Below are 114,681 nucleotides of genomic sequence, written 5' to 3' on the forward strand. Positions count from 1 at the left end.
GCTTGGTCTCGCGCTCCAGCGCCCGCATGTTGATGGCCGAGCTCAGTGCGGTGAGGTCGAAGCGCTTCACCGGCGCCGCCAGCGGCCCGCGCCACTGCACGGAGGCCGCCGGCGCGGCCGGCAGGCCGGCAGTGGCCACGTCCTGCATTTCCAGCGTCGCCTCGAAGCTGAAGGCGGGAATGTCGAGCGAGCCGCTGAGGCCGAAGCGCTGGTCGCCCATTGCCAGCCGGGCGGCGCTCGAGCGCGCCACGCCGTCCACCACGCTGACCGCGCTTTCCACCCGCGCCAGCTTCAAGGGGCCGCGCGCCAGCCCGTCGCTGAGCAGCTGCGCCAGCCGCGTCTGGTCCGGCGGCGCGCCGCGTTCGGTGGCCAGCATCACATATTGCAGGGCCCTCGGGTCGCTCCGGTCGATTTCCAGCGCCTCGACGGAGAGACTGCCCTGCCCCTGCAGCTGGCTCGCCAGCGCGAAGGGCGAGGTGCCGCGCCCGGTGATGTCGAAGGTCGCGCTCACCCGGCCACGCGCGGTGGGCTGCGCCACCCCGACAGCCGCGAAAAGCGCGGCGCTGTCGGCATCCGCCAGCCCCAGCCGTCCGTCGAACTGCGCGGTGTCGCCGGTGCGGGCAAGGTTGAACTTGCCGGTGAACTTCCCGCCCGCCAGCGTGCCGCTGACATTCTCCGCCGCAAGGCGCCCACCGTTCAGGCGGGCATCGATCTTCGCGTCGCCGAGCGCCAGCCCGCCGGGCAGGTCGAACCGGCCGACCGTGAGCTTCAGCTCGGCGGCGAGGCCGGCGAGCGGCGCCGGGGCGAAGCGCGCCTTCGACCACCCTTCGGCCTCGCCCGTGCCGGCGGCGCCGGTGACCAGCCCCATCGCCTTGGCAACGCTCCAGCGCGGGGTGGCAAGCTCCGCCCGCACGGGTTCGCCCGGCGTATAGGCCAGCGTGCCGTCGAGCCGCTGCTCGCCCAGCAGGCCGGAAAGACCCTTGATCCACCAGCCCTCGCCGTCGCGCCCGAGCGCGCCCTTGAACTGCGCCGCCACCGGGCCCGTGCCGGCCGCCGCCAGTTGCGGCAGCAGCGCCGCGAGATCGGCGCTTTCCAGCGTCAGAGCGAGTTCGGGATCGAGCCGGCCATTGCCGTCCAGCGCCGCCGTACCCTGGGCGCGCAGCCGCGCCCCGGCAATGTCCAGCGTCGCCTCGATGCGCTCATTGAGATCGAGCGCCAGCCGCGCCGTGCCGAGATCGGCCTTCAGCCCCGGCACGCCGAGCCCGGTGAGCACCGCGCTGCCGTCGCGGGCCTCGATCTGCATCTGCCCGCCCAGCTTGCCGTCGGCGCCGAACCCCACCTTGCCGGTGCCGGAAAGCCCGCCCAGCCGGCCCCCGGCATCGACGCTGGTGCGCCCGCCCTGGGCGACCAGCGCCACGGTAAGGTCCACCGGCGCGAGGTTCGCCCGCGTGGCGGTGAGGAAGGGCTCGATCTGCGTCAGGCCGAAGGCGCGGGCCAGCGCTGGCAGCCCGTCGGCGCGCTTGCCCGAGAGCTTGGCGGTGAATCGCGCGTCGCCGGCGCCGTCGCCCGGTGCCGCCAGCCGGCCGGAGCCGGTGAGGGACAGGCCGGCGAAATCGGCGAGGGCGAGGCGCTCGATGCCGAGCCCATCTTCGTTGCCCTTCAGGATGATGTCCAGCGTGCCGGCACTAGCGCCGGCGAAGCGCACCTGCCGGCCGCTGAGGCTGAGATTGAGGTCGATCTTCTCCAGCCCCAGCCCGACCAGCCGCCGCGTCGGCGGCAGCAGCGTGTCGAGATCGATGTCCGAGGTGGTCAGCACGGCGTCGACACGCCCGCGCGCCGCGTCTTTGGGCAGCGTGTAGGCCGCCGTGCCGGCGAAGCGGCTGTCGCCGGTCAGCAGGTCCAGCTTGTCCAGTGCGACGCCGCCGGCGCTCACGCTCAGCTCGGCGGCAAGGCGCGCCGCGCCCGGGGGCAGGCTGGCGACGATGCCGGGGGACTGCGGCGCGGCCCAGGCGATGAAGCCGGGCAGGTCCTGCGCCTCCAGCACCACGGTGCCGCCGAACAGCGCGGCGTTGGGGTCGCCCGCCCCGGCAACGCGCGGCAGGCTGCCGGAGAGCGCGATCTTCGCCCCGCCGGGCAGCCGCGCCTCCAGCGCGCGGGCGCGCCAGCCGCCGGGCGACCAGTCGAGGCCGGCCTTCACCTCGCGGGCGGCAGCGCCGGCCAGCAGCACGGTGTCGCTCGACAGGTCGAGCGAGCCGCTGGCCGCGACATCGGCAAGCGGCAGCAGCAGGCGGGCCAGCGCGTCGGTGGCCGCCAGCGGCGTCGCGCCACCGGTCATGGCGCCGAGATCGAGCTGGCGCGCCGACAAGGTGAGGTCGAGCCGCGATTCGGCGTGGCCGGGCCCCGCCCCGATGAGGCGTGCCGAGCCGGTGAGCGCCACAGGCCGCTCCGCCGCGTCCAGCGTCAGGCTCAGCCCCGTGGCGGCGACCGCCAGCGGCGTTGCTTCCACCGTCGCCGACAGGCTCCACGCTTTCAGCGCATCGGCGGCTGCGGCGCTGGTGGCCGGAGGCGCGCTGCGCACCAGCGCGGCACGGCCACGGAAACTCGGTGCCCCGCCCGCAAGGCTCAGCGCGCCGTCCGCGTCGATGCTGAGCGGCGAGCCGACATTCTGCGCGCCGAGGCGCATCTTCGCCGTTCCGTCGGCGGCGAACTGGCTGAGGCTGAGCCGGACGCGCCGACGGATCCCGGCGGCATTGGCCTCGCCCTCCAGCCGCACCGGACCGGTGGCGCCGCCCACCTCGCCGACGAGGTCGACGTCGTCGAGCTTCAACGTGCGCTCATTGGCGCGATCGACGATCTCGAAGCTGCCGTCGGTGACGGTGAGCGCCGCGATGCTGAAGCCCGCCGGACGGCTCACCCCGGTGGGCAGCGACAGCTTGCCGGCCGCATCGACGACCAACCGGGCGCGGGGCCGCACCAGGCTGACATGATCGGCCACCACCTCGCCGCGCATCAGCGCGCCCAGCGCCAGCCGGCCGGAAAGCTCCGCCGCCGCCAGCCCGGTGCCGCTGCCATCGACGCCGATCGACACGTCGCGCAGCACCACCCGGGGCGTCGGCAGGATCTGTGCGTCGATCGCCCCGCGTATCACCACGGGCGCGCCGAGGGTCCGCGCCGCCTGCGCCTCGAAGGTCGATCGCCACTGTGTCCAGTCGACGACAAACGGCGCCGCGAAGGCCGCCACGACGGCCAGTATGATGGCGCCCGCAATCGTCAGCAGCAGGTTCTGCACGCATTCCCTCCGGCCTCGCGGCCACCGGCCCTCCGCCCCCTGGCGGTTGCCCAACCACTCTACGCTAGATTGTTGATATTTTTCGCGTTCTCCACGCCGCACGCAAGGCGCCAATTGAGGCAGGCGGCACGCCCGCGTGGCATTGCGGCTCGCTCACGGCAGGATTGCTCACGGCAGGATCGCTCACGGCAGTATCTTGCCCGGGTTCATGATGTTGTGCGGGTCGAGCGCCATCTTGATCGCCCGCATCGCCGCGATGGTGGCGGTGCCGTGCTCGGCTTCCATGTATTTGCGCTTGCCCTGGCCCACGCCATGCTCGCCGGTCGCGGTGCCGCCCATGGCCAGCGCCCGCTTGATCATGCGGGAGATGAAGTCCTGCGCCTTGGCCACATCATGCGGGTCGCTCATGTCGACCAGCGTCACGGTGTGGAAATTGCCGTCGCCGACATGGCCGACAATGGGCGCCACCATGCCCATCTCCTCGATGTCGCGCTTGGTCTCGTCGACGCATTCCGCGAGGCGCGAGAGCGGCACGCACACATCGGTGGCCAGCGCCTTGGCGCCCGGCTTCAGCGGCAGGCAGGCCCAATAGGCGTCGTGCCGCGCCTGCCACAATTTGGTGCGCTCCTCCGGCCGGGTCGCCCAGGTGAAATCGCCGCCGCCATATTCCGCCGCGATCTCCGAGAAGCGCTCGGCCTGCTCGTGCACGCTGGCCTGCGTGCCGTGGAACTCGACGAACAGCGTCGGCTGCTCGACAAGGTCGAGCTTGGAATAGGCGTTGCAGGCCCGCACCTGCACCTCGTCCAGCAGTTCGATCCGCGCCACCGGCAGGCCGGACTGGATGGTGAGGATCACCGCGTCGCAGGCCGCCCGGATGGTGGGGAAACCGCAGACGCCGCCGGAAATCGCCTCCGGGATGCCCGCCAGCTTCAGCGTGAGATTGGTGATGATGCCGAGCGTGCCCTCCGCGCCGACGAACAGGCGGGTGAGGTCATAGCCGGCCGAGGATTTCTTCGCCCGCCGCGCCGTGGTGATCACCTCGCCATTGGCCAGCACGGCCGTGAGCGCGATCACATTGTCCTTCATCGTGCCGTAGCGCACCGCATTGGTGCCGGAGGCGCGGGTGGAGGCCATGCCGCCCAGCGAGGCGTCGGCGCCCGGGTCGATGGGAAAGAACAGCCCGGCATCGCGCAGGTGCTCGTTCAGCTGCTTGCGCGTCACCCCCGGCTCGACCACGCAGTCGAGGTCCTCGGGGTGGACGGACAGCACCCGGTTCATGCGCGAGAGATCGATCGAAAGCCCGCCCTTCGGCGCGTTCACCTGCCCCTCCAGCGACGAGCCGGTGCCGAAGGCGATAACCGGCACGCCGCGCTGCGCGCAGGCCCGCACCACCAGCTGCACCTCTTCCGTGCTCTCCACGAACACCACCGCGTCCGGCGCCTCATTGGCGAGCCAGGTGATGGTGTTGGCATGCTGCTCGCGGATCGCCCGCCCGGTGGCGAGCCGGTCGCCGAAATGCGGGGCAAGCGCGGCGATAAGCTCCTGCACCGGGGCATTCTCCGCCAGCGCGGCAGGACGTTCCTCGACCGTGTTTTCCATCCCCGCTCTCCTTCTTGCTTCCATTCCGGGCGCGCAGCGTCTCCCGCATATACCCTATCAAAGAGCGCCGCGACTCCTGCCCATGACCTGTGGTTTCCGCCCCGCCGCGCAAAAAGCACGGCGAATCCTCGGAAGCGCAAGAATTCAGTCATTCAATCGCCATCTCGGCAGGTGACGACTGCACTGAAAGTCGGCACAATGCTTGTCAATAAGGCAGCGCGCTACCTCGCGCTCGATAATCGGGATGGTGTCATGCTGGACGGGATCGATTTCGAACCCGTGTTCTTCGCGCCGTTCGTGTCCTCCGTGATGACGGTGGATTCGGGCTGGGCCGATCACAACGGGCATTTGCACGCGGCCTTCCACAGCCTGCTGTTCGACCGCGCGGTCGACGAGGCGGTGTTCCTTGTGGGGCTTGGCCCGCACATGGTGGAAAGCCGCAGCGCCTCCTTCCTCACGGTGGAGGCTCATCAGCGGTTCCAGCGCGAGCTTCGCGCCGGACAGGAGGTGCGGGCAACCCTGCGCCTGATCAACTATGACGAAAAGCGCATGCACCTGTTCCAGGAGCTGCATCACGCCCGCGAGGGCTGGATCGCCTCGACCTATGAGCAGATCGCCCAGCATGTGGAAGCCGGCACCCGCCGCGTGGTGCCCTTCCCCGACGAGGTGCTGGAGCGGCTGGCGCTGATGAAGGCGGCCCATGGCGCGCTGCCGGTCCCCGAAGGGCTCGGCCGGCCGGTCAACATGCCGATCCGGCTGAGCTGAGCGGCCGGCGCGGCTGGACAGGCCTCACCGCCGCAGGGCGGGCGTCTCGTTGCGCCCGCGGGTCGCCACCAGCTCCAGCGTGGTCCAGCCCTCGATGGTGCGCCGGCGCTTCAGCCGCAGGCCCTGGGCGCGATAGGCGGCGAGCGCCGCATTGGCGTGCGAGGGCAGCAGCCCCGACAGCACCACCGTGCCCCCCGGCGCCAGCAGCAGGCTGAGCTGCCGGGCGATGCCCTTGAGCGGCGCCAGCAGGATATTGGCGAGGATCAAATCATAAGGCCCCTCGCGGCGGAATTCCCCCGCTCCCAGCCCCGGCGCGTGCAGAAAGCGGATATGCGTCGCCGCGCGGTTCGCCACCGCATTGGCCCGCGCGGTCGCCACCGCTACGGGATCGATATCGCTGGCCAGCACCGGGGCGTGGAACAGCCGCGCCGCCGCCATGGCGAGAACGCCGGTGCCGGTGCCGACATCGAGCGTGCGCACCGGGCGACGCTGCTTGCCATAGGCGGCGATGGCGGCAAGGCACCCCTTGGTGGTGCCGTGATGGCCGGTGCCGAAAGCCAGCGCCGCCTCGATCTCGATGCCGATCCGGCTCGGCGCCAGCCGCCCGCGATCATGCGAGCCATGCACCACGAAACGGCCAATCGCCACCGGCGCAAGGCCCTCCAGCGAGGCCGCCACCCAGTCCTTCTTGTCGAGCAGCGAGAACACCGCCGCTGCTGCCGCGTCCGGCGACACCAGCGCCACCAGCTCGCGCACCATCTCCTCATCCGGCGGGTCGCCGAAATACACCTCGACCGCCCAGCCGGCGCCCTCGGCGCGGTCCTCGACCTCGAAGGCGGCGGCGGCCACTTCGGCGGGATCGAAACTCTCGCCGAGATATTCGGCAATCGCCCGCGCCTCGTGCTCGGGCGCATCCACCCGCATCACATGCGACGCGCCATTGGGCGGCAATCCTTCGAGCATGGCGGTCCTCACGGGGTGGCGGAGCGGGCTTTCGCGGCGGTGGCCGCTCTGTAAGCGAGACCGCGCCCGAACGCCAGCGCGGGAGGACGGATCACGCCCTCACGCCGCATCGACGAAGCTGTCGACCACCTTCTTCTCGCCGGCCTTGTCGAACTGCACGGTGAGCTTGTTGCCTTCCACCGAGGCGACGTCGCCATAGCCGAATTTCTGGTGGAATACCCGGTCGCCGACGCTGAAGCGTGCCGCCGGGCCGGTGGAGCGGGCGATGAGTTCGCCTTCGATGACCACGCCGCCGCGTGCCTTTTCGCTCGCCGCGAAGCGCGAGGGGCGGTTGTCGGGGAACGTGCCGCCACCGCCGGAGAACCCGCCCGAAGAACCGCCCGAAGAGCCGCCCGCCCCGCCACTGCCGCCGCGCGCGGCGTTCTGCGCGCGCTGCCAGCCGGGGGTGGAATAGGAGGAACCGAAGGTCTGCGCCTCGTCGAAGCGGCTCGGCCCGTAGCCATAGCGGCCCGACTGGCCGCCGCCCCAGCCCTGGCCGCCGCGCGATTCCGTCACCTCGACGTCCTTCTCCGACAATTCGTCGAGGAAGCGGCTCGGCACGGCGGATTGCCACAGCCCGTGAATGCGGCGGTTGGAGGCGAAGAACACCTTGGCCCGGCGGCGCGCACGGGTGATGCCGACATAGGCGAGGCGGCGTTCCTCCTCCAGCCCGGCGCGGCCCTGCTCGTCCAGCGCCCGCTGGTTGGGGAAAACGCCCTCCTCCCAGCCGGGCAGGAACACGGTGTCGAATTCCAGCCCCTTGGCGGAATGCAGCGTCATGATGTTGACGGCGTCGCCGCCGGCACCGCCATCGACGTCCATCACCAGCGAGATATGTTCGAGGAAGCCGATCAGGTTCTCGAACTGCTCCATCGAGCGGACGAGTTCCTTGAGGTTGTCGAGCCGCCCCTGCGCGTCGGCCGAGCGGTCCTTCTGCCACATCTCGGTGTAGCCGGATTCGTCCAGCACGATCTCGGCCAGCTCGTTCTGCCGCATCGTCGGCATCTGCGTGCGCCAGCGGTCGAACGAAGCGACAAGGTCGCGCAGGGTGAGCCGCACCTTGGGCTTCAGTTCCTCGCTGGCCACAAGCTCACGCGCCGCCTCGATGAGGGGAAGCTGCGCCGCGCGGGCATAGTCGTGGATCTGCCGCAGCGCCGCGTCGCCCAGGCCGCGCTTGGGCACATTGACGATGCGCTCGAAGGCGAGGTCATCGGTGGGCGAGGCGATGACCCTGAGATAGGCCAGCGCGTCGCGGATTTCCGCCCGCTCATAGAAGCGCGGGCCGCCGATGACGCGGTAGTTCAGCCCCAGTGTGACGAAGCGCTCTTCGAATTCGCGCATCTGGAACGAGGCGCGCACCAGAATGGCGACCTGCGTCAGCGCATGGCCGGCGCGCTGCAGCTGCTCGATTTCCTCGCCGATGGCGCGGGCTTCCTCCTGGCTGTCCCAGGCGCCCGTCACCGTCACCTTCTCGCCGCTCTCGCCCTCCGAGAACAGCGTCTTGCCGAGCCGCCCCTCATTATGGGCGATGAGATGCGCCGCCGCGCCGAGGATATGGCCGGTGGAGCGGTAGTTGCGCTCCAGCCGCACCACGGTGGCGCCGGGAAAGTCGCTGTCGAAGCGCAGGATGTTGTCCACCTCGGCGCCGCGCCAGCCATAGATCGACTGGTCGTCATCGCCGACGCAGCACACATTGCGCGAGCCCGCCGCCAGAAGCCGCAGCCAGAGATATTGCGCGACATTGGTGTCCTGGTACTCGTCGACCAGGATGTAGCGGAAGCGGCGGTGATATTCCGCCAGCACGTCCGGGTTCTCGCGCAGCAGGCGGATGCTCTCCAGCAGCAGATCGCCGAAATCCACCGCGTTGAGCGCCTTCAGCCGCGCCTGGTAGTCGGTGTAAAGCTTCTGCCCGCGCCCATTGGCGAAGGCCGAGCCCTCGCCGGCCGGCACCTGCGCCGGGCCGAGGCCGCGATTCTTCCAGCCGTCGATGATGTTGGCGAGCAGCCGCGCCGGCCAGCGCTTCTCGTCGATGCTCTCGGCCTGCAGCAACTGCTTCAGCAGCCGGATCTGGTCGTCGGTGTCGAGAATGGTGAAGCCGGAGCGCAGCCCCACCAGTTCCGCGTGCCGGCGCAGCATGCGCACGCCGATGGAGTGGAAGGTGCCGAGCCACGGCATGCCCTCCACCTGCTCGCCGACCATGGCGCCGATGCGCTCCTTCATCTCGCGCGCCGCCTTGTTGGTGAAGGTCACGGCGAGGATCTGCGAGGGCCAGGCGAGGCCGAGCGAGAGGATGTGGGCGATACGCGTGGTCAGCACCCGCGTCTTGCCGGTGCCGGCGCCGGCGAGCACCAGCACGGGGCCGTCGGTCGCCTCCACCGCCGCCCGCTGCTCGGGGTTCAGCCCGTCGAGATAGACGCCGCGCCCCGGCGCGCCATGGCCGGGATTGGCCAGCGCCGCCGCGCGCGCGGCAATGCCGCCGGGGCGGGGGGTGGCGGCCGGCAGGTCGAAGGAAGGGTCGAACGGGTCGCCGTCCGGGGTGTTTCGGGGGTCGGCCAAAGGCCTGCTCACAGTCATTGGGGATGATTCTTAAGGGAACAAAATGGCATCGGCATGCCCGTTTGGCGAGGGTGGCAGCGAATTGCCATGATCGGCCCCCTGCGGCGGCGTCAATTCGCCCCCAGCTTCAGCCCCGGCAGCTCGGCCTTTATGTGCTGACCCAGCGCCTGCGCGGCCAGTGAGGGGCGCGGATCGGCATATTCCAGCGCGATGCCGATGCGCGGAAGCGCCGGCAGTTCGCCGGTGACGACATGCAGGTCCGGCGGCACCGCCATGCGGGTGAGCACGCTGATCGCATGGCCGGAGCGGGCGATGGCGATGAGGCCGGCGAGGCTGTTGCTGGCGAACGCCACGCGGTAGCGCCGCCCCACCGCCTCCATCGCCGCGCAGGCGGCACGGTAGTCGAGCGTCAGCGGCGCCGACAGCGCCAGCGGAAGGATCGGCTGGCTCAGCACCGCCGGCTCCGGCGCGTTCGCCACCCAGACGAAATCCGCCGGCCGGATCGCCTCGCCGCCTTCCGCCTCGGGAAGCGAGACCAGCGCCATCTCGATTTGCCGCCGGTGCAGCAGCGGCCGCAGCTCCAGCGTCGGCGCACACACCATGCGCAGCTCGACATCGGGATAGCGGGCGCAGAAGCCGCGCAGCAGCTCCGGCAGGAAGGCGGCGGAATAATCCTCCGGGCAGCCGAAGCTCACCGAGCCGCGCAGCCCCGTGCCCACCATGTCGGCGAGGATCTCGTCGTGCCGGGCCAGCAGCGCCTCGGCATGCACCAGCAGCTTCTCGCCCGCCGTGGTGAGGCGCACGCCCGAGCCGCTGCGATGCAGCAGCGGCTGGCCGAGGGCGCTTTCCAGCCGGTGCATCTGCATGCTCAGCGCCGATTGCGTGCGGCCGATCTGCACGCAGGCGCCGCTGATCGAACCCGCGCGCGCCACCACGGTGAAGCTGCGGAGCAAGGCCAGGTCCAGATCGGGGGGAAGAGACATCGCGGTATCAATTCTACTGATATCGGCTTCAAGTAATATCAGTTTGCCTGAGCACACAAGCGCCGCTAGCACGGTAGGATGGCCATCGAGGGTGCTCCCATGTCGCTGAACGCCGAGCCGATAAACGCTGAATCGCCGAGTGCCGGGTCGCTGAACGCCGACGCGGCGTTCTGGGCTGCCGCCAACACGCATCTCACCCGCTATGGGCCGAGCTTCGAGTCGATCATCGTCGAGCGGGCCGAAGGCAGCTTCGTCTATGATGCCGACGGGCGCGCCATCCTCGACTTCACCTCCGGCCAGATGAGCGCCGTGCTCGGCCACACCCATCCCGACATCGTGGCCACCGTCGACCGGCAGATGGGCCGCGTCGCGCATCTGTTCTCCGGCATGCTCTCGCGCCCGGTGGTGGAGCTGGCCTCCCGCCTCGCGGCGCTGGCGCCGGGGCTGGATCGCGTGCAGCTCTTGTCCACCGGTGCGGAATCGAACGAGGCCGCCATCCGCATGGCCAAGCTGGTCACCGGCGGGCATGAGGTGGTGGCTTTCGCGCAGAGCTGGCATGGCATGACCGGCGCGGCGGCGGCGGCCACCTACAGCGCCGGGCGCCGGGGCTACGGGCCGGTGGCGGCGGGCTCCTTCGTCATTCCCGCGCCCAATTCCTACCGCCCGCGCTTCACCCATCCGGACGGCTCCAATGACTGGCAGACCGAGCTGGACGACGCCTTCTCGCTGATCGACCGGCAGTCCACCGGGGCGCTGGCCGCCTTCATCGCCGAGCCGATCCTGTCGAGCGGCGGCATTCTCGAATTGCCGCCGGGCTACCTCAAGGCGCTGAAGCGCAAATGCGAGGAGCGCGGCATGCTGCTCATCCTCGACGAGGCGCAGACCGGCATCGCCCGCACCGGCGACATGTTCGCCTTCCAGCGCGACGGCGTGACGCCCGACATCATGACGCTGTCGAAGACGCTGGGCGCCGGCCTGCCGCTCGCCGCCGTCATGACCACGCAGGCGATCGAGCAGCAGGCCTTCGAGAAGGGCTACCTATTCTACACCACCCATGTGTCGGATCCGCTGCCGGCCGCCGTCGGCGTCACCGTGCTCGACGTGGTCGCGCGCGACGGCTTGATGGCGCAGGCGGTGAGCCGTGGCCGGCGGCTGCAGGACGGCCTGCTATCGCTTCAGCAGCGCTATGACTGCGTGGGCGACGTGCGCGGGCGCGGCCTGCTGCTCGGCCTCGAAATCGTGCTCGACCGCGCGACCAGGGAGCCCGGCTTCGATCTCGGCGCCCGCATCATGGAGGAGGCCATGCAGCGCGGCCTCAGCATGAACATCGTCAAGCTGCCCGGCATGGGCGGCGTGTTCCGCATCGCCCCGGCGCTGACGGTCTCCGAAGCGGAGATCGACCTCGGGCTGGAGATCATCTCCGACTCCATCGCCGCCGCCGCCGGCGCGCGCTGAGGGCGCCGCGCCGCGCCCGACGCTCGGAGCCGGCGCGGACGCCGATCCATCAACAGCGCGAGGCCTTTGCGCTGTTAAAGCTCCCGGAACGACGCTGGCATCGGGGCGCCGGGCATGGTCTGATCGCGTGGCAACCCGCCCGCGCCGAACCTGTCCAAGGCCCCCGATGTTTGAAGCCACGTTCCAGACCTTCGCCGATTCCGCCGCTCCCGCGCTGGGCACCGCCCGGCTGAAACTCCTGCGGGAGGAACTGGAGCGGCGCGGGCTCGACGGCTTCCTCGTGCCCCGCGCGGACGCCCACCAGAACGAATATGTGCCGCCCTGCGACGAGCGCCTCGCCTGGCTCACCGGCTTCACCGGCTCCGCCGGCGTCGCTCTGGTGCTGCGCGACGAGGCCGCCATCGTGGTCGATGGGCGCTACACGCTGCAGGCCGCCGCGCAGGTCGACACCGCCTCCTTCGAGGTGGTGCCGCTCGCCCAGACCTCGCCCGACCGCTGGCTGGAAAGGCACCTGCCGGCCGGGGCGCATTTCGGCTACGACCCGTGGCTGACCACAGTGGAAGGCGAGCAGAAGCTGCGCCGCGCCGCCGCCGCTGCCGGGGCGGTTCTCGTCGCCGTCGACGGCAACCCGCTCGATGCGGTGTGGATCGATCGCCCGGCGGCGCCGCTCGCCCCCGTCACCCTGCGCGATCCGGCGCTGGCCGGCGAGAGCGCGCCGGAAAAGATCGGCCGTGTGCAGGCGGCGCTCGCCGAGCAGAAGCTCGACGCGCTGGTGCTGTCGGACCCGCACGCCGTCGCCTGGACCTTCAACATTCGCGGCGGCGACGTGAACTTCACCCCGCTGCCGCTGTCCTGGGCGCTCGTTCCGCGCGCTGGGCGCCCCACTCTGTTCGTCGACGGCCGCAAACTCTCGAACGCCGCGCGCGAAGCCCTCGCGCAGTTCGCGGAAATCGCCGAGCCGGTGCTGCTGGAGCGTGCGGTGGAAATGGTGGCCGCTGGCGGCGCGGTTATCCAGCTCGACCAGGCGACCGCCCCCGCATTGCTTGCGGCCCGCGTCGAGGCGGCCGGCGGCAAGGTGTCGAGCGGCCTCAGCCCGGTCGCCCTGATGCAGGCGGCGAAGAACGCGGCGGAGCTCGCCGGCATGCGCGCCGCGCATCTGCGCGACGGCGCCGCCCTCACCCGCTTCCTCGCCTGGTTCGACGCCGAGGCACCGGCGGGCAGGCTGACGGAGATCGACGCGGTTTGCGCGCTCGAGACCTTCCGCCGCGACACCGGGGCGCTGAAGGACATCTCCTTCCCCAGCATTTCCGGCGCCGGGCCCAATGGCGCCATCGTGCATTACCGCGTCAGCGAGGCGACCAACCGGACGATCCGTCCCGACGAGCTGTTTCTCATCGATTCCGGCGCGCAGTACGAGGACGGCACCACGGACGTCACCCGCACGCTGGTTGTCGGCACCGCCAGCGCGGAAATGCGCGACCGCTTCACCCGCGTGCTGAAGGGGCATATCGGCATCGCCCGCGCGGTGTTTCCGCTCGGCACCATGGGCGCGCAGCTCGACAGTTTCGCCCGCCAGCATCTGTGGGCTGCCGGGCTCGATTTCGACCACGGCACCGGCCATGGCGTCGGCGCCTATCTCTCGGTGCATGAAGGGCCGGCGCGCCTCGCCAAGGTGGGCACGGTGGCGCTGGCGCGCGGCATGGTGCTCTCCAACGAGCCCGGCTACTACAAGGCCGGCGCCTATGGCATCCGGCTGGAGAATCTCGAAATCGTGGTCGACGGCCCGGACGTCGCCGGCGGGGAGAGGCCGCTGCTGGCCTTCGAGGCGCTGACGCTCGCGCCCTTCGACCGGCGCGGCATCGATCCCGCTCTGCTCACCCCGGACGAGGCCGCCTGGATCGACGCCTACCATGCCCGCGTGCGCGAGGCCGTCGGCCCGCTGGTCGACGCGGCCACCCGCCTCTGGCTGGACGCCGCCACCGCCCCGCTGGCGGAATGAGGCCGCTTTTGCGCACCGGATGAGAAGATAAAGGTTCAATGGAACCTTCGCGTCACGGCCACGTTATCCCGGCGACCACTGCAACGGGACGGCTGGAGACTCGGCGATGACGACTATTCTGATTGTAATTCTGATCCTGATCCTTGTTGGCGCCCTGCCGAGCTGGGGCTACAGCCGCAATTGGGGCTACGGCCCGAGCGGTCTCGTGACCATCCTTCTGGTGATCCTGATCGTGATGATGCTTACCGGCCGCCTCTGACCGTCGCGCGCCGAATTGAAAAGCCGCCGCGTCTCCCCCCGCGGCGGCTTTTCTGCGTCTGAAGCCCCGCGCGCGGCAGGGGCATCCTTCGATTGAAGCTCTGCGGCGGGGTCCGGGAGGCAGGCACCCTGCCCCCGAAGCACCCGAACCGTTCAGCCGCGCAGCACCGCCGCCGCCTCATCGGCCGACACCACATTCGCGCCGGCAAATTCCAGCGCCGCCATCATCGCCGCCTGAACCGCCGGCGCCGGCACCTCGGTGCCGCAGAAGGTGAGCGGCAGGGTCGCGGTGGCGTCATGGGCGAGCGTGACCTCATAGCCGAGATCCAGCGCCGCCCGGCTCGCCGCGTCCACGCACATGTGGCTCATCGCCCCCACGATAACCAATCGGGTGATGCCGCGCCCGCGCAGCAGCGCGTCGAGATCGGTGCGCAGAAAGGCGTTCACCGCCTCCTTCACCACCACCGGCTCGCCCTCCCGCGGGGCGAGGTCCGGGTGAATCTCCGCCCCCGGCGTGCCTTTCGCGAAGAACGGGGCATCCTCGCCCGTCATCACATGGCGCACATGCACGACACTCGCCCCCTCGGCGCGGGCGAGCGCGAGCAGTTCGCCCGCCTTCGCGGCCGCCGCCTCGGTGCCGTCCAGCGTGTAGCGCCCGCCGGGAAAATAATCGTTCTGCAGGTCGATGATCAGCAAGCCCGTCGTTCCCATGTCGCTTCCCCTTTTTGCGGCGCGCCGCTTTCAGCCGGCCACCAGTGCCAGCCATTCGTCCTCGGTAAGTACGGCCACACCGAGGTCGCGCGCCTTGGCGAGCTTGGAGCCCGCATCGGCGCCGGCCACGACATAGTCGGTCTTCTTCGACACGGAGCCGGCGACCTTGGCGCCCAACCGCTCGGCCATCGCCTTGGCCTCGTCGCGGGTCATCTTCTCCAGCGCGCCGGTGAACACCACCGTCTTGCCGGAGACCGCGCCGGCACTGGCGACGACTTCCATCGGCTCCGGCGTCACCTCGCGCAGCAGTGCCTCGAACGCCGCCTGGTTGTTCGGCTCGCCGAAGAAATCGACCACCGCCTCGGCCACCACGGCACCGATACCCTCGATGCCGACCAGCTCGGCCCAGGCCTCGTTGCCCTTGGGATGTTCTTCGCCGGGCGGCACCGCCGCCAGTGCCACCTCGCGCAGCGCCTCGACGCTGGGAAAATGCCGCAGCAGCCGCTTGGCATTGGTCTCGCCGACATGGCGGATGCCGAGCGCATAGAGGAACCGGTTCACCGGCACGCGCCGGCGCAGGGCGATGGCGGCAAACAGGTTCTTGGCCGAAGTCTCGCCCCAGCCCTCGCGGTTCTTCAGCCGGGTCAGCGCGCCGGGCGCCGAATCGCGCGCCTCCAGCGTGAAGATATCGGCCGGCTGCTTCACCAGCCCGGCCTCGTAGAAAGCCTGCACCTGCTTCTCGCCCAGCCCCTCAATGTCGAAGGCGTCGCGCGAGACGAAATGGCGGATGCGCTCCACCGCCTGCGCCGGGCACACCAGCCCGCCGGTGCAGCGGCGCACCGCCTCGCCCTCCTCGCGCACCGCATGCGAGCCGCAGGCAGGGCAGAGCGTGGGAAACGCGTAGCGTTTCGCCTCCGGCGGCCGGCGCTCCAACTCCACGCCGACCACCTGCGGAATGACGTCGCCGGCGCGCTGGATCGTCACGAAGTCGCCCTCGCGAATGTCCACCGGCTCGCCGTCGACGGTTCCGCGGATCGGTTCGCCATTGCCGCCGATGCCGCGGATGTAATCCTCATTGTGCAGCGAGGCGTTCGACACCACGACGCCGCCCACCGTCACCGGGGTGAGCTTGGCCACCGGGGTCAGCGCGCCGGTGCGCCCGACCTGGATCTCGATGCGCTCCAGCCGGGTGATCGCCCGCTCGGCCGCGAATTTGTGGGCGATCGCCCAGCGCGGCGAGCGCGAGACGAAGCCGAGCCGGCCCTGCAGCGCGAGGCTGTCCACCTTATAGACGACACCGTCAATGTCGTAGCCGAGCATCGCCCGCTGCTCGCCAATCATGCGGTAATGCGCCAGCAGTTCCGCCGCCGTGTGGCAGCGCACGGTGAGCGGGTTGGTCGGCAGGCCCCAGCGCCTGAACGCCTCGATGACGCCGAACTGGGTGTCGGCGGGCAGCTTTCCCTCGCTCACCTCGCCCCAGGCATAGGCGAAGAAGCGCAGCGGCCGGCTGGCGGTGATCTTGGGGTCGAGCTGGCGCAGGCTGCCCGCCGCCGCGTTGCGCGGGTTGGCGAAGAGCGGCTTGCCGGCCTCCTGCTGGCGGGCATTGATGGCGGCAAAGGCATCGTGGCCCATATAGACCTCGCCGCGCACCTCGCACACGTCAGGCACGTTGCCCTTCAGCCGCTGCGGAATCTCGCCGATGGTGCGCACATTGGCGGTCACGTCCTCGCCCTCGAAGCCGTCGCCGCGCGTCGCCGCCTGCATGAGCGCCCCATTCTCATAGCGTAGCGAACAGGACAGGCCGTCGATCTTCGGCTCGGCGGTGAGGGTCAGCTCGGCATCGGCTGCCAGCCCGAGAAAGCGGCGCACCCGGGCGACGAATTCCTCGACATCCTCGTCGGCAAAGGCATTGCCGAGCGAAAGCATCGGCACGGCATGGCGCACCTTGGCGAATTTCGCGGAAGGCGCCGCCCCCACCTTGTCCGACAGGCTGTCCATGCCGCGCAGTTCGGGAAATTGCGCCTCGATCGCCTCATAACGCCGGCGCAGCACGTCATAGTCGGCGTCGGAAACGGTGGGCGCATCGTCCTGGTAATAGCGCCGGTCATGGCCGGCGATCTCGTCGGCGAGCTTTGCATGGGCGGCGGCCGCCTCGTCGGCGGTCAGCAGCGTCGTATCCAGCGGCTCGTCTCCCGGCGCAGCGGAGGCGGAAGGCGTGGAAGAGTGCGACATGGCGTTCACCGCTGGCAGGGGCGGGGGCACCGCCGGGTCCCCTTTCCCATTCCAGAAATCGCTGCCCGCCTCAAGTGCCGGGATCAGGGCGCGGCGGGTGCGGGGATCGGCGCGGGCGGGACCGCCCGGCCGAGGCGGAACAGCCGGACGGGCGGCAGCACCACATCGCCGAAGTGCCGCGATACCTCGCCGACATCCCGGCGGTCGCCGAAGGTCTCCTGGATCAGCTTCAGGCTGCGATAGCTGGACAGCACCAGCAGCAGCGGGCCCTCCTGCTCCAGCACCGGCGGCTCGTTCATGAAGGCGTAGCGCGCGCGCTCGTCGAATTGCTGCACGGTCACGCCGGGCAGTTGCCGCTTCAGCATGGCGGTGAGCTGGTAGTCATTGGTGAGGATGGCGCTGGCGCCGATTTCCCGCCGCTTGGCATCGATGGCAGCGGCATAGTCCGGCCAGCCGCGCGTCATGCGCAGCACCGCGTCCTTGGCGCCGCCCAGCGGCACGGGGAGGAACAGCGCGTAGAGCCCCAGCACCAGCACGAGGCCCAGCGCCAGCGGCACGGTCGCCCGCTTCAGCCGGGCACCCAGCCGACCGTCGAGCCAGCCGGGACGCGCGGGCGCCGGCGCCAGCATGCCTGCCGCCGCCGCGACAGCCAGCAGCGGATAGAGGAAGCCGACCCAATTGCCCTCCACCCGGCCGCGCAGCGCATGCACGGCGAAATAGGCGAGCGGCACCAGCAGCAGGATCAGCACCAGCGCCCAGCCCGCACGCATGCGAAAGGCGCGGGCGCCGCGCGGCAGCAGGCCGATGACGGCGAACAGGAAGATCAGCGGCGTCGCCAGCGCGATCTGCGAGCCGACGAATTCCGGCAGGAACAGCGGCCGGAACGCCGCCTGCGCCGTCACCCGCCCCCCCTGCTTGCTGAAGGTTTGCCAGTGATGCTCCCCGTTCCACACGAGATTGGGCAGGAACACCAGCACCGCCACCAGCGCCGCCACCCACGGCCAGGGTGTCAGCAATTGCCGGCGCAGCGGCGCCAGCGCGAGAACAGCCAGCGCGAAGGCGCCGGCCAGCATCAGCGCGGAATATTTCGATTGCAGCGCCAGCCCCGTCGCCAGCCCCATAGCCAGCCACCAGAACGGGCCGGGCGCCCGCACCAGCCGCGCCGCGCACCAGGCCATCGCGGCGCAGAACAGCGCCAGCGGCGCGTCGGGCGTCGCCAGCGTCATGCCGAGAAAGCCGAAGATCGTCGCGTTGTAGAGCACCGCCGCCAGCGCCCCAGCGCCGGGATGGTCCAGCGTTTCCTCCGCCGCGCGCCAGACGAACCAGCTCGCCGGCACGGCGGAGAGCACGCAGAGCAGCCGCACGCCCAGCGCCGTGTCGCCCACCAGCATCTGGCCGCCGCGAATGAAGAAGGCGATCATCGGCGGGTGGTCGAAATAGCCGGCGGAAAGCCCCTGCGCCCACAGCGCGTAATAGGCCTCGTCCGGCACCAGCGGCACGAAGGCGGCGAGCACCAGCCGCCACGCCAGCAGCGCCGCGATCACCGCGAGGGCGCCGCGCGTGGCGAGTTCCGGCCGCGCGAAACACAGGCCGGACGAAGGGGCGGAAGCGCTCACGCCGTGTCCTTCCACACCAGTGCCCGGCTCATGGCGTAGTTCCACACCGCGCCGATGCAGGCACCGGCGATGCCCGCCAGCCACCAGCGCTCGGTCTGGTAGAACGCCCAGTCGGCGGCGCCCACATTGGCCGCCGCGCCGAGCCCGCAAATGACATAGAAGGCCAGCAGCCCGCGCAGGAAGGCGAGGCCGGACAGGCGGCGGTCGCGATAGGTGAGCAGGTTGTTCAGCACATAGTTGAAGGTCATCGCCGTCAGGGTGGCGATCGTCTGCGCGACCAGGAAGCGCAGGTCGAAGGCGAGGCCGACGCGCAGCGTCGCCAGATGCACCACCAGCCCGGCCGCGCCCACGGTGGCGAAGGAGAGGAAGCGCAGCGACACCAGCCCGCCGCTGGCCTTCGCCACGATGAGGCCGAGGAAGTCCATCAGCACCCGGTTGTCGAGCTTGCTGTCGCCGCTGTGCCGCGCGCCGAAGCTGTAGGTCAGCTCCGTCACCTTAAGCCGCCCGCGCGCGGTGGCGAGGATGTCGAGCAGGATCTTGAACCCCTGGGTCGAGAGCCTCGGCGCCAGTTCCTCGACGCCCTCGCGCCGCATCATGAAGAATCCGCTCATCGGGTCGGAGGAGGTCACCTTCAGCACACGCTGCGCCAGAAGCGTGGCCAGCCGGCTGCCGCGGCCCCGCCAGGCGCTGAAGCCTTCCGCATCGCCGCCGGGGGCGTAGCGCGTCGCCACCACCACGTCGGCACCCGCCTGCATGGCTTCCAGCATGGCGGGCAGCAGGCTTTCATCGTGCTGGAGATCGGCATCCATCACCGCGACGACCGGCGCCTGCGCCGCCAGCATGCCCTCGATGCAGGCGCCCGCCAGCCCGCGCCTGCCGATGCGCCTGAGGCAGCGTATGCGCGAATCGCGGTGGCCGATGGCGCGCAGCGCGTCCGCGGTGCCGTCGGGCGAATTGTCGTCGACGAAGATCGCCTCCCAGGCGATCCCCTCCAGCACGCGGTCCAGCCGCGCGACGAGCGGCTCCAGATTGCCCCGCTCGTTGAAGGTGGGGATGACCACGGTCAGCGCCGGCGGAACGCCGTGGCGGGACGGGACGGAGCCGATAGCGGCGGGCGCTGCTGGCTCTGCTGGCGCGGGAAGGTGCGATGAAAGCATGTGCGGCCGGCGGAAAGAGGAACGGTCGGCGATGGTCCGATGCTCAATAGAGCAACGGTGTCATTTAGCCATCAATTATGACAGCACGGCGAGCGGGCGCGTCTCGCAGCGCAGCGTTGGGAAACCGCCGCGGCGCAATGGACGCGCGAGACGCGGCAGGCTGACGGGTGGGCCGACAACGTCGGTTGTGGAAGCGCAGAGCGGTCACGGGCGGCTGGTGGTTGCGGCGCCGCGCGGCGGGTGCCGCGTGGCGGTGCATCAATCGGCCGCCGCACCTTTCAGCAACCTGTCGGCCGCCGCACGCGCCTCCGCCGTCACCTCGGCGCCGGAGAGCATGCGGGCGATTTCCTCGCGGCGATGGTCCGGCGCCAGCGGCGCGACACGGGTCGCCACCCGGTCGAGATCGGCCATCGCCTCCTTGGCGATGCGGAAATGATTGCCCGCCCGCGCCGCCACCTGCGGCGCATGGGTGACCGCCACCACCTGCACCCGCGCCGAGAGCCGGGCCAGCCGTCCGCCAATGGCATCCGCCACAGCGCCGCCCACCCCGGTATCGATCTCGTCGAACACCAGCGTCGGCGCCGAGCCCTTGTCGGCCAGCACCACCTTCAGCGCGAGGAGGAAGCGCGCAAGTTCGCCGCCGGAGGCCACCTTCATCATCGGGCCGGGACGGGTGCCGGGGTTGGTCTGCACCCAGAACTCGATCCGATCGTACCCATCGGCCTGACTGTCCACCTCATCGGTCTGACACTCCGTGATGAATCGCGCCCGCTCCAGCTTCAGCGGCGGCAGTTCGGCATTCACCGATTCGTCGAGCGCCTTGGCGGCAACGTGACGTTTCTGCGAGAGATCGCGGGCCAGCCGGCGATACACCGCCTCGGCCTCGGCCGCGCGCGCCTCCAGGCCCTTCAACGTCTCCGCCCCATGGTCGAGGGCGTCGAGCTGGTCGGCAAAGCGGGCCGCCACGGCGGGAAGGTCGTCGACGGTGCAGGTGAATTTCCGCCCGGCAGCGCGCAGGGCGAACAGCCTTTCTTCAATCCGTTCAAGCTCATGCGGGTCGAAATCCGCCTCGCGCAGCGCCGTGTCGAGATGGGTGCGGGCGAGGTCCAGCGCGTTGAGCGCGGCATCGATCGCCTCCACCGCCGGCCGCACCAGTGCCTCGACCTCCCCCGCCCGGCGCTCCAGCCGGCGCACGGCGGCCGCGAGGCCGGGTATGGGCGAGTTGGCGCCGCCCACCGCGTCCTGCGCATCGGCCAGATCGGTGGCGATCTTCTCGAAGCGCATCATCTCGGTGCGACGGGTGGCGAGCCGCTCCTCTTCGCCCGGCTCGGGGCCGAGCGCCGTCAATTCATCCACCGCGTGCCGGATGAAGTCGGCCTCCTTGGCCGCTTCGTCCAGCCGCGCCTTCTCCTGCGCCGCCTCGGTGCGCGCCGCGCGCCAGGCGCGGCCTTGTCCCACAACGGTTTCGGCGAGCTGCACGAGGCCGCCATAGGCGTCGAGCAAGGCACGGTGAGAGGTGGGATCGACCAGCGCGCGGTCGTCGTGCTGGCCGTGGATCTCGACCAGCCGCCGGCCGATGCCGCGCAGCATCTGCGCGCTGACCGATTGGTCGTTGACGAAGGCGCGGGTGCGCCCGTCCGCGTGCTGCACCCGGCGCAGCACCAGCGCGCCGTCATCGTCGATGCCCGCCTCCGCCAGCACACCGCGGACGGGATGATCGGACGCCAGATCGAACTCGGCAGTCACCTGCCCCTGCGCTGTGCCCTGGCGCACCAGCGAGCCATCGCCCCGCCCCCCGAGCGCCAGGGTGAAGGCATCGAGGAGGATCGACTTGCCTGCGCCGGTCTCGCCGGTGAGGACGGTGAGACCGGCATGGAAGGAAAGGTCGAGCCGCTCGATGAGCACGATATCCCTGATCGACAGGGCGATCAGCATGCGTGACGCTCCAGAACGTTTTCCCGCAGGACGACGGGACGCGCCTTTCTAGCAGGTCGCTGAACGGCGCGCATCCGCGTTCTTGCTATGTTCTCACACTGCGAAGCGGACCGGAAGGAGGCGCACCCCGTCCGGTCCGACGCCGTCGCTAGCCGAGGTTGAAGCCCTTGAAGGCCTTGGCGATCCAGGACTGCTCGTTCATCTTCGGGTCGATGCCCCGGGCCTGAACGAGCTTGTAGGCGTCCTTGTACCAGGTGCTGTCGGGGAAATTATAGCCGAGAACCGCTGCAGAGGTCTGCGCCTCGCTCATCACGCCGAGCGCCATATAGGCCTCGGTGAGGCGGTACAACGCCTCTTCGACATGGCGGGTGGTCTGGTAGCGCGTGACCACCACCTTGAAGCGGTTGATGGCGCCGGCATAGTTGCGCTGTTCGAGATAATAGCGCCCGATCATCATCTCCTTGCCGGCGAGCTGGTCGCGGGCAACCTCCAGCTTCTTCTTGGCGCTGACGGCATATTCGGTGTTCGGGTATTTGCGAATCACCTCTTCCAGCGAATCCATCGCGCGCTGGGTGCGCTGCTGGTCGCGGGAGATGTCCGGGATCTGGTCGAAATAGGAGGCGGCGATGAGATACTGCGCATAGGGCGCGTCTTCCGAGCCGGGGTGCAGGGCGAGATAGCGCCGCGCCGAGGCGATGCATTCGTCGTACTTGCCCTGGGTGTAGTTGACATAGGCGACCATCAGCATCGCCTTGCGCGCCCACTCCGAATAGGGGTGCTGGCGGTCGACATCCTCGAAGCGCGTGATCGCTTCGTCATATTCGTTCTTCTGCATGAGGGTCAGACCCTCATTGTAGCGCTGCTCGGCCGGGACGTCGGGATAGATCGTCTCTTCCTTGCTCGTGTCGAACCAGCTGGCACAGCCGCCGAGCGAGGCGCCGACCAGCACCAGCGCCAGAAGGCGGGCGGCCACGACACCGGAGCGCACCGCACGCACGCGGCGGGTGGCGGGGAGGATCCCGTGGTCGGGAACGGTCTGGCCGAGACGGAGAAGACGCATCACAAGTTCAATCCCGATCTGGTCATTTTATCGCCGAATGCGCGACTAGGCGCTAAGGCGGCTTTCCGACCGGATTATGGCGCCTTGGGATGCCAAGAGCAAAGAGAGGCGGCCGGCCACCGTTTCATGCCACCTGTTGCACGCCAGACGCGGTTTAGCCGCGATATCAGGAGGCAAATCGACGCCGGCGAGAGCGCAAGGTCACAGACGCCGACACGAAGGTCGCGCTCACAGCTCCGGCGCGTAGGCCGGGACGGCAACCGCGACGAGACCGGCATTGCTGCTGAGGGCGCGGCGGGCCGGGATGCGGGCCTCGACGATCTCATAGGCCGAGCGATCGGAGAGCAGCGCGTCGACGACGGCGAAGTTCAGCTTGTGGCCGCCGCGATAGGAGCGGTAGCGGCCCAGCATGGGCAGGCCGCCAATGGCGAGGTCGCCGATCGCGTCCAGGGCCTTGTGGCGGACGAACTCGTCGGCGTAGCGCAGGCCGGTGGTGTTGATGACGCCGTCATCGCCGAGGCAGATCGTGTTGTCGAGCGAGGCGCCGAGCGCGTAGCCCGCCTGCCACAGGCGCTCGACGTCGCTGACGAAGCCGAAGGTGCGGGCGGCCGCGAGTTCCTTGCGGAACACGTCCGGCGACATGGTCGCGGCGAAACGCTGGCGACCGATGGCGGAGTGGTCGAAATCGATCTCGACTTCCAAGCGGAAGCCCATGTCGTAGGGCGCGATCTCGCCGAAGCCGGTCTCGGTCTCGACGCGGACGGTCTTGAGCACGCGCAGATAGCGACGGGCGCTGTCGGTCTCGACGATGCCGGCCTCGTCCACCGCTGCCACGAAATCGCCGGCACTGCCGTCCAGGATCGGCACTTCGGGTCCGTCGATCTCGACGCGCGCATTGTCGACGCCGAGACCGGCAAAGCAGGCAAGGAGGTGTTCGACGGTAGAAACGGCCGGGCCGTTCGAATCGCGCAGCACGGTGGCGAGGTCGCTGCCGCGAACGGCGCCACGGCAGGCGCGCACCGATTGATGGGTATCCTTGCGGTAGAAAACGATGCCGCTGTCGGCTTCCCCGGGGTAGAGGCGCATCGCCGCCATTTTCCCGGAATGCACGCCTACGCCCGAGAGCGTTACGTCGTCACCGAGGGTGGTCTGCCGTACAGCGTTCATTAGACCCAAAAAGCGGACGTGCAGGACGACCCGCTCTCCCCAATCCCCAAGACCAACACCAAGCCGCCCTTTGTTCGAGGTGCGGAACCGAATCCGCGGCGGCTGCTTATCGTTGGCTGCAAGATAACGGCGCCGTGAGTCCGCGCCAAATCACGCTTGCTTACCGTCTGTTACCGTCTTTACGCTGACGCAAAATCCTGAAAAATCCTTTAATTTCAAAAGCCTGCGCCCGGACCTCGCGACCCGGGCGCTGCACTGCGTTACACGTTCTGTAACAGGCGGCGCGCGGCCGCCTGTTCGGCCCGTCCCTCAGCCCTGGCGACGCAGGAAGGCCGGGATGTCGAGATGGTCGTCCTCGGCCGGGCGCGCGGCGCGCGGATCGGCCGGACGGGCCGCCGGGCGCTTGGCGAACTCGGACGCCTCGGGGCGCATGTCGGCCAGCGGACGGCCCTCCGGCTGCTGCGGCGCGCGGCGCACCACGGGGCGCATGTCCGCCGGGGGCTCCATCTCTTCCTCGTCCTGGTTGCGGCCGAGGCCGACATTGGCGAGGCGCTGCAGCAGCGTCATGCGCTTCTTCTCGGCGTGATGATGGTCGGGCATCTCGCCGCGCGCGGCGCGGATCTGGTTCTGCGCCGGCATGGGAAGCTCGTCGACGCGCGGCATGCGCGGGGACGGACGCTCGGCCTGCGGCGGGATGAACGGCTCGATCGAGTGCTCCTCATAGGCCGCCTCATTGTAGGGGGCGGGCTCGGGCTCTGCGTAGAGGGTCGGCTTCGGTGCCATCTGGCGGATGGTCACCTCGTCGATGGCGGCCGGCGCATAGGACTGCTCGTGACCATAAAGGTGGTCATTCACCGGGGCGGCGGCGAAGCTCGGCTCGTGGTGGGGGGCGCCGAAATCTTCCGCGTCGAGCGCCGAGGCCACCGAGCGCAGGGCGGCATCGCGGCGGGCTTCCACCGCGGCGCGACCGGCATTCGACACGCGGCGCCCGCCGAGATCGGGGAGGTTGTTCATGATGTGGGGGATCTGCTCGGGAATCACCGCCGGATCGATGCCGGTAGCGACGACCGACACGCGGATCAGGCCTTCCAGCGTCTCGTCGAAGGTGGCGCCGAGAATGATGTTGGCGTCGGGATCGACTTCCTCGCGGATGCGGGTCGCCGCCTCGTCCACCTCGAACAGGGTGAGGTCCTTGCCACCGGTGATCGAGATCAGCAGGCCGCGCGCGCCGCGCATCGACACTTCGTCGAGCAGCGGGTTGGCGATCGCCGCCTCGGCCGCGTGACGGGCGCGCTGCTCGCCGGAAGCCTCGCCGGTGCCCATCATCGCCTTGCCCATCTCGCGCATCACGGCGCGAACGTCGGCGAAGTCGAGGTTGATCAGGCCTTCCTTCACCATCAGGTCGGTGATGCAGGCGACGCCCGAATAAAGCACCTGGTCCGCCATGGCGAAGGCGTCGGCGAAGGTAGTGCGCTCGTTGGCGACCCGGAACAGGTTCTGGTTCGGGATGACGATGAGGGTATCGACACCCTTCTGCAGCTCGTTGATGCCCATCTCGCCGATGCGCATGCGGCGCTGGCCCTCGAAATGGAAGGGCTTGGTCACGACGCCGACGGTGAGGATGCCGAGCTCGCGGGCGGCGCGGGCAATGACGGGGGCAGCGCCCGTGCCGGTGCCGCCGCCCATGCCGGCGGTGATGAAGACCATGTGCGCGCCGGCGAGGTGATCGCGAATCTCGTCGAGGGCTTCCTCGGCGGCGGCGCGGCCGACTTCCGGCTGCGAACCGGCGCCGAGACCTTCGGTGACCGCCACGCCCATCTGCACGATGCGCTCGGCCTTGGAGAGGGTGAGCGCCTGCGCGTCGGTGTTGGCGACCACAAAGTCGACCCCCGTCAGGCCGGCCGTGATCATGTTGTTGACCGCGTTGCCACCGGCGCCGCCGACACCAAAGACGGTGATGCGGGGGCGCAGCTCGCGGATGTCCGGTACCTGGAGGTTGATCGTCATTTCTACTGTCCCCTAACGCCGGCGGGCGCGCGGCCCGTCATGATCCCTGTGGTGCCGGTTCCGCCGGCGCGGATTGAATGGAGCACGTCAGAAGGCCTCCCTAAGCCAATGTCCGACGCGCGAGAAATAACCCGAGCCATCGCCCTGCGAGAGGCGCCGGCGGCGAGCCTCGAAATGTTCGAGACCCGCGACCTGGGGGTAGACAAGCAGACCTGTGGCCACGGCGAAGGGCGCGCCCCGTGTGGCCTCCGGCAGTTTGGAAATACCGAGCGGACGACCGATTCGCACCTGTGGTCCCAGTATGTTACCGACCAGCTCCGCAAGGCCAGTGAGTTGCGCGGCGCCGCCGGTGAGAACGACACGCCGGCCCGCGCCCGCCGCATGGCCCGAGGCGATGAGACGGTCGCGCACCAGCTCGACGATCTCCTCGACACGCGGACGGACGATGCGCACCAGCCGTGCCTTGGGGATCGCCCGCGGCAGGTCGTGATCGTCGGAAATGCTGGGAACGGTCAGCATCTCGCGCTCGTCCGCGCCCATCGCCATCACCCCGCCATGCAGGCTCTTCAGCCGCTCGGCGTCGGCAAGACGGGTGGAGAGCCCGCGCGCCACGTCGTTGGTGACGTGCTGGCCGCCGATGGCGATGCCGTCGACATGCACGCAATGGCCGTTCTCGACCACCGCCACCGTGGTGGTGCCGGCGCCGAAATCGATCAGCGTCACGCCGAGTTCAGCTTCGTCGTCGGCCAGCGTGGAAAGCGCCGCCGCATAGGGGGCGGCCACCATCGCCTCGACGCCGAGATGGCAGCGCTCGATGCACAGCAGCAGGTTGCGCACGGCGGCCGCCTCGGCGGTGACGACGTGAAGATCCACGCCGAGCCGGCGGCCCAGCATGCCGCGCGGTTCGCCGATGCCGCCCGCGCCATCCAGCGCATAGCCGACCGGCAAAGCGTGCAGGATGGTGCGGCCCTCGCCCACCGCGAAGGTGGAGGCGGCGTCCAGCACGCGGCGTATGTCGCCCTCGGCCACGGAGGGCTCGGGAAGGTCGACCTCGGCGTTGAAATGCTCGGAGGACAGGCGGCCGCCGGCCAGCGAGACGATGACCGAGGCGATCTGCGCGCCGGCCATGCGCTCGGCGGCATCCACCGCCCGGCGAATGGCGTGCTCGGCACGCTCCATGTCGATGACGGTCCCGCCCTTGATGCCGTGGGCGCTGGTGTGGCCGATGCCCAGCACGTCGACCGAATGGGTGCGCCGGCGCAGGCTCGACGACGCCTCGCGCGGCTTCAGCCGGGCGATCATGCAGACGATCTTGGAGGTGCCGACTTCCAGCACGCCCACCACGCCGGTGCGGCGGGGCGGCAGCGGCCGCATTTTCGGGGCGATCTCGAAGGGTGCGCGCGGTCTCATGTGCTGCCAGCCTTCTTCGCCTTGGCCTTGGCCTTCAGATCGGCCTGGCGCGCCTCGTAGGCCGCGTCGGAAAGCCGGACCGAGACACGATCGGGAAGCCGCAAATCGACGACGGTGATGTCGCGCGACAGCAGCGACTTCTGCTGGTCCAGCACGGCGAGCTGTTCGAGCGCGTCGTTCAGCCCCTGCTCGGGCAGGCGCACATCGATGCCGTTGCGCATCTTCAGCGTCCAGCGGCGATCGGCGACGCGGATGGCGGCGCGCACCTGGTCGCGCACGCCGGGCACCAGGCTGAGCGCCTCGACGATTTCGACCACGCTGGTTTCGGCGCCGTCGCCGACCACGATCGGCAGTCGGATGTAGCGGGGATCGTCGGAATAGGGCGCGATGACCGTGCCGTCGCGGGCGATGACGTTGATCTTGCCGTCCTTCTGCCAGAGCGCGAAGCCCTCGCGCTCGACGATCTGGATGTCGAGACGGTCGGGATAGAGCTTCTGCACGGTGGCGCGCTTGATCCAGGCCAGCTCTTCGAGCCGCATGCGCGCGCCCTCGGCATCGAGGAACAGCAGCGAGGAGGTCGGCTTCACCCCGGCCGTGGTGAGAATGTCGCCGGGGGTGACGTGATTCTGGCCGGAAAGATTGACGTTGGCGATCTTGAAGCCCGCAAGGTTGGCGGCGGCATCGCCCATGTCCCGGGCGGTCTCGACCGCTGCCGGCATGAGGCCGCCGCGCTCCAGGCCATAGATTCCGGTGGCGGCGAACAGCAGCGCGGTGAGCCAGACGCCGGCGCCGGCACGCACGGCCCGCGAGGCGGAGAGGCCGACGAAGAAGCGCCGGCCGCCGATGATGGCGCGGTCGAGAAGACGGGTACGCTCAGCCAGGGCCGCAGGACGCGCCGGCATCCGGACGCGTGCGCCTCTGAGTGATTCGCCGTTGGCCGCGCCGGTGCGCTTGCCCGTCGGCGTCTGCCGCGGGGTCAGCGATCGAGCGAAGCGTCCTCCACCATCCATCGTACAAGCTCACCGAACGAATGGCCCTCATGGGCTGCCAGTTCGGGCACAAGCGACATCTCGGTCATCCCGGGCTGAGTGTTGACTTCCAGACAGACAAGACCGGATTCGTCCCCGGTCCGGTCGTCATATCGGAAGTCCGACCTACTGATGCCCCGACAGCCGAGCGCGCGATGCGCCTCAACCGCTAACATCTGCGCCTTTTGGTAAATATTCGGTAAAATTTGGGCCGGCAGAATGTGGCGAGATCCGCCCGGAGCGTATTTTGCCTCGTAATCGTAGAACTTTAGGTCGGACTGGATTTCGATGACGCCGAGCGCCTTATCGCCCATTACGGCGCAGGTGAGCTCGAGCCCGGGGATGTAGCGCTCCGCCAGCAGCTCTTCGCCGAATCCCCAATCGGGGCGATGCAGTTCCTGCGGCGGGTGCTCCTGGTCCTCGCGCACGATGAACACGCCGACCGACGAGCCCCCGGTATTGGGCTTCAGCACATAGGGGCGCGGCAGCACGTGGGCGCGCGCCGCCTCGGCCCGCGACACCAGGCGCCCCTCCGGCACGGGGATGCCGTGGGCGGTGAGGATGATCTTGGCCTGCGTCTTGTCCATGGCCAGCGCCGAGGCCAGCACGCCGGAATGGGTGTAGGGGATGCGCAGCACCTCCAGGATGCCCTGGATAGTGCCGTCCTCGCCCGGCCGGCCGTGCAGCACGTTCAGCGCCACGTCGGGCCTGAGCGCGTCCAGCACCTGCGCGATGTCGCGCCCGACATCGACGCGCGTGACGCGGTAGCCGACGCTTTCCGCCGCCTTGGCGCAGGCTTCGCCCGACCACAGCGACACCTGCCGCTCCGGCGACCAGCCGCCCATGAGGACGGCGACATGCTTGACCATGACATTCTCCTCGGCGGCTCGGGGCCGCATCGCTCAGCCGGGAAGGCCTATCCGCTTGATTTCCCACTCCAGCTCAATGCCGGACTGGTCCTTCACGCGCCGGCGAACCTCTTCGCCGAGGCCTTCGATGTCGGCGGCGGTGGCACCGCCGGTGTTGATCAGGAAGTTGCAGTGCATCGTCGACATCTGCGCGGCGCCGCGCATCAGCCCCCGGCAGCCGGCGGCGTCGATGAGCTGCCAGGCCTTGCCGCCCGGCGGGTTCTTGAACGTCGAGCCGCCGGTCTTCTCGCGAATCGGCTGCGACGCCTCGCGCGCCGCGGTGATTCGGTCCATCTCGGCGACGATCTCCGCCGTCTCGCCCGGCCGCCCCTGATAGAGCGCCTGCGTGAAGATGACGTCGTCGGGCGCCTCCGAGTGGCGATAGCTGAAGCCGAAATCGGCATTGGAGAACACGCGGACAGTGCCGGCCCGGTCGACGCCGCGCGCCTCGATGAGCGGATTGCGGGTTTCCCCGCCATGCGCGCCGGCATTCATCCGCAGCGCCCCGCCAATGCCGCCGGGGATGCCGCGATAGAAGGCGAGCCCGGCAATGCCGGCATCCGCCGCCGCGCGGGCGAGCTTCACGTCCGGCACCGCCGTGCCAACGCGAACCCGATGCCCCTCCTCGATCGATATCTCGCTGAAGCCGCGCCCGAGCCGGATCACCACCCCCGGCACGCCGCCGTCGCGCACGATGAGGTTGGAGCCGAGCCCGATCACCATCACCGGTATCTCGGCCGGCAGGTTGGCGAGGAAGGTGGCGAGGTCCTCCTCGTCCGCCGGCGTGAACAGCACCTGCGCCGGCCCGCCGACCCGAAACCAGGTCAGCTCGGCGAGACCCTGATTCGCGATCAACCGGCCGCGCAGATCCGGCATAAGGGCGGAAAGCTCGGGCGTGAGGTCGGGGAAGGTCATGATGCTGGCTTCAGCGCGCGTGTCGGCATTCAACGGTCGGCCCCGTGGCGGGCCAACATGCTGCGGACCGCTTCATCGAGCTTATCGAGATCGTTCTCATAGATATTCCAGAGCAATTGCGCATCCAGCTTGTGATAGGCGTGCCTGATGTGATTGCCGAGATCGGCTATCTGCTTCCACGGAATGCTGGGGGCATTCGCGCTCTTCCACTCCCCGGGAACGTGGCGCGAGGCTTCGCTCAGGATTTCCAGAAACCGCTCGAAGGCCGCGCGCGTCGCCGCGTCGCCATACATCGCATCGAAGGAGCGCCCATCGAGCAAATTGCGGATGTTCTCGATCGACGCCTTCATGTCCTGAAGCCGGAAGAGTGCGCGCTCCTCCATCAGAATATCTCGACGCCATCGCGCTCCAGGGTGCGCCTGAAACCCTCATCGAGACTGCGGCGCATGAAGATGTTGGCCGGCAGGCCGGTCTCGGATTCGATTTCCTGGGCCACGCCGACAAGATCAATCAACGAGAACTTCGTGCCCGGCGCCACATCTATGGCGATGTCGACATCGCTGTCCCCGCGATTATCGCCCCGCGCGCGTGACCCGAACAAGGCCAGCCGCGTCACCCCTTCGGCCCGCAGGCGAGGCTGCAGCGCGAGGAGCGAGCGGATCAGATGTTCGCGCGTCATGTCCATGAGACAGGATTCTATCACGAACGGGTTTCCTGCGTATCCTGCGCCAGTTGCTCGGGCAGCGCATAGGCCCACTGGGTGATGTTGCCGGCGCCCAGGCACACGACATAGTCGCCCGGTTTCATCAGCCCCTTCACCAGCCCCGCCAGCGCTTCCGGCCCCGGCAGCGCGGTGACCGAGCGATGGCCGCGCGCGCGCAGCGCCTCGACCAGATGGTCGCGGTCGATGCCCGGAATCGGCGCCTCGCCGGCGGCATAGACATCGGCGACGATGACATGGTCGGCGTCGTTGAAGCAGGTGGCGAACTGGTCGAACAGCGATTGCAGGCGCGTATAGCGGTGCGGCTGGACCACGGCGATCACCTGCCCCTCGGTGGAGGCGCGGGCGGCGCGCAGCACGGCGGAAATCTCCACCGGGTGGTGGCCGTAATCGTCGAAGATGGTGACCCCGTCCACCTCGCCGGTGCGGGTGAAGCGCCGCTTCACCCCGCCAAAGCCCGCCAGCGCGCTACGGATCTGCTCGTCGCTGGCGCCCAGCTCATGGGCAACGGCAATGGCGGCGGTGGCGTTCAGCGCGTTGTGCTTGCCCGGCATCGGCAGCACCAGATCGCGGAGCTCATGCACCACCGTTCCAGTGCGGTCGCGGAATAGCACGGCGAAGCGACACACGCCGCCGCGCAGGTCGACATCGACGATGCGCACATCCGCCTGCGGGTTCTCGCCATAGGTGATGACGCGGCGGTCCTCGACATGGCCGACCAGCGCCTGCACCACCGGATGGTCGGTGCACATCACCGCGAAGCCGTAGAAGGGCAGGTTGTCGATGAAGCTGCGGAACGCCGCCTGCACCGCCTCGAAGGTCTTGAAGTGGTCGAGATGCTCGGGGTCGATATTGGTGACGATCGCCACCTCGACCGGCAGCTTGAGGAAGGTGCCGTCGCTCTCGTCGGCCTCCACCACCATCCATTCGCCATCGCCCAGGCGCGCATTGGTGCCATAGGCGTTAATGATGCCGCCATTGATCACGGTGGGGTCGAAGCCGCCGGCGTCGAGCAGGGTGGCGACGAGCGAGGTCGTGGTGGTCTTGCCATGCGTGCCGGCAATGGCGACGCAGCTTTTCAGCCGCATCAGCTCGGCCAGCATTTCCGCCCGGCGCACCACCGGCAGCCGCTTGGCGCGGGCGGCGACCAGTTCGGGATTGTCGCGACGGATGGCGGTGGAGACCACCAGCACCTCGGCGCCGTCGATGTTTTCGGCGGCGTGGCCGATCAGCACCTTGATGCCCTTCTCGGCAAGGCGCTTCACATTGGCGCTCTCCGAGACGTCGGAGCCCTGCACCGTGTAGCCGAGATTGTGCAGCACCTCGGCGATGCCGCTCATGCCGATGCCGCCAATGCCGACGAAATGGATGGGGCCGAGAGAGAGCGGGAGCTTCATGCGATGTTCCTTCCGCGCCAATGCGGCGCGGGCGTGACGTCCGGGCGCGCAGGAATAGACGAGCGCGCCGCGCCCGTCACCGGGCCTTTGGTGGGGTGAAACCGGGCGGGGGCGGTGCGCGAGGCTCTAGACATGGATGTTGCCGGTGGCGAGGACGAGGGCGGCGAGGCGCTCGGCGGCATCGGCGCGGCCCATGGCGCGGGCTGCGGCCGCCATCGCTTCCAGCCGGCCCGGCTCGCCGGCAAGGCGAGCGATGGCCGAGGCGAAGCTCTCGGGGGTGAAATGGCTCTGCGGCATCACCACCGCCCCGCCGCCCGTGGCGAGCGCGGTGGCGTTGGCCAGTTGGTCCTGGTCCAGCGCGCCGGGCAGCGGCACGAGGAGGGAGGGCCGGCCGATGACGCCCAGTTCCGCCACCGTCATCGCCCCGGAGCGGGAGATGACGAGATGCGCCTGGGCGATATGCGCCGGCAAATCGGCGAAGAAGGGTTCGACCTTGGCGCTCACGCCGAGCCGGGCATAGGTGGCGCGCACCGAATCAAGGTCTTCGGGCCGCGCCTGCTGCACCAGCCGCAGCCGGGCGCGCAGCGCGGGATCGAGCGCCTCGACCCCCAAGGGCACCACCTCGCTCATCACCCGCGCGCCCTGGCTGCCGCCGGTCACCAGCAGATGGAGCGGCCCGCCCGGCTCCAGCGGGGCGAATGGCGTGGCGGCGGCCGCGATCACTGCCGGGCGCACCGGGTTGCCGGTGTGCCGCGCCTTTGCGGCGAGGTCCGGCTTGGCGGCGCAGATATCGGGATAGCCCGTGGCGATGGCGGTAACGCGCGAGGCCAGCAGCGTGTTGGCCCGCCCCATCACCGCATTGGCCTCGTGGATCAGCGTGGGCAGGCCGGCATAATGGGCGGCGAGGATCGGCGGCACGGTCGGGTAGCCGCCAAAGCCGACCACCACGGCCGGCCGCATCGCCCGCATCAGCCGGTAGCCCTTGATGAAACCCAGCCCGAGGGTGAGCGCGGTGCGCGCCAGCGCCACCGGCGAGCGCCCGCGCACGGTCTCCGCCGGCAGCACATGCAACTTGCGGGCGGGAAAGTGCCCGGCATAACGGGCAGCGCGGGAGTCGGTGACGAGATCGACATCGATGCCGCGTGCCGCCAGCACGCCGGCCAGCGCTTCGGCGGGGAACAGGTGGCCGCCGGTGCCGCCGGCGGCGAGCATGACGAGCGGACGGGAGGCGGGTGCCATGGCCGACCTCACGCCGGGCGCGGCATCGGCGCGCCGAGCCGCGTGCCGAGCCGTTCCAACTCGGCCAGCGTCGCGGTGCGCGGGCGCCGGCGGGTCAGGGCGAGCAGCATGCCCATGCCATAGGCCAGCGACAGCAGCGAGGAGCCGCCATAGGAGACGAAAGGCAGCGTCATGCCCTTGGCCGGCATCATGTGCAGGTTCACCATCATGTTGATGCAGGACTGGAGCCCGAACAGCATGGCAAGCCCGGCGGTGGCGAAGCGCACGAACGGGTCCTCGTCGTGCATGGCGCGGGCCAGCGCGCGCAGCACGATGAAGGCGAACAGGCCGGCGATCATCAGACACAGCACGGCGCCGAATTCCTCGCCCGCCACCGCGAAGATGAAGTCGGTGTGGCCGTCCGGCAGCACCTTCTTGAAGCTGCCCTCGCCCGGTCCCTGCCCCAGCCAGCCGCCATTGAGGAACGAGTTGATCGACAGGTCGATCTGGTAGGTGTCGCCGGAATCCGGGTTCATGAAGCGGTCGATGCGCTGGGTGACGTGCGGCACCAGCTTATAGGCGATGAACAGGCCCGAGGCGCCGACGCCGGCGAGCCCCACCACCCAGACGATGCGCAGCCCGGCGAGAAAGAACAGGCTGCCCCACACCAGCGAGACCAGCATGGTCTGGCCGAAATCCGGCTGCAGCACCAGCGGCGTCACCACCATGGCCAGCAGGCCGATGGCGAGGAACTGGCCCGGCATTTCCGGCCGCCGCACGCTCTCCGAGAACAGCCAGGCGGCAATGATGACGAAGCTGGGCTTGAGGAATTCCGAGGGCTGCACGGTGATGCTGGCGATGTTGAGCCAGCGCCGCGCGCCCTTCACCTCGGGCCCGATGACCAGCGTGGCACAGACGAGGCCGAGGAAGAGCAGGAACAGCACCAGCGCGATGCGCCGGATATTGCGCGGCGACAGGAAGGAGGTGGCCAGCAGGATGATGAGCGCCGGCACCAGGAACATCACCTGCCGGTTCACGAAGTGAAACGGGTCGGGAATGCCGATGCGCGCCGCCACCGGCGGGCTCGCGGCCAGCGCCAGCACGATGCCGATGATCATCAAGGCGGCGAGAGCACCGAGCAGCAGCCGGTCGATGGTCCACCACCACTCGCCGACGACCGTCCTTTCGGCACGCGATATCATATACGCCACTCCGGGAGACAAGTTGCCGGAGTATCGGACGGTTAAGGTTGACGGGCGCTTAATGCCGACGCGCGAGCTCAGACTTCGGGCAACGCCTTGACGAGCGCACGGAACGCGTCGCCCCGCACCTCGAAATTGCGGTACTGGTCGAAGCTGGCGCAGGCGGGCGACAGCAGCACGACGGCTGCGGTTTGCAGCCTGGTGGCGGCAGCTTGCAGCCTGGAGGTTGCAGCAGCGTCTGCAGTCATTTTTGCAGCGTCTTCTGCAGCTCGCGCCACCGCCACATCGAGCGTGCCGCAGATCTCATGGGGCACGTCGTCGCCCAGCGTGGCGGCGAACGCCTCGGCCGCCACGCCGATCAGGTAAGCCTTTCGCACCCTTGGGAAAAACGGCTTCAGCGGCGCAATGCCGCCCTCTTTTGGTTTGCCGCCGGCGATCCAGAAAATGTCCTCGAACGAGGTCAGCGCCCGCTCCGCCGCATCGGCGTTGGTCGCCTTGGAATCGTTGACGAACAAGACTTTCCCGAGCGTACGCACCTGTTCCATCCGGTGCGCAAGGCCGGGAAAGCTCGCCATGCCGGCGGCGATCGCCTCCGGTGCCAGCCCCAGCGCGCGGGCGCTCGCATAGGCAGCGGCGGCGTTCTGGGCGTTATGGGCCCCGCGCAGCGAGCCGATGCCCTTGAGTGGAAAAGAGAATTTACGTTCGCCCCGCACGCTTTCCACGAGATCGGTGCCGTCGAGAAACACCCCGTCCGCCAGCTTCTGCTGGACGGAAATCCGGACGACCCGCGTGCCCCTCGCCTCCGCCCGGTCGGCAATGGCGCGCGACCAGTCATCATCCACACCAACCACCGCCGTGCCGCCCGCTTCCACCCCGGCGATCAAGCGCTCCTTCACCTGCGCGTAATGCTCCATCGAGCCGTGCCGGTCGATGTGGTCGGGCGAGAGATTCAGCAGGATTCCGACGCTCGGATCGAGACTTGGCGCGAGATCGATCTGGTAGGAGGAGCATTCGATGACATGGACGCGGCCGGGCGCCGGCGGCGAGAGGCCGAGAATGGCCGGGCCGAAATTGCCGCCGATCTCGGCGTCCCGCCCGCCGGCCGACATCAGATGCGCCAGCAGCGCCGTGGTGGTGGATTTGCCATTCGTGCCGGTGATCGCCGCCAGGGGCGAGCGGGGCGAGACGCGCCGCCGCTCGCGGCAGAACAGCTCGATGTCGCCGATGATCTGCACCCCGGCCTGCAGCGCCATCTTCACCGTCCAGTGCGGCTCGGGATGGGTAAGCGGCACCCCCGGCGCCAGAACCAGCGCGGCAAAGCGCGACCAGTCGGCCGCGCGCAGATCGCCGGTCGGGATGCCCTCGGCCGCCCCCTTCTCCACGGAAACGGGCGAATCATCCCATGCCGTCACGGCCGCGCCGCCCGCAAGAAGCGCCCGGGCGGTGACAAGGCCCGAGCCGCCGAGCCCGAACAGGGCGACGGCGCGATCCTTGAGGAAGGAGACGGGAATCATGTGGCGGGACCTCGGATGGAACACCCCGGGATAGGCACCGGGCGCGTCCCCCTCGCTAGCGCATTTCGCCCGTGGATGAAATGATCCACCCTCACCGCCCCGGCGACTTGCCGACACCAGCCTGAGAGCTTGCCATGCCCGCCCCCGCTCTGCTTCCCCTCGGCTCGACGATGCGGGTCCTGCGCCCCCATCCCAACATCTATGCCTTCTATGATGGGCGGATCGACGGGGCGCGGGCGCATTCGGCGGCACCGAACTGGCTCGACGACGGCGCCTACGCGCTCGGCGTCTGCGTCTATGCGGTGGTCGATGGCAGCGAGGCGCTGCTCTACGACACCCATATTTCCATTCCCCACGCCCAGATGATGCGCGGGACTCTGGAAGACGCCGGCGTCACCTCGTTCCGCGTGGTGCTGAGCCACTGGCACGACGACCATGTCGCCGGCAACGCCGTCTTCGCGACGGACGAAATCCTCGCGCTCGACAGCACGGAGCGGGCGCTCGCCGCCCACCGCGTGGCGCTGGAAAATGGCGACCCGCCGATCTTCCCGCTGATCATGCCGAACAAGATCATCACCGGCCCGACCGAACTGAAGGTCGGACGGCTGACGGTGAAGCTGGAGCCGGCGGAGATCCACAGCCATGACGGGCTGATCCTGCTGCTGCCGGAGCTCGGCCTGATGCTGGCCGGCGACACGCTGGAGGAGCCGATCACCTATGTCGCCGAGCCGGAGCGCCTGCCGGTTCATGTCGAGGAACTGAAGCGCATCCGCAGCTGGGGCTACCGGCGCATCCTGCCCAATCACGGCGCGCTGGAGGTGATCGCGGCGGGCGGCTATGGCCCCGAACTGATCGACGCCACGATCCGCTATGTGAAGAAGCTGCTGCACACGCGTACGGATATGGCGCTGGCTGACCAGGATCTGTCCACCTTCATCGCCGGCGACATCGCCACAGGCGCCCTCACCTATTTCGCGCCCTATGAGCCGGTGCACGCCAATAATGTGAAGAAGGTACTGGCGTTGCCTTAGAACGCGTCATTCCGGACGGCCGCAGGCCGATCCGGGATCGCGTGGAGATTGTCCTGCTCGCGATCCCGGCTCTCGCCGCGCTCGGCCGGGATGACGGAAGCGCCGCGCCAATCCTCACCGCAGCTTGAGCGTGGAGAGGCCGATCAGCGCCAGCACCACTGCGATGATCCAGAAGCGGATGACGATCTGCGGCTCGGTCCAGCCCTTCTGTTCGAAATGATGGTGGATCGGCGCCATCTTGAACACGCGCTTGCCGGTGAGCTTGAACGAGGCGACCTGCACGATCACCGACACCGCCTCCAGCACGAACAGGCCACCGATCACCGCCAGCACGATCTCATGCTTGGTGGCGACCGCGATGGTGCCGAGCAGGCCGCCCAGCGCCAGCGAGCCGGTATCGCCCATGAAAATCTGCGCCGGCGGGGCGTTGAACCACAGGAAGCCGATGCCCGCGCCGATGATGGCCCCGCATATCACCGCCAGTTCGCCGACGCCGGCGACATAGTGGATCTGCAGATAGTCGGCGAACAGCACGTTGCCGGAAAGGTAGGAGATCATCCCGAAGCTGGCGGCGGCGACCATGACCGGCACGATGGCGAGGCCGTCAAGCCCGTCGGTCAGGTTCACCGCATTGCCCGCCGCCACGATGACGAAAGCGCCGAAGATCACGAAGAACCAGCCGAGGTCGAGCAGCAGGTCCTTGAAGAAGGGGAAGGCCAGCGAGGAGGAGAGCGGGTCCCGGCCCACATGCATGATCACCACGGCGGCGGCGCCGGCGATCAGCCCCTCAATGGCGAGGCGGGTCTTGCCGGACAGCCCGTTATGGGTCTGCTTGGTGACCTTCAGATAGTCATCATAGAAGCCGATCAGACCGAAGCCGATGGTGACGAACAGCACTACCCAGACATAGGGGTTGGACAGGTTCCCCCACAGCAGCGTCGCCACCATGAGCCCGGAGAAGATCATCAGCCCGCCCATGGTGGGCGTGCCCTTCTTGGTCAGCAGATGCGATTGCGGCCCGTCGGTGCGGATCGGCTGGCCCTTGCCCTGCTTCAGGCGCAGGAGGGCGATGATGGCCGGGCCGAACATGAAGACGAAGAGCAGCGCGGTGATGATCGCCCCGCCGGTGCGAAAGGTGATGTAGCGGAAGACGTTAACCGCCGGGACGCTTCCCTGGAATTCGGCGAGCCATTGCAGCATGGAGGGATCAACCTTTGGGTGGGACGGGCAGCGCACCGGCACGCCGCGCCGGACGGCGAGGATCGCCCGGGCTCGGGAAGAAGTGACCGGCGCGGCTCATTCCGATGATTCCGTGGCTTCCGCAAGGCTTGCCGCGGGAAAACGCTCAATCAGCGCGCGCACCAGCGGCCCCATGCGGCTGCCATTGGAGCCCTTGACCATGACGGCGTCGCCGCCGCGCAGCCGCTCCGCCAGCAACGGCAGCAGCGCCACCGCATCCGGCGCCCAGGCCCCCCGGCGGTTTTCCGGCAGCGCCTCCCACAAGGCCCGCATCAGCGGCCCGGCGCAGAAGACCAGTTCGGCCGACGCGGTCGCCGGGGCGAGGTCGCGGTGCATCTCCTCCCCCCGCGTGCCGAGTTCCAGCATGTCGCCCAGCACGGCGATCCGCCGGCCTCGCCCGGTCGCCGGCGTGGTGCCGAGCACGGCCAGAGCGGCGCGCATTGAGGCCGGATTGGCATTGTAGCTCTCGTCGATCAGCGTCGCCGCTCCGCCCTTCACGCCGAGCGCTGTCCGCACGCCGCGCCCCGGCGGGGGCCCCAGCGCGGACAGCGCCAGCGCGGCGAGGCACAGATCGGCTCCAGCCAGCTTGGCGGCGGCGAGCACGGCAAGGGCGTTCTGCACGATGTGGCGGCCCGGCAGGCCGACCTTGAAGCTCACGCTCTCGCCCATGATGTCGGCGATGGCGGTCGACATATGCGGCTGCAGCTTCACGCAGCTGAGCCGCGCATCGGCTCCTTCCGCCTCGCCGAAGCCGATGATGGTGGTGATGCCCGCCGCTTTCGCCGCCGCCGCCAGCCGCGCGTAATGCGGGTTGTCGCGGTTGAGCACCGCCGCCCCGCCCGGCTCGACACCGGTGAAGATCTCGGCCTTGGCGTCGGCGATGGCCTCCACGCTGTCGAACTGGGCGATATGCACCGGCTCGATGGTGGTGATCACCGCCACATGTGGGCGCACCATGGCGACCAGCGGGGTGATCTCGCCGGGATGGTTCATGCCGAGTTCGAACACGCCATAGGCGCTGGCCTGCGGCATGCGGGCGAGCGAAAGCGGCACGCCCCAATGATTGTTGTACGACGCTGCCGAGGCGTGGGTAGGCCCGTCTGCGCCAAGAGCCAGCGCCAGAGCTTCCTTGGTGGTCGTCTTGCCCACCGAGCCGGTGATGCCGACGATGCGGGCGCCGGTGCGGGCACGCGCCGCACGCCCCACCGCTTCCAGTGCGCCCAGAACGTCGTCGACCGCCAGCAGTGCCGCGCCTTGCGGCATGTCGCCCACTTGCCCTCGTTCCACCACGCTGAGCGCCGCGCCGCGCTGCTGGGCCGTGGGGACATAGGCGTGGCCATCGCTGTTCTCGCCGCGAATGGCGAAGAACACGTCGTCAGGTCGTAGCGTGCGGGTGTCGATCGACACGCCGCCGATGGCGGGCCCGGGCGTGCCGGACAGCGTGCCATCGGTCGCCTGCGCGAGCGCCTCGGGCGTCCAGAGCGGCGAGACCGTGGAACGTCCAGCTTCCATGGCGGTCATCTCCCGAGAAGCCCGACCGCGACGTCGCGGTCCGAAAACGGCAATGTCCGGTCGCCGATAATCTGGCCGGTTTCGTGACCCTTGCCGGCGATCAGCACCACATCTCCGGCCTCGGCCATGCCGATGGCAGCGGCGATGGCCTCGGCGCGGTCGCCGATCTCCGTCGCCTCGGGCGCCGTGGCGAGGATGGCGGCGCGGATCGACGCGGCGTCCTCGCTGCGGGGATTGTCGTCGGTGACGATCACGACATCCGCCTGTTCAGCGGCGATGGCGCCCATGAGCGAGCGCTTGCCGCGGTCCCGGTCGCCGCCGCAGCCGAACACCACGATCAGCCGTCCGCTGGCATAGGGGCGAAGCGCGGCGAGCGCGTTTGCCAGCGCGTCCGGCTTGTGGGCGTAGTCGACGAAAATGGCCGCCTCGTTCTTGGTTCCGACGAGTTCCAGCCGACCCGGGACGCCGGCAAGCGTCTTCAGCAGCGGCAGCACCTCGTCGGCGGGAGAGCCGGTGAGCATGGCGAGGCCCGCCGCTACCAGCGCGTTGCAGGCCTGGAAGGCACCGACAAGCGGCAGCGTCACATCATGGCGCGCCCCGGCGATCTCGATCGCCAGGCGCTGGCCGAAACCCTGATCGGTGCGCGCCAGCAGCGTGATGCCCGCCCCCGCCGTGCCGATGCCGAGAAGGTTCAGCTCATGCTCGGCCGCCACCTGCGCGACATGGCTGCCCTCAGTAGTGTCGACCCACACCGCCGCGCCGCCGCCGCGCGGCACCAGATCGCGGAACAGCCGCATCTTGGCGTCGAGGTAGTCTTCCATGGTCGCGTGATAGTCGAGATGGTCGCGCGAGAGATTGGTGAAGCCGCCGGCCTTCAGGCGCACGCCGTCGAGGCGGTGCTGGTCCAGCCCGTGGGAGGACGCCTCCAGGCACAGATGCGTCACTCCTTCATCCGCCAGCATGTGAAGGGTGCGGTGCAGCTCGATCGGGTCCGGCGTGGTCAACGACCCGTACACGGCGCCGGAAGGGGCGATGACACCGAGCGTGCCGAGGCTGGCGCTCGCAAAGCCGAGGCCCTGCCAGAGCTGCCGGGCGAAGGCGGCGACGGAGGTCTTTCCCGAGGTGCCGGTGACGGCGGCGATCGTCGCGGGCTGGTGCGGGAAGGCCCGCGCGGCCGCGAGCGCAACCGCACGACGCGCATTGCCGACCCGCACATAGGAAATGGCGGGATCGAAGCCCTCCGGCCGCTCCGCCTCCGCGACCACGGCGACAACGCCGCGCGCGATGGCGTCGCGGGCATAGCCGAGACCGTCGACCTTGGCACCCGAGAGCGCGAAGAAAACGTCGCCTGCCCGCGCGCTGCGGCTGTCGAGCGAAGGCTCGCCGACCGCGATCTCGGGGTCGGCGCCGGCATAGTCGGCGTCCTCGCCGATCAGGCCCCGCAGGGTCAGGTGGCGCGCGCAGTCGACTGTGGGTCGCATCCGGTCAGGCATTGGCGTCGTCCTGCGCGCCGCTGCCGGCGCCCTTTCACATCACTGTGCCCGCGCCAGCGTGGTGTTGGCGAGCAGGCTTTCGGCCGACGGCACATCGGTACGCGGCATGATGCCGAGCATGGGCCCGATGCGGGAGATGATCTTGCCCGTGGTCGGCGCCGCGTTCCAGCCGGCGGTGGCGTAGCCGTAGGTGCCCTCGACAGCCTGCGGCTCGTCCAGCATCACCAGCACAAGGTATTGCGGATTGTCCATCGGGAAGACGCCCGTGAAGGTCGTGAGCAGCTTGGTCTTCGAGTAGCGGCCATTGATCACCTTCTCCGCGGTGCCAGTCTTTCCGCCAGCATAGAAGCCGGGAACGTTGACCTTCTTTGCCGACCCCTTCTCGGCATTGAGGCGCAGCAGATAGCGCATCTTGGCGCTGGTCTCCGGCTTGATGATCGGAGTGCCGACCGCAAGGGCCTCCTCCCGCGTGCGCTTGAGGAAGGTCGGGGGGATGAGGTAGCCGCCATTGACCAGCGCGTTCACCGCCATCACCGCCTGCAGCGGTGCGACGGCGAGGCCGTGACCGAAGGCGATGGTGGCGGTGTTCACCTCGCCCCAGCGCTTGGGCACGATCGGCATGGCGCTCTCGGGCAGTTCGGTGCGCAGGCGATCAAGCTGCCCGGCCTTGGCGAGGAACGCCTTGTGGGCATCGACACCCAGCGACAGCGCCATCTTGGCGGTGCCGATATTGGAGGAGAAGAGGAACACTTCCGGCAGCGTCAGGACGCGGTTCTCGGCGTGGTAGTCGCTGATGCGGAAGCGGCCAAAGCTCAGCGCCCCCCGCGCGTCCAGCGTCGAGTTGATGTTGAAACGGCCGCTGTCCAGCGCCATCGCGAAGGTCAGCGCCTTGAAGGTGGACCCCATCTCGAACACGCCGGTGGTCAGGCGGTTGAGGTTCTTGGGGTCGAGCGACCGGGCGGGATCGTTGGCGTCGAAGTCCGGCAGCGACGCCATGGCGACGATCTCGCCGGTGCGCACATCCACCACCGTGCCGGCGGCGGCGATGGCCTTGAACTTCTCCTTGGCGGTGAAGAGCTCGTCACGCAGCACGTGCTGCACCCGCAGATCCAGCGCCAGTTCCACCGGCTCCTGCTGGCGGTCGGAGGCGAAGCCGGCCAGGTGAAGGTCGGCAAGGCCGCGCGTGTCGACCCATTTCTCGATGCCAGCTATGCCCTGGTTGTCGATATTGGTCGAGCCAAGCACATGCGCGCCCAACGTCCCGCCGGGATAGACGCGGCGATTCTCGGTCATGAAGCCGATGCCCGGCAGGCCGAGATTGTGGATCTCGCGCTGCTGCTGCGGGGTAATGTCGCGTCGCAGCCAGACGAAACCGCGATCAGTGGAGAGGCGCTGGCGCAGCTCGTTGGCATCGAGGTCGGGCAGGACGGCGGTGAGCGCCTCGACCGCCTCGTCGACATCGATCAGTCGGCGCGGCTCGCCATAGAGCGAGGCGGACTTCACATCGGTGGCCAGCACCAGCCCATTGCGGTCGAGAATGTCCGGCCGCGCCGAGGCCACGGCGTCGGTGGCGACAATGCGGCGCGCCACCGAGCCTTCGGGCGCCGAGGCGAGCATAGCAAGACGTCCGCCAATGGCGAGGTAGACGCCAGCGAACACCATCATGCATAGAACGATCCGCGCCCGCGCCACCTCATGCGCCTCCGGGCGCCCCCGGCCGAAGGCGGCACGCACGATGGCGAGAACACCGCGCGGCAGCCACAGCGGCAGGCGCGCGAGTTTTTGGCCGAGGCCGGAGGCGGGGGTCTTTGCGACGTTGCTCATGGTGCCACCTCGGGGATTCACTGGCCGATATCGCCGGGGGGAAGCATCGGCGCGCCCGCGGCGGGATCGAGCGGTGCGCCGACAATGCCTTGCGGCCCGGCCAGGCTCCGGCGCGGGGCGCCCATCGTGCCGGCCGAGGGCATGGCGGACAGCGGCAGCGGTTCTGCCGAGAAGGGCTGCTCGGGAAGCGGCGCGTCGTCGGGCAGCCGTGCGACGGGGGCGGTGCGTGCCGGCTTGGCAGGTTTGGGTGCAGCGGCGGGCGCCGGCGCGGGGTTCAGCGACGGGCCGTCCACCAGTGCCTCGATCATGCCGCCCAGCGCATCGCCGCCCGCTTCCGACTTGGCGGGCAGCATGGCGAGGCGGTCCATGTGATCGACATCGAGCGGCTGCATGTCGAGATGCTTCTCCGCCAGTGCCTGGATGCGATCGGGTGCGGTGCGGCGGGCCCATTCGGCGTGCAGCAGGGCGATGCGGTCGCGCTCGCCACGGATTTCGGTCCGCAGCTTGGCTATCTCCTGCGCCTCGAAGGCCGAGGAATATTTCACGTGGTAGACGATGCCCGCCGCAGCGAGCAGCGCGATGACCGAGACGGCGTTGAGTATGCGGAACATGTCTCGACCTCAGCGGCGGCGGTGGGCGTCAAGGACGGGCAAGGGCGGCAACAGCGAGCCGAGGTCGCCATAGGGATGAGCGGGCGCCGTGGTGCGCGCGGCGGCGCGTAGCTTGGCGGAACGGGCGCGGGAATTGCCGGCGCGCTCCTCCTCGCCCGCCTCGACCGCGCCGCGGGCCACCAGCGTGAAGCTGGGCGCCGCACCCGACACGGCGGGCAGATGGCGCGATCCGGCGGCGACCTTGGAGCGGTTGGCGAGGAAATTCTTGACGATGCGGTCTTCCAGCGAATGGAAGGTCACCACCACCAGCCGCCCGCCAGGCTTCAGCACCCGCTCGGCGGCGGCGAGCGCCCGGGCGAGTTCGCCCAGCTCGTCATTCACCGCGATGCGCAGCGCCTGGAAGGTGCGGGTCGCCGGGTGCGGCTCGTGCGGCTTGGCCCACACCACCTTCGACACGATGTCGGCGAGCTGCAGCGTGCGCTCGATCGGCGCTTCGGCCCGCGCGGCGAGGATCGCCTTGGCCACGGCGCGCGAATGGCGCTCTTCGCCGAAGCGGTAGATGAGGTTGGCGAGCTCGGTGTCGGAAAGCTTGCCCACCAGATCGGCGGCAGAAGGCCCCTCCTGCGACATGCGCATGTCGAGCGGCCCGTCACGGCGGAAGGAGAATCCGCGCTCGCCCTCGTCGATCTGCATAGAGGACACGCCGATATCGAGCACGACGCCGTCCACCAGCGCCTCGCCGGCCCCCTGTGCCACTTCGTCGAGCGCGCTGAAGCGCTCCGGCACCAGCGTCAGCCGACCGCCGAATTCGTCGACCATCGCCTGCCCGTCGCGGATGGCGTTGGGGTCGCGGTCGATGGCAATCACCCGGCAATCGGCGGCAGCGAGGATGGCGCGCGTATAGCCGCCGGCGCCGAAGGTGCCGTCGATATAGATGCCGCCCGGCTGCGGGGCGAGATGTTCGAGAACTTCGCTCAGAAGGACAGGCAGATGGCGGGCCGGTCCGCCGGCAGCGTCCGTCTCCGAACCGCCGCGACCCGCCATCATGCCCCATCGGCGCGGGAATCCCGCGTCGCCCCCTGAGAGCCGATCTCCTGCTTCAGCGCGCGTACCTTGGCAGTGGCCTCCGCCAGATGCGCCCGGAAGCGATCGGGCTCCCAGATTCGAAAATGATCCCCGAGGCCAACCAGAACGGCCTCGTCCTTGATATGCGCATGGGCCTTCAGCCCCTCGCCGAGCATCACGCGGCCCTCCGGATCGAGTTTCACCATCTCGATCGCCCCGTAGAGCGCGCCCGCAAGTTCCTCCCGCGCTTCCGAATAGGGCGGATAGCGCGCGATCAGGCCGTCGATCCCCGCCATTAGCTGCGCGCCGCCCGCCTGGAGGGCGGGAAGGTCGAGCGCCGGATGGCAATACAGGTGCTCCAGCCCATCCCGCGCCAGAAGTGCGCGGTACGGCGCCGGGATCGACATCCGGCCCTTGGAATCGAGCCGCATCGGATAGGTCGATACGAAACGTTCCATCGGCCCGGTACGCCCCTACGCAAACAATTCCCGCAGGGTCCGCAACACGCAGGCAACGCCGGACGACGGGCGCCGGAAAGGCGCCATCGGCATTGCTTACGCGGTACTGCAACGGGATGATTTGGGATACCATGGGACACGATGGGCGTCAATGGAATGAGCGTTGCGAGCCCACGTCCTGTGAAGGCTCCACAGGTGTGATTCCGCCGCGCTCGGCGTTCGGCGATTAACGCCCCATGAACCTTAAGAATCTGTTGAATCACCCGCACGGCGGGCTTAGCTCGTGCGCATGACCGACGCTCCCGACGCTTTTCCGCCCGACTCGCCGCTGGTTGCCGAGGTTCTGCCCTCGCCCAACCACGGCCCGCGCCTCGGCGTTTCTCGGCCGGACATGCTGCTGCTGCACTACACCGGCATGCAGTCCACGCCGGAAGCGCTCGCTTGGCTGCGTGCCCCCGAGCGGCAGGTGTCGGCGCATTACCTCGTGCTGGAAGACGGGCGCATCCTCCAGCTGGTGCCGGAAGAGCGACGGGCCTGGCATGCCGGCGCCGCCTTCTGGGCCGGCGCCACCGACATCAACTCCCACTCCATCGGCATCGAGATCGCCAATCCCGGGCATGATTTCGGCTACCCGCCCTTCCCCGCCATCCAGATCGAGGCCGTCACCACGCTGGCCAAGGACATTCTTTCCCGCCAGCCGATCCCGCCCGACCGGGTGCTTGCCCATTCCGACGTCGCCCCGGCGCGCAAGAACGATCCCGGCGAGAAATTTCCCTGGGACGTCCTGTATCGCTTCGGCGTCGGTCATCTGGTGGAGGAAGCGCCGCCCAGCGATGGCCGCTTCTTCATGCGCGGCGAGCATGGCCAGCCGATCGAGGCCCTGCAGGCCATGCTCGCGCTCTATGGCTATGGCGTGCCGGTGAGCGGCACCTATTGCGAGACGACGGAAGCCGCCGTGCGCGCCTTCCAGCGCCATTTCCGCCGCAGCCGGGTCGACGGCGTTGCCGACGTCTCGACGCTGGCGACGCTCTATGCGCTGTGCGCCTCGCGCCCGGAGCCGGCGGGTGGGACGGCCGCGGAACAGGCCTGAATCCGCCCGAAATAACGCCATGCGCATATTGCGGGCAATGGGCGACAGGATGCTGCGCTGCACGCGCCGCTCGCGAAACATCCGTTCCTGAACGCTGCGATTGCACCACATTCGTCGCTCTCACGGCGACCTTGGGCGCTCGCGCGTTCCGATTGCGGCCAGCGCCGCAGGCGTTAGGTCACATTCGAGACAGATTTGGATAGGCTTTTCCGGCCGTCGCAACCGGATGAAAAGGCCATAGCCGCGTAATGAATGTCTCGCGAGTGCTCAGTGCTTCACTTGTCGCCTCTCTCTTCACTGTCTTTTCGGCAAACATCGCGAGTGCGAAATCAGCAACCGAGCGATCCAACCCGCTAATCGAAAAATCCTCTTCTGTTACTGCGACTTCCAGCGGAAATAGCCTCGAAGCCCTCGTCGATCGCGAGGCACGCGCCCAGGGCATTCCGATCGCCCTGGCCCGCGCCGTGGTACGCATCGAGAGCAATTGGAAGACGCAGACCACCGGCCGTGCCGGGGAGGTCGGTCTCATGCAGATCAAGCACCAGACCGCCCGCGGCATGGGCTACCGGGGCTCGCGCGCCAAGCTCTACGAGCCCGCCACCAACATCGCCTGGGGCATGCGCTACCTCGCCGGGGCCTACAAGCTCGCCGGCGGCGACACGTGCGGCACCGTGATGCGCTACCAGGGCGGGCACGGCGCCAAGCGCATGTCCTCCACGGCGCGCAGCTATTGCAGCAAGGCCCGCACAATCATGGCCTCGAACTGAGTCTTGGGCCTCTGGCCTGCGCCTGCCGCACGGACGGATGTGTTCCGCGTAGCCCGTGCCGCAGGCGCGCCCGCCGGGGTCCTTCCACCGGCGTTGTCCCACCCCGCACTTGACGTGGGCGCCCCGCTCCCGCATGTGCTCACCCGCCAGCCGGCCGGACGGCCGCGTCACCTCCCTGGGGTGCCGAGGAAAGTCCGGGCTCCACGGAGACACGGTGCCGGATAACGTCCGGCGGGGGTAACCCTAGGGAAAGTGCCACAGAAATCAGACCGCCACGGGTTCGCCCGGGGTAAGGGTGAAACGGTGCGGTAAGAGCGCACCGCGCGTCCGGCAACGGAAGCGGCACGGCAAACCCCACCGGGAGCAAGGTCGTATAGGGGTGGCGCGGAGCTTCGGCTTCAGGTCCCGTCTTCGGACAGCCGCCCGGGTTGACTGCTCGAGGCGCCAAGTAATTGGCGTCCCAGAGGAATGGCCGTCACGTGGGAGAAATCCCGCCATACAAAACCCGGCTTACAGGCCGGCTGGCACCCCTTTTCCGCGCGCCATTTGGCGGCGGGCCGCAGGCTTGCTACTGCTTCGCTCCCGCCAGCAGAAGGAGCCCGCTATGGCGATCCGCATCATTCTCGCCGGCGCCACCGGATGGGTCGGCCGCGCCCTCGCGCCCGCCCTCGCGACGGCGCCGGACCTCGAACTCGTCGCCGGCGTCGCCCGCTCCCATGCGGGCAAGGACCTCGGCACCGCGCTTGGCGGCCAGGCCTCCGGCGTGCCGGTGTTCGCCAGCGTCGCGGAAGCGCTGTCCGTGCCGGGGGACGTGCTCATCGACTACACCAAGCCCGGCGTGGTGAAGGCCAATGCCCGCGCGGCGCTGGAAGCCGGGCTGTGCGTCGTCATCGGCACCTCCGGGCTCGGCGCCGCCGACTATGCCGAGTTGGACGAGGTGGCGCAGGCGCACAAGGCCGGCCTGTTGGCCGCCGGCAATTTCTCCATCACCGCGACGTTGCTCAAGCGCTTCACGCTGGAGGCGGCGAAGTATGTCGCCGATGTCGAACTCATCGACTACGCCTCCGCCGGCAAGCCGGACGCGCCCTCCGGCACCGGCCGCGAGCTCGCGGAAGCGCTGGCGGGCCTGCGCCAGCCGGCGACGTCGCGCCCGGTCTCCGAGGTGGTCGGCGTGCCGGAGACGCGCGGCGGTGCGTTTGGCGACGCGCCGCGCGAGGTGCGGGTGCACGCACTGCGGCTGCCCTCCTTCGTGCTCGGCGTAGAGGCGATCTTCGGCGCGCCGGACGAGCGGTTGACGATCCGCCACGACGCCGGCTCATCCGCCGCGCCCTATGTCGCCGGCACGCTGCTCGCGGCGCGCAAGGTACAGGGATGGGTTGGGGTTAAGCGCGGGCTCGACACGCTGCTCGACTGAAGCCGTCGCGGCTCAGTCGGCGCCTGGCTCGGCCTCGGGGCCGGGGATCGGACTGGCGAAGGCGCGCTCGGTGGTGAAGGAGCGTACATTGCCGGTCGCCCCCGTCGGCGTGGTGTCCAGCCCCAGCCATTTCGCCAGCGGAATGCTGCCCGGCGGCAGCAGGCCCGGCGGCCGGGTGCGGGCCGGCGTCGCGGGAGCGGGCGCCACCGGAGCCGGCGCGGGATAGCCTTGCGCGGGGTAGGTCTGCGCCGGGTAGCCCTGCGCGGCCGGGGCCGCCGGATAGGGATCGGGCGCATAGCCGCCATTGGCGTAGGGATCGGCCGCCGGCGGTGGGGTCAGCACCATGGGCGCGCCCACATTTCCTGACGGCGCGCGGGCTGCCGGGGCGGGGTAGCCCTGTTGCGCCGGATAGCTTTGCGCGGCCGGATAGACCGGAGCCGGCGCGGCCTGCACCGCCGCCGGGCGGGACGGCGCCTGGGCCGCGGGAGCTCGTGGAGCCAGCGGGCGGGGAGCGGGCGCCAGAGGAGCGGGCGCAACACCTTCGTCATAGCCCTCCTGGCCGGACCCTTCCGCCCCATAGTTTTCCGTCGGCTCGGCCTCCGGCGCCGATGACATCGGACCGGCGGGCCAGGACGCGCCATAAGGCGGGGCTTTGTAGGGCGGTGCCTTGAAGACCGGCAGGTTGGGGGGCCTAGGCCGCTGCGCCGCCGGCTTGCAGGTCGAACTGCCGGACGCCCGGCGCATCAGGTCCACATGGATATGGTCGTAGTGATAGACATTGGAGCCGGGCGCCAGCACCACGGTGAAGCGCTCGCAGGCATCCGCCTGCACGGTCAGCAGGAATCCACGCGCGTCGGCGCTGCCCTTCCAGTCTTTCCTCACCGAGATCTCGCGCCCGTCGGCCAGCACGAAGCCGCCAATGTCGAGGCCGTTGCCGAAGGCGTGCTCGGAAATCTTGCCCGTCGACGCGCCGTTCATCCGCCGGCACGAATAGGACGACATCTGCTTCACCTTGACCACCGGCTGGCCGAACCAGGCCATGGCGGCGGACTGCACGTCCTGCGACAGCCACTGGTCGACGGCGGAGGTCATGGGGCAGGCCAGCGTGGCGCGGGGCGAGACCTCGACCGTTCCCTCGGCCAGAGCCGTGATGCGGAAGGCATGGTCCATGCCGCATGTGCCGGCGCCGTTGATCGCCCTGTCCGGGACGATGAAGGCGGAGGGCTTTACGCGGCCCTCCGCCAGACACCGTTCCTCAGCCTCCGTGCGCCAGGGTTCGCGCTGTTCATACAGCCCGAACTTGCAGCCGGAGAGCCCCAGAAGGACGAGCGGGGCTACGAGAAACCAGGATACGCCGCGCGTCATGGTGAGACGCTAGCGGCACTTGGTTGACAGCGGGTTAAGCAGCGGGCCGCCTGAGCCCCGGAGCGCGATTTTCCGTCGCTACGCCGCCTGCGCGGGCACGTCACCTGAGGCAATTTTGCCGAGGGCGCGGCGGGCGATGCTCGCGGCGAAGAGCGGCGTCTCGCGGCGGTTGTGGTCGCCGCCCGCTTCCTGGCGGGCCAGGGCGGCCTGCTCGAACGTCTGGCCGTGCGCCGCAATGAAGTCCAGGAACACGTCTGTGGGGTGAGAGGTGACGCGGTTGGTGTAGCGGGTGCGCCCGCCCTCGATCGCCTCGGCCATCAGCTCCCAGATGACGTTGACCTGCGTGCGACCAACGGGGGTAAACACGTCGGAGATCGAATTCATCCGGCAGTAGCTCGGCGTCGCTTCCTCGGCGACGTAGTGCTGCACCACCAGCGCGGTGCCGATCATCTCGACATTGATGACCATGCGGCGGCCGTCATCCGTGGTCGTGACGCCGGAGCCGATATGGTCGGGCGGGCAGCAACGCAGATACTCGGCTTCCGGCAGGGTGAAAAGCCAGTCGGCGATGTCGACCTTGTCGAAGGCGACGTCGATCTCGGCGGTATAGGCAGACTGCGAGAGTATCTTGTCGGTGAGGACTTTCATGGGACTGTTCCTTGGACCACGCATGAACTTTCAGCGGCCGGGCCGGCCATGGCCCGACGCAGCGATGACGCTGGAAAAGCTTATGCATCAGCCACGGCCGCGCGCTTTGCGCGTTCGAACGTCACTGCGTGCAACGACAAACGGCCGGGCGATCGCCCGGCCGTTTTCGCGTGCAAAGGCCGCTCCGAGGTGTGGAGGGTCGGTTCGATGAGGTGGACGATGAGACCGATGAGACCGACGAGACCGGTCCGACCGACCGGCCTCGCGGGGCGTGCCGCTCAATGTCCGAGGTTCTTGACGATGTCCTCGACCATTTTCTTGGCGTCGGCGAACAGCATCATGGTGTTGTCGCGGAAGAACAGCTCGTTCTCCACGCCGGCATAGCCCGCCGCCATGCCGCGCTTGATGAACAGCACCGTCTTGGCCTTCTCCACGTCGAGGATCGGCATGCCGTAGATCGCCGAGGTCGGGTCGGTCTTCGCCGCCGGGTTGGTCACGTCATTGGCGCCGATGACGAAGGCCACGTCCGCCTGCGCGAACTCCGAGTTGATGTCCTCGAGCTCGAACACCTCGTCATAGGGCACGTTGGCCTCGGCCAGCAGCACGTTCATGTGCCCGGGCATGCGCCCCGCCACCGGGTGGATGGCGTACTTGACCTCGACGCCCTCCTCCTTGAGACGGTCGCCCATCTCGCGCAGCGCGTGCTGGGCCTGCGCCACCGCCATGCCGTAGCCCGGCACGATGATGACCTTGGAGGCGTTCTTCATGATGAAGGCCGCGTCCTCGGCCGAGCCCTGCTTCACCGGGCGGCTTTCCACCGCGCCGGCCGGGCCGCCCGCCGCGTCGCCGCCGAACCCGCCCAGGATCACCGAGATGAACGAGCGGTTCATCGCCTTGCACATGATGTAGCTCAGGATCGCGCCGGACGAGCCCACCAGCGCGCCGGTGATGATCAGCGCCGTGTTGCCCAGCGTGAAGCCGATGCCCGCCGCCGCCCAGCCGGAATAGGAGTTCAGCATCGACACCACCACCGGCATGTCGGCGCCGCCGATCGGGATGATGATGAGGCCGCCCAGCACCAGCGCCGCGATCACGATCAGCCAGAACACCGTGTGGCTTTCGCTCATGACCAGCACGCCGATCAGCACCACGATCAGGCCCGCGAGCCCGGCATTGATCACGTGCCGGAACGGCAGCATGATCGGCTTGCCCGACATGTTGCCGTTGAGCTTGGCGAAGGCGATCACCGAACCTGTAAAGGTGATGGCGCCGATGGCGACGCCGAGGCTCATCTCGATCAGCGCCTGGGCGTGGATGTGGCCGGGATCGCCGATGCCGAACGCCGCCGGCGCGTAGAGCGCCGCCGCCGCCACCATCACCGCCGACAGGCCGACCAGCGAATGGAAGGCCGCCACCAGCTGCGGCATCTGCGTCATGGCGATCTTGCGGGCGATGACGGCGCCGGCGCCGCCGCCAATGGCGAGGCCGCCGATCACCAGCGCCCAGCCGCCCAGCCCCGCCGGGGGCGAGGCGGCCAGCGTCGTCAGAATGGCGATGGTCATGCCGACCATGCCGAAGATGTTGCCCTGGCGCGAGGTCACCGGGCTCGACAGCCCGCGCAGCGCCAGGATGAACAGGACCCCCGAGACGAGGTAGAGAAGCGCGACGAGATTGGCGTTCATGTCAGCGCGCTCACTTCTTCTTCGAGTACATGGCGAGCATCCGGCTGGTCACCAGGAACCCGCCGAAAATGTTCACCGCCGCCAGGATGAGGCCGACAAAGCCGAAGCCCCGCGCCCATTCCGTGCCCTCGGCCACGGTGTCCACGCCCACCGCCAGCAGCGCGCCCACCACGATCACCGAGGAGATGGCGTTGGTCACGCTCATCAGCGGCGTGTGCAGCGCCGGCGTCACCGACCACACCACGTAATAGCCCACGCACACCGCCAGCACGAAGATGGCGAGGCGGAACACGAACGGGTCGATCGCCCCGCCGGTCAGCGCATGCGCCGCCGTTCCCGCGATATCGGCATAGTTCTGCGCCGCGACCTCGGCATAGGCCTGCGCCGCCTCCGCCGCCTGGCGCGCCACTTCCGCCGCCATGCGCGCGCCTTCGGCCGCGTTCTGCGCCACGGCGTCGGAGACGCCCGGTGCGTTCTGGGCGAGTATCACGCCCCCTGCCGGATTGGCCATTTCCTATCCCCTTGAAGACTGTTTCCCGGGGCCCAGCCGCACCCTCCCCGGCACGGCCGCCCCGCCTGATCGATCGGGTGACGCGGCCTACGCCGCCGAGACGTCCGCCGCCGCAGCCGGAGCCGCCGCAGCCTCAACCGCAATCTCTTGCGGCTTGAAGCCCGGATGCACCACCGCCCCGTCCTTGGTCAGCAGCGTCGCCTTCACCAGCTCGTCGTCCCACTTCACCGCCAGGCTCTTCGTCCCCTTGTCGACCAGCGTCTCGACAAACGCGTAGAGGTTCTTGGCGTAGAGCTGCGAGGCGGTCGCCGCCAGCCGGCCCGGCACGTTCAGATGCCCGACGATCTTCACCCCATTGGCCGTGGTGGCGACGTCGCCGGGCACCGCCCCTTCGACATTGCCGCCGCGCTCCACCGCGAGGTCGATCAGCACCGAGCCCGGCTTCATCGCCGCCACCATGTCGGCGGACACCAGCTTCGGCGCCGGCCGCCCGGGGATCAGCGCCGTGGTGATGACGATGTCCTGCTTGGCGATGTGCGCCGCCGTCAGCGCCGCCTGCTTGGCCTGGTACTCCGCCGACATCGCCTTGGCGTAGCCGCCCGAGGTCTCCGCCTGCTTGAACTCCTCGTCCTCCACCGCGATGAACTTCGCCCCTAAGCTCTCCACCTGCTCCTTCGCCGCCGGGCGCACATCGGTGGCCGACACCACCGCGCCCAGACGCCGCGCCGTGGCGATCGCCTGCAGGCCGGCAACGCCCGCCCCCATCACGAACACCCGCGCCGCCGGCACCGTGCCGGCCGCCGTCATCATCATCGGGAAGGCCCGGCCGAACTCCGCCGCCGCGTCGATCACCGCGCGGTAGCCGGCAAGGTTGGCCTGCGAGGACAGCACGTCCATCACCTGCGCCCGCGTGATGCGCGGCATCAGCTCCATGGCGAACAGGCTCACGCCGGTGCCGGCCACCTCGGCCAGCGCCGCCTCATGGCCGTGCGGGTCGGCGATGGCGATCACCAGCGCCCCGGGCTTCACCCCCGCGAGCGCCGCCGCCTCCGGCCGCCGCACGCCGAGCACGATATCCGCCCCGGCCACCGCCGCCGCATTATCCGCAACCACCGTGGCCCCCGCGCCCTCGTAATCGGCATCGCCGATCCCCGACGCCGACCCCGCACCCGACGCGACAAACACATCCGCCCCAAGCGAAACATACCGCTTGACCGTGTCCGAAGACGCGGAAACCCGTGGCTCAGAAGCGGTCGCTTCCCTCAATATCGCTATTCGCATGGCCTCACTCCCAAGATCGCCTTCCTCCCGAGAAGGTCGTTAACCGTTTCATTCATGCGTCGAGAACGACGAGCAGATCCTTGGCGTCGATCGACGCGCCGGGCGACGCCAAAATCTCCTGCACCGTGCCGGCGCGCGGGGCATGGATCGCCGTCTCCATCTTCATCGCCTCAATGGTCAGCAGCACGTCACCGGCCTTCACCGCCTGCCCGCTCAGCACGGCGAGCGAGGAGATGGTGCCGGGCATCGGCGCCGCGACGTGCCATTCATTGCCGGCCTCCGCCTTGCGCCGCCCGGCGACCTTTGGCACTGCGGCCCGGTCGGTCACCAGGATCATGCGCGGCTGGCCGTTGAGCTCGAAGAACACCTCGACCTGCCCGTCGTCGCGGGTCTCGCCCAGCGCGGTGAGCCGCACCATCAGCGTCTTGCCGCGCTCGATCTCGATCGTGGTCTCGTCGCCCGGCTTCATGCCGTAGAAGAACACCGGGGTCGGCAGCGCCGAGACCGGGCCGAACTTCGCCAGCACCGGGGCGAAGTCTGAGAACACCTTCGGGTACATGAGGTAGGAGGCGAGCTCCCGGTCGCTGGCGGTGCGGCCGAGCAGCGCCGACACATCCGCCCGCTCCGCTTCCAGATCGGCGTCTTCCAGCAGCGAGCCATAGCGAACGGTGATCGGCGCCTCGCCCTTCAGCGCCTTCTTCTGCAGCGCCTCCGGCCAGCCCCCGAGCGGCTGACCATATTCGCCGTGCAGCATCGCCACCGCCGAGGCCGGGAAGGCGACGTCGCGCGCGGGGTCGAGCACGTCGGCGGCCGACAGGCCCTGGCTCACCATCATCAAAGCGAGGTCGCCCACCACCTTGGAGGACGGCGTGACCTTGATGATGTCGCCGAACAGGTCATTGGCGTCGCGATAGGCCCGCGCCACCTCGTGCCAGCGGCTTTCTAGCCCCATGGAGCGCGCCTGCTCCTTGAGATTGGTAAACTGTCCGCCGGGCATTTCGTGCAGATAGACTTCCGAGGCCGGCCCCTTGAGGTCGCTCTCAAAGGCGGCGTACTGGGCGCGGACGCCTTCCCAATAGAAGCTGATCCGGCGGATCGCCTCCGGGTCGAGCCCGGTGTCGCGCTCCGAGCCGCGCAGCGCCTCGACGATGGAGCCGAGGCAGGGCTGCGAGGTCATGCCGCTCATCGCGTCCATGGCGAGATCGACGGCGTCGACTCCCGCCTCCACCGCCGCCAGCACCGAGGCGCCGGCGACGCCCGACGTGTCATGGGTGTGGAAGTGGATGGGCAGGCCGATCTCTTCCTTCAGCGCCTTGAACAGCACCTTGGCGGCGGCGGGCTTGACCAGGCCGCCCATGTCCTTGAGCCCGAGGACGTGGATGCCGGTCTTCTCCAGCTCCTTGGCCATCGAGACATAGTATTTCAGGTCGTATTTCGAGCGTGCCGGGTCGAGCAGGTCGCCGGCATAGCAGATGGCGCCCTCGACCAGCTTGCCGGTCTTCAGCGCCTCGTCGATCGAGACGCGCATGTTCTCGATCCAGTTGAGGCAGTCGAAGACGCGGAAGATGTCCATGCCGGCATCCGCGGCCTGGCGGATGAAGAAGCGCACGACATTGTCGGGGTAATTGGCGTAGCCGACGCCGTTGGCGCCGCGCACCAGCGTCTGCGTGAGGATATTGGGCACGCTCTCGCGGATCTTCGCCAGCACCTCCCACGGGTCTTCCGAGAGGAAGCGCATGGAGACGTCGAAGGCGGCGCCGCCCCAGCATTCCAGCGACAGCAGGCCGGGCAGGCCGCGCGCATAGGAATCGGCGACGCGGGCAATGTCGTGGCCGCGCATGCGGGTGGCGAGCAACGACTGGTGGGCGTCGCGCATCGTGGTGTCGGTCACCAGAACCCGCTCCTGCGCCAGCATCCAGTCGGCGAAGCCCTTGGGGCCAAGCTGGTCGAGCAGCTGCCGCGTCCCCGGCGCCGGCTCGTTGAGGAAGGCGGGCGGCTCGGGAATGCGGGCGGTGGCGGAAGGCCGGGCGCGGCCCTTCACTTCCGGATGGCCGTTCACCGTCACGTCGGCGATCCAGGCCAGCAGCTTGGTGGCACGGTCGCGGCGGCCGGTGAAATCGAACAGCTCGGGCGTGGTGTCGATGAACCGCGTTGTGTAGCGGCAGGCGGTGAAATCCGGGTGGGTCAGCACATTTTCGAGAAACGGCAGATTGGTCGCCACACCGCGAATGCGGTATTCGCGCAGCGCCCGGAACATGCGGGCGATCACCTCGTCGGATGAGGGCGCCCAGGCGGTCACCTTCTCAAGCATGGGATCGTAGAACCGCGTCACCACGGCGCCGGAATAGGCGGTGCCGCCATCCACGCGGATGCCGAAGCCCATGGCGCCGCGGTAGGCGGTGATGCGGCCATAGTCCGGAATGAAATTGTTCTCCGGATCCTCGGTGGTGATCCGGCACTGCATGGCATGGCCGTTGAGGCGAATCTCGCCCTGCACGGGGATGCCGGTTTCGGCGACGTTGCCGATATGGCCGCCTTCGAGGATCCTGATCTGCGCCTTGATGAGGTCGAGGCCGGTGACGACCTCGGTCACCGTGTGCTCGACCTGGATGCGCGGGTTCACCTCGATGAAATAATAGGCGCCGGTGTCGGCATCCATGAGGAATTCGACCGTGCCGGCGCCGACATAATCGGTCGCCCGGCCGATGGCGAGCGCCGCGTCGGTCAGGCCCTTGCGGGACGCCTCGTCGACATAAGGCGCCGGCGCGCGCTCGATGACCTTCTGGTTGCGGCGCTGGATGGTACAGTCGCGCTCGAACAGGTGGACGAGGCCGCCATGGGTGTCGCCGAGGATCTGCACCTCGACATGGCGGGCCCGGCGCACCAGCTTTTCGAGATAGACCTCATCCTTGCCGAAAGCGGCCTTGGCTTCGCGCTTCGCCGTCATGACGGCGTCCAGCAGCTTGTCCTCGGATTCGATGGGGCGCATGCCGCGCCCGCCGCCGCCCCAACTCGCCTTGAGCATGACGGGGTAGCCAACCGCGCGGGCCGCCGCCAGCACCGCCTCGGGGTCGTCGGGCAGCGGCTCGGTCGCCGGCATGACAGGCACGCCGACCGAAATGGCGAGGTTGCGCGCCGCCACCTTGTTGCCGAGGTCGCGCATGGTCTGCGGCGTCGGCCCGATGAAGATGATTCCCGATTCCGCACACGCCTCGGCGAATTCGGGACTCTCCGACAGGAAGCCGTAGCCGGGGTGGATGGCGTCGACCTTCGCCTCCTTGGCGACGCGGATCACCTCATCGATAGAGAGATAGGCGTCGATGGGGCCGAGCGGCTTGGGCAGCCACGGGCCGCGACCGACGAGATAGGCCTCGTCCGCCTTGAAGCGATGCAGGGAGAGCTTGTCCTCCTCCGCATAGATGGCGACCGTGGTGATGCCGAGCTCGGTGGCCGCGCGAAAGACGCGGATGGCGATTTCGGAGCGGTTTGCGACAAGGAGCTTCTTGATCGTGCGCGTCATGGCGTGGCGTCACCCGTGGTTGCGGTCTGCGAATGTTGAAAACTCGAAACCTGCATCCTGCTGCGAACCGACGGGGTGCCTCGCCTGCCTGTCGCTGCCGGAACCGGCAAAGCGACGATGCATCAGCCATGCCGGCTCCCTATCAGGAGACCGACGCCCCGGCCGATGCCGCATGCGTGACACGCATAGTGGTATACAGAATTCCGCATGCCAGCAAGATTTTTCAGCCGCCGCCGGTGACGCCGTGGCTTTCAAGGCGGTGGTAACGGGTGCCCCTGCGGCACGTCTATGTGAGGCTCCCGGCCCTTCGCGTCGCGAAAGAGACACGCTGCGGTGCAAGATAACATCCGAGAGACAGAACTAGACTTTTGGTTCATATGAGACACGCCGGTGCCGCGCATCGGCGAGCCCACCGACGGAGGAAATTATGGTTAGCAGGCGTGGACGCGCGACCAAGATCGTGGCGACGCTGGGTCCGGCTTCTTCAAGTCCGGAGATGATCAAGGCGCTGTATGAAGCCGGCGTCGACGTGTTCCGGCTGAACTTTAGCCACGGCACCCAGGAAAACCATGGCCGCGTGCTGGCCTCCGTGCGGGCGCTCGAGAAGGAAGTCCGGCGGCCCATCGGCGTGCTCGCGGACCTTCAGGGCCCCAAGCTGCGCCTCGGCCGCTTCGAGAACGGCTTCATCACCCTGACCGCCGGCTCGACCATCCGCTTCGACACCGACCCGACGCCGGGCAATGAGACACGTGTCTCGATCCCGCATCCGGAAATCCTTGAAGCCCTGAACGAGGGCTCCACCGTGCTGCTCGACGACGGCAAGGTGCGCGTGCGGGTGGTGAAGAAGGGCAATGGCTATATCGACGCGGAAGTCGTGGCCGGCAACAAGCTGTCCAACAACAAGGGCTTCAACGTCCCCGACGTTCTGCTGCCGGTCTCCGCGCTCACCGAGAAGGACCGCGCCGACCTGTTCTTCGCCCTCGACCTCGGCGTCGAGTGGATCGCGCTCTCCTTCGTGCAGCGCCCCGAGGACGTGATCGAGGCCAAGGAACTGATCCAGGGCCGCGCCCAGATCAACCTCAAGCTGGAAAAGCCGCTCGCGGTCGAGCACCTCACCCGCCTCACCGAGCTGTCGGACAGCATCATGGTGGCGCGCGGCGATCTCGGCGTCGAGTTGTCGCTGCCGGAAATCCCGGCGCTGCAGAAGCGCGTCATCCGCGAATCCCGTCGCCTCGGCAAGCCGGTGATCGTGGCGACGCAGATGCTGGAATCGATGATCAGCGCCCCGGTGCCGACCCGCGCTGAAGTCTCCGATGTCGCCACCGCCGTCTATGATGGCGCCGACGCGGTGATGCTTTCGGCCGAAAGCGCGGCCGGCCAGTACCCGGTCGAGGCCGTGGCGATGATGGACCAGATCATCAAGCAGGTGGAACGCGATCCCGGCTACCGCTCGATCATCGAATCCCAGCGTCCTGAGGAAGGCCATTCGGTGGCCGACGCGGTGACGCAGGCCGCCTATCACGCGGCGCTGTCGACCAATGCGGCGGCCATCGTCACCTACACCCTTTCCGGCACCACCACGCTGCATGCCGCGCGCGAGCGTCCGCGCATTCCGATCATCGGCATTGCCAGCCAGCTCTCAACCGCCCGCCGCCTCGTGATGTCCTATGGCGTCCACGTCGTGCACGCGCCGGAGGAGATCCACACCTTCGGCGAGATGGCGGCCAAGGCGACGCAGGTGACGGTGGAGCACGGCTTCGCCACCGAGGGCGACCTCATCGCCATCACCGCCGGCGTTCCCTTCGCCACGCCGGGCACCACCAATGTGCTGCGCCTCGTCACCATCGACAAGGCGATGGCCAGCCGTACGCCGCGCCCGGAAGAGACCGGCGACGCCATGCGCCCGCGCGCTGCGGCGATGAAGGCGGAGGACGCAGTGCTGCGCTCCGCACCCATCGAGCCGGCGACGGACTGAGACGCGGCACCCCGCGCACACGCGAAAGGCCCGCCAATGGCGGGCCTTTTTTGTGCGGACGCGCTCGACGCGACGGGGCTACCCTCCGAAATGCCGCCGGGCGAGCGCAAGCACAGCCTCGTCCGCTGTTTCAATCTCGTAGACCGAACTGTCGAACACGCGCACCATCAGCCATGGCGACGCCGCCGATCCCTCGAAGGCCTGGAACTCTCCCGTAATGACCTGAAGAACATCGTCCGTGCGGGCGCGCAAGGTCTCGCCCGACAGGCGTTGGCCGGTCCCGGCCATCGCCCGCGCCCAGCTGACATCGTGGCCTGGTGTGGCTGTCGCCCAGAATTCCCCCTCCTCGCCATGATCCAGTTCCCATGCGGCAGGGTCGCCACGCGGCTGCAAGAGCTGGAGAATGTCGCGCAGATGAACGTCGCGACCGTCACTCAGAACATATCGGAATGCGAAACGTGCCATGCGGCAGCGTGGCATAGTGGGCGCGAGGTGCAACAGTTGGGTCGGCCGACGGCGTGCAGAATCGCAGCAGCCCGGATGAAGCAATGGCGGCTTCAGAGCCACCAGGCGCCCGTCACGGAAAACGGCATCGGGCCGGTTTGACGCCTCTCCTCGGCCGAAAGGTCCGGCGACATGTAGTCGGAAGGACGGGATATCAGGATCAGCCTCACCGAAGCTGAGCTGTCGGTGGGCCATCGAAACCGGAAGATCCGCTCCTTCGCGCGCGTCCGGGCGGACCCGCCCCCTTGTCCGCCCCACGGGCAGCCGAGTCGAGCGACGGACCGTCCATCGGCAAACACCTCGACGAAAAGCCAGCGCTTCTCGGAAGGCGCCTCGGCGCGGATCTTCAGCACGCAGTTCCGGCGCCCGGCGGGCACGCCCATCTCGATCTCCTGCCGGAGGCCGACCTGCATGCGGGCAAGCTCCACCGGCCGGCGCCGGCTGAGAAGGCGGCGCACCGGCATTCCCGCCCCGATGGGCCGGCTATCGACGACAGGCGCGAAGCCGTCCCGGCGCAGCAGCCAGTTGGCGGCCCGGTCGGTCACCCTGTCGAGCAACGTGCGCGACTCCCAGTCGCGGACATAGCTGCGGTACTTCAGATGTTCGCCGAGCGACACCGGAGAGGCCGCGAGCGCGTGGATGACCTCCGCCGGAACCGCCACGCCCAGTTCCTGTCGCAGATAGCCGAGCCCCGCCATGCAGGCGAGAACCAGCGCATGCTCGCGCGCCGTCTTCACCAGGTCATCCCAGTCGATGGCCTGACGTTCGGCACGCGCCGCCGCGTCGAGCGCCCAGCCGCCGCCGCGCCCCATGGCCCCGTGCGCGAGGGTGATGACCAGCGAATCCGTGGTGCCCGGAACCAGGATCGCGCGGCCCGCCAGCGTGGCTGGAACGGCGCGCTGCCATAAGCGGGCGTCGAGGGCCGGCGAACGGCGGGAATGATGGAAGGGCGTGAGGTGAAAGTCGATCTCGCCGAATCGGCCCTTCCGCAGGTTGCCCCGCCGCAAGGCGGCGTCAGCCGTCTTCAGATAGGCCAGCGATATGCCATCGACATGCTCCCAGCCCTCCGCCTCCAAGACGGCAAGCGCGTCGGTCGATCGATCGGAAGGCACCAATATGTCGAGGTCGCCCATGAGACGGCGCGAGCCGGCAACAAGCGATTCCGCATAGTGGGCGCCGCCCTTGAAGACGATGACGGGAATCCCGGCGCCCTGGAGCACGTCCAGCGCCGGCAGCGCGTCGCGCAGCTTCATCTGCGTCTGCAGCCAGAAAGGCCGGACCAGACGCTCGATCCTGCCGCGCAGCGGCGTCTCAGGGTCGAGGGTGGCGAGGCGCGGCCCCAGCGACGACAGCAGTTTCAGCTCATGCTGCCCGATATCTGCCAGATACGGTCCCTGCGACCAGCGCCGCCAGGCCGGCACTGCGGCGTCCGGCGGCGCGAGGATCGCCCTCAGCAACAGATCGACCGAGACGCCCGGCCAGCTCGGGGCGGGTTTCATCCGACAGTCCTCCTTCGCGGTCGGCCGTTTCCCGACGCTTGGCCAGGCGACATGCGCATCGACCTAGGACGTCGCGACGATGTGGGGCGCGTCCAGCATTCGGGTGCGGCCGGCGAGGAGATCGTCGAAATAGGCGATGGTCGCCCGCAGGCCATCGTCGAGATCCGTCGTCGCCTTCCAGTCCAGGAGCTCGCGCGCGCGGCTCACGTCGGGACAACGGCGCTGGGGATCGTCCTGCGGCAGCGGCGTGGACACGATCTTCGACCGGGCACCCACGAGATCGATGATTCTCTGGGCAAGCGCGCGCACGGTGATTTCCACGGGGTTGCCGAGATTGACCGGCGTGAAAACGGAATCGGGCGCCGCCATCAGACGCAGCAGCCCGTCGATCAGATCGTCGCGATAGCAGAAGGAGCGCGTCTGCGCCCCGGCGCCGGTGACGGTGATGTCGCGCTGCTGCAGCGCCTGGATGATGAAGGTCGAGATCACGCGGCCATCGGCGGGCTGCATGCGCGGTCCGTAGGTATTGAAGATCCGGGCGACGCGGATCCTGACTCCGTACTGGCGGTGATAATCGGCGAACAGGGATTCGGCGCAGCGCTTGCCCTCGTCATAGCAAGCACGCAGGCCGTGAGGGTTGACGTTGCCCCAGTAACTCTCCTGCTGGGGATGGATGAGCGGGTCGCCATAGACCTCCGACGTCGAGGCTTGCAGCACCTTGGCGCCCGATCGCCGGGCACTGTCCAGTACGTTCAACGCACCGAGAACGCATGTCCGCGTGGTCTGTACTGGATCGCGCTGGTAATGGACCGGCGAGGCGGGGCAGGCGAGGTTGAAAATCTCATCGAACTCGCCGTCGAGGGGGGAACAGACGTCCTGCTCGATTAATTTGAATTTCGGATTATCTCGCAGATCGTCAATATTACTTTGACTTCCCGTCGAAAAATTGTCGACGCAGACCACTTCATTTCCAGATTTGACAATCTTTCCGCAGAGTAATGATCCGAGAAACCCTCCCCCGCCGCTGACCAGAACCCGCGCCATCTGCTTACTCCATTGAGCTTTCGCCGGTTCGCAACATACGCACGCCACGAAAAGCTGGCCGTAGCAAATAAGTCACAATCATATCAAATATGAATGCCCTGGGCTCGCCTGCCGCGTCACACATTTACACGAAAAGACAAGAATGTTACCGCTTGAGACCGTACGATCGTAATACGCTACTACAATCACAGCATGCACGCACTCGCCTCGACGAGGCGACATAGGAAATAAGATGAGCGACGTTTTTTCCGGCGTGTATGAAATAAACTCTCCTGATGTTGTGTCGGAATATTTCGAAGATCAGGCCGTCATACTCAATCTCGCAACAGGTCATTATTACAGCCTGGGCGGAATTGCTGGATCTCTTTGGGGGTTGTTGATTGGCGGACACGCGACGGACGCCATCCTGGAGAATTTGGCTGCGCAGCAGCCACAGCTGGTGGAAGGCGCGTCTGCCTTTGTCGCCGAGCTCATATCGTTCGGCCTGATCCGGCAGGCTCGGGCCGGCGCACCCGGAATGTCGATCGACGTGGCGTGGACGTCCGAGGCGCCGAAACTCGAGGTGTTCGAGGATCTTGCGGAACTCATTGCTGCCGATCCGGTCCACGATGTGGACCTGGAGGCCGGCTGGCCCGTGTTGCGTCCTCAATCGTGACGTTCACGCAGGCGCCCAAGGGCGTCGCGTCGGAAAACCTGGCAGGCTATGCGCGCCATCTCCTCGACGCCGCGTTCAAGACCGAAACGACGCGGCTCGAACGCCGGCGCTTCCGGCTGCCACGGCTCGGGCTCGACGTGTGGTTCGCCAGCGCGGCGCTCCGGCGCCTATGTGAGGGCGCGCTTGTCGAAGCCCCTCATTCGCAGGCCGTCGCGGAGGCCGAGATCTACGCGCTGCATGCCATGCAAGGGCAGTGGCCGTCTCCGCTCTATTGGCGGGACACGGCCGACATGTCGCCCCGCCATCTCGACCGCGCCTTGAGCGAAGACGGATTGCGCGGCTCCTATCATGACCTGCCGAGCTGGCAGATCTACGATCCTGCAACCCGCCGGGGCGTGCAGTCCCTCGCCTCGCCCCTCGCCTTTCCTCCCTGGGAATCGACGTCGCCTCTGCGGCTGTTCCTGCACTGGGCCTATGCAGCCGCGGGGCTTCGGCTGACCCATGCGGCCACGCTCGGCCGAAATGGCGCGGGGGTGCTGCTCGCCGGCGCCGGCGGCTCCGGCAAATCAGGCACGACACTGGCCGGCATTCTCCATGGCCTCGACAGCGCCGGGGACGATTACGTCGTGGTCGAGCCGGGCCCGACGGTCATCGCCCATGCCATTTTCCGGAACTTCAAGCAGGATCCGGGCGGGCTCGAACGCGCAGGTCTCGCCCGAATGGGCCGCGAGAGACCGCTCAACTGGCAGGGCAAGATCGAATTCAATCCGGCCGACCTCGGACGGCCCCTCTCGGCGCAGATGGACATCCGCGCCATCCTGCTGCCCCACGTCGCACGCGCCGGCCGGACGACGCTCACGCCCGCCTCGGCGCAGCAGGCGGCGCTGGCGCTGGCGCCGTCGGCCGTGCTGCAGTTCTCCGGCGACTCGCAGCAGGGCTTCCGCTTTTTCGCGGATCTGGCGCGGCGCCTGCCGGCCTTCCATCTGAACCTGTCCGAGGACCCGGTGGAAATCACATCCGTCCTGTCGGCCTTCTTCGACCGGGGCTTCGCACATGCCGGTTAGCGTTATCATGCCCGCCCTCGACGCCGCCCGCTTCATTGAAGCGGCCCTGGGCTCGCTGCTGCGGGAGCGGGACAGCGTTGCCCTCGACATCGTCGTGGTCGACGACGGCTCGACCGACGACACCTGCGACATCGTCCAGGGCATGGCGCGGAGCTTTCCCGAGATACGCCTTGTTCCAAACGCCGGCCGGGGCATTCCCGCCGGGCGCAACACCGGCCTCGCGGCGAGCCGCCCCGACAGCCGGTTCATCACCTTTCTCGACTCGGACGACCTTTCCTATCCCGGGCGGATCGCGCGGCAGAGGGAGTTGCTGGCCACACAGGATTACGATGCTGTGTACGGGCTCCTGCAACTGTTCAGGGTCCTAGACGAAGCGACGCAGGCGCCCGCTGCGGGCTTTCCGACCCGCGTCATGCGCGGGCCCTACCTCCAGTCCTCGATGTACCGTGCCGACGCGATCCGTTCGCTCGGTCCCTTCGACGAAAACTTCCGGCAGGGCGAAGACACCGAATTCGTGCTGAGGGCCATCGACCGCGCCTTGCGGCTGCACCGGGAAGACGCGATCGCGGCCTATTACCGTCGGCATGACAAGAACACCACGCGCAACACGGAGGAAGTGCAGCGTTTTTTCCGGCTGGCGACGATGCGATGGGCCATGCGCCGCCGCGTCAAAGGGAAAGTGGAACTGCCGCCGATCTTCGCCGAACTGTTCGAAGGTCCTGCGAATATCGAACTGGACATGGAAACGTGAGCCTCGATTACTCGGTCGTCATCCCCGCCTACAACGCCGCCGGCACCCTGGGCGAGGCCATTCGTTCCATTCTGGCGCAGACATTGCCGCCAGACGCCATCATCGTGGTGGATGACGGCTCCACCGATGACACCGCCGCGGTCGCCACGGCTTTCGGGTCTCCGGTCACGGTGGTTCGGCAGCATAATCAGGGCCCGGGAGCCGCTACCACGGCGGGCTTTCGCGAGGTCGCCACCCCCTATTTCGCGACGCTCGATGCAGACGATGTCTGGCTGCCGCCAAAGATGGAGGTGCAGGCGGCGCGCCTCGTGGGCAGCCCCGACATCACGGCCGCGTTCAGTCTCGCCCGCCAGTTCAAGGACGGCGAGACGCCGGATCCGCATGTCGGCCCGGAATATCGCCTGTGGACGCGCACCACCATGGTGCTGAAGACCGAGTCGGCCCGCCAGGTCGGTGACTTCCACGATTTTCCCGGCCGCCTCGGCGAACTTGTCGACTGGCTCGGCCGCAGCCGGGATCTGGGCCATCGCCATGTGATGGTCGAAGAGGTTCTCGCGATGCGCCGCGTGAGAGCCGGCAGCCTTAGCCATTCGATCGACGCGACGAGGGCGCGCGGATATCTCGTCGCCGTGCATCAGGCGATGAAACGGCGGCAGGCACGCCAGGCGGGCCCGGACGACGAAGGGTCGCCGGTGTGAAGCGGGCCGGCCTGCGCCTTCTCGCGGAGAGGAGCAGCCCCCCGCCGGGTGTCGACGCCCTGCTGCGCGCTGCGCTGGCCGACGCGCCAACAGCCGCCGAAGCCTGGGCCGCCTTTGAGCGCGCCGCCGATCTCGACCAATTGCCCGGCGTGGAAATGTGCCTCATAGGCCTAGTGTCCAAGCGCCTGCCGGCAATCGCGCCGAAGAGCGTTCATCGCGGCCGGGTCGGCGGCATCGAACGCGCCAACTGGTCGCGCGCGCAGCTTGTCATAGGTGAGGCCGCCTCGGCCTTGCATACGCTGGCGACGCAGGACCTGCCGGCTCTGCTCCTCGGCGAGGCCGCCCGGAGCGCGGCCGGCAACGCGCTGGGTCGCGGCCGCCCGTTCGGTGTCGTTGAACTCTGTGTGCGGCAGGGGGACATGATGCGCGTCCATGATCGACTGACCGCCGAGGGCTGGCAGGCCGCACCACCGGGCGCTGTCGGCCGGAAACGTGACCAGCCAGCGTATTCCTGCCGTTTCACGCGCGGGGTTTTCGGCTCCCTTGAGGTGCGGCGCTCCCCCTACCCGCCGGGCCGTTCCGAAGCGGCCGGCGCTGACGACCTCTGGCAGCGGGCCGGGGCCGGAACCTTCGGCGGGGCGCCCGCCCTGCTTCCCGCGGCGACCGACGCTCTCATGGTCTCGATCGCCGACGGCGTACGCCGCTCCTGCTTCAATGGCCTCTGGCTGGCGGACGTCGCCATGTCCACCGCGGCGGAGATTGACTGGCCCTTGGTTGAAGAAGCGAGCCGCCGCCAGGGTCTGGACGCGGCGTCCTTCTTCTCGCTTCGCTATGCGCGCGAACGCCTGATGCGTCCTATTCCACCGGAAGCGCTGGACCGCCTGGAACGGACGGCAGCCGCCGACGCCCTGCACAGCTTCGCCCTGCTCGCGGAGTGCCGTTCGGGCGCCGGCACGACCCGCGCCTCGCAGGGTCTGTCGCGCGTTCTCCGGCGGATACGCCGCCTATCAAGGCAATAGATTACCTATCGTCACTTATCCACGCGCGTCGAGCCCTGCCCGCTTGCCAAGCGATCGCCGCGCCGCCCATTGTGGGTCAATAACACTACCCGCATCTGCGACGAAGGAAATGCGCGTGTTCGATCCGGTTGCCCTCACGGGACGCGTGGGGCGGGGACTTGCCCGACGGCTCAGGCGCCTGCTGCCCTCGCCCAATGCCTCGCCCTTCGAGGGTGAGCGGCTTCCGGAATTACGGGGCAAGCCGATCCCGTTTGGGCCGGTGCGTCTGCTTTCGGCAAACCCACCCATCTTCCTGTCGGGAATGCCCTATGACGAATTCCTCGGCATCGCGCCCAGCTTTGCCGCCCGGTATGGCGACGCCAAAGCCGGCTTCATCGTCTATCCCACGTGGTCGGTGGAGTCCGTCGAGAAGGCCAAATACATCGCCTACAGCGTCGCCCGGCATGTCCGCCAGTACAGCAATCACCGATTCACTTACATCTGCAATACCCAAGGTGAAGCTGACCTCCTGAACCGCTTCGGGCAGAAGGCACTGTTCCTGAACCACAAATTCACAGTATCGGAAGATATTTTCCGTCCGCTGGAGGGGGCGAATGCTGAGTTCGACGCGATCTATAATGCGCGCTTTGTTGCCGGCAAGCGGCATGAGCTGGCGGCGGAGATCGATCGGGTCGCCTATGTAACCTATGCCGAGCCGCAGGAAAGCCGGCAGATCGAATTCCGTACGCTCTGGAATGACACGCTGGAACGCAATCCACGTCATGCTCTTCTGAACAAACTGGAACGTGGCCTGCCGGTGGCTCTGACGCACGCGGAGGTCAATGAGGCTCAGAACCGGGCATCCGTCGGATTGATATTGTCGCAAATTGAAGGAGCGAGCTACGCGACCGTGGAGTACATGCTTGCGGGGCTGCCCGTCGTCAGCACCCGGAGCATTGGCGGCCGCGACGTCTTTTTCGACGATGCGTATTGCGCCGTCGTCGATGCCGATCCCCGTGCCGTTCGCGACGCCGTCGCCGCCTTGAAGGCGCGCAACATTCCACGGGAATTCATCCGTGCCCAGACCCTGAAGCGGATCGAGCCGGACCGACGGCGTTTTCTCAACCTGGTGGACACGCTGCTGGAGGACCTGGACGAGAGCCCGCGCTTCCAGGGCGTCGCCTGGCCTTTCTCGTCCCAGAGCGGCGTGCCATGGGACGGTTTCAAGCATCATCTCGCCGCCTTCGAACGCGCGCGCAGCGACGGGGGCAATGAGGGGTTATGAGTTCCAGCGATCTCCTGCCGCGCCAGGATCACGCCACAACGAATTCGGATGATCTTGCCGTTGGCGGGACGCCGGTCGCCGGCCTTCGCGCGCCGCTGCTCAGCTTCGTGGTGGTCAACTGGAATTATGGCCGTTTCGTCGGGCAGATGCTCGAGTCCATACAGGAGCAGGACTATCCGCACTTCGAGTGCGTGGTCGTCGACAACGGCTCCAGCGACAATAGTCTTGAGGTCATTGAACGCTATGTCGGCTCGGACAGCCGGTTCCGCCTGATCCGCCTTGCGCAGAATATCGGCCAGCTCGGCGGCGCCTTCACCGGCCTGCGCGCGGTATCCGGCGAATTCGTCGCGCTGATCGACGCCGACGACGTGCTGTTTCCGAACTTTGCCTCGACACATATTCAGGTTCACCTGTCGCTTGTCGATACCGCCGCCCTGACGTCCAGCAACGTCATTGAGGTGAACGCGGAGAACCGGGTGCTTTCCTCGACCTGCTGGCGGCAGATCAAGCGGGCGCGCGATGCCGAGAACGCCATGCGCGAGGACGGGTTGGTGGCGCGCCTTCCGCAGATTTCGGCGGCGTTCTATCGCTCGGCCCTTGCCCCACGCGTTTCCCGCGCCCCGCGCGAGGCAACGGGCTGGCTTTGGTCGCCTGGCACCAGCAACGTGATGCGCCGCTCCATCGCGGAACTGTTCGTCAATGATGAAACACAGCCGCCGATGATCCCTTCCGACAGCTATTTCCTCAAACTCTGTCACGCCTTTGGCGGCACCGCCTTCATCGACATGCCCCTGTCCAGTCGAAGGGTGCATGGCGCCAACTATTTTGCATCGAGGGAAGAGATTTCGGGGGTGCGGACCACCTCGCAGGCTTTTGCCGACGGCATCAGGGGCATCGACGTCGACCTGGAGAATATGCGCAGCGTGGTGACGAACGCTGTTAAAAATTATTGGGTACTTGGTTCCTACTTCTGGACCTTGCTCGATAATCTGACGAGCCGTGAGTCATATGCGCGGAGCCGCTATTACAACGCGCCAAGCGTCGTGACGCTTTTTCGCGATTATTCAAAGACCCTGCTTCGGGCCAGCGGGAAAAACGCGTTTCTCTGGGCGGTGACCTCGCGGTTCAACGTCATGAACAGCCGCAAGATTGTCCGGGCGGCATTCGATGGCCACCTGCCTGTCGCCTATTATGTCTGGATGGCCATGCCCATCGGTTTCCCGCCCCAGGGATGGTGGCGGAAAATCGCCGATTCGCTGCGCTGAAGCTGCGCCGGGCGCGTCGGACGAGTCAGCGGCGATCCGCCGGTGGCGGAACGAGCGCAAGATAGGCCATGGCGGACGCCTCGGCAGAAAACGCCTGGGCTCTTTGGCGGAGCACCGCCACGGGAACGGGCGCGTCCAGCTGCTGTTCGATTGCCGTCGCCATGGCTTCGGCGTCGCCCACCGCAACCAGCCCGCCATACCGCCCGCCGTCGAGAATTTCAGGCGGCCCCGTGGGGCAGTCGGTGCTGACCACCGGGGTCCCGCAGGCCATTGCCTCGACGAGTACATTGCCGAAGCCTTCGCGCTCGGAGGAGAGCACCAGCACCGACGCCCGCGCCATCCAGGCGAAGGGGTTGTCGTGAAAGCCGACCAACTCGGCGCTGCCGGTCAAGCCCAGTTCGGCGATGCGCGCCTGAAGGTTCGCTTGCTCGCTGCCCGCGCCGAGGATGAGCAGCCGCACGGGCCGCCGCCGGCGTAGAAGGGCGACGGCGTCCAGCAGCGTGCGATGACCCTTGACGGTCTCCAGCCGGCCGACGGCCATGACGACAGGCGTTTCGCGGCTGGCCAGCCAGGGATGGGGAATCGGCGCGCGGGCTCGCGCCTCGATCGAGGCATGCCAGACCGGATTGTGGATCGCCCGGATCGTCTTCTCCGGGACGCCCATGATCGACTCGAGCTTGGCCGCCAGGCCCGGGCCGACGGCGACCAGCGAATCCGCCAGGCGGCCATTTCGCTTGCTCATCCAGCTCAGCAGCCGCGTGCGCGAAATATCCCGGCCGACCGCAGAGGCGGCAAGTTCATGATAGGTGAAGACGACCCAGGGGCGGGGCCGCACGGTTCGCGCACCCCACGCCGAAAAGGCATTCGGCAGGTTGCCGGCGGAAATCACCACATCGGGCCGCTCCCGTCGCAGATAGGCGACAAAGCGCAGGAAGCCCGTCCTCATCCGGACGGCACCGAGATCGACCACCCGGACACGGGCGTCGATCTCGTCTGCATAGGCCTTGCTGCCGAGGCTCATCAGCAAAAGGTCGACCCGATGCCCGAGGCTCGCAAACTCCGTGGCGAGGCGCACCAACACCCGCTCCGTGCCGCCGCCGGCAAGCGTTGTGTAATAAAGGGTGATGTGCATCCGTAATGTACTCGCACGCAGGGCGACGGCGTCATCTGAATTCGGCTACCCGCATTGATGACTATGGCCGGGCCGTTTTCACGCAGAACTCCCTGCGGGATCCGGCCCATCCCATCGCCCGGGAACAATAGCCGCGATCATGGACGTCACGACAGACGCTGAGGGGATCTTCGTGCGTGAGCGGGCGGTGACGTCGTGACGGCTCGGATTTTTGTCGACTCGCGTGACGTGCACACCAGGAACTCACGGTGAAGATGAATTAGTCTAAACATCGAACTATCGGCGGATCAATCGAAATGTCGTGCCCGCTCCGATACATAAGCCATATCGCCAACGGGTCTGCCACCCAGACCGCGCGCTCCCTGCCCCATGAACCCGCGAGACGATGATGATGCTTTCCGGTGGCTGCAACTGCGGACAGGTCCGCTACGAAATCCGAGGCGAGCCGGTGCGCGTCGGCATCTGCCACTGCGCTACCTGCCGGAAGCAGTCCGGCTCGGCGTTTTCCTTCTTCGGCATCTGGCCCCGGGGCAGCGTGACTCTCGCGGGGGAATTGGGATGCTGGCAGGCGCGAGCGGGCGGCGAGCGCTTCTGCCCGGCCTGCGGTTCGCAACTCTTCTGCTGGGAGGAGGGCTCCGACGAGATCGAGATCAAGCTCGGCACGTTGGACAGACTGCCCAGCGCGCTGGTTCCGACCTATGAACTCTGGACCATCCGGCGGGAGCCATGGCTGGCGCACCAGAAAGGCGCCGGCCAGCACGCCCGCGACCGCGAGGACGCCGGCGACTGACGCGGGGCCGGCTCAGGGCAGCATCACCACCGTCGTGCCGACGCCGACCCGCTCATACAGGTCGACAATGTCGTCGTTGAGCATGCGCACGCAGCCATAAGAGGCGAAGGTGCCGATCGACTTCGGCTTGTTGGTGCCGTGGATCGCGTATTGCCCGCCGCCCGTCAGCGTCATCGCGCGGGCGCCCATCGGGTTTTCGGGCGACCCGCCGGCGATGACATCCGGCAGCTTGGGATTGTCGCGGCGGATTTCCTCCGGCGGCGACCAGGCCGGCTGGATGTATTTGCGCTCGATCCGTGTCTGCCCCTGCCATTGCTTGCCGCGCCGGCCGACCGCGACCGGGTAGCGAATGGCGCGCCCCTCGCCGACCACGAGATAGAGCCTGCGCTCGCTGGTGCTGACCACGATGGTTCCCGGCCGGTAGCCCGGCTTCTCGAAGGCCACCGTATCCCGCGCGACGCCAGCGGAGGCCGGAATCACCGCCAACGCAGCCAACATCACGCGCAAGAGAATGCCACGCCGCATCGTCCGGTCCCGCCTCCAAATGGTGCCGCCCTGATACCAGAGACGGCCGCCGAACACGCGGCTCGACGTTGCTCAATCGCTTGATTGGTAAGCGTTAGCGTCCTTTCTGCAACAGTCGGGTGGAAATCCGTGCGCGTAATCTCGCTGCCGCCTCGCCGTCAATTGACGGCCACAAAAGAAGCGATACTCGTTAACCAATAGGACCTGTGCCGGACAGCTTTCCTCATTCTGTTTTCTTTCTAACCTAAGGTAATCAGCCATGATCAAGTCCATCCTCGTCGTTTCCGCGTCCATCTTCATGCTCGGCGCTGCCGTCGCTGCGGACATGCCCCAGGCCCAGCCCGTCAAGGCCCAGGCCGCTCCGGTCGGCAAGGCTCCGGTCGGCAAGGCTCCCGCGCCGATCGTCACCAAGGGCTGAGCACGGCGGAATGCACCCCGTTTGTGGCGTGCTTGACATGACCGCGGCCGGCCCTGCCGCCGCGCGATGTGATCGAGAGAGAAACGACGGGGTTCCGTTATGACCATCCATGTCGCCATGACAAAGCGCCGCCGCCTCGCGGTGGCGCTTTGTGCCTTCCTCGCGCCCGGCCTTCTCGCCGGGCCGAGCTTCGCGTCGATCGAGTCCGTCGATGGCGGACAACCGGCGACAGCGGCCCCCGCCGCCAAGCCGGCCTCGACCCGCGCTGCGTCGACCAAGTCTTCCGCGTCGACCAATCCTTCTACGTCGACTGCCGCTTCCCAAATCGCCACGACCGACGTCAAGGTCGGCACCTCGGAAGCCGCCTCCGCGCCGGCCCCTGCGCCCTTCTATGTCGATTTCCGTGCCCGCACCGCCGCTACCTATGGCCACGCGTTCATGTGGTACGGCAAGTCAACTGAGCGTGCCGTCGACGTCGCAGGCCTCCACCCGGCCACCGACAGCCCGGTTCCCTATGTGCTCGGCCATTTCATGTTCGTGCAGTCGGAAACCGGCGCCAGCTATGGCGATCTCGACGAGCAGTACCTGACCGCCAATTACCGCGTCTATCTCACCGCCGAGGACGCCCCCAAGGTGTTCGCCTATATCCAGAAGCTGCAGAAGACGACGCCGTTCTGGAACGCGACCACCACCAACTGCACCTGGTTCATCGGCCAGGTCGCCACCTTCATGGGCCTTGACACGCCGTCGCATCTCCTTCTGCCGGAAGAATATGTGAACGAGCTCAAGAAGATGAATGACGGGCGCAACATGGCGAGCCTCGCACCGGGCCGCTGATCGCGCCGCACGTGGCGTGGCCGATTTGTGGTAATATCTGCCACCCCTCCGCGCGCCACCGAGAGCGTCTTGCCGTCCCCATCGCCTCACACCCCGTACGCTGCAGGACGGGTCATTTGCCTCGACGGGCTGCGCGGCGTCGCCGCCTGTTCGGTCGTGGCGTTCCATTTCTTCTATGCCTTCACGCCCACCCTGTTCGCCGACAAGGCGCGGACCGGCTTCACGGCGTTCGATACCCCGATCGCCGTGCTGTGGAACGGCCATTTTGCCGTTGCGGTGTTCTTCGTGCTGTCCGGCTTCGTCCTCGCCGCCTCGGCGCCGAAGACGCTGCGCGAGGCGCCGCTGATGATCGCCCTGCGCTATCTAAGGCTCGCTGTGCCTGCCCTCGCCTCGTCCGTGCTCGCCTGGGCGTGGCTGGTCAGCTTTCCCGATGCCGCGCGCCAGGTGCAGGCGCTCACCGGCAGCCCGTGGTTCCGCTGGACCTACCAGCCGCCGATCCCTCCGCTCAGCCAGGCGATCTGGGAAGGCGGCGTGGGCGTGTTTCTCGACGGCACGACCCGCTTCAACAATCCACTGTGGACGATGCAGGCGGAATTCATCGGTTCGCTGATGATCTACGGTTCCTACGCGCTGCTGCGCGGCCGGGCGCGGCCGGCCGCGATGGCGCTGGGGTGCGCCGTTTTCTTCGGCACCGGCCTGTTCTATCTCGCGGCGTTCTGCGGCGGCGCTCTGGTCTATGAGTTTCGGCATCTGCTGCGCGATCATGCCCTCGCCGGCGGCGTGCTCGGCGCCCTCGGCCTCGTGCTCGGCGCCACCTATCCCGGCCACGCCGGCGGCGAGGGCATCATCGCGGACGTACTGTCCCGGCTTGGCGCGGAGGGTTTCCAGCAAACCGGAGCGGTCCTCGTCGTGGTCGCCGTGCTGATCACGCCGCCGGTCCGGCGGATGTTCGAGGCGGCGCCCCTGCAGCGGCTCGGCGAGTTGTCCTTCCCGATCTATCTCGTGCATGTGCCGCTGATCGTCGCGCCGGCCTGCTACATCTACGCCGCCTTCGGCCCGCTCGCGCCGTTGCCGCTGGCAGGGCTTTTCGTCCTCACCTCCATTGCCGCACTGGGCCTAGCAAGCGTGTTTCTGGTCGCCGTCGAGCGTCCGGTTCTACGTGCCCTGAAGGCGATCCGCACGCGCGCCCGCAGCCGCCTGGCCGCACCTTGATCCCCGGCGACGCCGGAAACCGTGAAGCGCGCTGCGGGTTATTTCTTATTCCCATCAGCTAAATTTTCGTGCTCATAAGACGCTTCGGTGCCGGCACGGCCAACCTACCCTCGGGCCGGCCAGACCACTCGAAAATCGGGAGCAGCCGCGTTGCGGGTCACGAAAGCCAAGGTTGCCGAACACCGCCGGTCGATACTCGATTCGGCGTCGCGCCTGTTCCGTGAACGCGGCTTCAAGGATGTCGGCGTCGCCGAGATCATGCAGGCCAGCGGCCTCACCCATGGCGCCTTTTACGGCCATTTCCGCTCCAAGGCGGACCTCGCGGACGAAGCCTGCAAGGAAGCCTGCAAGGAAGGCGCCCAAAAATGGCTCTGCTCCGCCGACCTCAAGGCGGTGCTCGATCGCTATCTCGCCCCCGCGCACCGTGACAATCCGGCCGGCGGCTGCGCCCTTTCCGCACTGGGCGCGGAGGTCTCGCGCCAGTCGCCCGAGCTGCAGAAGAGCTATGCCGAGGGGCTGAACGGCTTCGTCGACATTCTTGCGCGGCACATGAAGGAAGACGACCCCGAAGCCCGGCGCCGGGCGGCGATGGCGGTGCTCTCCAGCATGATCGGGGCGCTGACCCTGGCGCGCGGCGTGGCCGAGGGCGACCCCGCACTTTCCGACGAGATCCTCGACACCGTGCGTCGCGACCTTCAGGATCGTTTCGGCGCGTAAAGGGGGCAAACGCCGTATTGCGTTTCCCGGCCCGGAATGGTCGCATGCGCCGGAGGACTTTCCGGCGCGGAGTGCAGGCGGCGAATGGCGAGGGGCTCCCCAACCACCGAACCGACAACGGCGTGCTGGCGGGTGGGCATCCTGTTTTCCGCCACCGGCGTCACGGCGGCGGTGGAAACCTCCCAGCTCGGCGGTACGCTGCTCGCCATCGATGAGATCAACGCCGCCGGCGGCGTGCTGGGGCGGCGGGTGGAAGCGGTGATAACCGATCCCGCCTCCGACCCGCGCGCCTATCGACGCCTTGCCGAGCAGCTACTTGTCGAGGAGGGGGTGCGCCTGCTCTTTGGCGGCTACATGTCCTCGACGCGCAAAGCGATGCTGCCGGTCGTCGAGGCCCATGGCGGGCTGCTGTTCTACCCCACGCTTTACGAAGGCTTCGAATATTCGCGCCATTGCGTCTACACCGGCGCGGCGCCGAACCAGAATTCGATCCAGCTCGCCACGTATCTGCTGCGCCATTACGGCAACCGCTTCTTCCTCATCGGCTCGGACTACGTCTACCCCTACGAGTCGAACCGCATCATGAGCGATTTTGTTGTCCAGTCGCGCGGCCGCGTCGTGGGCGAGGTGTATGTGCCGCTCGGCGCGCCGGACAGCGCTTTTGGCGAGGTGATGGAACGGGTGCGCGAGGCCGAGCCCGACGTCATCTTCTCGACCGTCGTCGGTGCCGACACCGCCCGCCTCTATGCCGCGCATCATGCCGCCGGCTTCGATTCCCGCCGCCTGCCGATCGCCAGCCTCACCACCAGCGAGGCGGAGGTCTCGCTCATGGCGCGCGGCATCGCCGCCGGCCACATCACCGCCGCCCCTTTCTTCGAGACGCTTGGCACGCCGGCCGCCCGGCGCTTCGTCGCCGCCTTCAAGCGGCGGAACGGCATGCATATGCCGGTGACGGCAGCTGCCGAGGCGGCCTATTTCCAGATGCATCTCGCGGCCGCTGCGCTGGCCCGCGCGGGCACCGACGCGCCCGGGGACCTGCTCGCGCAGCTCGGCGGCTGCACCTTCGAGGCACCGCAGGGACGGGTGCGGATGGAAGCGAGCAATCATCACACATGGTTGCGCCCGCGCATCGCCAGGCTCGACGCTGATGGCCGTTTCAAGGTGGTGTGGGATGCCGGCGCCTCGGTAAAGCCGGACCCTTATTGCGTGGTCCAGAACCTCGACGACTGGCCGGCCGATGGCCGCCAGTTCGCGCTGTCGTGACGGGAGGCGGCAAGATGGCGATGCAGGTGCTCAAGGATTTGCGTGGTCTGCGGGTTCATGTGATCCACCCCCCCGACGAGGAGCGACCCAGCCTCGTCGAGCATCTGCGCCGCATCGGCTGCGCGGTGGAAACCGTCTGGCCGGTGCCGGCCGACTGGCCTGATGGCGCCGATGTGGTGCTGCTGGCCATCGAGCCGGGCGCGCGCGCCGACATTGTCGGCCTGCTGAAGGCCGACCCGGGCAGGCGCCCGACCCTCATCGCCGTCGTCGGCTATGAGAACCCCGCGACGCTGCAGCTCGTGCTCGAATCGGGCGCCGTAGCGGTGGTGGAGCGGCCGATCCGCCCGTTCGGCCTGCTCACCAACCTCACCATCGCCCGCACGCTCTGGCTAGAGCGGGAGGAGGCGCGAAAGCGCGTCGCCCGGCTTGAGAGCAAGCTCGCCGGGCTGCAGACGATCCAGCGTGCCAAGTCGATCCTGATGGAAAATCTCGGCCTTACCGAGGAAGACGCCTATCAGAGCCTGCGCCGGCAGGCGATGGCCAAGCGCGTGCCGATGGAGGACATGGCGGCCTCCCTTATCCACGCCAGCGAACTGCTGCAGATTTCGCCCCGTAGCCGCGATGCGCGCAACGGGCCGCCATCGTCCACCAGCCCTTGAACTCGCGCGGGGATGATGATTAGATAATGCGCATGGACGATTTCCGGGCAACGCGCCCCGGAACGAGTCTCCCGCTCGGTCACCAATGCTGTTGGCCGCGCATGGCAATGTGGCCCGGACGGCTCGCGAGAGCCTGTCGGGCTTTTTTTGTGCCTGAAGGCCTCGCGGAACAACGCGGTTTCGCCCGTCACAGCATGCCAGCGGCCGATGCCTCGCCGTGGCACCCCTTTCCAGCGCCGACACCGCAATCACCCGACCGCTTGCGAGCCGCGTCCGCGCGCCCTTTTCGAGGAGAACTCCCATGTTGCACGGCGACATTTCCAGCAGCAAAGACACCGTCGGCGTGGCGGTGGTGAACTACAAGATGCCCCGCCTGCACACCAAGGCCGAGGTGCTTGAGAACGCGAAGAAGATCGCCGACATGGTGGTCGGCATGAAGACCGGCCTGCCGGGCATGGACCTCGTCATCTTCCCGGAATATTCGACCCACGGAATCATGTATGATTCCAAGGAGATGTACGAGACGGCCTCGACCATCCCCGGCGACGAGACCGAGATTTTCGCCGATGCCTGCCGCAAGGCCAAGGTGTGGGGCGTGTTCTCGCTCACCGGCGAGCGCCATGAGGAACACCCCCACAAGGCGCCCTACAACACGCTCATCCTGATGAACGACAAGGGTGAGATCGTGCAGAAATACCGCAAGATCATGCCCTGGGTGCCGATTGAGGGGTGGTATCCCGGCAATTGCACCTATGTCTCGGACGGCCCAAAGGGGCTGAAGATCTCTCTCATCATCTGCGATGACGGCAACTACCCGGAGATCTGGCGCGACTGCGCGATGAAGGGCGCCGAACTGATCGTGCGCTGCCAAGGCTACATGTACCCGGCCAAGGAGCAGCAGGTGATCATGTCCAAGGCCATGGCCTTCGCCAACAATGTCTATGTCGCCGTCGCCAACGCCTCGGGCTTCGACGGGGTGTATTCCTATTTCGGACACTCGGCCATTGTCGGCTTTGACGGGCGCACGCTGGGCGAATGCGGCGAGGAGGATTACGGCATCCAGTACGCTGCGCTCTCCGTCTCGCTGATCCGCGACGCGCGCAAGAACATGCAGTCGCAGAACCACCTCTTCAAGCTGGTGCATCGCGGCTATACTGGGATGATCAATTCCGGCGAGGGCGACAAGGGCGCAGCCGCCTGCCCCTACGACTTCTACAAGAAATGGATCGCCGATCCCGAGGGCACCCGCGAAATGGTGGAATCCTTCACCCGCTCGACGGTGGGCACCGAGGAATGCCCCATCGAGGGCATCCCCAACCCCGACACCACGCATCGGTGAGAGACGCCCCCACTTTTAAACGACGTCATGGCCGGGCTGGTCCCGGCCATGACGGTCCGGGGCCACGAGAACCATCCTTCGAGGCTCGCTGCGCTCGCACCTCAGGATGACGTCGTTCTGTGGATCAATGGACTCGTCATGCTGAGGTGCCGGCGCCCGGCGCCGGCCTCGAAGCACCCACGCGCGGGCCACCGCCTCGCCTGCGCGGCACTCCTCACCGCCGCGCCAGGCGAAAGTACAGTTCCGAAAGTCGCAGCGGCAGGTCCTCAACGCGCCGCACCGGCATCGAATTGGCCTTGCCGAAGATCGACGGCCCGGACCCGACGCCGGCGGGGTCGAGCGTGACGCCGAAAGTGTCGATGCCCTGCAGTCTCAGCTGCATCACGGCCCGGCGCGCGTCCTGCACGAGGTCGTCGCCGGCCACGTCGATGTCGGACGGCTCGCCATCGGTGAGCACGAGGATGAGCTTGCGAAAGCTGCGCACGCGGGCGATCTGTGCGCCGCCATGGCGCAGCGCCGTCCCCAGCCGGGTCGACAGGCCCGAGGAGAGGCCGGCGAGCCGTGCCATCGCCTCCCCGTCGTAAGGAGCGTCAAAACCCTTCACCTCACTCACCCGCACGTCGTCACGCCCGGCCGAGGCAAAGGCCAAGAGCGCGAAATCGTCGCCGAGCGTTTCCAGCGCCTCGGCCAGCATCGCCACGGCCAGCTTTTCGACGTCCAGCACGCTGGCCCCATCGACCAGCCGCGCGCGCGTCGACTGCGACATGTCGACCAGCACCAGCACGGCGAGGTCGCGCTGCAGCAGCGCCGTCGAACGGAACACCCGCAGGTCCGGCATCTCGCCGGCACGGCGGGCAATCACCGCTTCGATGGCTGCGTCTATGTCGAGATCGTGCCCCTCCGTCTGCCGCTTAAGCCGGGACGAGCGGCCGACCTTCGCCGCCTTCACCAGCCGGGCGATGCGCGCACGCGCCGGCGCCGCCTGTTCCAGCGCCCGCTGCAGCGGGCGTACCTCGCCCACAACCGGCAGCACCGCCCGCACGCTGGTCCAGTCCGGCCGCTCGATGCCGGCACCGGCATCCCATTCGGGATAGGTCGCAATCACCGCTCCCCTCTCGCCCGCAGACCGTGGGCGCGCGCGGCCGGTCGGCTCGGGTGCGGGCGCCTCGTCCGGCGCGCCGTCGTCGCCCTCGCGCCGCTCGATGCGGGCGGCATCGACCATCATCTCGATCTCGGCCATCACATCCGGGTCGATATCGCCGAAATCCCACAGGCCGAGCCCGTCGTCGCGATAGGCCGGCTCCACCACATGGCCACGCCCGTCGAAACGCAGGCGGCGCTGGCCGACATCATTGGCGAGGCGGGTGCCGATATCGAGGCTGATGGCGGGATCGTCGAGGCGCCCGCGCGCTGCGGCGAACAGGTCCTGCGCCTTGCCGACCAGCGCGTCGGGGTCGCGATAGAAGGGGTCGAACAGCCCGCGCGCCAGCCGGGCGAGAAGCGCGGCGAGGGTCGGCCCGTCCTCGGGCGTCGCCACATGAAACGGCGCCCATATCCGGCGCAGGCCGGGATAGCGCGCCATCGCCAGCGTCTCGATGCGCGCATCCTCGATGAGGCCGGCCAGCGCGATCTGCACCGGCTTGAACTTGCGGATGGGGAAGCGCGGATTGCCGAAGTGGAGATGCGCGCCCGCATGCAGCCCTGCGGCGAGATAGAGCTGGCGCGCGGCGTCGCCCTCGATGCCGGGAAACACATCCGGCAGGCGGATCACCGGCCCGGCAATATTGGCCCGGCGCAACACCCCCGGCACCGCCGGCGGCAGCGACTGCAGAGCGGGCGACGTCCCCCACACCGCCGCCAGCACGCGCTTTAGCTCGACCTCCAGCTCGGCAAAGCCCGGCCCGCCGCCGATGCGCGCCAGCAGCCCCAGCGCCAGAGGGTCTTCCAGTGAAAAGAAGGCGTGCTGCCGGGCCCTGTCGCGGCCTGCGGCCTTCAGCCCCGCCGCGATTAGGCCCTCAAATGCGGCCACATGGCCCGGCAGTATCAGGCGGCGCGCCTGCCCGGCCACCAGCGCCACGCAGTCCGGCGCGCCCTGCGCCAGCGTCAGCAGAGCGCGCCAGAAAGTCACGCGCTCCTCCGGCGAGGCGAGGCGCGGGGCGACTTCGGTGAAACCGTCCAGCGCGGCGAGGGTGGCGCGCCCGCCCGCCTCGCGGCAGAGCGCGGCGGCGGCGAGGCCGGTCTCGCCGAGCGCCGCCGGGGAAAGCCGGCCGGAGAGTTCAAGGCTGGCGCGCCAGAAGCCGAGCAGCGCCCCCGCCCCGGCATTCACCTCGACCAGCGCGAGAACCGCCTGCGCCCACGGCTCCAAGGCCGTCGCGCCGTGGCGCGCGGCCAGTTGGCGTCGTGTGTCGGCGAAGGTCGCGGCAAGGCTCTCGCGCCCGGCCATGAGCCGGGCAAGGCGGGCGAGCGCGGGAGCCTCGCTGTCGAAAACCTCGCTCATGTCAGGCAGGCGGAAATCGCTACGCCGAGTGCGCGGCGGACATCGGCATCGTCGGTGATCGGCTGCACGATGGCGGCCTCCACCGCCGCTTCCAGCGACACGCCGCTCATCGCAAGCCGCCCGGCATGGATGAGCATGCGGGTGGAGGCGCCCTCGTCCAGCCCCTGCCCGCGCAGGTTTCGCGAACAGGCGGCAATAGTGACGAGGATGCGGGCCAAAGCGAGATCGGCGCCGGCCTCGCGCATGACGATCTCGGCCTCCAGCGCCGGGGCGGGATAGTCGAAGGCGATGGCGATGAAGCGCTGCTTGGTGGATTCCTTCAGGTCCTTCACCGCGCTCTGGTAGCCGGGGTTGTAGGAGATGACGATCTGGAAATCGGCATGGGCTGCCACCAGTTCGTTGCGCTTTTCCAAGGGCAGCATGCGCCGGGCGTCGGTGAGCGGGTGGATGACGACCGTGGTGTCCTGCCGGGCCTCGACGATCTCGTCGAGATAGCAGAGCGCGCCATGGCGCACCGCCTGCGTCAATGGCCCGTCATGCCAGACCGTGCCTTCCGGCGTGAGCAGGAAACGCCCGGCGAGGTCGGCGGCGGTCATGTCCTCATGCGCAGCGACGGTGATGAGCGGGCGCCCCAGCCGCCAGGCCATGTATTCGACAAAGCGGGTCTTGCCGCAGCCGGTCGGGCCTTTCAGCATCACCGGCAGGCGGTGGCGCCATGCCGCCTCGAACACCGCGACTTCGTTGCCGACCGGCCTGAAATAGGGCTCGGCGTCGATGCGGTAGACGGCAAGATCAGGAGCGACGGGCATGGGGTCTCCGCGAGATTGGCGCGGCCGTCCCCCGGGGCAGGAATGGACGGCCCTGCAAAAAGGGCTGTCGGCAATCCCTGCCGTCGCCGGCAACATCCTTGTTGCCAGGCACCGGCATTAGAAATCCATTCGCTGCGCCGCACAAGAGGGTGATACGCTCCTTATCCCGCCCCATGCCGTGCCTTGCGCAAGGCCGGCGCTGCGTACAGGCGCCGTCGCGTGCGTGCCATCGTGCCGCGTTAAGGTCGCACCGGACGATCCGGAAAGACCCCGTCTTCAGTAGACGCGTCGAGCAGACCGCGCCGTCGCATTGACGGCGATCAAGGAAGGAAGCGCGATGACGCGTTAATGGCGCCTGCGTCACCGGCAGAACTCCGGGATGGAGCCCGGGCCGCGGCGCGCGCAACGTGATCAGATGCGCCACGGACTGAAGCCCAGTGAACTGGCGCCGGCGCGCCCTATCTCACCTAACGGCAATGGTTCTGGAAAGGACATCGCAATGGCGACGCAACCGGCGACCGACACGCTCGGCCCTGACCTCGTGGAGCGCATGAACGCCTGGTGGCGCGCGGCGAACTATCTCGCGGTCGGGCAGATCTACCTGCTCGCCAACCCGTTGCTGCGCGAGAAGCTGACCCTCGACCATGTGAAACCCCGCCTCCTCGGTCACTGGGGCACGACGCCGGGGCTGAACTTCCTCTATGTCCACCTCAACCGCGTCATTCGCGACACCGACGCCGACGTGCTGTTCATCGCCGGCCCCGGGCACGGCGCGCCCGGCGTGGTGGCGGCGACCTATTTGGAGGGCACCTATAGCGAGCTTTACCCCGACATCTCCCGCGACGAGGCGGGACTGTGCCGGCTGTTCCGCCAGTTTTCCTTTCCCGGCGGCATTCCCAGCCATGCCGCGCCGGAAACGCCCGGCTCGATCCATGAGGGCGGCGAACTCGGCTATTCGCTCGCCCACGCCTATGGCGCGGTGCTGGACAATCCCGAGCTGATCGTCGCCTGCGTCGTCGGCGACGGCGAGGCCGAGACCGGCCCGCTCGCCACCTCCTGGCACGGCAACAAGTTCCTCAACCCCGCCAGCGACGGCGCGGTGCTGCCGATCCTCCACCTCAACGGTTACAAGATCGCCAACCCGACCATTCTCGCCCGCATCCCGCATGAGGAACTGGCGGCGCTGATGCAGGGCTATGGCTATGACCCGATCTTCGTCGAGGGCGAGGACCCCGGGCCGATGCACCAGGCGATGGCGGCGGCGCTCGACGAGGCGTTCGGCAAGATCAAGGCGATCCAGCAGGCGGCACGCACGCGCGGCGACACCGACCGGCCGCGCTGGCCGATGATCGTGCTGCGCAGCCCCAAGGGCTGGACCGGCCCGAAGACCGTCGATGGCAAGAAGGCGGAAGGCTTCTGGCGCTCGCACCAGGTACCGTTCTCCGACATGTCGAAGCCCGAGCATCTGACGCTCCTCGAGGAGTGGATGCAGAGCTATCGGCCGGAAGAGCTGTTCGACGCGGCGGGGCGGCTCAAGCCGGAGATCGCCTCCCTCGCGCCGGAAGGCGTGAAGCGCATGAGCGCCAACCCGCACGCCAATGGCGGCGCGCTGCGCCGGCCGCTGCGGCTGCCGGATTTCACCGACTACGCGGTGGAGGTCGCCCAGCCCGGCGATCGCGAGCTGGAATCGACCTATGTGATGGGCACCTTCCTGCGCGACGTGATGACGGAGAACGCGGACGCCAAGAACTTCCGCGTCTTCGGCCCGGACGAGACCGCCTCCAACCGGCTGCAGGCACTGTTCGAGGTGACCGGCCGCGCCTGGGACGCGCAGACGCTGTCCTATGACGACCACCTTGCCCGCGACGGGCGGGTGATGGAGATGCTCTCCGAGCATATGTGCCAGGGCTGGCTGGAGGGCTATCTCCTCACCGGCCGCCACGGGCTGTTCTCCTGCTACGAGGCGTTTATCCACATCGTCGATTCGATGTTCAACCAGCACGCCAAATGGCTGAAATCGTCGCAGGAAGTGGAATGGCGCCGGCCCATCGCCTCGCTGAACTACCTGCTCACCTCGCATGTCTGGCGACAGGATCATAATGGCTTCAGCCACCAAGACCCCGGCTTCATCGACCATGTGGTGAACAAGAAGGCGGAGATCGTGCGCGTCTACCTGCCGCCGGACGCCAACACGCTGCTCTATGTCACCGACCACTGCCTGCGCTCGTGGAACCGGGTGAACGTCATCGTCGCCGGCAAGCAGCCCGCCCCGCAATGGCTCGACATGGACAGCGCCATCAAGCACTGCGCGCAGGGCATCGGCATGTGGGAATGGGCCTCCACCGACCAAGGCGCCGAGCCGGACGTGGTGCTGGCCTGCGCCGGCGACGTACCGACGCTGGAGACGCTGGCCGCCGCCGAGCTGCTGCGCGGCTACTTCCCGGACCTCAAAGTGCGCGTCGTCAACGTGGTCGACCTGATGACGCTGCAGCCGAAATCCGAGCACCCGCATGGGCTCTCGGACGCGGAATTCGACGCGCTGTTCACCACCGACAAGCCGGTGATCTTCGCCTATCACGGCTATCCCTGGCTCATCCACCGCCTCGCCTATCGCCGCACCAACCACGACAACATGCATGTGCGCGGCTATATAGAGGAAGGCTCCACCACCACGCCCTTCGACATGGTGGTGCGCAACCGGCTCGACCGCTTCCACCTCGTCGCCGACGTGCTCGACCGGGTGCCAAAGCTGAAGACCAACACCCATGTGCGCCAGGCGATCCGGGACAAGCTGACCGAGCATTCCCGCTATATCCGCGCCCATGGCCTCGACATGCCGGAGGTGCGCGACTGGAAATGGGCGGGCGGCCGCTAGGCGGGCGGACACGTAAAGGCGGGCGCCGGGAACCAATTGGTGCTGTAATCCTGACAGCCGGCGGACAGCATCGCGCCGCTAGGTTCCGGGCGTTCGCCGCTGACAGGCGATCGTGCGGATCAGGAAAGCACCATGAAGAAAATCATTGCCGGCCTTGTCGCCTTCTCCATCCTCGCCCCCGCCGCCGCCTTTGCCGGCCCGGCCTGCACCACGGAAGCCAAGGACAAGTGGATGAGCGAGGATGCCATGAAGGCCAAGGTCACCGAGATGGGCTACCAGAAGATCAAGACCTTCAAGGTTTCGGGCTCCTGCTATGAGATCTACGGCTATACCAAGGACAACAAGAAGGCCGAAGTCTACTTCAACCCGGTGACCGGCGCTGTCGTGAAGTCCGAGATCGACTGATGACGGACCGGGTCGCTCAGGCCGGTGGCGCCATTGCGCCGGCCGCCGGCGCGAACGTCCGGGTATGGGACCCGGTCGTGCGCCTGTTCCACTGGACGGTGGTCGCCGGGTGCGTCCTGAACCTGTTCATCCTGGACGATGGCGAGTTGCCGCACGAACTCGTCGGCTATGTGGTCGCGAGCGCCTTGGCCATCCGCCTCGTCTGGGGGTTCGTCGGTACGAAATACGCACGCTTTTCGGACTTCGTGCCGACACCGACGGGGCTCATCGCCTATGTGCGGGCGCTGTTGGCCGGGTGCGAGCCGCGCATGCTCGGCCACAACCCGGCCGGAGCGGCAATGATGCTGGCGCTCATGGCGCTGCTGGCCGGGGTCTGCCTCACCGGCTGGATGACCACGCTCGACGCTTTCTGGGGAGACGACTGGCTGGAAGAACTTCACGAAACGCTTGCCAATGCCATACTGGTCCTGGCCCTGCTGCACGCGGCGGCAGCGCTTTTCGAGAGCTGGCGGCACCGCGAGAATCTGGTGTGGTCCATGGTGACCGGATGGAAAAAGCGGTGAGCGGCAATGCGTCTTCTCCTCGTTGAAGACAGCGCCCGGCTGCGCGATCTGGTGGGCGACACGATCCGCGCCGCGGGTTGGCGGCTCGACGCGGTGGGCAGTGTCGCGCAGGCGCAGGATGCTCTCGCCGCCACCCGCTACGACCTCGTGCTGCTCGATCTCGGCCTGCCCGACGGCGACGGGCTCGATATCGTGCGCGGCCTGCGCCGCAACCGCAACGGCACCCCGGTTCTGGTGCTGACCGCGCGCGGCGCGGTGGATGAGCGCATCGCCGGGCTGGATGCCGGTGCCGATGACTACCTCACCAAGCCTTTCAACAATGGCGAGTTGCTGGCTCGCGCGCGGGCCTTGCTGCGCCGGGCGCCGGTGGCGTCCGATCCGGTGCTGGAGGCGGGCGCGCTGCGCTTCGACCCCGCCACGCAGGAGACCCATTGCGGCGATGAGCTGATCGCCCTCGCCCCGCGCGAGCGGGCGGCGCTGGAAATCCTGCTGCGCAATGCCGGCCGCGTCACCCCCAAGCGCGGGCTGGAGGAGATGCTCTCCGAATATGACGAGGAGATCAGCCCCAACGCCATCGAGGTGATGCTGTCGCGCCTGCGCCGGCGGCTCGCTCCCTTCCCCACCCGCACCGCCATCGAGACGGTGCGCGGCGTCGGCTATCTCCTGCGCGAGACCGATACGTGAGCACGGCTGCGGGTGTGCGGGCCCCGCTCGGCCGGATCGTCGCGCTGCGCATCATGCTGTTCGCGGTGCTGGCGATGCTGGCGCAGCTCGTCGCCGTGCTTGTCGAATATGGCAGCGATCCGGAATATCTCTCCTTGCTCGCCCTCGAACAGGAAACCGACGTGCTCGCCGAAGGGCTGGCGACCAGCGGCACGCGGCTCTCCTACCAGCTGCCCCCCGACCTTGCCGACCGCTACGGCACCGACGCCTCGGGCTATGTGGCACGGGTGCGCACGGCGAGCGGGGTGGTGTTGTTCTCCCATTGCGACGAGGCCTGCACCCAGCACTTCCTGCCGCTCGACCTCAACCCGCCGACCTTCTGGCTGCGGGTGCTCTCGCCCGGCTATCCGCTGTCTTTCGCCGGCGGGCGCATCATCGAGAGCGGCGACCAGCGGATCTTCTTCGAGATCGCCGTCAAGGGCGACACGCAGAACGTCGTCTGGGAGGTGATGGGCGACGAAGTGCTCGACCACATGGTCCTCCCGATGAGCCTCACGCTGATCTTCGTGCTGGGCGCCACGCTCATCTCCATCCGTGCCGCCTTGGCCCCGGTGACCGCCGCCGCCGCGCAGGCCGAGCGGCTCGACCCGTTGAGCCCGGACGCGCGGCTGGAAGAGGCCGGCATGCCGCGCGAGATCGCCCAGTTGGCAGGCGCGGTGAACCGCTCCTATGCCCGCACCCGCGAATTGATGGAGGCGCAGCGGCTTTTCACCTCTGCCATCGCCCATGAGATCCGCACGCCGCTGGCGGTGATCCGGCTGGAGCTGGAGAGCATCGATCACCCGGCGGCGCGACGCACCATGGGCGAACTGGACGACCTCACCCATTTCGTCGAGCAATTGGTCGCGCTGGCCCGGCTGGAAGCGGCCGACCGCACCGGCTTCAAGCCGGTGGCACTCGACGAGATCGGCAGCGACATGGTCGGCACGCTGGCGCCTTTCGTCTATGCGCGCGGCGCCAGCATCGCCTTCGAGCCCTCCCGCAACCCCATCGTCCTCGGCAATGCGGCGCTGCTGAAAGACGCGGTGCGCAACCTGGTCGAAAACGCCGTCCGCCATGGCGGGCCCGGCGTGTCCATCGTGGTGGCCACCGATGACGGCCCGGGCATCGGCGTGACCGATAACGGCCCCGGCTTCGACCCGCTGCCGGCACCGGACGAACTGCCCGACCCGCCCGGATATTACCGGCGAGCCGGCGGGCTCGGCATCGGGCTTGAGATCATCCGCCGCATTGCGGCCCTGCATGGCGGGCGGCTGGAGATCAGCCGGCTCGAGCCGCGGGGAACCAAAGCGCGGCTCGTCTTCGCCGCCGCGCCGGTCACACCCGCTCAATGAGCGCCATGGCGGCGGCAGGATTGCGGGGCTTGAAACCACTGATAACGAAGAGGAACACCTCGCGTGGCCGGGCTTCCGCTGGCGGAGAGAGCAGCGTCTCCTTCAGCGCCGGCGGCGTCTTGCCGGCCGCCCACTCCTTCGCCGTCTCGGCCCAGCTATCGAGTGCCGTGGTCGAATAGCCCAGCGCCTCGTCCTCCTGCGTGCCCATGATGCGGGCATAGACAAAGGGGGCGGTGATATCGGCAATCGCCGGGAAGTCGCTGTCGCCGGCGAGGATGACGGCGACGCCATGGTCGCGCGCCAGCGCGATGAAATCCGGCGTCTTGAAGCTGTCGTGCCGCACTTCCACCGCGTGGCGGATGTCGTGCCCGTCGACGCGCTTGGGCAGGAGCTTAAGAAAGGCCTCGAAATCGTCCGGGTCGAATTTCTTCGTCGGCATGAACTGCCAGTTCACCGGGCCGAGCTTTTCCTTCAGCTCGGTCACGCCGCTGTTGAAGAAGCGCTCGATCGACTCAGCCGCCTCGCCCAGCACGCGGCGATTGGTAGTGAAGCGCGGCCCCTTCAGCGCGAAGACAAACCCCTCCGGCGTCTCGGCCCGCCATTTCGCGAAGCTCTCGGGCTTCTGCGAGCCGTAATAGGTGCCGTTGATCTCGATGGCAGTGAGCTTCGAGCCGGCATATTCCAGCTCCCGCTTCTGGGTCAGCCCCTCGGGATAGAACACCCCGCGCCAGGGCTCGAACGTCCAGCCGCCGACGCCGATTCGGATGGGTGCGGGATGTGCCATGGGGACCTCGCGCGAAAAAAGAGATCAGGTCGGACGGGGGCCGGATCGGGCGCGTCGACATGGCTGCCCACCAAGGATTCAGCTTGCAGGACAATGGCAGAAAAGGCCACGACATGCAGCGGGTCGCGGCACGCGATCACCAACCATCCCCTTATAAGGCTGCCGCTGCGCGCGAGCGCGGTTGCGATCGCTTGCCGAGGCGGCCGAAAGAATGAGAGTTTGCGGCGGCGCCCCGCCCCTCGCACTGTGCCGAAAGACCGATGACCTCGCTGACCTGCTACCGCCTCCGGGCTGAAGCGCCGCCTCTCGTGCCCGCACGCGCCGAGCGCGCCTGGATGGACGCGACCAGCCAGCGCTTCGCCTATCGCTGCCTGCCGCTGTCCATCGCCAACAGCATGGGATGGGAATTGCTGTGCCCGATGACGTTCGAGGCGGAGTGGGATGGCGGCGACGGGTTGGACAGCATGGCCATCTCGGCGGATTCGCTTGAGATCGAAGATTATGCGGCGTCGCATTTTGGCTTCGGCGTGCTGACATTCCTGACCCATTACCTCTTCCGCACGGAGCCCGGCATCGGCATGAGCGTGCGCGGCAGCCCGAACCTGCCCAAGGATGGAATCCAGGCACTGGAGGGCATGGTGGAGACGGACTGGCTCGACCTTCCCTTCACCATGAACTGGAAGTTCACCCGCCCGGGAACGGTGCGCTTCGAAAAGGATGAGCCATTCGGCTTTCTGGCGCCCGTGCCGTATCGCGTGCTGGAAGAAGTCCGCCCCGAGATCGTCCCGATCGACGCCGCTCCGGACCGCAAGGAGGCCATTCGCCAGTATGGCGAATTGAGAGGGGCCTTTAACCGCCGGCTGAACGAAGGGGAGGCGGAGGCGGTGCGGCAGGGATGGCAGAAATGGTATTTCCGCGGGGTGCATCCCAATGGACAGGTCGGCAATCCTCTCCATCTGTCGAAGCTGCGTCTCGCCGAACCTCGCCTGGCGGACATGCCGACGTCGGAGCCCTCGTCTTCCGGCACGCAGGCAGATGACGCATCGTAGGCGGCGTGTTAGCCTTCTCCGGCGCTGCCGAAAGGCAAAACTTCCTTTGTTCCTGCATTCAGGGAGATTGACCATGAAGTACACGATCCGTCCTGCCGCCACCCTTGCTCCCATGGGTCCGCTCCCGCCGCAGCCCCGTTGAATTATTGCGCTTTCGAGCGGTAGAGCGCCGGCCTGAGGGCCGGCGTTTTTTTGCCGGTGGGCGACGCGAACGGAGCAGGAATTGGATTACCGACCGAAGCGGCGCCTTATGCGATCCGCGCCGAATTTCAGCAAAGCCGACGGCCTTACGCTCCTCAGCGAGTTGAACACCGCCGAGCCTCGCCACAGATCGGCATCGAAGCCCTTGAGCTCCAGGACAGCCTGCGAGACCAGGCCGAAGGCATTGGTGTTATGCTCGCGCCGCATCACGCCGAGTTCGCCGGTCGGGTCGTCGGGAAATAACGCTTCCAGCTCTTCCAATATGCTCCACAAACAGAAGAATTCCTGCAGGCGCGCGGAGCCGGCATAATAGGCGATGCCCTTGCTGTTGAGCACGCCCGAGGGCTCCGACGATCCCTCATTTATCGGCGACAGCGGAATCCACCGGCATTCCCGCCCCTCGCAAAGCAGATACATAAGCAGGACGACCTGCGGGTAGGTGAGCGCGAAGTCACATCCGCCATCGAGCCGACGCGCGAGATAGGCGATGGCATTGGCCAGGTCCGGCACATGGTAGACGATGCCGGGCGCGTGGTTCGATGCGGGCCGGAAGTATCTCCCCGTCACGCGCCCCTGCTGCACCGGCCGATAGATGGCGCCGTTCTTCGACCGGTAGATCGTGACCCCCATCGAGAAACCGGACGGCGTGGACAGAAGCGCGCGGATTTGGTCGACATCGGGAAGATCGTCGTCGGCCGAAAGAATGGCGCAGGACGTTCTGCAGGCATTGAACAATTGGATCAGATTTCGCGAATAGCCAATGTTGGTCGGATTCACGATCAGCCGCACGCCGCAGTCTGAAAAGCCCCGCACCACCTCCTGGACGCCGGCGTCCGGCCCGTCATCGGCAACGATGATGTCGATCTCGCTCCCTATGCCGCTCTCGCGTACCCTGCCGAGCAGCGCCGCGAGCGGTTCCGGACGTTTGTAGGAAGGGATCAGGAGCGTCAGGCCGTGGTCGGCGATCACCGCGTCGGCATCGTGGGGAGCCGCGTCCGTGCGAAATGTCGCGCCTTGGTGATCCATGCGTGACCCTTGCTCCACCGGGGTGACGGATGATGCGGCCGGAGGGATGTCATCATTCCACGCGCCACACCGCAGTCCACCATGTCCACCTCGCCGATGACGACCTTAGCGGAATTCATCGAGCCGTACATGCCGGTCGCGTCATGGCCCGGCCGGGCCGCCGATCCGCAGCCGCATCCATGCCCAGGGCCGCCGCGCGCGCCATCCCGGCAGCCAGACGCCGCCACCCGACGGCGTGTCGATGGCCTCGTGGCATTCGGCCATGCGCCGGCGCGCGAACATCACCGTTTCATTGCGCAGGGCAAGCCGGGCCGCGCGGTAAGGGCCGATATACGGGTTGGTATTGACCTCGAACACCACCGTGCGTCCGCCGAACCGCCCATGATCGGCCCGGCCATAATCCAGACAGCCGAGATCGAAAGCCCGGGACATGTCGTCGGCAAACCGATTGGAGACCACGGCGTCGTGTTCGTCCTGGGCGATTTCCGGCGTTACCTTGGCATGGTCGCCGATCTTCACCAGCCATGTGTCGTCGACGGCGATATGCTCGAGCACGGTCTGGCCGCCAATGCGCCAGGTGCCCCATTTGGCCCAGAGCGTTTCATTATAGCGCTCGGCTGCGAGTTCGATGACGAGCAGCCCGCGCAGCGGCGTGCCGGCCTTCTTCAGGCCAGCCAGCCCTGCCGTCAGCGCCTCCTGATCCTCGTAGAGCACATCGGCCGCCCGGCCGTGCCCGAGTTCGTCGCGCACGAAGACGGGAAAGCGCCGCGGCTTCGGATCGGTATCCGCGTGATAGACGCCGAACGGGTTGATGCCCTCGCGCTCAAGCGTGGTGAGCAGTTCGACACGGCACATGGCCAATGCTGGGTCGTTCAGGCACCGCAGCCCGGCGGCCTGCATGGTGCGGAAGAGCTGCGCGGCGAGCTGGAGCATCCACGGCCGCAGGGACTCGAGATCGCAGAACACATAGGTGGCACGCGGCAGGCGGGTGGCGCGAAACAGCCGTTCATAATGGGTGTGGCGTATGTCCGGCATCGGCACGCCGAACGTCTTGTCGAGCCGGCTCTGCACGGCGAGGCCGTGCCCGCGATAGGTGATGAACACGATCATGGGACAATACTCATTCGATCGGCAGCGCCTGCGCGTGCTTCACCTGGCTCAGCGCGAAGCTCGATTCGATGGAGGCGACGCCGTCGAGCCGGGTGAGCGTGCGCTTGAGGAAGGCCTCATAGGCCGGCAGGTCCTTCACCACGATGCGCAGGAGATAATCCCGCTGCCCGGTCATGAGATAGCACTCGACGATCTCCGGCCAGCGCGAGATGGCCTTGGCGAAGCGATCGAGTTCGTCCTCCCGCTGGCGCTCCAGCCGGATAGAGGCGAAGACGCTGACCGGCAGGCCGACCTTGTCCTGGTCCACCACCGCGACATAGCGCTTGATGACCCCGGCCGCCTCCAGATTGCGCACCCGCCGGGCGCAGGGCGAGGGCGAGAGGCCGACCTCAGCGGCCAGCGCGTCCATTGTCGTGTGCGCGTCCTGCTGCAGCACGGCGAGGATCTTGCGGTCGATCATATCGAGCCGGGCATCTGGCATATTTTGCTGTCTGACAGGGCTAAATTGGTGAATTGAGCCATACTAGGCGCGGGTGGCGACCGAGAATAGCTCCAAACGCCCTTTTCTTGTGGTTAGGCTTTCTCCCATAGGTGAGCCGGGAACGCCGACCATGGTCAAGATCGCCGAACGCAGTGCCGACGACATCGCGATGCTGCAGGATCTGGAGCGCAAGATTCTCTGGCTGGCAACGTGGACGATCCACAACGCCAACCATGTGCGCCCCAATGAAGACGGTCTCAAAGTGGGCGGCCACCAGGCGTCCTCCGCCTCCATGGCGACCATCATGACCGCGCTGTACCTCAAGGCGCTGCGGCCCGAAGACCGGGTAGCGGTGAAGCCGCATGCGAGCCCGATCTTCCACGCCATCCAATATCTGTTCGGCAAGCAGACGCGGGAGAAGCTGGAGAATTTCCGCGCCTATAAGGGCGCGCAGTCCTACCCCTCACGCACCAAGGACGTCGACGACGTCGATTTCTCCACCGGCTCGGTCGGCCTCGGCGTCGCGCAGACGCTGTTCGCCTCGCTGGTGCAGGACTATCTCGCCGCCAAGGGCCTCGGGCAGGGCTTCGGCCACGGCCCGGAGGGCAAGATGGTGGCGCTGGTCGGCGATGCCGAAATGGACGAGGGCAACATTTTCGAGGCGTTGCTGGAGGGCTGGAAGCACGGCCTGCGCAATACCTGGTGGATCGTCGACTATAACCGCCAGAGCCTCGACGCGGTGGTGCGCGAGGGACTGTGGGAGCGGTTCGAATCGATCTTCCGCAGCTTCGGCTGGGACGTCGTTATCCTGAAATACGGCCAGCTCCAGCAGGCCGCGTTCAGGGAGAAGGGCGGCGAGGCGCTGCGCCACTGGATCGACACCTGCCCGAACCCGCTCTATTCCGCCCTCACCTTCCAGGGCGGCAAGGCGTGGCGCAAGCGGCTGATGGACGATATCGGCGACCAGGGCGACGTTTCGGCGCTGATCGGGCGCCGCTCCGACGAAGAACTGGCGGCGCTGATGGGCAATCTCGGCGGGCATGACCTGCCCTCGCTGGTCGACGCTTTTGACGCGGCGCGCGGCCATGACCGGCCGGTGTGCTTCATCGCCTACACCATCAAGGGCTTCGGCTTGCCGCTGGCCGGCCACAAGGACAACCATGCCGGGCTGATGACACCGACGCAGGTGGAAACCCTGCGTGCCCGTCACAATGTCCGTCCCGGGCATGAATGGGACCTGTTCGAAGGGCTGGCAACGCCGCCCGCTACGCTGCAGGCGTTTCTCGACGGCGTGCCGTTCCGCGCGGGCGGCACGCGCCGCCACCTTCCGCCGAAGATCGAGGTGCCGGCCACGCTCGACGTGCCCCTGCAGGCCGCCATGTCGACCCAGCAGGGTTTCGGCCTGCTGCTCAACGAGATCGGCAAGCGCGAGGACACCTTTGCCAGCCGCGTCGTCACCACCTCGCCGGACGTCACCGTCTCGACCAATCTTGGCGCCTGGGTGAACCGGCGCAAGCTGTTCGCCCGCGAAGAGCTGGCCGACACCTTCAAGAAGGAGCGCATTCCCTCCACCTTCAACTGGGAATTCGGGCCCAGCGGCCAGCACATGGAACTCGGCATCGCCGAGATGAACCTGTTCACCATGCTCTCGGCGCTCGGCCTGTCACATTCGCTGTTCGGCGAACGGCTGCTCCCCATCGGCACGCTGTACGACCCCTTCATCGAGCGCGGCCTCGATGCGTTGAACTATGCCTGCTACCAGGACGCCCGCTTCATCATCGCCGCCACGCCCTCGGGGGTGACGCTGGCGCCGGAGGGCGGCGCCCACCAGTCCATCGCCACGCCGCTGATCGGCATGGCGCAGGACGGGCTGGCGAGCTTCGAGCCGGCCTTTGTCGACGAACTGGCGGTGATCCTGCGCTTCGCCTTCGAGCACGTGCAAGCGGAGGATGGCGGGTCGGCCTACTTACGCCTGTCCACCCGCACCATCGAACAGCCGCGCCGTACGATGGATTCCGCGCTGGCGGGCGAGATCGTGAAGGGCGGCTACTGGCTGCGCCGGCCGGGGCCGAACGCGCAGATCGTCATCGCCTATAGCGGCGCGCTGGCACCCGAAGCGATCGAGGCGGTCGGGTTGATCGCCGAGGACCGGCGCGATGTCGGCCTGCTCGCCATCACTTCGGCCGACCGGCTGCATGCCGGCTGGACGAGCGCGCAGCGCGCCCGCGAGGGCGGGGATGTCGAGGCGCGGGCCCATGTCGAGACGCTGCTCGACCCCGTGCCGCCAGGCTGCGCCATCGTTTCCGCCGTCGACGGCCACCCGGCGACGCTGGGCTGGCTCGGCTCCGTGCACGGCCACCGGGCGCGGGCGCTCGGCGTCGAGCATTTCGGCCAGACCGGGACGATTGCCGATCTCTATCGGCATTTCGGCATCGACGCGCAGGGCATGGTGCGCGCGGCACAGGCGATGTCCCCGGGCCGGCCGATCCGCCATCTGCGCGCGGTGGGCTGAGCCGCCCGCCGCTCAAGCGACGGCTTCCCAACCTCGCTGGCGCGGCGTACAGCCTCTGTAGCGGGGCGCTGCGGCGCAGCACGGGGAGAACAGCGTGGCGGGCCGGCGTATCCTCATCACCGGCACGGCCGGCTTCATCGGCTTTCACCTCGCCCGCCTGTTGTTGGCGCAGGGTTTCCGCGTCCATGGCTATGACGGGATGACGGACTATTACGATGTCCGCCTAAAGCAGCGCCGCCACGCCATGCTGGCGCAGAACGAGGCGTTCTCCGCCACCGAGGCGATGCTGGAGGATTTCGACACGCTCGCGCGCACGGTGGAGGACTTCCAGCCCGAGGTGATCGTCCACCTCGCCGCGCAGGCGGGGGTTCGCTACAGCCTGGAAAAGCCGCGCGCCTATATCGAGGCCAACATCGTTGGCACCTTCAACGTGATGGAATGCGCCCGGGCGGTGCCGGTGCAGCACCTGCTCATGGCCTCGACCTCCTCGGTCTATGGCGCCAATGAGGACATGCCGTTCCGCGAGACCGACAAGGCCGACACCCCGCTCACCATCTACGCTGCCACCAAGAAGGCGAACGAGGCGATGGGGCATTCCTACGCCCATATCTACGCCCTGCCGACGACCATGTTCCGCTTCTTCACCGTCTATGGCCCGTGGGGTCGGCCGGACATGGCGCTGTTCAAGTTTACCCGGGGGATTCTCGAAGGCACGCCGATCGACATCTACAACCACGGCGACATGTGGCGGGACTTCACCTATGTCGACGACCTCGTGGAGGGCATCCGGCTGCTGATCGACACCCCGCCACTGCTGCCGGAAGCGCGTGGCGAGGCCGTCCCCGGCGACAGCCTCAGCCCGGCGGCGCCGTTCCGCGTGGTGAATATCGGCAATTCCGACAAGGTGCGGCTGCTCGATTTCATCGACGCCATCGAGCAGGAGATCGGCCGCCCGGCGCTGCGCAACTATATGCCGATGCAGCCCGGCGACGTGCCCGCCACCTTCGCCGATGCCGGCCTGATCCAGGCATTGACCGGCTATCGCCCGAACACGCCGTTCCGCGAGGGCGTGGCGCGCTTCGTCGGCTGGTATCGCGACTATTACGGCGTGTGAGCGTAGCGGAGCCTGAAATGCACTGCCCTTCGACGCAATCCGGCCGCCTCGCCATCATCGGCCTCGGCTATGTCGGCCTGCCGCTGGCCGTCGAATTCGGCAAGCAGCGGGCGGTGGTCGGCTTCGACATCAGCCATGCGCGGGTGGCAGCGTTGCGCACCGGCCACGATGCGACGCGGGAAGTCTTGCCCGAGGAGATGGCCGAGGCTCGGCAGCTGCGCTTTTCCAGCGACGCCGCCGACCTTCGCACCTGCAGCGTCTTCATCGTGACCGTGCCGACGCCGGTCGACCTCTACAAGCAGCCGGACCTTGGCCCTCTGCTCAGCGCCTCGCAGACGGTCGGCGAGGCGCTCAAGACTGGCGACATCGTGATCTATGAATCCACCGTCTATCCCGGCGCGACCGAGGAGGACTGCGTGCCGGTGCTGGAGGCGGCCTCCGGCCTCATGCTCAACCGGGATTTCTTCGTCGGCTATAGCCCGGAGCGCATCAATCCCGGCGATCATGCCCACCGGCTGGCGACAATCCGCAAGGTGACGTCGGGCTCCACGCCCGAAGCCGCGGCGGCCATCGACGCGCTCTATGCCAGCATCGTCCCCGCCGGGACTTACCGGGCCGAGAGCATCCGTGTCGCCGAAGCCGCCAAGGTGATCGAGAACACCCAGCGCGACCTCAACATCGCCTTCGTCAACGAGCTTGCCATCATCTTCAACCGGATGGGCCTCGATACGGAGGCGGTGCTGCGGGCAGCGGAGACCAAGTGGAATTTCCTGCCCTTCCGGCCCGGGCTTGTGGGCGGCCACTGCGTCGGGGTCGATCCGTACTACCTCACCCACAAGGCCCGGGCGATCGGCTACCACCCGGAGATCATCCTCGCCGGGCGGCGGCTGAACGACGCGATGGGGGCATATGTCGCGAACCAGCTCGTCAAGGCGATGCTGAAACGCCGCATCGAAGTGGAAGGCGCCCGCGTGCTGATCCTGGGCATGACCTTCAAGGAGGATTGCCCGGATTTGCGCAACACGCGGGTCGTCGACGTGGTGCGCGAGCTCAAGGAGTTCGGCGCCCTTGTCGACATCCACGACCCCTGGGTCGACAAGGCGGCGGCGCGCCAGGAATACGGCCTCGCCCTTGTGGAGACGCCGCAGGCCGGCACCTATGACGGCATCGTGCTCGCCGTCGCCCATGGCGTGTTCCGCGAGATCGGTGCCGCCGGCGTCCGCGCTCTGGGCAAGCCGACGCATGTGGTCTACGATCTGAAATACATCCTGCCGCCCGAAGGCTCCGACCTGCGGCTCTGAACCGGCGGCGAGCCGTGCCTAGCGGGTGGCCCTGCGCCCGGCGATGGCGGCGCGCAGCACCTCCGCAAAGGCGCGCGTTCCCTTCTCGAAGGCCAGTTCCTTCTCATAATAGGCGCGGCCGCGCGCGCCCATCTCCCGGCGCTCGGCCGGTTCCAACGCCGCCAGCTGCAGCACCGCCGCCGCCAGCGCCCCGGCATCCTCAGGCGGCACGGCAAGGCCGGCCCCGGCCGCGCGGATCATATCCGCCGCATCCCCCGCCACCCCCATGATGATCGGCTTGCCGACAGTCAGATAGGCCTGCGTCTTCGAGGGCACCGTGATGGCGAAGAGCGGATCGTTCTTGAGGTGCACCAGCAGCACGTCGGCCGCCGCCAGCCAGGGGCCGACCTCGGCCTTCGACACGCGGGGATAGAAGCGCACATTCGCCAGCCCACGCACCGTGGCCGCGTTCTTCAGCCGCTCCGTGTCCAGCCCGGCGCCGAGAAAGCCGAATTCGATATGCGGGTGCGCCTCGCCCAGCAGCGCGGCGGCATCGAGAATGGTGTCGAGCGCCTGCGCGATCCCCATATTCCCGGCGAACAGAACACGAAACCGGCCGGGCGCGGCGAAGGCGGCGGGCACGGCGTCGGGCGCCGGCGCCGGGCTGGTCTCGTCGCCCCAATTATGGACCACGCGGATGCGGTCGACCGCGACGCCGCGCTCGATCAGCAGCCGGCGGAACCCTTCGGACTGGGCGATGACGCGGTCCATCCGCCGCCACGTCCAGCGGCACACGCGGCCGATCACTGCCAGCACCGCCTCGCTGTTGATCATGCCGGTGGCGCGCAGCGTGTCGGGCCACATGTCCTGCACGTCGACCACCACCGGCACGCGGCGGAAGAAGCCCGCCAGGGCGGCCGCGACGGCGGCGGTGACGGGGGGGTGATAGACCAGCATGACGTCCGCGCGGCGGGCGAAGAAGGTCAGGTACAGCAGCGCCGAGCCGAAGAAGCTGAGATAATTGAGGCTGCGGCCGACCCGGCTGCTGTCATGGCTCGGATAGAGGGCGAGCCGCGTGAGGCGCACGGGCCCGACCTGGCGCTTTTCGACCGGGCGGATCCGGTAGCCCTCATAGAGCTTGCCGCCGGGATAGTTCGGGAAGCCCGTCACCACCTCGACGTCGAAGCCGAGTTCATCCAGCCGCTCGGCAAAGGCCATGCCCTTGTTGGCATTCGGCTCGGGATCGAACCACTGCGTCACGAACAGCAGGCGCGGCCGTCCCGGCGATGCGGAAGCGTCCGTCACGTCGGGTCGTTCCGGCGGATGCCGTCCCACGCATTGGACAGCGGCGCCGTTCCCAGCAGCAGGCTGACGACGCGCTCCGACGTGTTGGTCACCTGATAGTCGTCCGGCACCGGGTGGGGCGCGCCATTGGCCTCGCGCGCGGCGAACAGGCGGGTGGCGAGATCGACGCCGCGCAGGATCGCGTCGCCGGCAAGGCCCGTCATCACGATCGATCCGGTGTCCATGGCTTCCGGCCGCTCGATCGCGTCGCGCGGCGTGACGGCGGGAAAGCCGAGGATCGAGGCTTCCTCGGCAATGGTGCCGCTGTCGGAAATCGCGCAGAAGGCGTTCATCTGCAGCCGGATATAATCGTGGAAGCCGAACGGCTTCATGAACTGCACCCGCGCATCCGCTTCCACCCCCAGCGCTTCCAGCCGCTTGCGCGTGCGCGGATGGGTGGAGACGATCAGCGGCCGCTCATAGTGCGCCGCCAGCGCCGAGAGCGTGGCGACCAGCTCACCCAGCCGCGCGCGGCTGTCGACGTTTTCCTCCCGGTGCAGCGACACCACGAAATAGCCGCGCGGGGAAAGACCGAGGCGCTCCAGAACGTCCGAGGCCTCGATGCGCGGGCGGTAATGGTCCAGCACCTCGCGCATGGGTGAGCCGGTGAGGTAGATGCGCCGATGCGGCAGCCCCTCCGCCAGAAGATGCCGGCGGGCATGCTCGGTGTAGACGAGGTTGAAATCGGCGATGTGGTCGACAACCCGGCGGTTGGTCTCCTCCGGCACGTTGCGGTCGAAGGATCGGTTGCCGGCCTCCATATGATAGACCGGCACTTTCATCCGGCGCGCCATGAGGGCGGAAATCGCCGAATTGGTGTCGCCGAGGATGAGCACCGCATCCGGCCGCTCACTGGCGAGCACCTTCTCGCTCTCGATGAGGATGCGCCCCAGCGTCTCGCCCAGCGAACCGCCGCCGGTGCCGAGGAAATGGTCCGGCCGGCGGACGCCCAGATCCTCGAAGAACACCTCGTTCAGCTCGTAATCATAGTTCTGCCCGGTATGGACGATGCGGTGGTCGCAGAACTCATCCAGCCGCGCCATGACGCGCGCAAGGCGGATGATCTCGGGCCGCGTGCCCAGAATGGTCATGACCTTCAGCATCGGCTCATCCTGGAAACGGCACATCGCGCATGCCGGTGGCGCGGTACATTTTCGATCCTAGCGCGCATAGGCATCGTGCAGCCCTTGCACCAGCGTCGGCCAGTCCGGCGGCACATAGCCGGTTGCCCTACGGAAACGCTCCGAGAGCAGCGAGCGGTCGATCACCGGCTCCGGCGTCGGCACGATCGCGATGCTCTTGCCGTACACATCTGCCACGATGCGCAGCAGGTCATATTTGCTGATCGGCGGCGCCGACAGGTGATAGAGGCCGTGAAGGCCCGCATGCGGGAGGATGTGCTGCGCCACGACCCGAGCGAACTCGACGCTCGTCACGCCGGAGAATACCGCCCGGGTGAAGCCGAGGACCGACCTTTCCTGCGCCAGGAACCAGTCGACCAGCGAGTGATGGCTGGCGACCTCATGACCCACAAGGGAGGTGCGCAGCGTGAGCGTATGGGGATAGGCCACCTCGCCCAGCAGCTTGCTGCGCCCATAGAGATCGGTGGCGTTGGGAATGTCGTCTTCCGTGTAGCGGCCACGGGCGCCGTCGAAGACGCAGTCCGTGCTCACATGGATGAGGCGGGCACCGAGCTCGCCGCACAGCCGTGCCAGCTGGTGCGGCAGGACGGCATTGATCGGCAGGGCGATGAGCGGATCCTCGGCCCCGGAAACCTGCTTGATCACCCCGATGGCGTTGACGACGACATCCGGCTGCACGCGCGCCAGGAGCACGCGCAGGCCGTCGAGATCATGAATATCGGCGAGCGGCAGCAGGCGGTCCGCGCCCAGAAAGGGCAGGTGCGCGGCGGCGTCCGGCCGGCGGGCGACACCGAAGATAGTAAGGCCCGGCTCGCGCGCCAGCCCGCGCGCCATGCCGTTGCCGAGCATTCCCATGACGCCGAGAATGACCACCTTCATGAAGGAAGCCGTCCCCCTGTTCGCCCGCTTGCGGCCGCCCGCATGCTCATGCGCTCCAGCCCTCGAGATCGGCGGCGATCTCCGGCAGCGTCAGCAGCAGCGCCTTCACCCCGGCGACATCCAGCCGCTGCGTATTGTGCGAATGATAGTCGCTCTGGCCGACGGTCTCGACATCCCCCTCGGAGAAATAGGGCCGGTAATTCAGGTCCCGACCGTCCATCCGCACGCGGAAATAGTCGCCCATGTCCTCGCTCTCGGTCAGTTCCTGGGCGTTGACCAGCGTCTCGTAGAGCTTTTCGCCATGGCGCCAGCCGATGATGTCGACGGGGTGGTCGGGCCGCCCGAACAGTTCCTTCAGCGCAGCCACCAGATCGGCGAGGGTGGCCGCCGGCGCCTTGCGCACGAACAGGTCGCCCTGCCGTGCGTGCTCGAAAGCATGGTGCACCAGCGCCACCGAATCGCGCAGCGGCATGAGGAAGCGCGTCATGGTCGGCTCGGTGATGGTGATCGGCTCGCCGGCCTTGATCTGGCGGATGAACAGCGGGATGACCGAGCCGCGCGAGCACATGACATTGCCGTAGCGCACCAGCGAGACGGTGGTGGGCGCCTCGGCGCCGATCGAGCGGGCGATGGCGCGCGCCAGCTTCTCCATCATCGCCTTGGACATGCCCATGGCATTGACCGGGAACACCGCCTTGTCGGTGGACAGGCACACCGCCGAGCGCACCCCGGCGGCGACCGCCGCGCGCACCACGTTTTCCGAACCGAGTATGTTGGTCCGCACGGCCTCCATCGGAAAGAACTCGCAGGACGGCACCTGCTTCAGCGCCGCCGCGTGAAACACGCGGGTGGCACCGGCCATGGCGCGGTCCACGCTGTCGCGGTCGCGCACATCGCCAACATAGAAGCGGACATTGTTGCTGCGCAGGCTGTTGCGCAGCATGTCCTGCTTTTCCTCGTCGCGGCTGAGGATGCGGATTTCCGGGCATCCCCGGCGCAACAGGTCCTGCAGCATGGTCCGCCCGAAGGAGCCCGTGCCCCCGGTGATCAGAACGCGCTCGTGCTGCATGTGATTCCCCATGGCCTTGGCCCGCAGGCTCCGTTCCTATTCCATGACGGAGCGCGAAGCGAGAGACGCCGCGAACAGATCGCGGCTGGCGGCCACGTTGTCGTCCTGCTGTTGCCGCCGACGCACAAAGGCGGCGGCCCGGGCGCGCCGCGCCAGCGCTGCCTCCGTGGGCTCGTCGGCCAGCGCGTCGATGCGCGCGGCGAAGGCGGCCGGCGCGTCCAGCGGCAGGTCGTCGCCGACCCCGGCAGCGGCGAGGCCGCGCCACGGCGTGGCGTCGGAAATCAGCACCGGCGTCCCCGCCGCCAGCGCCTCGGCGATGACATGGCCGAAATTCTCGCCGCGCGTCGGCAGGAAGAACAGATCGTGGCGCGCCATCAGGGCCTCGACGTCCTCGGGCCGCACCGCCCCCTGCCACCGCACCGTGACCTGCGGCGGCAGGCCGGCGGCAAGGGCGAGGCACGCGGCGCGATACGCCTCGTCCTCCGCCGGGCCGTGAATGTGGAACACCACGGGGCGGCGCACCTGCGCCAGCGCGCGCAGGGCGAAATCGAGGTTCTTCATCGGCGAAAGGCGGCCCAGGAACAGGATCCGCAGCGGCGCCCCCGGCGCGCGCGGCGTATGGACGGGCACCACCTCGGTAAGGCGGGCGGATAGATCGCAGGCCACCGCCACATCAGCCGCCGCGCCGAACACCGCCCGGATATCGACGGCCTCGAAGGCCGAGGAGGCCTGCCAGCGCAGCCCCTCAAACAGGCCGACCGCACGGCCTGCCCGCAGATAGCCCCGCTTCTTCGCGCTCTTGAGCGCCATCGCGCCGGCGGAAAACTCCCCGCGCGGCGCGAGCACGGTGGGGCGCGACGGAAGCAGGCCGAGCCGGCGCGCCACCAGCGGCGCGATGGAAAAACGCGGCGAGAAGAAGCTGTTGAGATAGAGCAGATCATGCGGCGTCCGCCGGATGAGGCGGGCCAGCGCCAGCGGGGCCTGCCCGGCCGGCGAGGTGTAATGCACCTGCGCCCGCCCCACCGGCACCCAGCGATCGACCGCGACAGCCGGATAGGCCTGCGCATCGCCGAGGTCGCGATCGGAGGTGAGGATGCGGAAATCGAATTCATCCGCCAGATGGTCGACAAGATGGACGAGGCTGCGCACCGGCCCTCCCGCGCGGAAGCCGGGGAGATAGTGCGAGACCGGCATGAGGATGAGAGGTTTCGTCATGGCGGGAAGGTCATACGAGGTGGCAAGGCGGCCTCCGCGCCGTTACGGACGAAAGAAGGGTCTTCGATGTCTCATGTCCGCCGCGTCACCTACGGCCGGGTATCGAGCCGCCCGGCCCCGCCCCTTCGAAAGGTCGACCTACGAAAGCAGGCGCCCTTCCCATTGGCGTTGAACCCGAGCGGCTGCCCGCTTGTGGTAGGGTTGCGCGACCGCTCGCATAGCTCCACGCGAATAGGCCGATGATCAGCAGCCCCTGCCCGCCAGCGGAAAACATCGAGGCTTCGGCGAGATTGATCAGCAGCGCGGTAAGACACACGGAAAGAGGCACCGGCCCACCGCGGGCAGTGACCTGCACGAGACGAAACACCCAAATGAATACGAGGAAGAGGCCGAAGACGCCCGTCTCCTCCAGTATCGCAAGCGGAGTGACGCCTTTTTCAACTGCCGCGCTCAGGGGCAGGCCCATGAATGGATCTCGGACGATCTCCATCATTATTGGATCGGAATCGAGCCCGAACCCAATTCCGGAGAAAGGATAGCGCGAGATGTTCTCAATCATCGGGCGGATTAGAATTCCGCGCGAGGTGTTATAGGCGTCAGCGAGGCCATCCACGTTGGCCCGGCCGGATTTGGTCAGATAGTGATCGATGAGGCTCACGAGCGTCGGCAGAAAGATGATCATGCCGGCGACAGCCAAGCAGACCATGCTCCAGAAGCGCCAGCTCCGAAGACCCGGCATGACATCGAGAATGCGTCGGCCGCTGACGAATGCCGACAGCGCGATGGCGCCGACGATGCCACCAAACATAGCAAGACCCGCCACGCGTGCTTCCGACAGCAAAATGCCGACAAGGCCAGCAATCATGACGCCGACCAGCGTCCAGGAAGGCTGCCGCTGGGAGAGAAACCGGGTCGTGCTCCAAGCTGTGAGCAACGATATGGTCAATCCGAGCACCTGCGGCTGGTTGAATATGCCTTGGAAACCGGTCTTGTTACTGAGATAGCCAACCGAAGAGACCATCAGCGGAAGACTGAAAACGAGAGTAGCCACGAGCATCCAAAACAGCTCGTTCCCCATTCTTTCTCTCTTCCAATCGGAAAATCCGATCCATATGGAGAAAAGAACCATCACAGTCAAAGTCCATGAAATACACTTGAGCAAAGATACATCTACGATGCTGCTAAACAGAACAGAGTGAACAATAAAAAATATACTAAGGATGATTGTACCGGACATGAAGCCGTCAAGGGGCCGACGCACATCCGGCCTGTACATGACGACTGAGAAGATTGCGGCCATGAGAATGGCGTAGCGTCCCGCCGCACCCAATGATGCTTCAGGCGCTATGCCGAGATTGATCATCGTGAAGAGCCAGGAAAAGATGAACGCCCGGATGGCATGCGGACGGCCGAGCGCCGCATAGGCCGCCAGAACGACATAGCTCAAATCGGCCGTCGGCTCGGAGGCTAGGCGCAACGCCAAAGCGATAAGCAGCGGCAGAAATGTCAACTTGCCGAAGCCTCGCTCCGCCTTGGGAACGACGGTACGGCGAACGGACGCATGGGAAGCATATCTCAAGAGCGTGCCCAATCACCGGTGCCGCGTAGTGCGGCAATAAAGTTGGCCTGCTCCCCATCCCGGCCGCGCCGCCTAAGCGATCCGCAGAAGGGCATCCACCGATCCCGCGCCGGCAGGAGAAACCTCGCCGCACCATCGCTCAGTTGCCCGCCGTCCGCAACTGAGCCACTCTCGCGGTGGCGGCCGACTTCAGGCAGCAAGAGCTCGGGCAACAAGACCTCGAAACGCGACCGAAACGCCATGGCGGTGGAAATCCCGACAAAGATACCGCTCGGCATCGGAAAAGCGCGCTAGGAGGGGCTCATCGATGACTGCGGGCGAACCGGCGTGCAACCCATGATCCGCTACGGGCAACAGGACATCACCCAGGCCGACATCGATGCCGTCGCTGCGGTCCTGCGATCGGTGAACCTCACCCAGGGTCCCACCATTCCCCGCTTCGAGGACGCCGTGCGTGCCGTCACCGGCGCCCGCCACGCAGTGGCGGTGAACAGCGCCACTTCCGCTTTGCACATCGCCTGCCTCGCCCTCGGCCTCGGGCCGGGCGACGGGCTGTGGACCACGCCCAACACCTTCGTCGCCTCGGCCAATTGCGCGCTCTATTGCGGGGCGCAGGTGAGCTTCGTCGACATCGACCCCCGCACCTATAATCTCTGCGCGGACCGGCTCGAGGAAAAGTTGATCGCGGCGCAGGCCGAGGGGCGCCTGCCCAAGGTGGTGGTGCCGGTGCATTTCGCCGGCCAGCCCTGCGACATGGCGCGGATCCACGCGCTCGGCCTCCACTACGGTTTCCGGATCATCGAGGACGCCTCGCACGCCATTGGCGGCAGCTATCGCGGCGAGCCGATCGGCAATGGCCGGCACAGCGACATCACCGTCTTCAGCTTTCACCCGGTCAAGATCATCACCACCGCCGAAGGCGGCATGGCGTTGACCAATGACGACGCGCTCGCGACGCGGCTGGGCCTGCTGCGCAGCCACGGCATCACCCGCGACCCGGCGTTGATGTCCGGCGCGTCCGACGGGCCGTGGTACTACCAGCAGGTGGCGCTCGGCTTCAATTACCGCATGACCGACATCCAGGCGGCGCTGGGGGTGAGCCAGATCGAGCGGCTCGCCGCCTATGTCGCGCGGCGCCACCAGATCGCCCAGCGCTATGACCGGCTGCTGGCCGACCTGCCGCTGACCCTGCCCTGGCAGCACCCGGAGGGATACTCGGCCTTCCACCTCTATGTCATCCGCCTGCGTCTCGAACAGCTGGGCACCTCGCACCGCGCGGTGTTCGAGGCGCTGCGGGCGGCGGACATCATGGTGAATTTGCACTACATCCCCGTCCACACCCAGCCCTTCTACCAGCAGATGGGCTTCCGGCCGGGCGACTACCCCGAGGCGGAACGCTATTACCGCGAGGCGATCAGCATCCCCATCCACCCGCAGCTGACCGATGCCGAGCAGGACCGGGTGGTGGACGTGCTGCGCGAGGCGCTCGGCCGATGAGGCTTGACCAATGAGACTTGCCGTCATCCCCGCGCGCGGCGGCAGCAAGCGCATTCCGCGCAAGAACATCCGGCCCTTTGGCGGCCTGCCGATCATCGCCTGGTCGATCCGCGCCGCGCGCGACAGCGGCTGCTTCGACCGCATCCTGGTCAGCACCGACGATGCGGAAATAGCCGAAATGGCGCGCACCCACGGGGCGGAGGTGCCGTTCCTGCGCCCGCCGGAACTCTCCGACGACCACACCGGCACCATCCCGGTCATCGCCCATGCCGTAGCGTGGCAGAACGCGCAGGGCACGCCGGTGAGCGAGGCGTGCTGCCTCTACGCCACCGCCCCCTTCGTGCGGGCAAGCGACCTGCGGCACGGCCTGCAGGTGCTGGAGCAGAGTGGGGCGGACTACGCCTTCTCGGTCACCACCTATGCCGCCCCGGTCCAGCGCGCATTGCGGATCACGCGCGAGGGGCGGGTGGCGATGCTGCAGCCGGAGCATTTCCACACCCGCTCGCAGGATCTGGAGGAAATCTGGCACGACGCCGCGCAGTTCTACTGGGGTCGCGCCCGCGCTTGGCTGGCGCAGGAGACCTTGTTCGGCCCCTCCAGCGCGCCCATCCCCCTGCCGCGCCAGCGCGTGCAGGACATCGACACGCCGGAGGACTGGGAAAGGGCGGAAGGAATGTTCCGCGCGCTGCAGCCGGCGCGCGGAGATGGCGGCGGGGCATGAGCGGCGAGCGCCTGCGCGTGGCGTTCCGCGCCGATGCCTCGATCGAGATCGGCACCGGCCATGTCATGCGCTGCCTGACGCTCGCCGACGCGTTGCGCCGGCAGGGGACGGACTGCGTCTTCATCTGCCGCGCCATGGCGGGTGATCTCCTCGCCGACATCGCCAGCAGGGGCCACGCCACCCGCGCCCTGCCCGCCGCCGGCTCGCCTGTCGCGCGAGAGGAGGGCGACCCCGCCCATGCGCACTGGCTCGGGGTCGACTGGGCGCGCGACGCGCAGGAAACCCGCGAGGCGCTGGGCGCGGAGAGTGTCGATTGGCTGGTGGTCGACCATTACGCGCTCGACCGGCGCTGGGAGGAAGCGGTGCGCCCCTCCTGCCGCCGCCTGATGGTCATCGACGACCTGGCGGACCGTCGCCACGACTGCGAGCTGCTGCTTGATCAGACGGCAGGACGCCTGCCGCAGGACTACGCCGCCCTTGTCCCTGCGGGTGCCAAGATGCTGGCGGGGGCACGATACGCGCTTCTGCGTCCCGACTTCGCCGCGCTGCGCCCCGAGAGCCTCGCCCGCCGCCGGCAGCCGCGGCTCGGCCGGCTGCTGGTCACCATGGGGGGCGTGGACAAGGACGACGCCACCGGGCGCGTGCTCGCCGCCCTCGACGCCTGCGCCTTGCCGCCCGACATGCAGATCACCGTGGTGATGGGGCCGCAGGCGCCCTGGCTAGCGCAGGTGGAGGCCCGCGCCGCACGCATGCGCCACGCGACGCAGGTGCGCGTGGGCGTCTCGGACATGGCGCGGCTGATGACCGACAGCGACCTCGCCATCGGCGCGGCCGGCAGCACCTCCTGGGAGCGCTGCGCGCTCGGGCTGCCCAGCATCCTGCTGGTGCTGGCGGAAAATCAGCGTAGCCTCGCCGAGGGTCTGCACCGGCAGGTAGCCGCCATTGCGGTATCGAGCGCGGGCGAGGCGGTGGCTTTTATGGAGCAGCATCTGAGGGGCGGCACGCTTGTCGGGCTTTTGCAGAGGCTGAGCGCCGGCGCGGCCGGCGTGGTTGATGGCCATGGCGTATCCCGCGTCCTTCATGACATGACGCATCATGGCTGAGACCTGCACGATTCGGGCGCTGACGGCGGATGATCTTCCCGCGATCCTGGCCTGGAGAAACCATCCGGACGTGCGCCGGGCGATGTTCACGCAGCACGAAATCAGCCTTGCCGAACATCAAGCCTGGTTCGCGCGGACGAGTGCCGACCCAGCCTGCCACCGGCTGATCGTGGAAGAGGGACAAACCGGCATCGGCTATGTCCAGTTCAACAATGTCGCGGTCGACGGCGTGTCCGAATGGGGCTTCTATGCGCGTCCCGGCATGCCGAAAGGCACGGGGACGGCACTGGGGAAGACGGCGCTGGCTTATGCCTTCGACGCGTTGATACTGCACAAGGTGTTCGCGCAGGTCATCGCCGACAATACGGCCTCGTTGGCGCTGCACCACCGCCTCGGCTTTGTGGAGGAGGGTCTGTTGCGCGACCAGAAGCTCATTCAGGGGGCGCATCATTCCCTCGTCCATTTCGGCCTGCTAAGGCACGAATGGCAGGCGGACTAGGACGGTCAGGAGCACGATGTGAGCGGGATCGAGATTGCCGGCCGCGCCATCGGCCCCGACGCGCCGCCTTATGTGATCGCCGAACTGTCCGCCAACCATAATGGTTCGCTGGACACCGCCCTGCGCATTCTGGCCGAGGCGCACAAGGCCGGCGCGGATGCGGTGAAGCTGCAGACCTACCGGCCCGACACGATCACTCTCGACAGCGATCGCGATGAATTCCGCATCAAGGGCGGCCTGTGGGACGGGCGCACGCTGTACGAACTCTACGCCGAAGCGCACATGCCGTGGGACTGGCACAAGCCGCTTTTCACGCGGGCCGGCGAACTCGGCATCACCATCTTCAGTTCGCCCTTCGACACCACCGCCATCGATCTGCTGGAAGACCTGAACGCCCCGGCCTACAAGATCGCCTCCTTCGAGGCGGTGGACCTGCCGCTGATCCGCTACGCCGCCGCAACCGGCAAGCCGCTGATCATTTCAACCGGCATTGCCGACGCCGACGAGATCGCCGAGGCGGTGGCGGCCGCGCGCGACGGGGGCTGCCGCCAGCTTGCCCTCCTCCACTGCGTCAGCGGCTACCCCGCTCCGGCGCGGGACTACAATCTGCGCACCATTGCCGATTTGCAGGCCCGCTTCGGGCTCGTCATCGGGCTTTCCGACCACACGCTGGACAACGCGACCGCCATCGCCAGCGTCGCGCTGGGGGCGTCGATCATCGAGAAGCACTTTACCCTCGACCGTCATGGCGGCGGGCCCGATGACAGCTTCTCGCTGGAGCCGGCGGAAATGGCGGCCCTGTGCCGGGACACCCGCACCGCCTGGAGCGCACTGGGCCGGGTGGATTACAGCCGCAAGCCCAGCGAAACGGCGAATGCCCAGTTCCGCCGCTCTCTCTATTTCGTGAGGGACGTGAAGGCCGGCGACATCATCGCCGCCGACGCCGTGCGCAGCGTCCGGCCGGGCTATGGGATGGCCCCCAAGCACCTCGACAGCGTGGTCGGCAAGCGCGCCTCGCGGGACATTGCCGCCAATACCCCGGTGCTCGGCGATGACGTCGAGTGACCGTCAGAACGCGAGAGATGCCGGACCTACGAAGACGTGCGTCTTCGTCGCCACGACACCTCTCCAGATCCTGTTTTCGCTGTCCATCGCGCATGATCTTGGGCCGGATGTGCAACGGCACATGGTCATCATCGGCACGTTCAAGAATGCCGAAGCGGTCTGCCACCGGTTCAACGCGCTCCCGATCGGACCGGGATGGCAATCAGCGCGCTATTTTAGATCATTCCCTCGGGCCTCGCGCTACATCGCCTCGCTGAAAGGCGATGATCTGTTTATCGACGCCGATGTCGGAATCAGAAAATATCTATACTTGATATTATTCAAATTATTGTCTCGTAAAACACGTCTCAACGTCTACGAAGAAGGTCTCGGCACCTACAGGAAAGACCTTTATTCGGGCGTGAGGCAGGCCGCCATCGCGGTGACCGGCGCGGGAATTCATTATGGCAACTGCGTGCTGACCTCGAACATCCATGTCTTGAAGCCGGACTTATACTTGTCCGCATTTCCGCGCATGGAAGGCAAGATCCGGCGTATCGTCCATTCGCCGATCGAGATCATACGGCGTCACCTTGCCGCCCTCTGTCAGTTGTTCTCCTATTCTCCGCTGACCGATGCGGATCGGAGAAGCGCGTCCTGCATCCTGTATCTTTCGAGCTGGAGCCAGGATGAGGTGTTCATCAAGACACTGACGGATTCTTCGGACGACGTATATTTGAAACCCCATCCGCACTTCAGGGGCGACCTGCGTCACTGCTCCTTCCGCGTCATCGCCGGGGGCCCTCCCGCAGAGCTGATCCTGGTCAACTTGCTGGACATCTATGACCTGATCACCGTCTTTCATCACGGATCAAGCGTCACGTGGTATTTTTCGCATGAGCGCATCGAATTCGTGCAGATTTGATTTGGCATCAGGCCTGCCGGCGCGCCGCGCATTCGCGGATGAGCTTCTCCACCGCAATGACTGAGCTTATCGCGGAAAACTCCCGCGCCCGCGCGCGCAACAGGCCGGGGTCCAGCGGGGCATCGAGCGTGTTTTCGATGGCGCGGGCCATCGAGGGCGGATCGTCGACGGGCACCTGCACGCCAAATCTCCCCTGCCCCAGTATCTCCCCCGTGCCGCCCGGCGAGGCAGTGGAAACGACCGGAGTGCCCACCGACATCGCCTCGACCAGCACGTTTCCAAGCGCTTCATGGCGCGAGGGAAGAACGAGCAGCGCGCAGCGCGCCATATAGGCGAAGGGGTTCGGCTCGAAGCCGGGCATCGAGACGCGGCCGGCGAGCCCGAGCTCGGCGACCAGTCGCTCCAGCGCCGGCCGCTCCTCGCCCTCGCCCAGCACCAGCAACCGCGCCTCGCGTTGGCGCAGCAGCAGTGCGAACGCTCGCAGCAGGATGTCGATCCCCTTCTCCCGCGAGAGGCGGCTCACCGCGAGGACCACCGGCGGTCCGCCCGGCTCCGCCAGCCAGGGATGGGCGACCGCCTCGCGGGCGCGCTCCTCAAGGGCCGGGCTCCAGATCGGATTGTAGATGACGTGGATCCGCTCCGCCTTCATTCCCGGAATGTCGAGCAGGTGCTGCTTTGTGGCGTGCGACACGGCGATGATCGCTTCGGCGCGGCGGTAGGCGGCAAGGACGCCTATCTGCTGCAGGCGATAACGAAGCCGGGCCTGCCTGCCGTGCAGCACCCCTTCCCAGGTGCGCTGCACGAAGATGACCATACGCCGCCGCGTCAGCGTGCCGTTCACCGCGGCCGCCACGAAGCAGACGCTGCTGGGGCAGGCGATGACGATCTCGGGATCCTCCCGCCGGAGATAGCGGATATAGGGAATCACCGCCCGCGCCGTGCCGCTGGCCTTCAGGTCGAACAGCCGCACCCCTGCGGGAACCTCATCGACCATGTCGCCGCACACGCTGCTGGCGACGAGATCGACGTGATAGCCGCGCGCGACAAGCTCCTTCGCCAGGCGGTTCGTGGACCTTTCCGCCCCGCCACCGCCGAGGATTCCGAGGAAGAAGGCGATCCTTATGGGGGTCTCCCGCGCGTCAAGCGGCAACGAATGCGCCGTTAGTTCTCTGCCCCCTCTATAGCCGCCACCGGCACCGACGCAAGCCGGCCACGGATGGGGAACGAGGCGGGACAGACGCGGTGGGGTCATGCGGCCGCCTTGGCGCTCGGCCAAGCCCCGCAGCTATGGCTCACCTGCCAATACCCGCCTGCGGTTCCAGACCACGGTTTTCCGCAGCGGCCTCACGCTTTCAAGCCACGGCGCCAGAAATATTGCCAATATAAGACATATCAGAACAGCCGCAGCCCCGGCACACACAGATGCAACCACGTTATCATATATGAAAGGCTGCCCTAAACCATACAAAAGCAGCAATATTGGAAAATGTACGATATATAGCGTATAGGAAAATTTCGATGTCTCTGCGATATCAAGATCGAATGAGAATATACCTATAGATATCAGATATAGGTAGGTCGCCGCGAGAATACCTATAAATACGTTGAATAACACAATGTAATGATATCGATATACATCTATATCAGTGACATTAATCGAAATTCTCACAAATTTCACGGCCGTGGCGGCGGCAAAAAGCGCGAGTAGGAACGCGAGGACGACAGCCGTCCCATGGCATTTGACATTGTGATTATGCATGAGAGCGACAATTGCGCCGGAGAACCAAACGACGCCATACACGGCGAATGTTTTGTTGAGCGAGCCGAGCACAAGGGCCACCACGATACCCAGCGCAACGCCCGAATAGGGCCGCCACACCAGCAGGCATGCGATGAGATAATACCATACCTCATAGGACAGGCTCCACAGCGGCGTGTTGGCGGAGAGATTCCCGACGGCAAAGCCGTTCGCGAACACCAGCGTCCCGAAGAATGCTGGCCACTCGATCTGCAGTCCGCTGCGGCTGATGAAGCCTCCGGAATGGACGAACTGCCCCGTTCCGGAGTGAAGAAGATAGGGCGCGATCAGATGGATCGCGAGCAACAGCACCATTGAAAACAGCAGTGGTGGATAAAGACGATCGAAGCGATCGACCGCATACTTTCCAACGTCAAGGCGACCATTGAGAAAAATATTGCGGGTCAGAGATTTTGTTATCAAAAACCCACTCAGCACAAAGAAAAGCATCACTGCCGCTTGGGCCAAAAGAGAGAAGATCGGAAAAAACAAGGGATAGATAGGTGCGATGAAGATCTGATAGCCGTGCCCTACCAACACCACGATAGCGGCAAGGCCACGCAATGAGTCGAGATTACGGGACACGTCACGATTTACGGGCCGATAATTCCCGAAAAGCTGGGCGCACCATGTCGGCATGTCGCCCTCAACTGGCACCTTAAGCACCTATGCAAAATGCAGATGCTCCCCGGCCTTGGATAACGCTCTGACCAGCGCAATCGATCCCGCATCTCTGGAAATTTTTCGGTCGCTTGTGGAAGCGAGCGACGGGGATACGCCGCTCAGGAGCCGACGGTGACCGCAACAGCCGGGGCCGGTTGCCGGACGATCCGCCCCTTTTCCAGCCGCACAACCTCGTCGCACCCTTCCAGCGTCGAGAGTCGGTGCGCGATGATGAGGATGGTGAGTTCTCGCCCGAGGCGATTAATGGCGCTCATCACCGCAGATTCGGTTTCATGGTCGAGCGCGCTGGTCGCCTCGTCGAACACCAGCACGGAGGCCTGCTTGTAAAGCGCCCGCGCGATGCCGATGCGCTGGCGCTGGCCACCGGAAAGCTGAACGCCGCGCTCGCCGACGCGCGCATCATAACCGTTGGGCAGGGCTTCGATGACCTCAGACAGTTCTGCCTGCTCAGCCGAGCGGCGCACTCGGTCCAGGTCGATCTGGTCGCGCCGGACGCCGAAGGCGATGTTCTCCGCCACGCTCGCATCCGACAGGAAGATCGCTTGCGGCACATGGGCGACATGGCGCTGCCAGGCGGCCCGGTTGCCCGCGGTGAGCGGCGCGCCGTCGACGCGGACTTCGCCCTCGGTGGGCTCCAGAAGACCGATGATGAGATCCATCAGGGTCGACTTGCCGCTTCCCGTCTGCCCGGCGATTCCGATGCGGGCGCCGCGCGGAATGCGCAGGCTGATATCGGTCAGCACCGCCCGTCCATTGTCGCCGTAGCGGTAGCCGACATGATCGAGTTCCAGCACATGATCGAAGGTGACCGTCACATCCCCGGACGAGTCCGGCGGGGCCTCCCGTGCCAGCAGGCTCAGGAGATCGAGCATCGATTGCCGGCCGGCCGCCGACATGGCCCAGGCGCCGTAAATCTGCTGGAGCAGCGGCAGCAGACGCTGGGCGCCGAGCGCAAGCACGCCAAGAACCGGGATCGCGCCCAGCAATCCGCCCTGCCGGGCCGCCAGCACGGCGGCCGCAACCGCGATCACGATCATGCCCAGCCCTTCGACGATGAAGCGCGGCGACTGCGCCGCGACTCCCGTGCCGATGCGCGCGTCGCGCAGCCGGGCCTCCGTATGGTCATAGGCCTCGATGAAGACGGGCTGCGAACGGTCCAGCAGGATGTCGCGGATCCCGCCCAGCCCCTCCTGCATGATCTTCACCCGCGCATCCTGCATCTGCGCCACGATCTTGCCGTTGCGGCGCAGCTGGGCCTGGCTGATGACCGACATGAGCAGATAGATCGCCGCGAACATCACCCCCAGCAGCAGCGCCAGCACGGGATCGACCCAGACGAGGCCGGCAATGATGAAGACCGCGATGACCGACGAGACGACGGCCTGCATGAAGGGCAGGAACAGCTCATTGGTCACCATCTGCGCCTTGTTGATCGCGGCGATGATGGTGCTGGAATTGCCCTGGGTGTGGAAAATATAGTTCTGCTGCAGCGTGTTGGCGTACAGGCGCACGCTCAGCTCATACGCCACGCCGAACACGAAGCTCATCATGGCCCGGGTCAGCGCCAGCCGCAGGCCCATCGCCACGATCACCGCGACGGCGAACATTGCCGTCGAGATGCCCACCACCTGGGCGGTGGTATGGGCGCCGACGAGCTCGAACAGCGAGCCAAGCAGGCCTGCCTGCTCGATCCGCGCGGGCTGCGAGATCAGGGTGAGGAACGACACCAGCGCGCCGAGGCTGACCAGCTCGGCCAATGCGCCCATGAACATGAGAGCCAGCAGCGGGACGATGGCGAAACGGCGCTGCGGCGACAGCTCGCCAAACACCGCACGCAATCCCTGCAGAAGGGAAATGTCCGACGAAGATGCCGTCATCCGGGAGCCGCTCAAACTGTCGCTCTCTGTGGCGGCGCTTCGCCTGGATGCGCAGGCAGCGGCGCCGACGGTGTCGGGAAGGTCAGTCGCTCAACCCCATGGGGTCACGCCATTTCGCGCACATATGTGCACATCGCTTTTTGCACGCCCGCGCACGCCACGCAATCGCGGTAAAAGCACTGGCATGCACGTCGACCATATTCTTTCGCCTCATCCGGAGCAGCCGCCCGGCTAGTGCGGCACAGAGCGCTTTTCCGAGGGCGCCGCGGCACGAGGCTGCCAGCACGGATCGACGAT

At 67.6% G+C, this 114,681-nt stretch carries 96 protein-coding genes and 1 other RNA gene (2 of these 97 running past the window's edge); 40 read left to right on the forward strand and 57 right to left on the reverse strand.

From position 1 onward, the window contains the following. Window positions 1-3,289 carry the 5' portion of an AsmA family protein gene (locus ACQY76_RS02100; protein WP_428031269.1) on the reverse strand. Its footprint begins 317 nt before the window's first position, so the window shows 3,289 of its 3,606 coding nt (coding positions 1-3,289); its start codon is at window positions 3,287-3,289; its stop codon lies off the left edge, out of view. A 183-nt stretch (window positions 3,290-3,472) separates the two neighbouring features. After that, window positions 3,473-4,888 carry an FAD-binding oxidoreductase gene (locus ACQY76_RS02105; protein WP_428031270.1) on the reverse strand — a complete coding sequence of 472 codons (1,416 nt, stop codon included), beginning with the start codon at window positions 4,886-4,888 and terminating at the stop codon, window positions 3,473-3,475. Window positions 4,889-5,140: 252 nt separating this feature from the next. Here ACQY76_RS02105 and ACQY76_RS02110 point away from each other — a divergent pair, with 252 nt between their 5' ends. Then, window positions 5,141-5,653, forward strand: a complete 513-nt coding sequence (locus ACQY76_RS02110) for a thioesterase family protein (protein WP_428031271.1) — start codon at window positions 5,141-5,143, stop codon at window positions 5,651-5,653. A gap of 24 nt (window positions 5,654-5,677) precedes the next feature. Here ACQY76_RS02110 and ACQY76_RS02115 read toward each other — a convergent pair whose 3' ends face one another. The 3 genes from ACQY76_RS02115 to ACQY76_RS02125 all read right to left on the reverse strand — a co-directional run bounded on the left by ACQY76_RS02115 (window position 5,678) and on the right by ACQY76_RS02125 (window position 10,194). Then, window positions 5,678-6,616: a 50S ribosomal protein L11 methyltransferase gene (locus ACQY76_RS02115; RefSeq protein WP_428031272.1), complete on the reverse strand. Its 939-nt coding sequence runs from the start codon at window positions 6,614-6,616 to the stop codon at window positions 5,678-5,680. Window positions 6,617-6,715: 99 nt separating this feature from the next. Continuing rightward, entirely contained in the window at window positions 6,716-9,229 is a 2,514-nt protein-coding gene (locus ACQY76_RS02120) for an ATP-dependent helicase (protein ID WP_428031273.1), read from the reverse strand. Window positions 9,230-9,321: 92 nt separating this feature from the next. Further along, window positions 9,322-10,194: a LysR substrate-binding domain-containing protein gene (locus tag ACQY76_RS02125; RefSeq protein WP_428031274.1), complete on the reverse strand. Its 873-nt coding sequence runs from the start codon at window positions 10,192-10,194 to the stop codon at window positions 9,322-9,324. 99 nt (window positions 10,195-10,293) lie between these two features. Here ACQY76_RS02125 and ACQY76_RS02130 point away from each other — a divergent pair, with 99 nt between their 5' ends. The 3 genes from ACQY76_RS02130 (at window position 10,294) to ACQY76_RS02140 (ending at window position 13,907) form a co-directional block, all read left to right on the forward strand. After that, window positions 10,294-11,649, forward strand: coding sequence for an aspartate aminotransferase family protein (locus ACQY76_RS02130; RefSeq protein WP_428031275.1), 1,356 nt, complete (start codon window positions 10,294-10,296; stop codon window positions 11,647-11,649). Window positions 11,650-11,815: 166 nt separating this feature from the next. After that, window positions 11,816-13,648 (forward strand): aminopeptidase P family protein, encoded by a 1,833-nt coding sequence (locus ACQY76_RS02135; RefSeq protein ID WP_428031276.1) that lies wholly within the window; start codon window positions 11,816-11,818, stop codon window positions 13,646-13,648. Window positions 13,649-13,754: 106 nt separating this feature from the next. Then, a complete protein-coding gene (locus tag ACQY76_RS02140) occupies window positions 13,755-13,907 on the forward strand; it encodes a DUF3309 domain-containing protein (protein WP_018387773.1) in 153 nt (50 codons plus the stop codon). A 152-nt stretch (window positions 13,908-14,059) separates the two neighbouring features. Here the strand turns inward: ACQY76_RS02140 and ACQY76_RS02145 are convergent, their stop codons facing one another. The 18 genes from ACQY76_RS02145 to murD form a co-directional block, all read right to left on the reverse strand. Next, window positions 14,060-14,617: a cysteine hydrolase family protein gene (locus ACQY76_RS02145; protein ID WP_428031277.1), complete on the reverse strand. Its 558-nt coding sequence runs from the start codon at window positions 14,615-14,617 to the stop codon at window positions 14,060-14,062. Between the two features lie 30 nt (window positions 14,618-14,647). Next, complete coding sequence (gene ligA, locus ACQY76_RS02150; protein WP_428031278.1) at window positions 14,648-16,849, reverse strand: NAD-dependent DNA ligase LigA; 2,202 nt, start codon at window positions 16,847-16,849, stop codon at window positions 14,648-14,650. 83 nt (window positions 16,850-16,932) lie between these two features. Beyond that, window positions 16,933-18,465, reverse strand: a complete 1,533-nt coding sequence (locus ACQY76_RS02155; RefSeq protein ID WP_428031279.1) for a glycosyltransferase family 39 protein — start codon at window positions 18,463-18,465, stop codon at window positions 16,933-16,935. Then, window positions 18,462-19,622, reverse strand: coding sequence for a glycosyltransferase (locus tag ACQY76_RS02160; protein WP_428031280.1), 1,161 nt, complete (start codon window positions 19,620-19,622; stop codon window positions 18,462-18,464). The genes ACQY76_RS02155 and ACQY76_RS02160 overlap by 4 nt, the downstream gene beginning before the upstream one ends. A 258-nt stretch (window positions 19,623-19,880) precedes the next feature. After that, the gene (gene recN / locus ACQY76_RS02165) at window positions 19,881-21,557 is read right to left on the reverse strand and encodes a DNA repair protein RecN (protein WP_428031281.1); all 1,677 of its coding nucleotides are present in this window, start codon (window positions 21,555-21,557) and stop codon (window positions 19,881-19,883) included. 148 nt (window positions 21,558-21,705) lie between these two features. Then, window positions 21,706-22,617 (reverse strand): outer membrane protein assembly factor BamD, encoded by a 912-nt coding sequence (locus tag ACQY76_RS02170; RefSeq protein WP_428031282.1) that lies wholly within the window; start codon window positions 22,615-22,617, stop codon window positions 21,706-21,708. Window positions 22,618-22,845: 228 nt separating this feature from the next. After that, window positions 22,846-23,784, reverse strand: coding sequence for a UDP-3-O-acyl-N-acetylglucosamine deacetylase (gene lpxC, locus ACQY76_RS02175; RefSeq protein ID WP_428031283.1), 939 nt, complete (start codon window positions 23,782-23,784; stop codon window positions 22,846-22,848). Between the two features lie 309 nt (window positions 23,785-24,093). Beyond that, window positions 24,094-25,791 carry a cell division protein FtsZ gene (gene ftsZ / locus ACQY76_RS02180; protein ID WP_428031284.1) on the reverse strand — a complete coding sequence of 566 codons (1,698 nt, stop codon included), beginning with the start codon at window positions 25,789-25,791 and terminating at the stop codon, window positions 24,094-24,096. A gap of 87 nt (window positions 25,792-25,878) precedes the next feature. Further along, complete coding sequence (gene ftsA, locus ACQY76_RS02185) at window positions 25,879-27,201, reverse strand: cell division protein FtsA (protein WP_428031285.1); 1,323 nt, start codon at window positions 27,199-27,201, stop codon at window positions 25,879-25,881. Further along, window positions 27,198-28,103: a cell division protein FtsQ/DivIB gene (locus ACQY76_RS02190; protein ID WP_428031286.1), complete on the reverse strand. Its 906-nt coding sequence runs from the start codon at window positions 28,101-28,103 to the stop codon at window positions 27,198-27,200. The genes ftsA and ACQY76_RS02190 overlap by 4 nt, the downstream gene beginning before the upstream one ends. A 74-nt stretch (window positions 28,104-28,177) precedes the next feature. Next, entirely contained in the window at window positions 28,178-29,098 is a 921-nt protein-coding gene (locus tag ACQY76_RS02195) for a D-alanine--D-alanine ligase (RefSeq protein WP_428031287.1), read from the reverse strand. 33 nt (window positions 29,099-29,131) lie between these two features. Further along, window positions 29,132-30,052, reverse strand: coding sequence for a UDP-N-acetylmuramate dehydrogenase (murB, locus tag ACQY76_RS02200; protein ID WP_428031288.1), 921 nt, complete (start codon window positions 30,050-30,052; stop codon window positions 29,132-29,134). Between the two features lie 29 nt (window positions 30,053-30,081). Further along, on the reverse strand, window positions 30,082-30,435 hold the full coding sequence (locus ACQY76_RS02205; RefSeq protein ID WP_428031289.1) for a HepT-like ribonuclease domain-containing protein: 354 nt from the start codon (window positions 30,433-30,435) through the stop codon (window positions 30,082-30,084). Then, window positions 30,435-30,737 (reverse strand): nucleotidyltransferase family protein, encoded by a 303-nt coding sequence (locus ACQY76_RS02210; protein WP_428031290.1) that lies wholly within the window; start codon window positions 30,735-30,737, stop codon window positions 30,435-30,437. The genes ACQY76_RS02205 and ACQY76_RS02210 overlap by 1 nt, the downstream gene beginning before the upstream one ends. Before the next feature lie 14 nt (window positions 30,738-30,751). Continuing rightward, window positions 30,752-32,170, reverse strand: a complete 1,419-nt coding sequence (gene murC / locus ACQY76_RS02215) for a UDP-N-acetylmuramate--L-alanine ligase (protein WP_428031291.1) — start codon at window positions 32,168-32,170, stop codon at window positions 30,752-30,754. A 126-nt stretch (window positions 32,171-32,296) separates the two neighbouring features. Beyond that, entirely contained in the window at window positions 32,297-33,409 is a 1,113-nt protein-coding gene (gene murG, locus ACQY76_RS02220; protein WP_428031292.1) for an undecaprenyldiphospho-muramoylpentapeptide beta-N-acetylglucosaminyltransferase, read from the reverse strand. Between the two features lie 8 nt (window positions 33,410-33,417). Continuing rightward, window positions 33,418-34,590 (reverse strand): putative lipid II flippase FtsW, encoded by a 1,173-nt coding sequence (gene ftsW, locus ACQY76_RS02225; protein ID WP_428031293.1) that lies wholly within the window; start codon window positions 34,588-34,590, stop codon window positions 33,418-33,420. 77 nt (window positions 34,591-34,667) lie between these two features. Next, on the reverse strand, window positions 34,668-36,104 hold the full coding sequence (gene murD / locus ACQY76_RS02230) for a UDP-N-acetylmuramoyl-L-alanine--D-glutamate ligase (RefSeq protein WP_428031294.1): 1,437 nt from the start codon (window positions 36,102-36,104) through the stop codon (window positions 34,668-34,670). Between the two features lie 134 nt (window positions 36,105-36,238). Between murD and ACQY76_RS02235 the strand changes: the two genes are divergently transcribed. Then, complete coding sequence (locus tag ACQY76_RS02235; protein ID WP_428031295.1) at window positions 36,239-37,135, forward strand: MBL fold metallo-hydrolase; 897 nt, start codon at window positions 36,239-36,241, stop codon at window positions 37,133-37,135. A gap of 114 nt (window positions 37,136-37,249) precedes the next feature. Here ACQY76_RS02235 and mraY read toward each other — a convergent pair whose 3' ends face one another. The 7 genes from mraY to ACQY76_RS02270 all read right to left on the reverse strand — a co-directional run bounded on the left by mraY (window position 37,250) and on the right by ACQY76_RS02270 (window position 45,337). Beyond that, the gene (gene mraY / locus ACQY76_RS02240; protein WP_428031296.1) at window positions 37,250-38,335 is read right to left on the reverse strand and encodes a phospho-N-acetylmuramoyl-pentapeptide-transferase; all 1,086 of its coding nucleotides are present in this window, start codon (window positions 38,333-38,335) and stop codon (window positions 37,250-37,252) included. Window positions 38,336-38,431: 96 nt separating this feature from the next. Continuing rightward, entirely contained in the window at window positions 38,432-39,886 is a 1,455-nt protein-coding gene (locus tag ACQY76_RS02245; protein WP_428031297.1) for a UDP-N-acetylmuramoylalanyl-D-glutamyl-2,6-diaminopimelate--D-alanyl-D-alanine ligase, read from the reverse strand. 5 nt (window positions 39,887-39,891) lie between these two features. After that, window positions 39,892-41,379 (reverse strand): UDP-N-acetylmuramoyl-L-alanyl-D-glutamate--2,6-diaminopimelate ligase, encoded by a 1,488-nt coding sequence (locus ACQY76_RS02250; protein ID WP_428031298.1) that lies wholly within the window; start codon window positions 41,377-41,379, stop codon window positions 39,892-39,894. A 39-nt stretch (window positions 41,380-41,418) separates the two neighbouring features. After that, complete coding sequence (locus ACQY76_RS02255) at window positions 41,419-43,203, reverse strand: peptidoglycan D,D-transpeptidase FtsI family protein (RefSeq protein WP_428031299.1); 1,785 nt, start codon at window positions 43,201-43,203, stop codon at window positions 41,419-41,421. Between the two features lie 17 nt (window positions 43,204-43,220). Further along, window positions 43,221-43,814, reverse strand: coding sequence for a cell division protein FtsL (gene ftsL / locus ACQY76_RS02260; RefSeq protein WP_428031300.1), 594 nt, complete (start codon window positions 43,812-43,814; stop codon window positions 43,221-43,223). A gap of 9 nt (window positions 43,815-43,823) precedes the next feature. Next, complete coding sequence (gene rsmH / locus ACQY76_RS02265; protein WP_428031301.1) at window positions 43,824-44,861, reverse strand: 16S rRNA (cytosine(1402)-N(4))-methyltransferase RsmH; 1,038 nt, start codon at window positions 44,859-44,861, stop codon at window positions 43,824-43,826. Then, window positions 44,858-45,337, reverse strand: a complete 480-nt coding sequence (locus ACQY76_RS02270) for a division/cell wall cluster transcriptional repressor MraZ (protein ID WP_428031302.1) — start codon at window positions 45,335-45,337, stop codon at window positions 44,858-44,860. Before ACQY76_RS02270 ends, rsmH begins: the two co-directional genes overlap by 4 nt. A gap of 289 nt (window positions 45,338-45,626) precedes the next feature. Here ACQY76_RS02270 and ACQY76_RS02275 point away from each other — a divergent pair, with 289 nt between their 5' ends. The 4 genes from ACQY76_RS02275 to dapB all read left to right on the forward strand — a co-directional run bounded on the left by ACQY76_RS02275 (window position 45,627) and on the right by dapB (window position 48,608). Then, a complete protein-coding gene (locus ACQY76_RS02275; protein ID WP_428031303.1) occupies window positions 45,627-46,427 on the forward strand; it encodes an N-acetylmuramoyl-L-alanine amidase in 801 nt (266 codons plus the stop codon). A 464-nt stretch (window positions 46,428-46,891) separates the two neighbouring features. Continuing rightward, entirely contained in the window at window positions 46,892-47,194 is a 303-nt protein-coding gene (locus ACQY76_RS02280) for a transglycosylase SLT domain-containing protein (RefSeq protein WP_428031304.1), read from the forward strand. A gap of 146 nt (window positions 47,195-47,340) precedes the next feature. Beyond that, window positions 47,341-47,723, forward strand: an RNA gene (gene rnpB, locus ACQY76_RS02285) — RNase P RNA component class A. Window positions 47,724-47,798: 75 nt separating this feature from the next. After that, complete coding sequence (gene dapB / locus ACQY76_RS02290; protein WP_428031305.1) at window positions 47,799-48,608, forward strand: 4-hydroxy-tetrahydrodipicolinate reductase; 810 nt, start codon at window positions 47,799-47,801, stop codon at window positions 48,606-48,608. A gap of 12 nt (window positions 48,609-48,620) precedes the next feature. Here the strand turns inward: dapB and ACQY76_RS02295 are convergent, their stop codons facing one another. From ACQY76_RS02295 to pyc, 6 genes are all read right to left on the reverse strand, one after another. Then, window positions 48,621-49,973 carry an extensin family protein gene (locus tag ACQY76_RS02295; RefSeq protein ID WP_428031306.1) on the reverse strand — a complete coding sequence of 451 codons (1,353 nt, stop codon included), beginning with the start codon at window positions 49,971-49,973 and terminating at the stop codon, window positions 48,621-48,623. 78 nt (window positions 49,974-50,051) lie between these two features. Continuing rightward, a complete protein-coding gene (locus ACQY76_RS02300; protein ID WP_428031307.1) occupies window positions 50,052-50,621 on the reverse strand; it encodes a hypothetical protein in 570 nt (189 codons plus the stop codon). Between the two features lie 278 nt (window positions 50,622-50,899). Beyond that, window positions 50,900-52,303: an NAD(P)(+) transhydrogenase (Re/Si-specific) subunit beta gene (locus tag ACQY76_RS02305; protein WP_428031308.1), complete on the reverse strand. Its 1,404-nt coding sequence runs from the start codon at window positions 52,301-52,303 to the stop codon at window positions 50,900-50,902. A gap of 10 nt (window positions 52,304-52,313) precedes the next feature. After that, window positions 52,314-52,814 carry an NAD(P) transhydrogenase subunit alpha gene (locus ACQY76_RS02310; RefSeq protein WP_428031309.1) on the reverse strand — a complete coding sequence of 167 codons (501 nt, stop codon included), beginning with the start codon at window positions 52,812-52,814 and terminating at the stop codon, window positions 52,314-52,316. An 87-nt stretch (window positions 52,815-52,901) separates the two neighbouring features. Further along, window positions 52,902-54,095, reverse strand: a complete 1,194-nt coding sequence (locus ACQY76_RS02315; protein WP_428031310.1) for a Re/Si-specific NAD(P)(+) transhydrogenase subunit alpha — start codon at window positions 54,093-54,095, stop codon at window positions 52,902-52,904. 52 nt (window positions 54,096-54,147) lie between these two features. Then, window positions 54,148-57,615, reverse strand: a complete 3,468-nt coding sequence (gene pyc, locus ACQY76_RS02320; protein ID WP_428031311.1) for a pyruvate carboxylase — start codon at window positions 57,613-57,615, stop codon at window positions 54,148-54,150. Between the two features lie 427 nt (window positions 57,616-58,042). Here pyc and pyk point away from each other — a divergent pair, with 427 nt between their 5' ends. Next, a complete protein-coding gene (gene pyk / locus ACQY76_RS02325) occupies window positions 58,043-59,590 on the forward strand; it encodes a pyruvate kinase (RefSeq protein WP_428031312.1) in 1,548 nt (515 codons plus the stop codon). A 78-nt stretch (window positions 59,591-59,668) separates the two neighbouring features. Here pyk and ACQY76_RS02330 read toward each other — a convergent pair whose 3' ends face one another. The 3 genes from ACQY76_RS02330 to ACQY76_RS02340 all read right to left on the reverse strand — a co-directional run bounded on the left by ACQY76_RS02330 (window position 59,669) and on the right by ACQY76_RS02340 (window position 62,637). Next, window positions 59,669-60,055, reverse strand: a complete 387-nt coding sequence (locus ACQY76_RS02330; RefSeq protein WP_428031313.1) for a hypothetical protein — start codon at window positions 60,053-60,055, stop codon at window positions 59,669-59,671. A 92-nt stretch (window positions 60,056-60,147) separates the two neighbouring features. After that, window positions 60,148-61,593 carry a nucleotidyltransferase family protein gene (locus ACQY76_RS02335; protein ID WP_428031314.1) on the reverse strand — a complete coding sequence of 482 codons (1,446 nt, stop codon included), beginning with the start codon at window positions 61,591-61,593 and terminating at the stop codon, window positions 60,148-60,150. A gap of 63 nt (window positions 61,594-61,656) precedes the next feature. Next, the gene (locus ACQY76_RS02340) at window positions 61,657-62,637 is read right to left on the reverse strand and encodes a UDP-glucuronic acid decarboxylase family protein (RefSeq protein WP_428031315.1); all 981 of its coding nucleotides are present in this window, start codon (window positions 62,635-62,637) and stop codon (window positions 61,657-61,659) included. Window positions 62,638-62,869: 232 nt separating this feature from the next. Here ACQY76_RS02340 and ACQY76_RS02345 point away from each other — a divergent pair, with 232 nt between their 5' ends. The 7 genes from ACQY76_RS02345 to ACQY76_RS02375 all read left to right on the forward strand — a co-directional run bounded on the left by ACQY76_RS02345 (window position 62,870) and on the right by ACQY76_RS02375 (window position 69,353). Next, on the forward strand, window positions 62,870-63,292 hold the full coding sequence (locus ACQY76_RS02345; RefSeq protein ID WP_428031316.1) for a PqqD family protein: 423 nt from the start codon (window positions 62,870-62,872) through the stop codon (window positions 63,290-63,292). Further along, a complete protein-coding gene (locus ACQY76_RS02350; protein ID WP_428031317.1) occupies window positions 63,289-64,356 on the forward strand; it encodes a serine kinase in 1,068 nt (355 codons plus the stop codon). Before ACQY76_RS02345 ends, ACQY76_RS02350 begins: the two co-directional genes overlap by 4 nt. Window positions 64,357-64,363: 7 nt before the next feature. Further along, complete coding sequence (locus tag ACQY76_RS02355; RefSeq protein WP_428031318.1) at window positions 64,364-65,107, forward strand: glycosyltransferase family 2 protein; 744 nt, start codon at window positions 64,364-64,366, stop codon at window positions 65,105-65,107. Next, complete coding sequence (locus ACQY76_RS02360) at window positions 65,104-65,805, forward strand: glycosyltransferase family 2 protein (RefSeq protein WP_428031319.1); 702 nt, start codon at window positions 65,104-65,106, stop codon at window positions 65,803-65,805. Before ACQY76_RS02355 ends, ACQY76_RS02360 begins: the two co-directional genes overlap by 4 nt. Then, entirely contained in the window at window positions 65,802-66,824 is a 1,023-nt protein-coding gene (locus ACQY76_RS02365) for a nucleotidyltransferase family protein (RefSeq protein WP_428031320.1), read from the forward strand. Before ACQY76_RS02360 ends, ACQY76_RS02365 begins: the two co-directional genes overlap by 4 nt. A gap of 115 nt (window positions 66,825-66,939) precedes the next feature. Beyond that, window positions 66,940-68,088 carry a glycosyltransferase gene (locus tag ACQY76_RS02370; protein WP_428031321.1) on the forward strand — a complete coding sequence of 383 codons (1,149 nt, stop codon included), beginning with the start codon at window positions 66,940-66,942 and terminating at the stop codon, window positions 68,086-68,088. Then, window positions 68,085-69,353 carry a glycosyltransferase family 2 protein gene (locus ACQY76_RS02375; protein ID WP_428031322.1) on the forward strand — a complete coding sequence of 423 codons (1,269 nt, stop codon included), beginning with the start codon at window positions 68,085-68,087 and terminating at the stop codon, window positions 69,351-69,353. The genes ACQY76_RS02370 and ACQY76_RS02375 overlap by 4 nt, the downstream gene beginning before the upstream one ends. Window positions 69,354-69,378: 25 nt before the next feature. Here ACQY76_RS02375 and ACQY76_RS02380 read toward each other — a convergent pair whose 3' ends face one another. Further along, entirely contained in the window at window positions 69,379-70,485 is a 1,107-nt protein-coding gene (locus tag ACQY76_RS02380; RefSeq protein ID WP_428031323.1) for a glycosyltransferase, read from the reverse strand. A gap of 385 nt (window positions 70,486-70,870) precedes the next feature. Between ACQY76_RS02380 and ACQY76_RS02385 the strand changes: the two genes are divergently transcribed. Continuing rightward, complete coding sequence (locus tag ACQY76_RS02385) at window positions 70,871-71,275, forward strand: GFA family protein (protein WP_428031324.1); 405 nt, start codon at window positions 70,871-70,873, stop codon at window positions 71,273-71,275. A 12-nt stretch (window positions 71,276-71,287) separates the two neighbouring features. Here the strand turns inward: ACQY76_RS02385 and ACQY76_RS02390 are convergent, their stop codons facing one another. Further along, complete coding sequence (locus ACQY76_RS02390) at window positions 71,288-71,800, reverse strand: L,D-transpeptidase (protein WP_428031325.1); 513 nt, start codon at window positions 71,798-71,800, stop codon at window positions 71,288-71,290. 259 nt (window positions 71,801-72,059) lie between these two features. Here ACQY76_RS02390 and ACQY76_RS02395 point away from each other — a divergent pair, with 259 nt between their 5' ends. From ACQY76_RS02395 to ACQY76_RS02425, 7 genes are all read left to right on the forward strand, one after another. Continuing rightward, a complete protein-coding gene (locus ACQY76_RS02395) occupies window positions 72,060-72,218 on the forward strand; it encodes a hypothetical protein (RefSeq protein ID WP_428031326.1) in 159 nt (52 codons plus the stop codon). A 99-nt stretch (window positions 72,219-72,317) separates the two neighbouring features. After that, window positions 72,318-73,055, forward strand: a complete 738-nt coding sequence (locus tag ACQY76_RS02400) for a hypothetical protein (protein WP_428031327.1) — start codon at window positions 72,318-72,320, stop codon at window positions 73,053-73,055. 69 nt (window positions 73,056-73,124) lie between these two features. After that, the gene (locus ACQY76_RS02405) at window positions 73,125-74,267 is read left to right on the forward strand and encodes an acyltransferase family protein (RefSeq protein WP_428031328.1); all 1,143 of its coding nucleotides are present in this window, start codon (window positions 73,125-73,127) and stop codon (window positions 74,265-74,267) included. 150 nt (window positions 74,268-74,417) lie between these two features. Beyond that, window positions 74,418-74,984 carry a TetR/AcrR family transcriptional regulator gene (locus tag ACQY76_RS02410; RefSeq protein ID WP_428031329.1) on the forward strand — a complete coding sequence of 189 codons (567 nt, stop codon included), beginning with the start codon at window positions 74,418-74,420 and terminating at the stop codon, window positions 74,982-74,984. A gap of 84 nt (window positions 74,985-75,068) precedes the next feature. Beyond that, window positions 75,069-76,247, forward strand: coding sequence for a transporter substrate-binding domain-containing protein (locus tag ACQY76_RS02415; RefSeq protein WP_428031330.1), 1,179 nt, complete (start codon window positions 75,069-75,071; stop codon window positions 76,245-76,247). Between the two features lie 14 nt (window positions 76,248-76,261). After that, window positions 76,262-76,906, forward strand: coding sequence for an ANTAR domain-containing response regulator (locus ACQY76_RS02420; RefSeq protein ID WP_428031331.1), 645 nt, complete (start codon window positions 76,262-76,264; stop codon window positions 76,904-76,906). A 301-nt stretch (window positions 76,907-77,207) separates the two neighbouring features. Next, entirely contained in the window at window positions 77,208-78,245 is a 1,038-nt protein-coding gene (locus ACQY76_RS02425; protein ID WP_428031332.1) for an aliphatic amidase, read from the forward strand. A gap of 214 nt (window positions 78,246-78,459) precedes the next feature. Here the strand turns inward: ACQY76_RS02425 and ACQY76_RS02430 are convergent, their stop codons facing one another. Together ACQY76_RS02430 and ACQY76_RS02435 are read right to left on the reverse strand one after the other, a co-directional pair. Beyond that, window positions 78,460-80,742, reverse strand: coding sequence for a nitric oxide reductase activation protein NorD (locus ACQY76_RS02430; RefSeq protein WP_428031333.1), 2,283 nt, complete (start codon window positions 80,740-80,742; stop codon window positions 78,460-78,462). Then, window positions 80,739-81,551: a CbbQ/NirQ/NorQ/GpvN family protein gene (locus ACQY76_RS02435; RefSeq protein WP_428031334.1), complete on the reverse strand. Its 813-nt coding sequence runs from the start codon at window positions 81,549-81,551 to the stop codon at window positions 80,739-80,741. Before ACQY76_RS02435 ends, ACQY76_RS02430 begins: the two co-directional genes overlap by 4 nt. Window positions 81,552-82,050: 499 nt before the next feature. Between ACQY76_RS02435 and ACQY76_RS02440 the strand changes: the two genes are divergently transcribed. The 5 genes from ACQY76_RS02440 (at window position 82,051) to ACQY76_RS02460 (ending at window position 87,451) form a co-directional block, all read left to right on the forward strand. Next, window positions 82,051-84,426, forward strand: coding sequence for a phosphoketolase family protein (locus tag ACQY76_RS02440; protein ID WP_428031335.1), 2,376 nt, complete (start codon window positions 82,051-82,053; stop codon window positions 84,424-84,426). A 132-nt stretch (window positions 84,427-84,558) separates the two neighbouring features. Next, the gene (locus tag ACQY76_RS02445) at window positions 84,559-84,831 is read left to right on the forward strand and encodes a PepSY domain-containing protein (protein ID WP_428031336.1); all 273 of its coding nucleotides are present in this window, start codon (window positions 84,559-84,561) and stop codon (window positions 84,829-84,831) included. After that, window positions 84,831-85,394 (forward strand): cytochrome b/b6 domain-containing protein, encoded by a 564-nt coding sequence (locus ACQY76_RS02450; RefSeq protein ID WP_428031337.1) that lies wholly within the window; start codon window positions 84,831-84,833, stop codon window positions 85,392-85,394. The genes ACQY76_RS02445 and ACQY76_RS02450 overlap by 1 nt, the downstream gene beginning before the upstream one ends. A gap of 6 nt (window positions 85,395-85,400) precedes the next feature. Beyond that, a complete protein-coding gene (locus ACQY76_RS02455; protein WP_428031338.1) occupies window positions 85,401-86,078 on the forward strand; it encodes a response regulator in 678 nt (225 codons plus the stop codon). Beyond that, window positions 86,075-87,451 carry an ATP-binding protein gene (locus ACQY76_RS02460; protein ID WP_428031339.1) on the forward strand — a complete coding sequence of 459 codons (1,377 nt, stop codon included), beginning with the start codon at window positions 86,075-86,077 and terminating at the stop codon, window positions 87,449-87,451. The genes ACQY76_RS02455 and ACQY76_RS02460 overlap by 4 nt, the downstream gene beginning before the upstream one ends. On the opposite strand, the gene ACQY76_RS02465 is transcribed toward ACQY76_RS02460, so the two are convergent. Continuing rightward, window positions 87,435-88,235, reverse strand: coding sequence for a DUF72 domain-containing protein (locus ACQY76_RS02465; protein ID WP_428031340.1), 801 nt, complete (start codon window positions 88,233-88,235; stop codon window positions 87,435-87,437). The two genes, ACQY76_RS02460 and ACQY76_RS02465, sit on opposite strands and share 17 nt — an antisense overlap. A gap of 260 nt (window positions 88,236-88,495) precedes the next feature. On the opposite strand from ACQY76_RS02465, the gene ACQY76_RS02470 reads away from it, so the two are divergent. Beyond that, entirely contained in the window at window positions 88,496-89,284 is a 789-nt protein-coding gene (locus ACQY76_RS02470) for a DUF6065 family protein (RefSeq protein WP_428031341.1), read from the forward strand. Between the two features lie 228 nt (window positions 89,285-89,512). Here the strand turns inward: ACQY76_RS02470 and ACQY76_RS02475 are convergent, their stop codons facing one another. The 3 genes from ACQY76_RS02475 to ACQY76_RS02485 form a co-directional block, all read right to left on the reverse strand. Beyond that, complete coding sequence (locus ACQY76_RS02475) at window positions 89,513-90,454, reverse strand: glycosyltransferase family 2 protein (RefSeq protein ID WP_428031342.1); 942 nt, start codon at window positions 90,452-90,454, stop codon at window positions 89,513-89,515. Between the two features lie 198 nt (window positions 90,455-90,652). Continuing rightward, window positions 90,653-91,621 (reverse strand): hypothetical protein, encoded by a 969-nt coding sequence (locus ACQY76_RS02480; protein ID WP_428031343.1) that lies wholly within the window; start codon window positions 91,619-91,621, stop codon window positions 90,653-90,655. Between the two features lie 10 nt (window positions 91,622-91,631). Next, entirely contained in the window at window positions 91,632-92,102 is a 471-nt protein-coding gene (locus ACQY76_RS02485; protein WP_428031344.1) for an Lrp/AsnC family transcriptional regulator, read from the reverse strand. A 130-nt stretch (window positions 92,103-92,232) separates the two neighbouring features. On the opposite strand from ACQY76_RS02485, the gene ACQY76_RS02490 reads away from it, so the two are divergent. From ACQY76_RS02490 to tviB, 3 genes are all read left to right on the forward strand, one after another. Further along, entirely contained in the window at window positions 92,233-94,614 is a 2,382-nt protein-coding gene (locus tag ACQY76_RS02490) for a transketolase (protein ID WP_428031345.1), read from the forward strand. A 94-nt stretch (window positions 94,615-94,708) separates the two neighbouring features. Continuing rightward, window positions 94,709-95,728, forward strand: a complete 1,020-nt coding sequence (locus ACQY76_RS02495; protein ID WP_428031346.1) for an NAD-dependent epimerase/dehydratase family protein — start codon at window positions 94,709-94,711, stop codon at window positions 95,726-95,728. A gap of 17 nt (window positions 95,729-95,745) precedes the next feature. Further along, window positions 95,746-97,029 (forward strand): Vi polysaccharide biosynthesis UDP-N-acetylglucosamine C-6 dehydrogenase TviB, encoded by a 1,284-nt coding sequence (gene tviB, locus ACQY76_RS02500; RefSeq protein WP_428031347.1) that lies wholly within the window; start codon window positions 95,746-95,748, stop codon window positions 97,027-97,029. Window positions 97,030-97,047: 18 nt separating this feature from the next. Here tviB and ACQY76_RS02505 read toward each other — a convergent pair whose 3' ends face one another. From ACQY76_RS02505 to ACQY76_RS02530, 6 genes are all read right to left on the reverse strand, one after another. After that, a complete protein-coding gene (locus tag ACQY76_RS02505) occupies window positions 97,048-98,313 on the reverse strand; it encodes a glycosyltransferase family 4 protein (protein ID WP_428031348.1) in 1,266 nt (421 codons plus the stop codon). Further along, entirely contained in the window at window positions 98,310-99,455 is a 1,146-nt protein-coding gene (gene wecB / locus ACQY76_RS02510) for a non-hydrolyzing UDP-N-acetylglucosamine 2-epimerase (protein WP_428031349.1), read from the reverse strand. The genes ACQY76_RS02505 and wecB overlap by 4 nt, the downstream gene beginning before the upstream one ends. Before the next feature lie 57 nt (window positions 99,456-99,512). Beyond that, window positions 99,513-100,373 (reverse strand): dTDP-4-dehydrorhamnose reductase family protein, encoded by an 861-nt coding sequence (locus ACQY76_RS02515; protein WP_428031350.1) that lies wholly within the window; start codon window positions 100,371-100,373, stop codon window positions 99,513-99,515. A gap of 46 nt (window positions 100,374-100,419) precedes the next feature. Continuing rightward, window positions 100,420-101,442 (reverse strand): SDR family NAD(P)-dependent oxidoreductase, encoded by a 1,023-nt coding sequence (locus ACQY76_RS02520; protein WP_428031351.1) that lies wholly within the window; start codon window positions 101,440-101,442, stop codon window positions 100,420-100,422. 36 nt (window positions 101,443-101,478) lie between these two features. Then, on the reverse strand, window positions 101,479-102,657 hold the full coding sequence (locus ACQY76_RS02525; RefSeq protein WP_428031352.1) for a glycosyltransferase: 1,179 nt from the start codon (window positions 102,655-102,657) through the stop codon (window positions 101,479-101,481). Between the two features lie 85 nt (window positions 102,658-102,742). Beyond that, a complete protein-coding gene (locus ACQY76_RS02530) occupies window positions 102,743-104,248 on the reverse strand; it encodes a hypothetical protein (RefSeq protein ID WP_428031353.1) in 1,506 nt (501 codons plus the stop codon). 324 nt (window positions 104,249-104,572) lie between these two features. Here ACQY76_RS02530 and pseC point away from each other — a divergent pair, with 324 nt between their 5' ends. From pseC to ACQY76_RS02560, 6 genes are read left to right on the forward strand one after another with little or no spacing between them, the layout of a single operon-like run. Continuing rightward, complete coding sequence (gene pseC, locus ACQY76_RS02535) at window positions 104,573-105,733, forward strand: UDP-4-amino-4,6-dideoxy-N-acetyl-beta-L-altrosamine transaminase (RefSeq protein ID WP_428032914.1); 1,161 nt, start codon at window positions 104,573-104,575, stop codon at window positions 105,731-105,733. A 10-nt stretch (window positions 105,734-105,743) separates the two neighbouring features. Further along, window positions 105,744-106,454 (forward strand): pseudaminic acid cytidylyltransferase, encoded by a 711-nt coding sequence (gene pseF, locus ACQY76_RS02540; protein ID WP_428031354.1) that lies wholly within the window; start codon window positions 105,744-105,746, stop codon window positions 106,452-106,454. Next, window positions 106,451-107,557, forward strand: a complete 1,107-nt coding sequence (gene pseG / locus ACQY76_RS02545; protein WP_428031355.1) for a UDP-2,4-diacetamido-2,4,6-trideoxy-beta-L-altropyranose hydrolase — start codon at window positions 106,451-106,453, stop codon at window positions 107,555-107,557. The genes pseF and pseG overlap by 4 nt, the downstream gene beginning before the upstream one ends. Next, window positions 107,550-108,056 carry a UDP-4-amino-4,6-dideoxy-N-acetyl-beta-L-altrosamine N-acetyltransferase gene (gene pseH / locus ACQY76_RS02550; protein ID WP_428031356.1) on the forward strand — a complete coding sequence of 169 codons (507 nt, stop codon included), beginning with the start codon at window positions 107,550-107,552 and terminating at the stop codon, window positions 108,054-108,056. The genes pseG and pseH overlap by 8 nt, the downstream gene beginning before the upstream one ends. Window positions 108,057-108,074: 18 nt before the next feature. Then, window positions 108,075-109,121: a pseudaminic acid synthase gene (gene pseI, locus ACQY76_RS02555; protein WP_428031357.1), complete on the forward strand. Its 1,047-nt coding sequence runs from the start codon at window positions 108,075-108,077 to the stop codon at window positions 109,119-109,121. Continuing rightward, window positions 109,108-110,025, forward strand: coding sequence for a hypothetical protein (locus tag ACQY76_RS02560; RefSeq protein ID WP_428031358.1), 918 nt, complete (start codon window positions 109,108-109,110; stop codon window positions 110,023-110,025). The genes pseI and ACQY76_RS02560 overlap by 14 nt, the downstream gene beginning before the upstream one ends. Before the next feature lie 7 nt (window positions 110,026-110,032). Here ACQY76_RS02560 and ACQY76_RS02565 read toward each other — a convergent pair whose 3' ends face one another. The 4 genes from ACQY76_RS02565 to ACQY76_RS02580 all read right to left on the reverse strand — a co-directional run. After that, window positions 110,033-111,175, reverse strand: a complete 1,143-nt coding sequence (locus ACQY76_RS02565; RefSeq protein WP_428031359.1) for a glycosyltransferase — start codon at window positions 111,173-111,175, stop codon at window positions 110,033-110,035. 135 nt (window positions 111,176-111,310) lie between these two features. Further along, on the reverse strand, window positions 111,311-112,408 hold the full coding sequence (locus tag ACQY76_RS02570) for an acyltransferase family protein (protein WP_428031360.1): 1,098 nt from the start codon (window positions 112,406-112,408) through the stop codon (window positions 111,311-111,313). Between the two features lie 197 nt (window positions 112,409-112,605). After that, on the reverse strand, window positions 112,606-114,384 hold the full coding sequence (locus ACQY76_RS02575; protein ID WP_428031361.1) for an ABC transporter ATP-binding protein: 1,779 nt from the start codon (window positions 114,382-114,384) through the stop codon (window positions 112,606-112,608). A gap of 231 nt (window positions 114,385-114,615) precedes the next feature. Beyond that, on the reverse strand, window positions 114,616-114,681 hold the final stretch of the coding sequence (locus tag ACQY76_RS02580) for a polysaccharide biosynthesis protein (protein ID WP_428031362.1). It continues 1,881 nt past the right edge of the window; only the last 66 of its 1,947 coding nucleotides appear in the window; the start codon falls outside the window, past its right edge; its stop codon occupies window positions 114,616-114,618.

This window comes from Ancylobacter sp. (assembly GCF_965279025.1).
GTDB lineage: Bacteria > Pseudomonadota > Alphaproteobacteria > Rhizobiales > Xanthobacteraceae > Ancylobacter.

Bases quoted from the DNA above. Each gene is read 5' to 3' on its own strand.
- ACQY76_RS02400 (WP_428031327.1), top strand. From the start codon at position 72,318: ATGACCATCCATGTCGCCATGACAAAGCGCCGCCGCCTCGCGGTGGCG.
- ACQY76_RS02275 (WP_428031303.1), top strand. From the start codon at position 45,627: ATGACCGACGCTCCCGACGCTTTTCCGCCCGACTCGCCGCTGGTTGCC.
- ACQY76_RS02435 (WP_428031334.1), bottom strand. From the start codon at position 81,551: ATGCCCGTCGCTCCTGATCTTGCCGTCTACCGCATCGACGCCGAGCCC.
- ACQY76_RS02305 (WP_428031308.1), bottom strand. From the start codon at position 52,303: ATGAACGCCAATCTCGTCGCGCTTCTCTACCTCGTCTCGGGGGTCCTG.
- ACQY76_RS02425 (WP_428031332.1), top strand. From the start codon at position 77,208: ATGTTGCACGGCGACATTTCCAGCAGCAAAGACACCGTCGGCGTGGCG.
- murD (WP_428031294.1), bottom strand. From the start codon at position 36,104: ATGATTCCCGTCTCCTTCCTCAAGGATCGCGCCGTCGCCCTGTTCGGG.
- ACQY76_RS02440 (WP_428031335.1), top strand. From the start codon at position 82,051: ATGGCGACGCAACCGGCGACCGACACGCTCGGCCCTGACCTCGTGGAG.
- ACQY76_RS02380 (WP_428031323.1), bottom strand. From the start codon at position 70,485: ATGCACATCACCCTTTATTACACAACGCTTGCCGGCGGCGGCACGGAG.
- ACQY76_RS02335 (WP_428031314.1), bottom strand. From the start codon at position 61,593: ATGAAACCCGCCCCGAGCTGGCCGGGCGTCTCGGTCGATCTGTTGCTG.
- ACQY76_RS02210 (WP_428031290.1), bottom strand. From the start codon at position 30,737: ATGGACATGACGCGCGAACATCTGATCCGCTCGCTCCTCGCGCTGCAG.
- ACQY76_RS02525 (WP_428031352.1), bottom strand. From the start codon at position 102,657: ATGACGAAACCTCTCATCCTCATGCCGGTCTCGCACTATCTCCCCGGC.
- ACQY76_RS02250 (WP_428031298.1), bottom strand. From the start codon at position 41,379: ATGCCTGACCGGATGCGACCCACAGTCGACTGCGCGCGCCACCTGACC.
- ACQY76_RS02340 (WP_428031315.1), bottom strand. From the start codon at position 62,637: ATGGCGCGGGTTCTGGTCAGCGGCGGGGGAGGGTTTCTCGGATCATTA.
- ACQY76_RS02575 (WP_428031361.1), bottom strand. From the start codon at position 114,384: ATGACGGCATCTTCGTCGGACATTTCCCTTCTGCAGGGATTGCGTGCG.
- ACQY76_RS02195 (WP_428031287.1), bottom strand. From the start codon at position 29,098: ATGGTCAAGCATGTCGCCGTCCTCATGGGCGGCTGGTCGCCGGAGCGG.
- ACQY76_RS02270 (WP_428031302.1), bottom strand. From the start codon at position 45,337: ATGGAACGTTTCGTATCGACCTATCCGATGCGGCTCGATTCCAAGGGC.
- ACQY76_RS02395 (WP_428031326.1), top strand. From the start codon at position 72,060: ATGATCAAGTCCATCCTCGTCGTTTCCGCGTCCATCTTCATGCTCGGC.
- ACQY76_RS02445 (WP_428031336.1), top strand. From the start codon at position 84,559: ATGAAGAAAATCATTGCCGGCCTTGTCGCCTTCTCCATCCTCGCCCCC.
- ACQY76_RS02465 (WP_428031340.1), bottom strand. From the start codon at position 88,235: ATGGCACATCCCGCACCCATCCGAATCGGCGTCGGCGGCTGGACGTTC.
- dapB (WP_428031305.1), top strand. From the start codon at position 47,799: ATGGCGATCCGCATCATTCTCGCCGGCGCCACCGGATGGGTCGGCCGC.
- ACQY76_RS02245 (WP_428031297.1), bottom strand. From the start codon at position 39,886: ATGGAAGCTGGACGTTCCACGGTCTCGCCGCTCTGGACGCCCGAGGCG.
- ACQY76_RS02235 (WP_428031295.1), top strand. From the start codon at position 36,239: ATGCCCGCCCCCGCTCTGCTTCCCCTCGGCTCGACGATGCGGGTCCTG.
- ftsZ (WP_428031284.1), bottom strand. From the start codon at position 25,791: ATGACGATCAACCTCCAGGTACCGGACATCCGCGAGCTGCGCCCCCGC.
- ftsL (WP_428031300.1), bottom strand. From the start codon at position 43,814: ATGTTCCGCATACTCAACGCCGTCTCGGTCATCGCGCTGCTCGCTGCG.
- ACQY76_RS02145 (WP_428031277.1), bottom strand. From the start codon at position 14,617: ATGGGAACGACGGGCTTGCTGATCATCGACCTGCAGAACGATTATTTT.
- wecB (WP_428031349.1), bottom strand. From the start codon at position 99,455: ATGCTGAAGGTCATGACCATTCTGGGCACGCGGCCCGAGATCATCCGC.
- ACQY76_RS02205 (WP_428031289.1), bottom strand. From the start codon at position 30,435: ATGGAGGAGCGCGCACTCTTCCGGCTTCAGGACATGAAGGCGTCGATC.
- ACQY76_RS02560 (WP_428031358.1), top strand. From the start codon at position 109,108: ATGACGTCGAGTGACCGTCAGAACGCGAGAGATGCCGGACCTACGAAG.
- ftsW (WP_428031293.1), bottom strand. From the start codon at position 34,590: ATGATATCGCGTGCCGAAAGGACGGTCGTCGGCGAGTGGTGGTGGACC.
- ftsA (WP_428031285.1), bottom strand. From the start codon at position 27,201: ATGAGACCGCGCGCACCCTTCGAGATCGCCCCGAAAATGCGGCCGCTG.
- ACQY76_RS02330 (WP_428031313.1), bottom strand. From the start codon at position 60,055: ATGGCACGTTTCGCATTCCGATATGTTCTGAGTGACGGTCGCGACGTT.
- ACQY76_RS02160 (WP_428031280.1), bottom strand. From the start codon at position 19,622: ATGCTTTCATCGCACCTTCCCGCGCCAGCAGAGCCAGCAGCGCCCGCC.
- ACQY76_RS02125 (WP_428031274.1), bottom strand. From the start codon at position 10,194: ATGTCTCTTCCCCCCGATCTGGACCTGGCCTTGCTCCGCAGCTTCACC.
- ACQY76_RS02390 (WP_428031325.1), bottom strand. From the start codon at position 71,800: ATGCGGCGTGGCATTCTCTTGCGCGTGATGTTGGCTGCGTTGGCGGTG.
- pseH (WP_428031356.1), top strand. From the start codon at position 107,550: ATGGCTGAGACCTGCACGATTCGGGCGCTGACGGCGGATGATCTTCCC.
- ACQY76_RS02315 (WP_428031310.1), bottom strand. From the start codon at position 54,095: ATGCGAATAGCGATATTGAGGGAAGCGACCGCTTCTGAGCCACGGGTT.
- ACQY76_RS02470 (WP_428031341.1), top strand. From the start codon at position 88,496: ATGACCTCGCTGACCTGCTACCGCCTCCGGGCTGAAGCGCCGCCTCTC.
- pseC (WP_428032914.1), top strand. From the start codon at position 104,573: ATGATCCGCTACGGGCAACAGGACATCACCCAGGCCGACATCGATGCC.
- ACQY76_RS02520 (WP_428031351.1), bottom strand. From the start codon at position 101,442: ATGCAGCACGAGCGCGTTCTGATCACCGGGGGCACGGGCTCCTTCGGG.
- ACQY76_RS02455 (WP_428031338.1), top strand. From the start codon at position 85,401: ATGCGTCTTCTCCTCGTTGAAGACAGCGCCCGGCTGCGCGATCTGGTG.
- ACQY76_RS02135 (WP_428031276.1), top strand. From the start codon at position 11,816: ATGTTTGAAGCCACGTTCCAGACCTTCGCCGATTCCGCCGCTCCCGCG.
- ACQY76_RS02190 (WP_428031286.1), bottom strand. From the start codon at position 28,103: ATGCCGGCGCGTCCTGCGGCCCTGGCTGAGCGTACCCGTCTTCTCGAC.
- ACQY76_RS02110 (WP_428031271.1), top strand. From the start codon at position 5,141: ATGCTGGACGGGATCGATTTCGAACCCGTGTTCTTCGCGCCGTTCGTG.
- ACQY76_RS02300 (WP_428031307.1), bottom strand. From the start codon at position 50,621: ATGAAAGTCCTCACCGACAAGATACTCTCGCAGTCTGCCTATACCGCC.
- ACQY76_RS02255 (WP_428031299.1), bottom strand. From the start codon at position 43,203: ATGAGCAACGTCGCAAAGACCCCCGCCTCCGGCCTCGGCCAAAAACTC.
- ACQY76_RS02355 (WP_428031318.1), top strand. From the start codon at position 64,364: ATGCCCGCCCTCGACGCCGCCCGCTTCATTGAAGCGGCCCTGGGCTCG.
- ACQY76_RS02385 (WP_428031324.1), top strand. From the start codon at position 70,871: ATGATGATGCTTTCCGGTGGCTGCAACTGCGGACAGGTCCGCTACGAA.
- ligA (WP_428031278.1), bottom strand. From the start codon at position 16,849: ATGTCGCACTCTTCCACGCCTTCCGCCTCCGCTGCGCCGGGAGACGAG.
- recN (WP_428031281.1), bottom strand. From the start codon at position 21,557: ATGCTGATCGCCCTGTCGATCAGGGATATCGTGCTCATCGAGCGGCTC.
- murG (WP_428031292.1), bottom strand. From the start codon at position 33,409: ATGGCACCCGCCTCCCGTCCGCTCGTCATGCTCGCCGCCGGCGGCACC.
- mraY (WP_428031296.1), bottom strand. From the start codon at position 38,335: ATGCTGCAATGGCTCGCCGAATTCCAGGGAAGCGTCCCGGCGGTTAAC.
- ACQY76_RS02375 (WP_428031322.1), top strand. From the start codon at position 68,085: ATGAGTTCCAGCGATCTCCTGCCGCGCCAGGATCACGCCACAACGAAT.
- ACQY76_RS02345 (WP_428031316.1), top strand. From the start codon at position 62,870: ATGAGCGACGTTTTTTCCGGCGTGTATGAAATAAACTCTCCTGATGTT.
- ACQY76_RS02485 (WP_428031344.1), bottom strand. From the start codon at position 92,102: ATGCCAGATGCCCGGCTCGATATGATCGACCGCAAGATCCTCGCCGTG.
- ACQY76_RS02515 (WP_428031350.1), bottom strand. From the start codon at position 100,373: ATGAAGGTGGTCATTCTCGGCGTCATGGGAATGCTCGGCAACGGCATG.
- pyk (WP_428031312.1), top strand. From the start codon at position 58,043: ATGGTTAGCAGGCGTGGACGCGCGACCAAGATCGTGGCGACGCTGGGT.
- ACQY76_RS02490 (WP_428031345.1), top strand. From the start codon at position 92,233: ATGGTCAAGATCGCCGAACGCAGTGCCGACGACATCGCGATGCTGCAG.
- ACQY76_RS02170 (WP_428031282.1), bottom strand. From the start codon at position 22,617: ATGCGTCTTCTCCGTCTCGGCCAGACCGTTCCCGACCACGGGATCCTC.
- ACQY76_RS02415 (WP_428031330.1), top strand. From the start codon at position 75,069: ATGGCGAGGGGCTCCCCAACCACCGAACCGACAACGGCGTGCTGGCGG.
- pseG (WP_428031355.1), top strand. From the start codon at position 106,451: ATGAGCGGCGAGCGCCTGCGCGTGGCGTTCCGCGCCGATGCCTCGATC.
- ACQY76_RS02480 (WP_428031343.1), bottom strand. From the start codon at position 91,621: ATGATCGTGTTCATCACCTATCGCGGGCACGGCCTCGCCGTGCAGAGC.
- ACQY76_RS02130 (WP_428031275.1), top strand. From the start codon at position 10,294: ATGTCGCTGAACGCCGAGCCGATAAACGCTGAATCGCCGAGTGCCGGG.
- tviB (WP_428031347.1), top strand. From the start codon at position 95,746: ATGCACTGCCCTTCGACGCAATCCGGCCGCCTCGCCATCATCGGCCTC.
- ACQY76_RS02420 (WP_428031331.1), top strand. From the start codon at position 76,262: ATGGCGATGCAGGTGCTCAAGGATTTGCGTGGTCTGCGGGTTCATGTG.
- murC (WP_428031291.1), bottom strand. From the start codon at position 32,170: ATGAAGCTCCCGCTCTCTCTCGGCCCCATCCATTTCGTCGGCATTGGC.
- murB (WP_428031288.1), bottom strand. From the start codon at position 30,052: ATGACCTTCCCCGACCTCACGCCCGAGCTTTCCGCCCTTATGCCGGAT.
- ACQY76_RS02120 (WP_428031273.1), bottom strand. From the start codon at position 9,229: ATGACTGTGAGCAGGCCTTTGGCCGACCCCCGAAACACCCCGGACGGC.
- ACQY76_RS02310 (WP_428031309.1), bottom strand. From the start codon at position 52,814: ATGGCCAATCCGGCAGGGGGCGTGATACTCGCCCAGAACGCACCGGGC.
- ACQY76_RS02115 (WP_428031272.1), bottom strand. From the start codon at position 6,616: ATGCTCGAAGGATTGCCGCCCAATGGCGCGTCGCATGTGATGCGGGTG.
- ACQY76_RS02140 (WP_018387773.1), top strand. From the start codon at position 13,755: ATGACGACTATTCTGATTGTAATTCTGATCCTGATCCTTGTTGGCGCC.
- pseF (WP_428031354.1), top strand. From the start codon at position 105,744: ATGAGACTTGCCGTCATCCCCGCGCGCGGCGGCAGCAAGCGCATTCCG.
- ACQY76_RS02430 (WP_428031333.1), bottom strand. From the start codon at position 80,742: ATGAGCGAGGTTTTCGACAGCGAGGCTCCCGCGCTCGCCCGCCTTGCC.
- ACQY76_RS02295 (WP_428031306.1), bottom strand. From the start codon at position 49,973: ATGACGCGCGGCGTATCCTGGTTTCTCGTAGCCCCGCTCGTCCTTCTG.
- lpxC (WP_428031283.1), bottom strand. From the start codon at position 23,784: ATGAACGCTGTACGGCAGACCACCCTCGGTGACGACGTAACGCTCTCG.
- rsmH (WP_428031301.1), bottom strand. From the start codon at position 44,861: ATGATGGCGGGTCGCGGCGGTTCGGAGACGGACGCTGCCGGCGGACCG.
- ACQY76_RS02105 (WP_428031270.1), bottom strand. From the start codon at position 4,888: ATGGAAAACACGGTCGAGGAACGTCCTGCCGCGCTGGCGGAGAATGCC.
- ACQY76_RS02450 (WP_428031337.1), top strand. From the start codon at position 84,831: ATGACGGACCGGGTCGCTCAGGCCGGTGGCGCCATTGCGCCGGCCGCC.
- pyc (WP_428031311.1), bottom strand. From the start codon at position 57,615: ATGACGCGCACGATCAAGAAGCTCCTTGTCGCAAACCGCTCCGAAATC.